Origin of the sequence: Vibrio sp. La 4.2.2, assembly GCF_027586995.1 — a bacterium.
Taxonomy (GTDB): domain Bacteria; phylum Pseudomonadota; class Gammaproteobacteria; order Enterobacterales; family Vibrionaceae; genus Vibrio; species Vibrio mediterranei.
The window spans coordinates 1-115,343 of record NZ_JAPPTJ010000008.1 but is presented as its reverse complement, the minus strand read 5'-3'; the positions used below and the strand labels follow the sequence as shown (position 1 = coordinate 115,343).

At 44.6% G+C, this 115,343-nt stretch carries 106 protein-coding genes, 9 tRNA genes and 1 pseudogene (1 of these 116 running past the window's edge); 40 read left to right on the top strand and 76 right to left on the bottom strand.

The features are described 5' to 3' along the window. The 3 genes from OH456_RS18685 to hrpB all read right to left on the bottom strand — a co-directional run. A protein-coding gene (locus OH456_RS18685; protein ID WP_270034036.1) for a patatin-like phospholipase family protein crosses the window boundary here: on the bottom strand, window positions 1–171 show its beginning. Its footprint begins 2,148 nt before the window's first position; only the first 171 of its 2,319 coding nucleotides appear in the window; it begins with the start codon at window positions 169–171; its stop codon lies beyond the left edge, outside the window. An 81-nt stretch (window positions 172–252) separates the two neighbouring features. Next, a complete protein-coding gene (gene mrcB, locus OH456_RS18680) occupies window positions 253–2,643 on the bottom strand; it encodes a penicillin-binding protein 1B (RefSeq protein WP_270034035.1) in 2,391 nt (796 codons plus the stop codon). After that, window positions 2,640–5,105, bottom strand: coding sequence for an ATP-dependent helicase HrpB (gene hrpB / locus OH456_RS18675; RefSeq protein ID WP_270034058.1), 2,466 nt, complete (start codon window positions 5,103–5,105; stop codon window positions 2,640–2,642). Before hrpB ends, mrcB begins: the two co-directional genes overlap by 4 nt. Before the next feature lie 56 nt (window positions 5,106–5,161). Between hrpB and sfsA the strand changes: the two genes are divergently transcribed. From sfsA to panC, 7 genes are all read left to right on the top strand, one after another. Next, a complete protein-coding gene (gene sfsA, locus OH456_RS18670; RefSeq protein WP_270034034.1) occupies window positions 5,162–5,875 on the top strand; it encodes a DNA/RNA nuclease SfsA in 714 nt (237 codons plus the stop codon). 131 nt (window positions 5,876–6,006) lie between these two features. Next, window positions 6,007–6,453, top strand: coding sequence for an RNA polymerase-binding protein DksA (gene dksA, locus OH456_RS18665; protein WP_006072667.1), 447 nt, complete (start codon window positions 6,007–6,009; stop codon window positions 6,451–6,453). Between the two features lie 66 nt (window positions 6,454–6,519). Next, window positions 6,520–7,407: a tRNA glutamyl-Q(34) synthetase GluQRS gene (gene gluQRS, locus OH456_RS18660; RefSeq protein ID WP_270034033.1), complete on the top strand. Its 888-nt coding sequence runs from the start codon at window positions 6,520–6,522 to the stop codon at window positions 7,405–7,407. A gap of 87 nt (window positions 7,408–7,494) precedes the next feature. Continuing rightward, window positions 7,495–8,844, top strand: a complete 1,350-nt coding sequence (gene pcnB / locus OH456_RS18655; protein WP_006072663.1) for a polynucleotide adenylyltransferase PcnB — start codon at window positions 7,495–7,497, stop codon at window positions 8,842–8,844. Beyond that, window positions 8,844–9,329, top strand: coding sequence for a 2-amino-4-hydroxy-6-hydroxymethyldihydropteridine diphosphokinase (gene folK / locus OH456_RS18650; protein ID WP_006072661.1), 486 nt, complete (start codon window positions 8,844–8,846; stop codon window positions 9,327–9,329). Before pcnB ends, folK begins: the two co-directional genes overlap by 1 nt. 24 nt (window positions 9,330–9,353) lie before the next feature. After that, window positions 9,354–10,148 (top strand): 3-methyl-2-oxobutanoate hydroxymethyltransferase, encoded by a 795-nt coding sequence (panB, locus tag OH456_RS18645; protein WP_006072660.1) that lies wholly within the window; start codon window positions 9,354–9,356, stop codon window positions 10,146–10,148. Window positions 10,149–10,156: 8 nt separating this feature from the next. Then, window positions 10,157–11,044, top strand: a complete 888-nt coding sequence (gene panC, locus OH456_RS18640) for a pantoate--beta-alanine ligase (protein ID WP_124940254.1) — start codon at window positions 10,157–10,159, stop codon at window positions 11,042–11,044. 90 nt (window positions 11,045–11,134) lie between these two features. Here panC and OH456_RS18635 read toward each other — a convergent pair whose 3' ends face one another. Continuing rightward, entirely contained in the window at window positions 11,135–12,391 is a 1,257-nt protein-coding gene (locus OH456_RS18635) for a methyl-accepting chemotaxis protein (protein ID WP_198558305.1), read from the bottom strand. A gap of 134 nt (window positions 12,392–12,525) precedes the next feature. Here OH456_RS18635 and OH456_RS18630 point away from each other — a divergent pair, with 134 nt between their 5' ends. Next, window positions 12,526–13,293 carry a potassium channel family protein gene (locus OH456_RS18630; RefSeq protein WP_006072654.1) on the top strand — a complete coding sequence of 256 codons (768 nt, stop codon included), beginning with the start codon at window positions 12,526–12,528 and terminating at the stop codon, window positions 13,291–13,293. 46 nt (window positions 13,294–13,339) lie between these two features. Here OH456_RS18630 and OH456_RS18625 read toward each other — a convergent pair whose 3' ends face one another. Then, window positions 13,340–14,857, bottom strand: coding sequence for a CYTH and CHAD domain-containing protein (locus OH456_RS18625; protein ID WP_270034032.1), 1,518 nt, complete (start codon window positions 14,855–14,857; stop codon window positions 13,340–13,342). A gap of 205 nt (window positions 14,858–15,062) precedes the next feature. Between OH456_RS18625 and OH456_RS18620 the strand changes: the two genes are divergently transcribed. The 3 genes from OH456_RS18620 to OH456_RS18610 all read left to right on the top strand — a co-directional run bounded on the left by OH456_RS18620 (window position 15,063) and on the right by OH456_RS18610 (window position 17,963). Next, on the top strand, window positions 15,063–15,743 hold the full coding sequence (locus tag OH456_RS18620) for a TIGR00153 family protein (protein ID WP_038222611.1): 681 nt from the start codon (window positions 15,063–15,065) through the stop codon (window positions 15,741–15,743). A 124-nt stretch (window positions 15,744–15,867) separates the two neighbouring features. Continuing rightward, the gene (locus OH456_RS18615) at window positions 15,868–17,130 is read left to right on the top strand and encodes an inorganic phosphate transporter (protein ID WP_038224033.1); all 1,263 of its coding nucleotides are present in this window, start codon (window positions 15,868–15,870) and stop codon (window positions 17,128–17,130) included. A gap of 221 nt (window positions 17,131–17,351) precedes the next feature. After that, on the top strand, window positions 17,352–17,963 hold the full coding sequence (locus OH456_RS18610) for a TIGR04211 family SH3 domain-containing protein (protein ID WP_006072646.1): 612 nt from the start codon (window positions 17,352–17,354) through the stop codon (window positions 17,961–17,963). Window positions 17,964–18,037: 74 nt separating this feature from the next. Here OH456_RS18610 and rpoS read toward each other — a convergent pair whose 3' ends face one another. The 9 genes from rpoS to OH456_RS18565 form a co-directional block, all read right to left on the bottom strand. Further along, window positions 18,038–19,015: an RNA polymerase sigma factor RpoS gene (gene rpoS / locus OH456_RS18605; protein WP_006072644.1), complete on the bottom strand. Its 978-nt coding sequence runs from the start codon at window positions 19,013–19,015 to the stop codon at window positions 18,038–18,040. A gap of 115 nt (window positions 19,016–19,130) precedes the next feature. Continuing rightward, the gene (gene nlpD, locus OH456_RS18600) at window positions 19,131–20,087 is read right to left on the bottom strand and encodes a murein hydrolase activator NlpD (protein ID WP_124940255.1); all 957 of its coding nucleotides are present in this window, start codon (window positions 20,085–20,087) and stop codon (window positions 19,131–19,133) included. Continuing rightward, on the bottom strand, window positions 20,088–20,711 hold the full coding sequence (locus OH456_RS18595) for a protein-L-isoaspartate(D-aspartate) O-methyltransferase (RefSeq protein ID WP_006072640.1): 624 nt from the start codon (window positions 20,709–20,711) through the stop codon (window positions 20,088–20,090). A 4-nt stretch (window positions 20,712–20,715) separates the two neighbouring features. Then, window positions 20,716–21,480 (bottom strand): 5'/3'-nucleotidase SurE, encoded by a 765-nt coding sequence (gene surE / locus OH456_RS18590; protein WP_006072638.1) that lies wholly within the window; start codon window positions 21,478–21,480, stop codon window positions 20,716–20,718. 4 nt (window positions 21,481–21,484) lie between these two features. Next, window positions 21,485–22,462, bottom strand: coding sequence for a tRNA pseudouridine(13) synthase TruD (gene truD / locus OH456_RS18585; protein ID WP_270034031.1), 978 nt, complete (start codon window positions 22,460–22,462; stop codon window positions 21,485–21,487). Window positions 22,463–22,474: 12 nt separating this feature from the next. Continuing rightward, complete coding sequence (gene ispF, locus OH456_RS18580) at window positions 22,475–22,954, bottom strand: 2-C-methyl-D-erythritol 2,4-cyclodiphosphate synthase (protein ID WP_006072635.1); 480 nt, start codon at window positions 22,952–22,954, stop codon at window positions 22,475–22,477. Next, complete coding sequence (gene ispD / locus OH456_RS18575; RefSeq protein WP_006072633.1) at window positions 22,951–23,661, bottom strand: 2-C-methyl-D-erythritol 4-phosphate cytidylyltransferase; 711 nt, start codon at window positions 23,659–23,661, stop codon at window positions 22,951–22,953. Before ispD ends, ispF begins: the two co-directional genes overlap by 4 nt. Beyond that, window positions 23,658–23,939: a cell division protein FtsB gene (gene ftsB / locus OH456_RS18570; protein ID WP_006072631.1), complete on the bottom strand. Its 282-nt coding sequence runs from the start codon at window positions 23,937–23,939 to the stop codon at window positions 23,658–23,660. The genes ispD and ftsB overlap by 4 nt, the downstream gene beginning before the upstream one ends. Window positions 23,940–24,055: 116 nt before the next feature. Continuing rightward, window positions 24,056–24,709, bottom strand: a complete 654-nt coding sequence (locus OH456_RS18565) for a PilZ domain-containing protein (protein WP_270034030.1) — start codon at window positions 24,707–24,709, stop codon at window positions 24,056–24,058. Between the two features lie 220 nt (window positions 24,710–24,929). On the opposite strand from OH456_RS18565, the gene OH456_RS18560 reads away from it, so the two are divergent. The 3 genes from OH456_RS18560 (at window position 24,930) to OH456_RS18550 (ending at window position 30,090) form a co-directional block, all read left to right on the top strand. Next, window positions 24,930–27,062 (top strand): TonB-dependent siderophore receptor, encoded by a 2,133-nt coding sequence (locus tag OH456_RS18560; RefSeq protein ID WP_270034029.1) that lies wholly within the window; start codon window positions 24,930–24,932, stop codon window positions 27,060–27,062. Between the two features lie 188 nt (window positions 27,063–27,250). Further along, window positions 27,251–29,020 carry a lysophospholipid acyltransferase family protein gene (locus OH456_RS18555; protein ID WP_270034028.1) on the top strand — a complete coding sequence of 590 codons (1,770 nt, stop codon included), beginning with the start codon at window positions 27,251–27,253 and terminating at the stop codon, window positions 29,018–29,020. A 221-nt stretch (window positions 29,021–29,241) separates the two neighbouring features. After that, entirely contained in the window at window positions 29,242–30,090 is an 849-nt protein-coding gene (locus tag OH456_RS18550; protein ID WP_006072625.1) for a GGDEF domain-containing protein, read from the top strand. A gap of 44 nt (window positions 30,091–30,134) precedes the next feature. Here OH456_RS18550 and arsB read toward each other — a convergent pair whose 3' ends face one another. The 9 genes from arsB to OH456_RS18505 all read right to left on the bottom strand — a co-directional run bounded on the left by arsB (window position 30,135) and on the right by OH456_RS18505 (window position 39,027). Beyond that, entirely contained in the window at window positions 30,135–31,184 is a 1,050-nt protein-coding gene (arsB, locus tag OH456_RS18545; protein ID WP_270034027.1) for an ACR3 family arsenite efflux transporter, read from the bottom strand. Between the two features lie 99 nt (window positions 31,185–31,283). Further along, complete coding sequence (locus OH456_RS18540) at window positions 31,284–31,592, bottom strand: ArsR/SmtB family transcription factor (RefSeq protein WP_050798630.1); 309 nt, start codon at window positions 31,590–31,592, stop codon at window positions 31,284–31,286. Window positions 31,593–31,723: 131 nt separating this feature from the next. Next, window positions 31,724–32,944: an organoarsenical effux MFS transporter ArsJ gene (arsJ, locus tag OH456_RS18535; protein WP_270034026.1), complete on the bottom strand. Its 1,221-nt coding sequence runs from the start codon at window positions 32,942–32,944 to the stop codon at window positions 31,724–31,726. Window positions 32,945–33,130: 186 nt separating this feature from the next. Beyond that, on the bottom strand, window positions 33,131–33,625 hold the full coding sequence (locus OH456_RS18530) for a cyclin-dependent kinase inhibitor 3 family protein (RefSeq protein ID WP_038222618.1): 495 nt from the start codon (window positions 33,623–33,625) through the stop codon (window positions 33,131–33,133). A 2-nt stretch (window positions 33,626–33,627) separates the two neighbouring features. Further along, a complete protein-coding gene (locus tag OH456_RS18525) occupies window positions 33,628–34,632 on the bottom strand; it encodes an ArsJ-associated glyceraldehyde-3-phosphate dehydrogenase (RefSeq protein WP_038224056.1) in 1,005 nt (334 codons plus the stop codon). A 53-nt stretch (window positions 34,633–34,685) separates the two neighbouring features. Next, window positions 34,686–35,009: a metalloregulator ArsR/SmtB family transcription factor gene (locus OH456_RS18520; RefSeq protein WP_006072614.1), complete on the bottom strand. Its 324-nt coding sequence runs from the start codon at window positions 35,007–35,009 to the stop codon at window positions 34,686–34,688. A gap of 181 nt (window positions 35,010–35,190) precedes the next feature. Further along, window positions 35,191–36,051, bottom strand: a complete 861-nt coding sequence (locus tag OH456_RS18515; RefSeq protein WP_231892984.1) for an SIS domain-containing protein — start codon at window positions 36,049–36,051, stop codon at window positions 35,191–35,193. Between the two features lie 83 nt (window positions 36,052–36,134). Further along, the gene (locus tag OH456_RS18510; RefSeq protein WP_270034025.1) at window positions 36,135–37,544 is read right to left on the bottom strand and encodes a glycoside hydrolase family 32 protein; all 1,410 of its coding nucleotides are present in this window, start codon (window positions 37,542–37,544) and stop codon (window positions 36,135–36,137) included. 46 nt (window positions 37,545–37,590) lie between these two features. Then, window positions 37,591–39,027 (bottom strand): sucrose-specific PTS transporter subunit IIBC, encoded by a 1,437-nt coding sequence (locus OH456_RS18505; RefSeq protein WP_231892981.1) that lies wholly within the window; start codon window positions 39,025–39,027, stop codon window positions 37,591–37,593. A gap of 215 nt (window positions 39,028–39,242) precedes the next feature. On the opposite strand from OH456_RS18505, the gene rpiB reads away from it, so the two are divergent. The 3 genes from rpiB (at window position 39,243) to OH456_RS18490 (ending at window position 41,260) form a co-directional block, all read left to right on the top strand. Then, window positions 39,243–39,695 (top strand): ribose 5-phosphate isomerase B, encoded by a 453-nt coding sequence (gene rpiB / locus OH456_RS18500; protein ID WP_038225066.1) that lies wholly within the window; start codon window positions 39,243–39,245, stop codon window positions 39,693–39,695. Next, window positions 39,688–40,365: a ribulose-phosphate 3-epimerase gene (gene rpe, locus OH456_RS18495; protein WP_006075705.1), complete on the top strand. Its 678-nt coding sequence runs from the start codon at window positions 39,688–39,690 to the stop codon at window positions 40,363–40,365. The genes rpiB and rpe overlap by 8 nt, the downstream gene beginning before the upstream one ends. A 145-nt stretch (window positions 40,366–40,510) precedes the next feature. Further along, window positions 40,511–41,260, top strand: a complete 750-nt coding sequence (locus tag OH456_RS18490; protein WP_006075704.1) for a metalloregulator ArsR/SmtB family transcription factor — start codon at window positions 40,511–40,513, stop codon at window positions 41,258–41,260. A 15-nt stretch (window positions 41,261–41,275) separates the two neighbouring features. On the opposite strand, the gene OH456_RS18485 is transcribed toward OH456_RS18490, so the two are convergent. Further along, window positions 41,276–41,944, bottom strand: a complete 669-nt coding sequence (locus OH456_RS18485; protein ID WP_096442808.1) for an HAD-IA family hydrolase — start codon at window positions 41,942–41,944, stop codon at window positions 41,276–41,278. A 534-nt stretch (window positions 41,945–42,478) separates the two neighbouring features. Here OH456_RS18485 and pykF point away from each other — a divergent pair. Next, on the top strand, window positions 42,479–43,891 hold the full coding sequence (pykF, locus tag OH456_RS18480) for a pyruvate kinase PykF (RefSeq protein WP_006075666.1): 1,413 nt from the start codon (window positions 42,479–42,481) through the stop codon (window positions 43,889–43,891). 154 nt (window positions 43,892–44,045) lie between these two features. Then, complete coding sequence (locus OH456_RS18475) at window positions 44,046–44,729, top strand: GntR family transcriptional regulator (protein ID WP_031493684.1); 684 nt, start codon at window positions 44,046–44,048, stop codon at window positions 44,727–44,729. 471 nt (window positions 44,730–45,200) lie between these two features. Here OH456_RS18475 and sspB read toward each other — a convergent pair whose 3' ends face one another. The 8 genes from sspB to zapE form a co-directional block, all read right to left on the bottom strand. Continuing rightward, window positions 45,201–45,689 carry a ClpXP protease specificity-enhancing factor gene (sspB, locus tag OH456_RS18470; protein WP_107307039.1) on the bottom strand — a complete coding sequence of 163 codons (489 nt, stop codon included), beginning with the start codon at window positions 45,687–45,689 and terminating at the stop codon, window positions 45,201–45,203. Window positions 45,690–45,695: 6 nt separating this feature from the next. After that, a complete protein-coding gene (gene sspA / locus OH456_RS18465; protein WP_006075657.1) occupies window positions 45,696–46,331 on the bottom strand; it encodes a stringent starvation protein SspA in 636 nt (211 codons plus the stop codon). 88 nt (window positions 46,332–46,419) lie between these two features. After that, window positions 46,420–47,157: a cytochrome c1 gene (locus OH456_RS18460; protein WP_006075656.1), complete on the bottom strand. Its 738-nt coding sequence runs from the start codon at window positions 47,155–47,157 to the stop codon at window positions 46,420–46,422. Then, window positions 47,154–48,419, bottom strand: a complete 1,266-nt coding sequence (locus tag OH456_RS18455) for a cytochrome b (RefSeq protein ID WP_006075655.1) — start codon at window positions 48,417–48,419, stop codon at window positions 47,154–47,156. The genes OH456_RS18460 and OH456_RS18455 overlap by 4 nt, the downstream gene beginning before the upstream one ends. Further along, window positions 48,419–49,009: a ubiquinol-cytochrome c reductase iron-sulfur subunit gene (gene petA / locus OH456_RS18450; protein WP_038224352.1), complete on the bottom strand. Its 591-nt coding sequence runs from the start codon at window positions 49,007–49,009 to the stop codon at window positions 48,419–48,421. The genes OH456_RS18455 and petA overlap by 1 nt, the downstream gene beginning before the upstream one ends. A 464-nt stretch (window positions 49,010–49,473) precedes the next feature. Continuing rightward, complete coding sequence (gene rpsI / locus OH456_RS18445; RefSeq protein WP_006075740.1) at window positions 49,474–49,866, bottom strand: 30S ribosomal protein S9; 393 nt, start codon at window positions 49,864–49,866, stop codon at window positions 49,474–49,476. A gap of 15 nt (window positions 49,867–49,881) precedes the next feature. Next, the gene (gene rplM / locus OH456_RS18440) at window positions 49,882–50,310 is read right to left on the bottom strand and encodes a 50S ribosomal protein L13 (RefSeq protein ID WP_006075739.1); all 429 of its coding nucleotides are present in this window, start codon (window positions 50,308–50,310) and stop codon (window positions 49,882–49,884) included. Window positions 50,311–50,512: 202 nt separating this feature from the next. Continuing rightward, window positions 50,513–51,616 carry a cell division protein ZapE gene (zapE, locus tag OH456_RS18435; RefSeq protein ID WP_124940279.1) on the bottom strand — a complete coding sequence of 368 codons (1,104 nt, stop codon included), beginning with the start codon at window positions 51,614–51,616 and terminating at the stop codon, window positions 50,513–50,515. A 140-nt stretch (window positions 51,617–51,756) separates the two neighbouring features. On the opposite strand from zapE, the gene zapG reads away from it, so the two are divergent. The 3 genes from zapG to degS all read left to right on the top strand — a co-directional run bounded on the left by zapG (window position 51,757) and on the right by degS (window position 55,004). After that, complete coding sequence (gene zapG / locus OH456_RS18430; RefSeq protein ID WP_038224349.1) at window positions 51,757–52,215, top strand: Z-ring associated protein ZapG; 459 nt, start codon at window positions 51,757–51,759, stop codon at window positions 52,213–52,215. Window positions 52,216–52,330: 115 nt separating this feature from the next. Next, window positions 52,331–53,698: a Do family serine endopeptidase gene (locus tag OH456_RS18425; protein ID WP_006074467.1), complete on the top strand. Its 1,368-nt coding sequence runs from the start codon at window positions 52,331–52,333 to the stop codon at window positions 53,696–53,698. Window positions 53,699–53,939: 241 nt separating this feature from the next. Continuing rightward, window positions 53,940–55,004 (top strand): outer membrane-stress sensor serine endopeptidase DegS, encoded by a 1,065-nt coding sequence (gene degS / locus OH456_RS18420; protein ID WP_038222997.1) that lies wholly within the window; start codon window positions 53,940–53,942, stop codon window positions 55,002–55,004. A 100-nt stretch (window positions 55,005–55,104) separates the two neighbouring features. Here the strand turns inward: degS and parC are convergent, their stop codons facing one another. The 6 genes from parC to nudF form a co-directional block, all read right to left on the bottom strand. Further along, window positions 55,105–57,381 (bottom strand): DNA topoisomerase IV subunit A, encoded by a 2,277-nt coding sequence (gene parC, locus OH456_RS18415; protein WP_006074464.1) that lies wholly within the window; start codon window positions 57,379–57,381, stop codon window positions 55,105–55,107. A 2-nt stretch (window positions 57,382–57,383) separates the two neighbouring features. After that, window positions 57,384–59,264, bottom strand: a complete 1,881-nt coding sequence (gene parE / locus OH456_RS18410; protein WP_038224343.1) for a DNA topoisomerase IV subunit B — start codon at window positions 59,262–59,264, stop codon at window positions 57,384–57,386. Window positions 59,265–59,501: 237 nt separating this feature from the next. After that, window positions 59,502–60,089 carry an esterase YqiA gene (gene yqiA, locus OH456_RS18405; protein ID WP_270034024.1) on the bottom strand — a complete coding sequence of 196 codons (588 nt, stop codon included), beginning with the start codon at window positions 60,087–60,089 and terminating at the stop codon, window positions 59,502–59,504. Further along, on the bottom strand, window positions 60,089–60,913 hold the full coding sequence (cpdA, locus tag OH456_RS18400; RefSeq protein ID WP_270034023.1) for a 3',5'-cyclic-AMP phosphodiesterase: 825 nt from the start codon (window positions 60,911–60,913) through the stop codon (window positions 60,089–60,091). Before cpdA ends, yqiA begins: the two co-directional genes overlap by 1 nt. Window positions 60,914–60,941: 28 nt before the next feature. After that, entirely contained in the window at window positions 60,942–61,388 is a 447-nt protein-coding gene (locus tag OH456_RS18395) for a DUF1249 family protein (RefSeq protein ID WP_006074454.1), read from the bottom strand. A gap of 9 nt (window positions 61,389–61,397) precedes the next feature. Further along, window positions 61,398–62,021 carry an ADP-ribose diphosphatase gene (gene nudF / locus OH456_RS18390; protein ID WP_270034022.1) on the bottom strand — a complete coding sequence of 208 codons (624 nt, stop codon included), beginning with the start codon at window positions 62,019–62,021 and terminating at the stop codon, window positions 61,398–61,400. Between the two features lie 236 nt (window positions 62,022–62,257). Between nudF and tolC the strand changes: the two genes are divergently transcribed. Continuing rightward, window positions 62,258–63,568, top strand: a complete 1,311-nt coding sequence (gene tolC / locus OH456_RS18385) for an outer membrane channel protein TolC (protein ID WP_031493112.1) — start codon at window positions 62,258–62,260, stop codon at window positions 63,566–63,568. A gap of 65 nt (window positions 63,569–63,633) precedes the next feature. Here the strand turns inward: tolC and hldE are convergent, their stop codons facing one another. From hldE to OH456_RS18360, 5 genes are all read right to left on the bottom strand, one after another. Then, window positions 63,634–65,064 (bottom strand): bifunctional D-glycero-beta-D-manno-heptose-7-phosphate kinase/D-glycero-beta-D-manno-heptose 1-phosphate adenylyltransferase HldE, encoded by a 1,431-nt coding sequence (gene hldE, locus OH456_RS18380; protein WP_006074448.1) that lies wholly within the window; start codon window positions 65,062–65,064, stop codon window positions 63,634–63,636. A gap of 121 nt (window positions 65,065–65,185) precedes the next feature. Next, window positions 65,186–68,035: a bifunctional [glutamate--ammonia ligase]-adenylyl-L-tyrosine phosphorylase/[glutamate--ammonia-ligase] adenylyltransferase gene (glnE, locus tag OH456_RS18375; protein WP_270034021.1), complete on the bottom strand. Its 2,850-nt coding sequence runs from the start codon at window positions 68,033–68,035 to the stop codon at window positions 65,186–65,188. Between the two features lie 91 nt (window positions 68,036–68,126). Beyond that, window positions 68,127–68,897, bottom strand: a complete 771-nt coding sequence (locus tag OH456_RS18370; protein ID WP_006074443.1) for an ABC transporter permease — start codon at window positions 68,895–68,897, stop codon at window positions 68,127–68,129. Between the two features lie 5 nt (window positions 68,898–68,902). Further along, complete coding sequence (locus tag OH456_RS18365; RefSeq protein ID WP_038223002.1) at window positions 68,903–69,823, bottom strand: ABC transporter ATP-binding protein; 921 nt, start codon at window positions 69,821–69,823, stop codon at window positions 68,903–68,905. Window positions 69,824–69,989: 166 nt separating this feature from the next. Further along, complete coding sequence (locus tag OH456_RS18360) at window positions 69,990–71,636, bottom strand: SulP family inorganic anion transporter (RefSeq protein ID WP_006074439.1); 1,647 nt, start codon at window positions 71,634–71,636, stop codon at window positions 69,990–69,992. Window positions 71,637–71,868: 232 nt separating this feature from the next. On the opposite strand from OH456_RS18360, the gene can reads away from it, so the two are divergent. Further along, window positions 71,869–72,528: a carbonate dehydratase gene (gene can / locus OH456_RS18355; protein ID WP_006074438.1), complete on the top strand. Its 660-nt coding sequence runs from the start codon at window positions 71,869–71,871 to the stop codon at window positions 72,526–72,528. A gap of 64 nt (window positions 72,529–72,592) precedes the next feature. Here the strand turns inward: can and hpt are convergent, their stop codons facing one another. Further along, window positions 72,593–73,123: a hypoxanthine phosphoribosyltransferase gene (hpt, locus tag OH456_RS18350; protein WP_006074437.1), complete on the bottom strand. Its 531-nt coding sequence runs from the start codon at window positions 73,121–73,123 to the stop codon at window positions 72,593–72,595. A 527-nt stretch (window positions 73,124–73,650) separates the two neighbouring features. Between hpt and OH456_RS18345 the strand changes: the two genes are divergently transcribed. Further along, window positions 73,651–74,271, top strand: coding sequence for a LuxR/HapR/OpaR family quorum-sensing transcriptional regulator (locus OH456_RS18345; protein ID WP_006074436.1), 621 nt, complete (start codon window positions 73,651–73,653; stop codon window positions 74,269–74,271). A gap of 101 nt (window positions 74,272–74,372) precedes the next feature. Here OH456_RS18345 and lpdA read toward each other — a convergent pair whose 3' ends face one another. The 5 genes from lpdA to ampD all read right to left on the bottom strand — a co-directional run bounded on the left by lpdA (window position 74,373) and on the right by ampD (window position 82,480). Then, window positions 74,373–75,800, bottom strand: a complete 1,428-nt coding sequence (lpdA, locus tag OH456_RS18340; protein WP_270034020.1) for a dihydrolipoyl dehydrogenase — start codon at window positions 75,798–75,800, stop codon at window positions 74,373–74,375. A gap of 273 nt (window positions 75,801–76,073) precedes the next feature. Next, window positions 76,074–77,993, bottom strand: coding sequence for a pyruvate dehydrogenase complex dihydrolipoyllysine-residue acetyltransferase (aceF, locus tag OH456_RS18335; RefSeq protein WP_270034019.1), 1,920 nt, complete (start codon window positions 77,991–77,993; stop codon window positions 76,074–76,076). 30 nt (window positions 77,994–78,023) lie between these two features. After that, the gene (gene aceE / locus OH456_RS18330) at window positions 78,024–80,687 is read right to left on the bottom strand and encodes a pyruvate dehydrogenase (acetyl-transferring), homodimeric type (protein WP_124940287.1); all 2,664 of its coding nucleotides are present in this window, start codon (window positions 80,685–80,687) and stop codon (window positions 78,024–78,026) included. A gap of 56 nt (window positions 80,688–80,743) precedes the next feature. Beyond that, window positions 80,744–81,511 carry a pyruvate dehydrogenase complex transcriptional repressor PdhR gene (gene pdhR, locus OH456_RS18325; protein WP_006074432.1) on the bottom strand — a complete coding sequence of 256 codons (768 nt, stop codon included), beginning with the start codon at window positions 81,509–81,511 and terminating at the stop codon, window positions 80,744–80,746. Between the two features lie 384 nt (window positions 81,512–81,895). After that, window positions 81,896–82,480 carry a 1,6-anhydro-N-acetylmuramyl-L-alanine amidase AmpD gene (ampD, locus tag OH456_RS18320; RefSeq protein WP_006074431.1) on the bottom strand — a complete coding sequence of 195 codons (585 nt, stop codon included), beginning with the start codon at window positions 82,478–82,480 and terminating at the stop codon, window positions 81,896–81,898. Between the two features lie 135 nt (window positions 82,481–82,615). On the opposite strand from ampD, the gene nadC reads away from it, so the two are divergent. The 8 genes from nadC (at window position 82,616) to yacG (ending at window position 89,666) form a co-directional block, all read left to right on the top strand. After that, window positions 82,616–83,506 (top strand): carboxylating nicotinate-nucleotide diphosphorylase, encoded by an 891-nt coding sequence (nadC, locus tag OH456_RS18315; protein ID WP_124940288.1) that lies wholly within the window; start codon window positions 82,616–82,618, stop codon window positions 83,504–83,506. Window positions 83,507–83,747: 241 nt separating this feature from the next. Further along, complete coding sequence (locus OH456_RS18310) at window positions 83,748–84,227, top strand: pilin (RefSeq protein WP_270034018.1); 480 nt, start codon at window positions 83,748–83,750, stop codon at window positions 84,225–84,227. Next, window positions 84,227–85,918: a type IV-A pilus assembly ATPase PilB gene (pilB, locus tag OH456_RS18305; RefSeq protein WP_270034057.1), complete on the top strand. Its 1,692-nt coding sequence runs from the start codon at window positions 84,227–84,229 to the stop codon at window positions 85,916–85,918. Before OH456_RS18310 ends, pilB begins: the two co-directional genes overlap by 1 nt. 10 nt (window positions 85,919–85,928) lie before the next feature. Beyond that, window positions 85,929–87,155: a type II secretion system F family protein gene (locus tag OH456_RS18300; RefSeq protein ID WP_236110195.1), complete on the top strand. Its 1,227-nt coding sequence runs from the start codon at window positions 85,929–85,931 to the stop codon at window positions 87,153–87,155. A 42-nt stretch (window positions 87,156–87,197) separates the two neighbouring features. After that, entirely contained in the window at window positions 87,198–88,067 is an 870-nt protein-coding gene (locus OH456_RS18295; protein WP_236110196.1) for a prepilin peptidase, read from the top strand. 2 nt (window positions 88,068–88,069) lie between these two features. Beyond that, window positions 88,070–88,678, top strand: coding sequence for a dephospho-CoA kinase (gene coaE, locus OH456_RS18290; RefSeq protein ID WP_088876263.1), 609 nt, complete (start codon window positions 88,070–88,072; stop codon window positions 88,676–88,678). Between the two features lie 31 nt (window positions 88,679–88,709). Continuing rightward, the gene (gene zapD / locus OH456_RS18285; RefSeq protein WP_031494891.1) at window positions 88,710–89,450 is read left to right on the top strand and encodes a cell division protein ZapD; all 741 of its coding nucleotides are present in this window, start codon (window positions 88,710–88,712) and stop codon (window positions 89,448–89,450) included. 21 nt (window positions 89,451–89,471) lie between these two features. Then, window positions 89,472–89,666 carry a DNA gyrase inhibitor YacG gene (gene yacG, locus OH456_RS18280; RefSeq protein ID WP_006074419.1) on the top strand — a complete coding sequence of 65 codons (195 nt, stop codon included), beginning with the start codon at window positions 89,472–89,474 and terminating at the stop codon, window positions 89,664–89,666. 198 nt (window positions 89,667–89,864) lie between these two features. Here the strand turns inward: yacG and rplS are convergent, their stop codons facing one another. From rplS to ffh, 5 genes are all read right to left on the bottom strand, one after another. Beyond that, entirely contained in the window at window positions 89,865–90,218 is a 354-nt protein-coding gene (rplS, locus tag OH456_RS18275; RefSeq protein WP_006074418.1) for a 50S ribosomal protein L19, read from the bottom strand. Window positions 90,219–90,260: 42 nt separating this feature from the next. Continuing rightward, complete coding sequence (gene trmD / locus OH456_RS18270) at window positions 90,261–91,010, bottom strand: tRNA (guanosine(37)-N1)-methyltransferase TrmD (RefSeq protein ID WP_038224311.1); 750 nt, start codon at window positions 91,008–91,010, stop codon at window positions 90,261–90,263. Between the two features lie 34 nt (window positions 91,011–91,044). Beyond that, complete coding sequence (gene rimM / locus OH456_RS18265; protein WP_031494889.1) at window positions 91,045–91,602, bottom strand: ribosome maturation factor RimM; 558 nt, start codon at window positions 91,600–91,602, stop codon at window positions 91,045–91,047. A gap of 20 nt (window positions 91,603–91,622) precedes the next feature. Further along, the gene (rpsP, locus tag OH456_RS18260) at window positions 91,623–91,871 is read right to left on the bottom strand and encodes a 30S ribosomal protein S16 (protein WP_031494887.1); all 249 of its coding nucleotides are present in this window, start codon (window positions 91,869–91,871) and stop codon (window positions 91,623–91,625) included. A 221-nt stretch (window positions 91,872–92,092) separates the two neighbouring features. Next, window positions 92,093–93,472: a signal recognition particle protein gene (gene ffh / locus OH456_RS18255; RefSeq protein ID WP_270034017.1), complete on the bottom strand. Its 1,380-nt coding sequence runs from the start codon at window positions 93,470–93,472 to the stop codon at window positions 92,093–92,095. A gap of 172 nt (window positions 93,473–93,644) precedes the next feature. On the opposite strand from ffh, the gene OH456_RS18250 reads away from it, so the two are divergent. Next, entirely contained in the window at window positions 93,645–94,439 is a 795-nt protein-coding gene (locus tag OH456_RS18250) for a cytochrome C assembly family protein (protein WP_038224308.1), read from the top strand. 104 nt (window positions 94,440–94,543) lie between these two features. Then, window positions 94,544–95,812, top strand: coding sequence for an HlyC/CorC family transporter (locus tag OH456_RS18245; RefSeq protein WP_270034016.1), 1,269 nt, complete (start codon window positions 94,544–94,546; stop codon window positions 95,810–95,812). 64 nt (window positions 95,813–95,876) lie between these two features. On the opposite strand, the gene metH is transcribed toward OH456_RS18245, so the two are convergent. Continuing rightward, window positions 95,877–99,554, bottom strand: coding sequence for a methionine synthase (gene metH / locus OH456_RS18240; protein ID WP_270034015.1), 3,678 nt, complete (start codon window positions 99,552–99,554; stop codon window positions 95,877–95,879). A gap of 300 nt (window positions 99,555–99,854) precedes the next feature. Here metH and OH456_RS18235 point away from each other — a divergent pair, with 300 nt between their 5' ends. After that, a complete protein-coding gene (locus OH456_RS18235) occupies window positions 99,855–101,177 on the top strand; it encodes a cation:proton antiporter (protein ID WP_240207103.1) in 1,323 nt (440 codons plus the stop codon). A gap of 255 nt (window positions 101,178–101,432) precedes the next feature. On the opposite strand, the gene OH456_RS18230 is transcribed toward OH456_RS18235, so the two are convergent. The 7 genes from OH456_RS18230 to mutY form a co-directional block, all read right to left on the bottom strand. Continuing rightward, window positions 101,433–101,508 (bottom strand) — tRNA-Asn (locus OH456_RS18230). Window positions 101,509–101,563: 55 nt separating this feature from the next. After that, a tRNA-Phe gene (locus OH456_RS18225) sits at window positions 101,564–101,639 on the bottom strand. A 7-nt stretch (window positions 101,640–101,646) separates the two neighbouring features. Next, window positions 101,647–101,722 (bottom strand) — tRNA-Thr (locus tag OH456_RS18220). 58 nt (window positions 101,723–101,780) lie between these two features. Further along, window positions 101,781–101,856, bottom strand: a tRNA-Phe gene (locus OH456_RS18215). Between the two features lie 125 nt (window positions 101,857–101,981). Beyond that, window positions 101,982–103,115 carry a membrane-bound lytic murein transglycosylase MltC gene (mltC, locus tag OH456_RS18210; RefSeq protein WP_038224375.1) on the bottom strand — a complete coding sequence of 378 codons (1,134 nt, stop codon included), beginning with the start codon at window positions 103,113–103,115 and terminating at the stop codon, window positions 101,982–101,984. Window positions 103,116–103,169: 54 nt separating this feature from the next. Then, the gene (locus OH456_RS18205) at window positions 103,170–103,442 is read right to left on the bottom strand and encodes an oxidative damage protection protein (RefSeq protein WP_038224304.1); all 273 of its coding nucleotides are present in this window, start codon (window positions 103,440–103,442) and stop codon (window positions 103,170–103,172) included. Window positions 103,443–103,456: 14 nt separating this feature from the next. Further along, complete coding sequence (gene mutY, locus OH456_RS18200) at window positions 103,457–104,515, bottom strand: A/G-specific adenine glycosylase (RefSeq protein WP_216613724.1); 1,059 nt, start codon at window positions 104,513–104,515, stop codon at window positions 103,457–103,459. A gap of 141 nt (window positions 104,516–104,656) precedes the next feature. Here mutY and trmB point away from each other — a divergent pair, with 141 nt between their 5' ends. Together trmB and glsB are read left to right on the top strand one after the other, a co-directional pair. Continuing rightward, a complete protein-coding gene (gene trmB, locus OH456_RS18195; RefSeq protein WP_006075540.1) occupies window positions 104,657–105,376 on the top strand; it encodes a tRNA (guanosine(46)-N7)-methyltransferase TrmB in 720 nt (239 codons plus the stop codon). Window positions 105,377–105,461: 85 nt separating this feature from the next. After that, window positions 105,462–106,382, top strand: a complete 921-nt coding sequence (gene glsB, locus OH456_RS18190; protein WP_270034014.1) for a glutaminase B — start codon at window positions 105,462–105,464, stop codon at window positions 106,380–106,382. 29 nt (window positions 106,383–106,411) lie between these two features. Here glsB and hemW read toward each other — a convergent pair whose 3' ends face one another. Genes hemW through OH456_RS18155 form a run of 7 tightly spaced genes read right to left on the bottom strand, consistent with a single transcriptional unit; the run spans window position 106,412 to window position 111,135 of the window. After that, window positions 106,412–107,560, bottom strand: coding sequence for a radical SAM family heme chaperone HemW (hemW, locus tag OH456_RS18185; RefSeq protein WP_270034056.1), 1,149 nt, complete (start codon window positions 107,558–107,560; stop codon window positions 106,412–106,414). 16 nt (window positions 107,561–107,576) lie between these two features. After that, the gene (locus tag OH456_RS18180) at window positions 107,577–108,179 is read right to left on the bottom strand and encodes an XTP/dITP diphosphatase (protein ID WP_006075536.1); all 603 of its coding nucleotides are present in this window, start codon (window positions 108,177–108,179) and stop codon (window positions 107,577–107,579) included. A gap of 48 nt (window positions 108,180–108,227) precedes the next feature. Further along, window positions 108,228–108,659, bottom strand: coding sequence for a DUF4426 domain-containing protein (locus OH456_RS18175; protein ID WP_062459978.1), 432 nt, complete (start codon window positions 108,657–108,659; stop codon window positions 108,228–108,230). A 24-nt stretch (window positions 108,660–108,683) separates the two neighbouring features. After that, window positions 108,684–108,971 (bottom strand): DUF167 family protein YggU, encoded by a 288-nt coding sequence (gene yggU / locus OH456_RS18170; protein ID WP_006075534.1) that lies wholly within the window; start codon window positions 108,969–108,971, stop codon window positions 108,684–108,686. Next, on the bottom strand, window positions 108,971–109,528 hold the full coding sequence (locus OH456_RS18165; RefSeq protein WP_006075533.1) for a YggT family protein: 558 nt from the start codon (window positions 109,526–109,528) through the stop codon (window positions 108,971–108,973). Before OH456_RS18165 ends, yggU begins: the two co-directional genes overlap by 1 nt. A gap of 31 nt (window positions 109,529–109,559) precedes the next feature. Then, the gene (gene proC / locus OH456_RS18160; RefSeq protein ID WP_006075532.1) at window positions 109,560–110,378 is read right to left on the bottom strand and encodes a pyrroline-5-carboxylate reductase; all 819 of its coding nucleotides are present in this window, start codon (window positions 110,376–110,378) and stop codon (window positions 109,560–109,562) included. A gap of 46 nt (window positions 110,379–110,424) precedes the next feature. Continuing rightward, a complete protein-coding gene (locus OH456_RS18155; protein WP_062459982.1) occupies window positions 110,425–111,135 on the bottom strand; it encodes a YggS family pyridoxal phosphate-dependent enzyme in 711 nt (236 codons plus the stop codon). A gap of 25 nt (window positions 111,136–111,160) precedes the next feature. Here OH456_RS18155 and OH456_RS18150 point away from each other — a divergent pair, with 25 nt between their 5' ends. Next, the gene (locus tag OH456_RS18150; RefSeq protein ID WP_270034013.1) at window positions 111,161–112,201 is read left to right on the top strand and encodes a type IV pilus twitching motility protein PilT; all 1,041 of its coding nucleotides are present in this window, start codon (window positions 111,161–111,163) and stop codon (window positions 112,199–112,201) included. A 9-nt stretch (window positions 112,202–112,210) separates the two neighbouring features. Continuing rightward, window positions 112,211–113,320 (top strand): PilT/PilU family type 4a pilus ATPase, encoded by a 1,110-nt coding sequence (locus OH456_RS18145; protein WP_270034012.1) that lies wholly within the window; start codon window positions 112,211–112,213, stop codon window positions 113,318–113,320. Between the two features lie 139 nt (window positions 113,321–113,459). On the opposite strand, the gene OH456_RS18140 is transcribed toward OH456_RS18145, so the two are convergent. From OH456_RS18140 to OH456_RS18110, 7 genes and pseudogenes are all read right to left on the bottom strand, one after another. Continuing rightward, window positions 113,460–113,535 (bottom strand) — tRNA-Asn (locus OH456_RS18140). Window positions 113,536–113,554: 19 nt separating this feature from the next. Further along, a tRNA-Thr gene (locus tag OH456_RS18135) sits at window positions 113,555–113,630 on the bottom strand. Between the two features lie 32 nt (window positions 113,631–113,662). Continuing rightward, window positions 113,663–113,738: transfer RNA gene (locus OH456_RS18130), tRNA-Asn, on the bottom strand. Window positions 113,739–113,756: 18 nt separating this feature from the next. After that, window positions 113,757–113,832 (bottom strand) — tRNA-Thr (locus OH456_RS18125). 56 nt (window positions 113,833–113,888) lie between these two features. After that, a tRNA-Phe gene (locus OH456_RS18120) sits at window positions 113,889–113,964 on the bottom strand. Window positions 113,965–114,197: 233 nt separating this feature from the next. Continuing rightward, a complete protein-coding gene (locus tag OH456_RS18115) occupies window positions 114,198–114,338 on the bottom strand; it encodes a hypothetical protein (protein WP_270034011.1) in 141 nt (46 codons plus the stop codon). Window positions 114,339–114,723: 385 nt separating this feature from the next. Further along, window positions 114,724–115,032 (bottom strand): annotated as a pseudogene (locus OH456_RS18110) (cache domain-containing protein); the annotation flags it as partial. Window positions 115,033–115,343: the final 311 nt, after the last annotated feature.

The window sequence follows — 115,343 nt, the reverse complement described above, 5'->3', positions numbered from 1 at the left end:
AACACCAATGTGCGCAGCCCCTTTCGCGCCACCGCCTGCCAAAACCAATCCTATCTTAGGACGGTCAAGTTCCTTTGCGTTGTTATCGGTATTTTCGGTTGCTAACACCCATCCACTGCTGGACAGGAGAGCGACGGCTACTAGCCACTGAGTCAGGCGTTTCACATTCATCCCTAAAAGCGCTTTTTATTATGGTTAATCCAATATATCAGGTAATTAGCAAATTCTCTTCATAATTAAACGTAGTTGAAATCACCAATCAAACAGGTTTTTTATCCACTGTTTGGGTTGGTTGTCACAGGACGCTTTGAGTTTTCCACCTTCATCCCAGACGGGTAATTCAAATTGGCTTCCGCAATCAAGTTCCAGTGCACCGCTACGCTGTTTAGAGAAACCAATCATGCTGATGTTCTTAGGCCAAGGTAATGTTAACTTCTCCGGAATTCGAGCTTTCAAATAGTCAGAATACACTCGTAATGCACCACTAGACCCTGTGAGTTTAGTCGACTTGTTATCATCACGCCCGACCCAAATTGTCGTTACCTCTCGTCCATCGACACCAACAAACCAACTATCACGAGTGTCATTACTAGTACCCGTTTTTCCTGCCAGTGCTGCCCATGCAAACTGACTATTCAGATAACGTCCTGTTCCCTCAGCTACCCCTTTTTTCATCGCAAAGGTGGTAAGCCATGCTGCTTGCTGAGGGACCTTCTGTTGGGCTTTTGGTAGAGATCGATAGAGCACTTCCCCCTCTACAGTAACGACTGAACGTAAAGCCGATAGCTCAGCTTGTCGTCCTGAGTTAGCGATGGTCTGGAACATCTGCGCCACTTGATATGGCGTCAACGACAGCGAACCAAGGAACATGGATGGAACAGGCCTGATCTCATTCGCATCTACGCCTAATCGTACTAATGTCTCAGAAACTGGCTTGATGCCGAGAGACATCCCTAAACGCACTGTCGGTACATTAAGGGATTTTGCAAGCGCTTGATAGAGCGGCACATCACCACGGAACTTACGGTCGTAGTTTCGTGGTTGCCAAACATTACCTTGACTGCCTTTCAATGTAATTGGAGTGTCTTTTAGAGTCGATGCCAAATCATAGCTCTGCGGCTGTTCTAACGCAGTTAGATAGACTGCAGGCTTAACTAACGACCCGATTGGCCTGCTCGCATTCAACGCTCGGTTAAAACCACTGTAACCAGTGCGCTTACCACCCACCATAGCGCGGATTTCGCCAGTATTTCTGTCCACCGCTACGGCAGCGGCTTCAAGCCCTTTGCCGGAGGTTTTCTCTAACTGAGGTACCCGCTTAGCAATGGCCTTTTCTAACTTGTCCTGTGAAACAGGATCCAGAGAGGTGTAGATTCGAATGCCTTTGCCACCACGTAGCTTATCGCCTAGCTTGCTATTCAGCTCACGGTTAAGCTGCTGAAAATACGCTGGTTGGCGGCTCGCAATTTGTGGATTGTTCTGCAAGTCGAGATCACGAGAGGCTGCCATTTCAAACTCACGTCCGGTCAGCATGTTCTGATCCATCATTAAACGCAGCACTAAGTCTCTGCGCTGCTTAGCTCGCTCTGGATGACGAATAGGGTTGTAGTACGATGGCCCTTTTACCATACCCACCAATAACGCAAGCTGGTCAATTCTCAACTCTTGTAGTGGCTGACCAAAATACAAACGAGACGCTAGCCCAAAACCATGAATAGCCTCACCGCGGCTTTGGCCAAGGTAAACTTCATTTAAATATGCTTCTAAGATTTGGTCTTTGCTATAGCGATAATCAAGAATGAGTGCGATAAACACTTCTCTTACTTTACGCCATAAGGTTCTATCACTGGTGAGGAACAGGTTTTTAGCCAACTGTTGTGTTAACGTACTGCCCCCTTGTACCGTACGGCCAGCACGAATGTTAGCAAAAAACGCGCGTGCTATGGCAGTAGGAGAGATACCATCATGTTGGTAAAAATCACGATCTTCCGTTGCTAATAACGCATCGATCATGATCTCTGGAAATTGATCACGTCTCAAAAACAACCGTTGTTCATCGGCTTTTTTCTCGAGCATCCCAAGCATCTTGGGTTCAATTCTTAGAAAGCCAAGATCCCCTTTCTTTTCCAACGACTGAATACGAGACAATGATCCATCGTTGAAATATAACATCACATGACGATCAGGCTCTGGACCGTCGGCAAATTCGAAGGGACGGCGAATCAGTTCTATCTTGGTGGAAGACGAGGAATACTCTCCTGGATGGCGCGGTTGAGATACCTTACGATAGTTCAATACGTCCAGTTCATTACGTAGCTGAGCTATCGTGATGTTGTCGCCGACAGACAGATTGAGCACACGAGCATAAACCACTGTTGGCAACTCGAATAAATTGCCTTCAAAGCGCTCTTTAACCACTTGATCAAGATAGTAAAACACCGCGCCAAGAGCGACCACGCCAACCAAAGCCAGTTTCCAACCGATTGAGAACAGGCGTTTCCCCCACCCTTGTTTCGGTTTTTTCCGACTCGGCTTACGCTTAGGTTTGCTGCTTTTGGCTTTCGATTTAGGAGCCGATTTTGTGGTGGTCTTTCTTGGTGTTGGCTTTTTACCACTAGGTGCCAACTTTTTCGTTACTGTCATGAATTCAATTGTCTTTTAGTTTTACTCGTTGCCTGATGATTCATTGGGTCATCAGGCCAAGGATGTTTCGGGTAACGCCCCTTCATCTCTTTCTGTACTTCTTTGTAGGCACCTTGCCAAAATGCCGCCAAGTCTCTGGTTATCTGCAACGGACGTTGAGCTGGAGATAACAGTTCTAACACAATCGCTTGTTTCCCTAGCGCAATAGTAGGTGACGACTTTTCGCCAAACATTTCTTGCAACTTCACCGACAACGTCGGAGCTTCACCAACTTGGTAATGTATTTTCTTTCTTCCGCCAGAGGCAACCACCAAATGTGTCGGGAGCCACTCATTGAGTCGTTGTTGTTTATCCCAACCTAAGCGGGCTTGTAATGCGGCCATTACATCCAACTTCTTAAGTTGTTTGGCATTCTTGATGCCAGTCATGAAGGGTAATAACCACGTCTCAAGCTCGTCGAACAATGCTTGCTCAGACATATCCGGCCAACCTTCATCTGGGAGCCAGTCCGAAGCACATATGACGCGCGTACAAAGCGCTTGCGCGTCAGAGCTCCAGTCTAACGCAGCTAAGCCTTTACGCTTAACATAGCCAAGCAGCGCAGCTTCAACATCCGCTTTTTCTGGAACGGGAATCTCTTTGTGATGCAAAACAATCGCGCCAATTTTTCGTTGTTCACTGGCAACTAAGCGACCTTTCTGATCATCCCAATCCACCACAGAGAGTTCATCAATTAATTGCGGTGCTGTTGTCGAAAGCAGCTCAATATCCAGCGGCAACGCCTTAAAAATCTGACTACTTCCCTGACCGGTTTTCATTAAATCAACAACGGCCAAGTAAAGTGACTTCGCTAATGGTTGCTGATTATCGACACTTGCTCCATGCCCATTTGCTAACAAATAGTTTCCCGATGCAGCACTGCGACTTGCCGCTATTCTATCTGGGAATGCGAGCACTGCGACAAATCCGAGTAAAGATTCATTCATCACCTCTAAAACAAAACGATGCGATAAACGTTGCGCCAATACAGAAGCTCTTTGGGAAAGAGGGCCACGGCGAGAGTGAGTGCCTTGCTGCCAGCGCGTTAATGAACGGGTAAGATCCAGCTCATTACGTTCGGGCTCTTCAATCAGGCAGCATACGGCTATTGCCACATTGAGCGTCTTAGACCCTAACTGCTTAGCCTGTAGCAACATGCTAGCAAGGCGAGGCTCAACACCCAACTCATGAGCTTGATGTCCAAGTGCGGTTTGCTTGCCCTTCTCATCGATAAGTTTCAGCTTGCTAAGAAGCGACTGGGCTTGCTGTAGATGCGTGGACTTAGGAGGGTCTATCCAAGCTAAATCCATTGCATCAGAGCAGCCCCACTTGGTCAGTTCTAATTGCAATGCGGACAAGTCACTACGTAGAATTTCTGGCGTACTTTGCTCAGGTTGTGAGTTGAACTGAGCTTCACTATATAAACGTACACAAAGCCCAGGCTCAATTCGACCTGCACGTCCTGCCCTTTGAATCGCGGAGGACTGTGCAATGCGGGTTTGTTCAAGTCTCGAAACACCGGTCTTTAAATCAAACCAAGATTGGTTTTCTAAACCCGAATCTACGACGAGGCGAATACCTTCAATGGTTAGGGAAGTTTCAGCGATATTGGTAGCAAGAACGACTTTTCGTGTCCCGGATTTAGCTGGCTGGATAGCCTTTTGCTGCGCTTTAAAATCCAACTGCCCATATAAAGGACAGACATCTGCTTCGATACCAGATTGGCTCAAAAGCTCTTCAACTCTTTTGATGGCGCCAACGCCCGGTAAAAAAGCCAGCAAAGAACCTGACTCACGTAGCATCAGGTTCTCTATTTGTTTTGCCATAAACATTGGCAGATTATCATTACGGCTCATTGGCACATAATGGGTTTCCACTGGGAAAGAGCGTCCACTGGATTCTATAAAGGTTGCTGTTGGTAATACACGTTGAAGGTCATTGGCTTCCAACGTTGCAGACATCACAATCAGCTTCAAGTCATCTCGCAGCGCCTCTTGGCTTTCAAGGGAAAAAGCGAGTGCGGTATCGGCATGCAGGCTGCGCTCATGAAACTCATCAAAGATAATCGCACCAACACCCGTCAACTCTGGGTCGTCTTGCAGCATACGGGTTAAGATGCCCTCTGTCACAACTTCTAACTTTGTATCCTTGCTTACCTTACTCTCACCACGTACTCGGTATCCTACGGTTTGACCAACCGTTTCACTACGCTGCGACGCTACGTACATGGCTATATTCCTGGCCGCAATACGTCGCGGTTCGAGCATGATAATTTTGCCGTCTATCAGTCCACTTTCAACAAGCTTTTCAGGAAAGTACGTTGACTTACCGGCACCAGTCGCCGCCTTGAGTATGATCTGATTCGATGAGGAAATCGCTTCAAATATTGAAGGCAACACTTGTTCTATAGGGAGCTGTGACAACGCTTTGACCTTATGTTGTAATGTGGCCACTCATTCTAATAAAAAATGGCCTCGAAATGCACTTTGATCCTCCTTTAAAGCAAGGAAAGCTAATAAAACGATACAAACGCTTTCTTGCTGATATCCATTTAAGCAACAAAGAACAGATCACTATTCACTGCGCAAACACCGGGGCAATGACTGGTTGCGCCGACCCAGAATCTACCGTTTGGTACTCCACCTCTGACAATGCAAAGCGAAAATACCCTAATAGTTGGGAGCTAACGGAAACCGTCTCAGGTCATAAAATTTGCGTTAATACGGTTAGGGCTAATACTTTAGTTGTTGAAGCAATAGAAAATGGCATTGTTGAGGAGCTTAATGGTTATCAATCGTTGAGAACCGAGGTGAAGTATGGTCAAGAAAACAGCAGAATCGACATTTTATTACAAGATAGTGATCGCGCAGATTGCTACATTGAAGTAAAAAGTGTCACACTGCTTGATGATGCAAGCACCACCGGTCAGGGCTACTTTCCAGATGCACAAACCACAAGAGGACAAAAGCATTTGCGAGAGCTCACAGAAATGGTTCAAACCGGACATCGAGCTGTATTATTTTTCGCTGTTTTGCATTCAGGGATTGAAAAAGTGTCAGCGGCACACCATATAGATGCGAAATATTCACAATTACTCAAGCAAGCAGAGAAAGCAGGGGTAGAGGTAATTTGTTACAAGGCAGCGTTTTTTGATAATGAAATTACGCTCTTATCGAAGGTCGATTTCAGCTAAAAGTGATTTCACTTCACATTGATAAGAACTTTAACAAACTTCATTTGCCACCAGCATTTCTTTTTGCTATAGATACCCGCCTTAAAATTAACTGTACGCACAGTTGACTAGGTGTAAGTAGGAGATGCTGCATGCCAGAAACTAAGAAAAAAGCGCTAGGCATCCTAGCCATTGCAGGTGTTGAACCATATCAAGAGAAAGCTGGTGAAGAATACATGTCACAAGCTCAAATGGATCACTTTACAAAAATTTTGAGCGCTTGGCGCAACCAACTTAGGGAAGAAGTTGATCGAACTGTGCACCACATGCAAGACGAAGCAGCTAACTTTCCTGATCCCGTTGACCGCGCGTCACAAGAAGAAGAGTTCAGTCTCGAACTTCGCAACCGTGACCGCGAACGTCGCTTAATCAAAAAGATTGAGAAGACACTAAACAAGATTGAAGAAGACGAGTTTGGCTTCTGTGAATCTTGTGGTATCGAAATCGGTATCCGTCGTTTAGAAGCTCGTCCTACTGCCGATTTATGTATCGACTGTAAGACTCTTGCAGAGATCAAAGAAAGACAAATGCAAGGCTAATAAGCGATAAGAAAAGGGAGCAAACGCTCCCTTTTTTGATCCACTACTTCATACGAAACTAATACTATGTACATAGGTCGATTTGCCCCCTCTCCCTCAGGTCCACTCCATTTTGGTTCCTTAATTGCCGCTCTGGGAAGTTATTTCCAAGCCAAAAGCCATTCAGGTCAGTGGTTAGTTCGAATAGAAGACATTGATCCTCCGCGTGAAGTGACTGGGGCAGCCTCGCTTATCTTAAAAACATTGGAAGCCTATCAATTGCATTGGGATGGTGATGTTCTTTACCAAAGCTCTCGGTTGGAGGCTTATCAGGCTCAAATCGACCATTGGCTACATCAAGGGCAAGCTTATTTGTGTGAGTGCACCAGAAAGCAAATAAAAGCACTAGGTGGATACTACCAAGGTACGTGTCGTGATAAAGCACTGAGTGCAAGCGATCAGTGCGCAGTCCGTCTCAAAATGCACCACCCGGTTGAATCCTTTATCGACCAACGATATGGCCAACTGGACATCCCTAGAGCTTTAGCTGAAGAAGACTTCATTATTAAGCGTCGTGACGGGTTGTTTGCCTACAACCTTGCGGTGGTGCTCGATGATATTTACCAGAACATCACTGAAGTTGTTCGCGGTGCTGACCTTATTGAGCCGACAGGTCGTCAAATCAGCTTATATAAGACATTAGAGGTGGAACCAGTAAGCTACCTGCATCTTCCGCTGGCAATTGATGATAATGGCAACAAGTTATCCAAACAAAATCATGCCACCGCTATTGATTTAGATAATCCAAGACCCACATTACTCAATGCAATGCGTTTTCTTGGTTTCAACATTGATAGCCATATTGAAACAGAAAACATAGAGACTATCATCCAGTGGGGCGTGGAAAACTGGCAGCTTTTACAACTGCCAAATAAGCTCAAAATCAAACCGCCATTCTCAAATGAGGCTCTCTAAGCTATCATAAGCGGCAAATTTCATGCGTCAGGCACGGAATGTACGCCAAAACTGCGTCATTTCGCGAACCTAAATTGCGTTAATATTATGAATAAAAAAGAAAATTCTCAAAAAGTTCAACCGGTCTATCACGAGCTTTCATTGCAGACTTATAGCCGAGACGAACACAACATCTCGCGCAAGCAGATCAGCGAAAATGCGTTAAAAGTCTTATATCGCCTTAATGGTGCAGGATATGACGCATATCTCGTTGGCGGCGGCGTGCGCGATCTGCTGCTTGGAGAACAACCTAAAGATTTTGATATAGCCACTAACGCAACGCCAGAGCAGATCAAAAAACTATTTAGGAATTGTCGTCTCATTGGTCGACGTTTTCGTCTTGCACACATTATGTTCGGTCGCGATATTATTGAAGTCGCTACCTTCCGTGGACACCATCAAGAACAAGAGAAAAACGTTTCTCAACAGAGCAAAGAAGGCATGCTACTGCGCGACAATGTCTATGGTTCTATTGATGAAGATGCAGAGCGTCGTGATTTCTCAATCAATGCGATGTATTACAACATCGGCGACTACTCCATTCACGACTATGCAGGTGGAATGGAAGATCTAGAAGATCGTTTAATTCGTCTTATCGGTGAGCCTGAAGTTCGCTACCGCGAAGATCCAGTGCGTATGCTGCGCGCTATACGCTTTGCTGCCAAATTAGATTTTGACATTGAAGAAGACACAGCAGCGCCGATTGAAGAACTTGCACCATTATTGCGTGATATCCCATCTGCTCGCTTATATGAAGAGTCATTAAAGCTATTACAGTCTGGGTATGGACTAGAAACCTATCACCTATTGAGGGAATACAATTTATTCCAACAATTGTTCCCAATCATAGCGCCGCACTTTACTGAAGAGTATTCTTCTCGCACTGAGCAAGTCTTAGACTTGGTGTTGGATGCTACCGATGAGCGCATCGAAGAAGGTAAACGCGTAAACCCTGCGTTTATGTTTGCCGCCATGCTTTGGTACCCAATGATGGAATATGCCACTCGATTAATGTCAAAAGGCATGTCTGAGTACGACGCTATCATGGAAGCTAGTAATAATATCCTCGATGAACAAGTCAAATCGACAGCGATCCCGCGCCGTCATACCGCAACGATTCGCGAGATATGGCAACTGCAATTGCGACTGCCTCGTCGTTCAGGCAAGCGAGCTTACCGACTGATGGAGCTTAACAAGTTCCGAGCGGGCTTTGATTTCCTCGAAATGCGTGGTGAAATTGAAGGCGGTGAAGTAGCTGCTTTGGCAAAATGGTGGGCAACGTTCCAATCAGCGGGTCGTAATATGCGTCAAGCCATGGTCAATGACCTTGGTGGTTCAAGCTCTCGTTCTGGTTCTCGTCGCAGAAGAACACCGAAGAAATCTAAGAGCGCTGAGTAATGATCACTTGTTTTATAGCGATTGGCAGCAATCTGTCAGATCCCGTAGCTCAAGCTAACGAAGCGATTGAAGCACTTAAGCACTTACCAAAGAGTAAGCTCACAATTTGCTCCTCGCTTTATAGCAGCACACCAATGGGACCACAAAATCAGCCTGATTATATTAATGCTGTCGCGCAAGTTTCTACCGAATTAACGCCACTTGAGCTCCTCGATTGCACACAAGCGATCGAACTGGAACAAGGGCGTGTCCGTAAAGATGAGAGATGGGGCCCAAGAACTCTTGATCTCGATATTATTCTTTATGGCAATGAGGTGATCGATTCCGAGCGCCTAACCGTTCCTCATTATGGGATGAAAGAGAGAGAATTTGTTCTCTATCCGCTTCTGGAAATCGCACCAAATTTACAACTCCCTGACGGGACTGAGCTCAAAACACTGGTGGACAATGTGTCACGTAATGGGCTCAGAGTTTGGCAATCGTAGCCAACCCCTAAGTAAGGATTAAAAATGAAAAAAATCACCATCAACGATCTTGTTAAATGGAAACAAGAAGGTCGTAAATTTGCAACGTCAACCGCGTATGATGCGAGCTTTGCAGGTTTATTTGAAAGCCAAGAAATGCCAGTTCTACTAGTGGGTGATTCACTAGGTATGGTACTTCAAGGCCGCAACGACACACTTCCTGTAACAGTAGAAGACGTTGTTTATCATACTCGTAGTGTACGTGCAGGCAGCCCAAACTGTCTTCTTATGGCCGACATGCCTTTCATGAGCTATGCCACTCCAGAGCAAGCTTGTGAGAATGCGGCAAAGCTGATGCGTGCAGGCGCTAACATGGTTAAAATTGAAGGCAGTGATTGGCTCGTTGATACCGTAAGAATGCTGACTGAACGTGCTGTTCCAGTTTGTGCTCACCTAGGTTTAACGCCGCAAAGCGTCAATATTTTTGGTGGTTATAAAGTTCAAGGTCGCGATCAGAAGAATGCAGACAAAATGGTACGTGACGCACTGGCTCTTCAAGAAGCTGGCGCTCAAATCGTTCTATTGGAATGCGTTCCTCAAGAGCTCGCAAAACGTATCACAGAAGCGCTCGATGTCCCTGTTATTGGTATCGGTGCAGGTAACACTACTGATGGCCAAATCTTAGTGATGCATGACATGTTTGGTATTTCGGCGAACTACATGCCTAAGTTCTCGAAAAACTTCCTCGCAGAAACTGGTGATATGCGCAGTGCTGTCGCGAAGTACATCGCTGATGTGGAAAGCGGCGCTTTCCCTGATGACGCTCATACGATTGCCTAGGGGGAATCATGCAAACTTTAGCTGATATTGCTGAACTTAGAGAGCAAATTGCACTACTTAAGCGCGAACAGCGTCGAATTGCCTTTGTTCCTACTATGGGTAATTTGCACGAAGGCCATCTTACTTTAATGCGCAAAGCACGCGAACATGCTGATGTCGTCGTCGCGAGCATTTTTGTTAATCCGATGCAATTTGATCGTGCGGATGACTTAAACAACTATCCACGCACGCTTGACGAAGATATGGCGAAGTTGACGGCTGAAGGTGTCGACTTATTGTTCACGCCAACACCAGAAGTTATGTACCCACAAGGCTTGGATAAACAGAGCTTTGTTGAGGTTCCAGGCATTTCTCACATGCTTGAAGGTGCTTCACGTCCAGGGCACTTTAGAGGCGTATCAACTATCGTCACTAAGCTGTTCAATATCGTTCAGCCAGACGTAGCTTGCTTTGGTGAAAAAGATTACCAGCAACTGGCGCTTATCCGTCAAATGGTGAGCGATCTTGCCATGAATATTGACATTGTCGGTGTCCCAACAGTGCGTGAAATGGATGGCTTGGCAATGAGCTCACGTAATGGTTATCTGACAATGGATGAACGCCAGCGTGCACCTGTGTTAGCAAAAACCATGCGTTGGATTAACAGTGCAATTCGCGGTGGTCGTGATGATTACGCTTCCATTGTTGAAGACGCAAGTGATCAATTGCGTGCAGCAGGTCTTCAGCCAGACGAAATTTTCATTCGCGACGCACACAGCTTGCAACCGATTAGCAGTGATTCAACGCACGCGGTTATTTTGATGTCGGCTTTCTTAGGAAAAGCGCGTCTAATTGACAACCAAGTCTTAGAGTTACAACAGCAACAAGCGGAAACAGAATCAGCAGAAGAAAACTAGCACTGTAGTTTTTGTTGCTACAGTGCACACATTCGTTGGATACAAAAAAGGGGTCACTGTAATCAGTGACCCCTTTTCTATTATTGCGAATTAAACTCTAAACGATTGAATCTTACCATCGAGTTCTGTTGCGTTATTCTGCATCATTTCCGACGTTTCCAACAGCTCAGTAACAACCACAACCGACGCTTCGACCAGCTCTCTTACATTAGTCAGGTTTTGATTCATCTCTTCGGCAACACTGCTTTGCTGACCCGCTGCAGTGGCAATTTGGAAGTTCATATCATTAATCTGATTGACTTGATTCACAATGCCATCAAGTTCTACACCGGCATTGGTGACAAGTTCTACACCGTCGGCCGCTTCGACCACGCTCTTTTCCATCAATTCAACCGCTGAATTGGCGCTTGATTGCAGTTGAGAAATCATCTCTTGGATTTCTACTGTCGCCTGCTGTGTGCGTTGAGCGAGATTGCGCACTTCATCCGCAACAACAGCAAAGCCTCGGCCTGCCTCTCCTGCACGTGCAGCTTCAATAGCTGCATTAAGCGCTAGAAGGTTAGTCTGCTCTGAAATACCTTGAATGGTGCCCACAACACTGCCGATGGACTCAACACGTTCTTCAACTTGGTTTACCGCTTGCGCAGAAGCTGCGATATCATCCGACAACTCACTCATTTTAGTCACAGTGCCTTGAACAAAACGTTGACCTGTCGATGCCTGCCCTGAAGCTTGTTCTGTTAGCTGAGAAGCATTCTGAGCGTGATCTGCAACGGTCTGAACCGTTGAAGTCATTTCACTCATTGCCGTGGCAAGCTGATCGATTTCGTTAAACTCTTCTTGAGAAGACTCTTTGGTTTCAGACATGCTTAACGTCATCACTTCAGTGAGCGTCGCGAGTTCTTGAGAAGTAACCACTTGAGTCTTGATGATATCTTGCAGCTGAACACGAGTGCGTTCTAGCTCTCTAGCAACGTCACCGTACTCATCTTTACAATCCATGTTGACCGGCACGGTCAGGTCTTTGTCCGCCATGCGTTTGATAGCATCGCTGAGATATGTAGTTTGTTTTAACATCGTTTTAGCGGCGAATAATAAGAGCGCAACAAAGAGCACGATCATCAATGCTGTTTGCCAAACCACTTGAACCAAGTAGGCTTCATAATGCTGTTGCGCGACCTCTGCACTTTGCGTCGCAGCAAGCAATGAATCATAAAATGTACTGGCATCCCATAATTGCTTGCTAACCAACAGAACCGTACTAAATATCATCAACATCAACATCTTAGGAACTAAGCGCACGTCCGTTATTACACGCTCCCAAGGTTTAAATGCCAGTGTGGTCATTATCCGTTCTCCATTATTTATTATATAGTTAGGGTGTCTTTACCTAACTTTGATGCCAACGTCATTTACTTGTACGTTACCTTCGCTAAAGGAAATGGCACGCATGAGCCCAAGTTATTTATTTCGAGCCTCGTATGAAAGCAAATGATACCAAAACTGAAACTAAGCCTCTGAGTTTATTGTCACTTTTTCTGTCGTTTATGGCGCTATTTGTGATCTCAGCCTTGTTGTTTGCGCCTATCAATAGCGATGAGCGTACCGTCCTTATCGGCCTAGACTTTATAATCTGTAGTTTATTTCTGCTGCAGCTTTTCATAGATCTGATCCGCTCCACAGATCGTCTGCAATTTATGAAAACCCACTGGATCGATTTTGTCGCTAGTGTACCTATGATTGAGCCGCTACGTTTTGCCAGAGTGTTTCATATCTTTAGAGTTATTTTGGTTATCCGTTCTGGTGAGGCCCTACTAAGACAACTGGCGCGGAATAAGCACGAAACCACCATTGCTTCTATTTTATTACTACTGATCTTACTGATCACCGCAGGCGCTGGGCTTATGCTCTGGGCGGAAGGAGATGATCCCGAAGCCAATATTCAGCATATCGGCGATGCAGTTTGGTGGGCTTTCGTTACCGTTTCAACAGTGGGCTATGGAGATCATTACCCTGTTACGGGTTTGGGAAAAGCGCTAGCTGGAGTGATTATCATCTGTGGTGTTGGTTTGTTTGGTATGACATCAGGTTTGATTACCTCGCTGCTTTCCTCACCAAGTTCAATGGATGAAAGGCGTTCCAAACATAAAGAAGTGATGCTACAGAAGGTGTTAAACCAACAAGAAATCATCTTACACAAGCTAGAGAAAATCGAAAGAAAAATGGACTCGCTGGATTCCAATAAATAACAAAAAAGAGGCACCACGCCTCTTTTTTGCAGCAATTAATTAGCCACTAGTCCTGCCAGTAAGGCTGAGCTTCAATACTGATTTGTCGAGTTTGCTCCATCGCATGTAGTATGGAGCTCTCCTGGCGTTTCAACCAACGTTCTAGTTGCTGTTGCTCTTCGCCTTCTAATTTTGTGACTAAGCGCTCTAAAGGCTCCAACATCAGTAAGTCGTCGATTCCCTGAAGTAAATCTGCCCAAGGAAGCCGGAAACTATTGCGCTCATCCATATTATAAAGGCTAGCAAAACCAACACCGGTGTAGAGATTCCTCATCAAACGATATTGTTGGTCGATGTAATCCTGTCGAGTGAGCAGTTTCTCTGGTGGGAAAGCCTCAATCAACTCAGCCCAAGTGCGTGCAAGCTGTTTGATGGAAAACGGCTTAATGTTTTGCGCCATCTTATCGCGAGCTTTGTCATCAAGAAACGGCTGCCAGCCTCGCGATAAAATCCAGCGACTTAGGTCTAGTAATAGACCTGCATAGCGTGCCGAGTGAATCAATTTCAGCATGTCTTCACGATCAGGTAGCTCTTGCTCCATCTCTTTCAGCTCAGCAACCAAATACTTTCTTGCATCCAGCTTTCTTAGAACATGCCCTTTATCTTCAAGTAACATTTCGAAGTGATCATAACTCTTGAGCCAGCTTAGCTCCTCTTCTAACCACTTCAATTCTTGTCGTACAATTGCACTAGCACGGCGAGGAACAATGCCACCGTAAACAGTAAGAATCTGGCGAATAAAGCTTAGTGCATGACTAATTTCATGCAGCGCTTCTATGGACTCATGCTCAACGTAAATTTGCTCATGATAATGCCAGTGAGCTAGAGCATGTTCGAGAGACTGAATAAAGCAGGTTTCTACACTATCGCTTTCTACGGTGTCGACTAAATCCATTGTCTTGACGGGATCACCTTCGTAATCCATTGCCAAGCGATAACCTCTCGCCGCTTTACTTAAGTTACCTAAGCGAATGCCACCGTCTTCACTAAATGAGCGAGCCAATGTGAATAGCGCATCGGTTTGACCTGATTTTAACTCCAGCTCCACTTCGCAAATGGGATAAGTTTTATCACCCGAAGAGACCACTCCTTGATCGAAGGCCACTTCCACTTGGCTACCATCAGCCATACCAATCAACCACTGTTCACGCGTAAAGTCTGTCGCAAAAATAGGTGTCAGTTCTGCTTGCAATACATCGATATCTTTTCCTTGAGGATAGATATCTACTGGATGAAGTGTGAGCAATGGAGAGTTGGAAGTGTGTTCTGCATTAAATTCTGGACGTTGGTGCAAACCTGCAACCACGCGTCCAGATGTTTTTACAGTTTGAACAAAAACATCATCAAAACGGCGAATTCTTAAGCCAATATCATGTTGGCGTAACCAGTTATCAGGAGTATCGAAGTAAGTGTTTCCTAACTCACGACAACTGTGCTGAAGTACTTTTGTTTCAGAAATTTTGTTACGTAAAGTTTCTGAAAATTCAGGAGAAACAAAAAACTTCAGTTCTATCTCGGTTTCCATAGTTTTACCTTTCGGGGACACTCACAACAGGATATGAGCAATCGATGCGTTCAGCAAGTGACAAATATCACCCAAATGATGATCTAAAACAGTTTAAATCAGACTTTTAATGGGTTACCATGCGCGCCTTTATAGCCATCGCTCAACATTTCACCATGAATTGGTGTATGTTTATTTCAGGTTATATTAATTAGGTTGAATGACCATGCCAGTAAATACAATTATGGGGTTATTTGCAAAGTCCCCTATTAAGCCTTTGCAGCGCCACGTAGTGTGCGTAACAGAATGTTGTTCTCATCTTATCAACTTCTTTGAGACTAGTGCTCAAGGCGATTGGGAGAAAGCAGCAGAGATCCGTGCGCAGATTTCTCACCTAGAGAAAGAAGCGGACGTACTTAAGCGTGAAATACGCTTAAAACTACCACGCGGTTTATTCATGCCTGTGGATCGTAGCGACATGCTTGAGCTACTTACACAGCAAGATAAGTTAGCGAACCTATCAAAAGACATTGCCGGTCGTGTATACGGTCGACAACTCGTCATTCCAGCTCCACTGCAAGAAAACTTCATCGCTTATGTAAAGCGTTGTCTTGATGCAGCTAACCAAGCTCAAAAAGTAATTAACGAGCTTGATGAACTGTTAGAGACTGGCTTTAAAGGCCGCGAAGTTACGCTTGTAGCAGAAATGATTCATCAGCTAGATATCATCGAAGATGATACTGATGCAATGCAGATCCAACTTCGTCAGCAATTGATGACGATTGAGCACGACATGAATCCAATTGATGTCATGTTCCTCTACAAGATTTTTGAATGGGTCGGCGGTATTGCAGATCAAGCACAGCGTGTAGGCGCTCGTCTTGAAGTGATGCTGTCTAGGTCTTAATCGAACGTTAACTAAGTAACAAAGAGCAAGGATGAATTAGGCGTTGAGCACAGACAATGCTTAAGAGTTTGCCCTGCGCCTAAAGAATTGCTCCGCTTGTTATGAAACAAAACTAGGTATTACAATGGATATTCTTGCAAACTACGGCACTATCCTAATTATTGTTGCAGCAGTATTCGGTTTCCTTATGGCAATCGGTATTGGTGCAAATGATGTTGCCAATGCAATGGGTACTTCTGTTGGCTCTAAAGCTCTAACAGTTAAGCAAGCGATCATCATCGCGATGATCTTTGAATTTGCTGGCGCATACCTTGCCGGCGGTGAAGTGACTGACACGATTCGTAAAGGTGTTATTGAAACGTCACTGTTCGCCCATCAACCTGACATTCTTGTCTACGGTATGATGTCCTCTCTACTTGCCGCAGGTACATGGCTACTTCTAGCTTCTTACATGGGCTGGCCAGTATCAACGACACACTCAATCATCGGTGCCATCATTGGTTTCGCATGTGTGTCAGTCGGTACTGAAGCGGTAGACTGGGGCTCAGTTAAAGGCATCGTAGGTAGCTGGGTTATTACCCCTGTTATTTCTGGCTTTTTTGCTTACGTAATATTTATCAGTGCACAACGACTGATATTTGATACTGAAAAACCACTGTTTAACGCAAAGCGCTTTGTGCCAGTTTACATGTTCATTACTACCATGGTTATCGCCCTGGTAACGATTAAAAAAGGTCTTAAGCACGTAGGTCTGCACCTAGAAGGTATGGAAGCGTGGTTCTGGGCTGCAGGTGTTTCTGCACTCGTTATGATCGGTGGTTACATCTATATCCAACGTAAGTTTGCTGACCGTGAGGAGGATCATGGTTTTAGCGGCGTTGAAGGTATCTTCAGTGTTCTAATGGTTATCACAGCTTGTGCAATGGCATTCGCACACGGTTCGAACGACGTAGCTAACGCAATTGGTCCACTGTCTGCGGTAGTATCTACCGTTGAACACATGGGCGAAATTACAGCGAAAAGCTCTATCGCTTGGTGGATTCTTCCATTAGGTGGTATCGGTATCGTTGTTGGTCTTGCAACAATGGGCCACAAAGTAATGGCGACTGTTGGTACGGGTATTACCGAACTAACACCAAGCCGTGGCTTTGCTGCACAGCTAGCAACAGCTTGTACGGTTGTTTTGGCTTCAGGTACAGGTCTTCCTATTTCGACCACGCAAACACTTGTAGGTGCGGTTTTAGGTGTTGGTTTTGCTCGCGGTATTGCTGCACTAAACTTAGGTGTTGTTCGTAACATCGTAGCTTCTTGGATTGTTACGTTACCAGCAGGTGCACTACTAGCGGTCGTATTCTTCTACGCTATGCAAGCCATCTTTGGTGCATAAGCACGATGTGCAATAAAGTCAGAGAGATGTGAAGCTCACGTCATATTTGACTCAAATTCAAATAAAGGGAGGCTTTGCCTCCCTTCTTTGTTGCACCCCGTTAAGAAACTTCATACTATTTGCCCATTCTTAAAAATTTACAAATTGAGAGTACGTCTCCGCGACCAAAGCGAACGATACTTTCTTGTTCATTCCCCATTGAAACACTTAAGGGACTTACTGTGAAAAAACTGATCTGCATGATCATGGTGTCATTACTGGCAGCCCCTGCTGCATTGGCGCAGGATCGTTATATTGCTGACAAGCTATTTACTTATATGCATTCTGGCCCTAGCAGCCAATATCGAATCATTGGCAGCATCAATGCTGGTGACAAAGTTCGACTACTCTCCACTAATAGAGAGAATGGTTACTCTCAAGTTCAAGATAGCCGTGGCCGCAAAGGCTGGGTTGAAACTAAGTATGTGACCACTCAAGAGAGCATGGCAGTGCGTCTTCCGCGTCTTGAGAAAGAACTGACTGAAGCGAAATCACTACTGGCTAACGCTCGTGAAACAGCGAACAGCGAAAAAGATGGTCTGGTGAGCTCTCTAGAAGCACGTAACAAGCAAATTGCTGAACTGGAGCAAAACTACTCAGATATCAGCTCGCAGCTAACCTCATCTCAAACTGAAATCCGTGAGCTGCGCGCAAAGCTGGATACACAGAAAGAAGACCTACTGCTGCGCTACTTTATGTATGGCGGTGGTGTAGCTGGAGCAGGTCTGTTGTTTGGTTTGATTCTTCCACACATCATTCCTCGTCGTAAGAAGAGTCCAAACGGCTGGGCATAAGACAGTTCAGCATTACGCACAGACAAAAATACCGCCTAATTTGGCGGTATTTTTTTGTTCATGAGACGAAAAGTTTAATCGTCATCGAAATTGAACAGTGACTCCATATTCAACCCTTGTTTGATCAGGATATCGCGAAGTCGACGTAAGCCTTCAACTTGAATCTGTCTCACGCGTTCACGGGTCAGATTAATCTCACGTCCTACTTCTTCTAGTGTCGATGGCTCATAACCGAGCAGACCAAAACGTCGTGCTAGTACTTCTTTCTGCTTAGGGTTTAGCTCGTCAAGCCAGTGAATCAGCGAAGACTTGATATCATCATCTTGAGTCGATACTTCAGGGTCTGAATGCGTTGAGTCAGGAATAATATCTAGGAGTGCTTTTTCACCATCACCGCCAATCGGTGTATCTACTGAGCTAATACGTTCATTTAGACGTAGCATCTTAGACACATCACTGACTGGCTTATCAAGCTTCTGTGCAATCTCTTCTGCTGTAGGCTCATGGTCTAGCTTCTGTGATAACTCACGAGCAGTACGCAAATAGATATTGAGTTCTTTCACAACATGAATCGGAAGACGAATGGTGCGAGTCTGGTTCATTAACGCACGTTCAATCGTTTGTCGAATCCACCAAGTGGCGTAAGTAGAAAAACGGAAGCCTCGTTCTGGGTCAAACTTTTCGACTGCTCGAATCAAACCAAGGTTTCCTTCCTCAATAAGATCAAGCAGCGCCAGTCCACGATTGCTGTAACGTCGAGAGATCTTCACCACCAAGCGAAGGTTACTTTCGATCATACGTTTACGAGCGGCTTCGTCACCCTTTAGGGCACGTCGCGCATACAGGACTTCTTCTTCCGCGGTAAGTAATGGAGAGAAACCAATTTCGCCTAAGTAAAGCTGAGTCGCATCCAGGCTTTTCGCCGATGCGTCATACATATCTTTATCTTCAGAAATGGATTCATCGTTGGTAAGTGCGTTTTCGACGATCTCCGTTGATTCCGTTTCAACGTCGAAGTTTTCATTTTTGGTTACTGCATTGCTGATACTCATAGCGCCTCCCCCTGGCGAGCTAGCAAAACATGACTACAAACTATGTCGCTAACCTTCTCTGATAACGTCAATCAAATTGCAAGTAGCTTTCGTATTGTAAATACGTATACGGTAATTACGGTAAGTAACGCTTAGGATTTACCGATTTACCTTGGTAACGAATTTCAAAGTGCAGTCTTACACTATTGGTTCCGGAGCTTCCCATTGTTGCGATTTTTTGTCCGGCTTTTACACTTTGTCCTTCTGATACCAATAACCGATCGTTATGCGCGTAGGCACTGAGGTAGTTATCGTTATGCTTAACAATAACCAAATTTCCATAACCTCTGAGTGCATTACCCGAATAAACCACGGTTCCTTTTGCAGTGGCAACAATCGCTTGGCCTCTCTGGCCTGCAATGTCGATACCTTTATTTCCTTGGTCCCCTGCAGAAAAGTTCTTTATTACACGTCCCTTGGTTGGCCATTGCCAGCTCGTTACTTTGCCGCTAGAGCTAGGTGGTGGCTTCGGCTTGGTTTGAGCAGTGCTCTGTTTTGCCGTATTGGGTTTTGTGTTATTAACATTTTGTTTACCTTTAGAGTCACCATACTCCTTTGTTTTTGATTGATCAACCTTCTTAGTGGCTGTTTTTTGACTATTTTGCGTTGATGAACTACCCGTCTTCGCTTTGGAGGATTGCGAGTTAGAAGACTTAGCTTTAGCGGTGGTAGAACCCGCGGCAGCTGTTGCAGTAGAAGCCGCAGCCACTTCCCCAGCACCAGAGCCAGCGTACGCAGGAGGAGTATAAACAGGTCGCCACAAATTGAGGCGCTGACCAGGATGAATGGTGTAAGGAGAACGAAGATTATTTAGTCGAATCAGTTCCTTAACGTCTTTATCCGTTTTGTAGGCGATGAAATAGAGGGTATCACCCTTTTGCACTTCGTAATAACTACCGCGATAGCTCCCTCGAGAGACATTATCGTACCTGCCTCCCAAATCTGAGACAGGTGCAGGCGAACGCCCAGCACACCCAACAAGTGCACTGGACAACATAATTACGGAACCCACGGCCTTCAAACGGCTTTGCATTTACGCTAATTCACCTGCAATCAAAGGAACAAACCTTACTAATTCAATAACTTCGGTATTAAAACTATCACCTTTTCGAGTGATTTTTAATAGTTGTTGTTCATCATCACCAACAGGAATTACAAGTCGCCCACCTTCTGTGAGCTGAGACAGTAAAGCGTCAGGGACTGTCGCCGCTGCAGCTGTCACAATAATCGCATCAAAAGGACCTTTTGCTTTCCATCCTTGCCAACCATCACCATGTTTAGTCGAGACATTGTAAATATCGAGTCTCTTTAGGCGACGTTTAGCATCCCATTGAAGAGATTTGATTCTTTCTACCGAGAAGACGTGCTCAACTATTTGAGCTAAAACTGCAGTTTGGTAGCCAGAACCCGTTCCTATCTCGAGTACTTTAGTTTCTCTTGATAGCTCTAAAAGCTCGGTCATTTTGGCGACAATATAAGGTTGAGATATTGTTTGGCCAGCGCCAATAGGCAACGCATTGTTATCATACGCTTGATGTATCATCGCTTGAGACACGAACTGTTCTCTCGGTACAGATTGAATCGCCTCCAACACTGCACCATTGGTAATGCCATGCCCTTTGATAAACTCAACGAGTCGTTCCGCTTGCGGATTCATTACCTTAATCTCTCCCTGCTATCCAACGTTCCATTGCACCAATTGATTCATGCGCGGTCAAATCCACCTGAAGTGGAGTGATGGAAATATGGCCATGCTCTATTGCATAGAAATCCGTTCCTATACCCGCATCTTGCTCTTTCCCCGGAGGACCTAGCCAATAGATATCGTGACCACGTGGGTCCTTCTGTTTAATCATACTCTCAGCATGATGGCGCGCGCCTAATCGAGTCACCTCAACCTGACCTAATTGTGCTAATGGAAAATCTGGAATATTGATATTCAACAAGCGATTAGTTGGGACTCTTTGCTTAAGATGTCGCTCCACAAACTGTCGAGCGATAATCGCTGCAGCTGTAAAGTTCTGTTTGCCTACCAAGCTAAATGCAATGGATTGAACTCCAAGAAAGTGCCCTTCCATAGCTGCGGCAACCGTTCCGGAATACAGAACATCGTCACCAAGGTTTGCACCATGATTAATACCAGACAGCACGAGATCAGGCAGGTCATCTTTCATTAGCTCATTGAGTGCAAAATGCACACAATCCGTCGGTGTGCCTTGCACAGAGTAAACACCCGGCTCAATTTGATTTACGCGCAGAGGCTGTTCTAGCGTCAATGAGTTGGAGGCACCAGATCGGTTGCGATCTGGTGCAACAATGGTTACTTGCGCAATATCACTAAGTTCTTTCGCTAGTGCTCGAATGCCTTCGGCATGCACCCCATCATCATTGCTGATTAAAATGCTAAGTTTTTTACTCATATCCATGTGTTTAGAATTGTCGTTCCACTTCTTCTATTTGAGCCAGCTCTCGTAAGATTGATGTTGCAAAGCTACCTGAGTCTAAAAAGAAAGAAAGCGTCACGGCATCATCTTCTAGCTGACTTTTTAATGATTCAGGCTTCAGTAAGATAGCTCGGCGATCGTGTCGCATACGATTACCACGAATCAACAACATGAGGTCAGGCTCTTGATCTACCGCGCTTTGCTCAAGTGTTAAAGCATCTTGCTCTGTCGGCAGGGCGTTATCACCAGCCAGTGCAGCGGTAATCGCGCCATTATCGTCCAGAATATCACCCGCGATTGCACTCTCGAAACACTGAGCTTCGATGCGCTTAGAGACAATCTCATTAAAAATCCAAGAGCGAGCTGCCGACAAATATAGGCTGCGCTTATTTTGGTTACGAGTTCGTACATTTTCACGTCCCCAACGTCTTGCTTCGGTGACATTGCCGCCATCTCTACCAAATCGTTGCTGACCAAAATAGTTAGGAACACCACTCGCTTCGACTTGCTGTAATCTCGCGCTCAATTCCGTTATATCAGAAACGTCCGTAAGACGAATATCAAACTCGTTCCCCGCTAAATCACCTGGTCTTAACTTCTTGTTATGCCAGTTAGTTGCTACTATCTCAATACTAGGATATTGCTTATGAAAGTCGGAAAAGTCAGGGACATTCTTTTTCGGCAGATGCACACTCAACCACTGCTCTGTCACAGCATGTCTGTCTTTAAGACCTGCCCAACCTATATCTTTGGACTTGACCCCGCAAAACCTTGCCAGTTCGTTGGCAACAAAGCTGGTATTCTCACCATTTTTGCGAACGCGTAGCATCAAATGCTCGCCTTCTCCTGTGAACTCATAGCCAAGTACTTCGCTAACCACAAAATCTTCATTGGTCGCTTTAAATTTGGCTGTCGTGGTCGGCTTACCGTATAGGTAAGCTAAGTGTTGTAAAACATCAGTCATCATCGCTGCCTATTAAGACGTAATTTTGCTAATCAATACCACTGCTTCAGTGGCAATTCCTTCTTTACGTCCTGTAAAGCCTAATCTTTCAGTTGTCGTTGCCTTCACATTGACGTTACCAATATCGGTATCTAAGTCTTGTGCAATGACTTGGCACATGCTGTCAATGTGAGGGGCCATTTTAGGTGCTTGCGCCATGATGGTGATATCCGCATTAACCAGTTCGTAGCCTTTCGCTTTCACTTTACTGTACACATCACGAAGTAGAGCGCGACTATCCGCTCCTTCCCACTCGGCATCAGTATCTGGAAAGTGACGACCAATATCTCCTGCGGCGATAGCCCCAAGCAAGGCATCACATAAAGCGTGAAGTGCAACATCACCATCAGAGTGTGCGATCAGTCCTTGCTCGTAAGGGATGGCCACGCCGCCAATGATTACAGGACCTTCGCCACCAAACTTATGAACGTCAAAGCCATGGCCTATTCTCATTGTTGTACTTCCTCTTTCATTAAATAAAATTCAGCCAGAGCTAAATCTTCTGGCCTAGTAATTTTGATGTTGTCTCCACGCCCTTCAACTAGCAATGGAGAAAGCCCAGTCCACTCAACAGCAGACGCTTCATCGGTAATAGAAACCCCTTCCTCTAGTGCATTAGTAAGTGCACTATGAAGTAGCTCTACTTTGAACATTTGTGGCGTCAACGCATGCCACAAACCCACTCGCTCTACAGTATGGTCAATACCATTAACGTCATCGGCTCGCTTCATGGTGTCTTTCACGGGCGAAGCTAAAATTCCGCCAACCGGGTGTACGGACACTTCATAAATCAGCTTGCTGATGTCTGCCAAGGTGATACAAGGTCGAGCGGCATCATGAACCAAACACCACGCATTAGGAATACGCTGTTTAACGTAGTCGATGGCAGCGAGTACCGAGTCGGCACGCTCATTACCACCAGCAACACGCACTACTGGCTTTTCCGATAAAAATGACAGTCCAGAATAATAAGGGTCATTTTCACTAACAGCGACAATGACGCTTTCGACACTTGGATGTGACAGTAACTTATCAACCGTATGCTCTAAGATGGTTTTGTCATTAATCTTAAGGTATTGCTTAGGGAGGTCAGCTTGCATACGACTGCCCACGCCAGCAGCTGGCACAATAGCAATGATAGGATGGTGTTCAGGGATCATTGGTTGTCCTCACCTATGATGCGATAGAAAGTCTCTCCGTCTTGAATCATTCCTAGTTCATGTCGTGCTCTTTCTTCAATGGCATCAAGCCCTTGTCGAAGGTCATCAATCTCCGCAAACATCTCGTTATTACGTGTCTGTAGGTTTTGATTCACTTGCTGTTGCACTTGGATTTCTGATTCAACTTGATTGAAGTCGACGATACCGTTTTTTCCAAACCAGAGAGTATATTGCAACCAAGAAAAAACAACTAACAACACTAGGGTAAAGATACGCATAAACTGGCACGTTCCATCGAAAAAATCTGCTCTTTATATAGCACAGTTTACACCTTGAAATAAGCGAAGAGAAAGCCTTGTTCTCGACTAAGGTGAAAAGTAAGTGCCTACTCGCCCTAATGACTGGCTTGAAGAGACCATTCGGCAAGTGTCATTTTTAGGTTATTTGACATCAATACTTGCTGGTTGAATTGAATTCCGATTAACGAACCCACTCCATGCTTTTTAATACTAGCTATTTCGAAGGTAATTCCTGCGGGTAAAAAACGATTCAGCTCACAATCTATTTTTACCTCTAGCCCTTTACAAAAATCATGTTCTGAAGCGATAAAAATACCACAACCAGACAACGAGAAATCCACCATTGTTGCTTCGGTTTGCGCTTTACCAACAGAAAGAGAGCAAGGAATTGCAAGCTTATAACGCGAATGCTCTCTAATGGGCTTAGATACGAAGTTGTTGGGAGGTGAAAGATAAATCTGTTTACTAGGCACACTAGAATCGGCAATGCACTGACAAGTAAACGCCACTACATGTCCGTACCCCGTATCCGTCAACCCCCTGACAATCACCTCTTTTTCTATCAAGGCACAAATCGTCTCTTGCTCCAGTTCTTGCGCATCCACAACCAAATAGTCATCAAATTTAAAGCCGATTAAAGACGCAGGTAGCCCTTTGAGCGGCTCTTCACCTGTAACAGAAAGACTGAGTTTCATACCTGTTTTAAGGTAACGATAACATTCATATTGTTTTTTTTGTCCCCATTCCACTGACGCTATCCTTTTGTTTACCAACAAATTAATTACACCTCATTTACCTGTTTGATGCAATCCATCAGCCTAAATTTCAAAAGATACAGATTGTTACATTTAGCAATATTGCAAATGATAATAAATAGCATTAGCATTCACCTCGCTACTAATATGATGTCATATACCAATAATAAACTATTCAATTTGTCTCGATTTTTACGAGCAAGGAAAGCCCAGAATGAAATTCCAAGTGACCACACTTTGCAGTGCCGTGGTACTCGCACTTAGCACCTCTCCAGCATTTGCCGAACAAAACAAATCGAGTGTGGATGAAACACTCGTCGTACATGCGCAAAGCTTTGATGACTATAAAGTTGACAGTGCTTCAGGTGCTATGCGCACCGATGCCTCTATGTTAGAAACCCCGCAATCTGTAAACGTGATTCCCGAGATTGTCTTGGATGAACAACTGGCAACCACATTAGGTGAAGCGTTGCAAAACGATGCTAGTGTCAGCGCAGGCTCACAGAAATGGAATAGAGAAACGTTCTACTTACGTGGATTTGAGCTGTCATCAACCAATGGCTACTTGCGCAATGGTCACTCACTATTCACTCACTACATGTTGCCAATTGAAACCTTAGATCGCATTGAGGTCATAAAGGGTCCATCCAGCCTTTTATACGGTAACTCAGCGCCAGGCGGCATGATTAATATGGTGTCAAAAAAGCCGACTGCGACTCCAAAAGTCAACGTAGGTGCAGATTTTGACGATCTAGGGAGCACGCGCTATCACGTTGATGCATCGGGCAAATTGAATGAATCAGGGACACTTCGTGGTCGTACTGTCTTAGTAAAACAAGACAGTGTTGAAAGTAGAAAGTACGCAACGGGTGATAACCGAGAACGCGATCGTTTTCTAGGTTATGGCGTCATTGAAGCTGATCTTTACGACTGGGGTCTACTCTCTTTCAACTACGAAAAGACTCAAGATAATGCACCGATCGACTCAGGCTCTTGGTTGGACCTAAATGGTAATCGAATTGGCGATAAAGAAACCATCAGAGACGCTCACTGGTCATTCATCAACAACGATGTAGAAAACTTTGGTGCTGATCTTAATCTGTATATCAATACACAATGGGAAGCCAAACTAAGCTACAACTTACAGGACATGAAGCGTCATCGCTATGATTCGATGCCGACACCAGACTCTAATACGCTCGTTGATGGCAGTTACACCATGAGCCCATTTGATCGTCATGATCATTGGAAAACTCAAGCTTTCCACGCAGATCTTCACGGTAACTTCACTGCTCTCAATGTGGATCACCAAGTCTTGATCGGTACAAATGGCCAGTTCTATGACTATGCGCAGCAGCGAGTGAAAGGCAGCTCAATTAGTGTGCAACCTGGTGAGAACCCAGCAAACCCGGGGCTAGACTATAACAATGCCACGTCTACTTATGAGAGTAACAACCATTTCTACGGTTTTTATGCTCAAGATTTAATCACTTTCAATGACCAGTGGCAAGCACTTGTAGGTGGTCGATATGACATGTACTTTGCCGATGGTACCAACTCAAAAGATGAAGTTGTAAGCGGTGCAAATGACAGTCAATCCTTCTCTCCAAAAGCAGGCTTGATATTCCATCCAAGCTATAATGGTAGCATTTACGCTAACTACTCTGAGAGCTTCAACCCAGTCTCTAACGTGGTTAATGATGACAACTCTATTACCGAGCGTGTACCTGAGAAAAGCCGTCAGTACGAGTTGGGCACAAAATGGGAGCTAATGGATAATCGTTTACTGCTTACTGGTGCTATATTCGATATTGAGAAAAAGAACATCAGTATCAAAGAGAATGGAATCACGACACAAAACGGTACTCAGCGCCACCAAGGCGTAGAAGCTGGTGCACAAGGTCAAATCGCCGATAAATGGTTTGTGATGGCAACCGGTATGTACTTAGATGCAAACTTCGACAAACATGATAAATACCAAGATAAACGTCCAGCCAACGTTCCAGAATGGAGTGGCTCTGCATGGACTCGCTATGCGATGACTGACTCGACGGCATTTAACCTTGGTATGTTCTATCAAGGTGAGCGCTGGGCTGATAATGCTAACACCGTCAAACTGGATGGTTACGTGCGCTTTGATGCCGGTGCATCACACAAAATTAAGAGCGATTATGTCGTGTGGGATTTCCGATTCAATATCGAAAACCTCTTTGATAAAGAGTATGTTGCTGGCACAGGTGGTGGTGGCGAATATACCACTAAATCAGGTAGCTCGACAGGCGTGATCAACGATGTTCATTTCGGAAATGAACGCCGATTCAAACTGTCCGTGAACGCAACATTCTAAACTAACTAAATCGAGCCCAGCGACCTCATCGCTGGGCTTTTTCTTCTCACTGTCTCATATCCCTCTAATTCGATGTCACGATTTTGACATCAACACGTCATCCATCTTCCATCTGCTGTTCGCCATTTTGACATATCAACGTCATAGCATTTTAACCACATTAATTTGACTTATGTTCAGAGGTTGTCATGGAAACTACCAGTCCTTTTCGTCTGCCGCGCAGGTCTCCACTAGGCCTAGCAGAAAACGTTACTGAGTGGGCTACTGGCCTGTCAGTTTTAGACCGATTATACGCTCAACGTCCTGCAGATTGTGATACCGAGACTTTCTTGCGTTTCACGTTGGATATCCTAGGTATTGATTATCGCATCGAAGCAGGCAGTAGTGAGACGATACCTAAAACTGGAGCAACCATCATCGTAGCTAATCATCCTCTGGGTTGTGTTGAAGGCGTCATCTTGGCTGAGGTGCTACTGCAGATTCGCAAGGACGTGAAAATTCTTGCCAATGAATTTCTTAAACTGGTTCCGGAGCTGGAGCCTTTGTTCATCGGCGTAGATGTGTTCAACGGAACCAATGCACATCGATCAAACTCCAGAGCATTGCGACAAGCCAACCAACATTTAGAACTTGGTGGCCTTCTGCTTGTATTTCCTGCAGGCGAAGTGTCCCAACTGGTTGACAGAAAATCGCTTCAACTGGAGGACAAGCAATGGAGCCGATCCGTTAGTACCCTTATCAAAAGAAATCAGGCAACCACTGTGCCAGTGCATATCGGCGGCGTTAACTCCAAACACTTCTACTTGGCAGGAAAGGTCCACCCGATGCTGAGAACGGCCATGCTAGGTCGCGAGCTTCTCAATAAAAAGAACACCGCCATCCGAATTTCAATTGGCAACAAAATCAAGTTTAAAGAGGTGAGTTCGCTAGACAGTCAGCAGCTAGTTAGTTATCTGCGCCTTAATACCTATTTGCTCAATCAGCAACATCCTGAAAGAAACCATAGCTCACTTTCTTCTCATCAACGTGAGCAAGCCATAGCCTCAGAAACTCACCTCAGCGAACTGCTTGAGGACATCGAACTCCTCCCTCAAGAGCACTTACTCCTTACTAGCGGTGAGTTTGAGGTTTACTGTACCACCATGGATCACATTCCTGCGGTGATGCGAGAAATCGGACGTATAAGGGAAATTAACTTTCGACAAGTTGGAGAAGGAACGGGGCAATCTTTAGACATCGATCAGTTTGATCAGCTCTATCAACACCTATTTGTTTGGGACAAGGAGAAACAAAAGTTGGTCGGCGCTTATCGTCTAGGTCTCGTTGATCAGCTCATTAAGCAAGGGGATATGCGCACCTTATACTCTCGCACCCTGTTTAACTTCGAGCACACTTTCTTAAATACAATGGGCAAATCCATTGAAATGGGACGCAGTGTTGTCGCAGAAGAATACCAAAAGAGCATGAGCGCCCTACTACTGCTGTGGAAAGGTATTGCGGAATTTGTACGTCGAAATCCAAACTACACTCATCTATTTGGTCCGGTGAGTATTAGCAATGACTATAGCGACATCGCTCGCCAGCTCCTCACCGACACAATGACCTTGCATCACTACGATAATGACAGTGCACGATATGTAAGCGCGTCTAATCCCCCTAAACAAAGTCGCCATAGACAGTGGTGCCCTCAAACACTGGGTGCTCTAGCGGACGTTCAACTGTTGTCGCGCGTTATCTCAAGACTGGACACTGGAAAAAGCGTACCTGTCTTGTTAAGACAATACCTAAACTTAAACGGCAAGTTGGTTTGTTTTAACGTCGACCCCAACTTCAATGACGCATTGGATGGTTTGATCGTTGTCGATCTCACCTCGGTACCTCATAAATCCTTAGCTCGCTATATGGGATCTGAACACGCTAAACAGTATCTAAACAAGCACAATGCTATGTCCATTTAGTGTCTACGTTACCTTCTTCAAAGCAGCTTCGGCTGCTTTATCCTCTCTCAAACCGTCTCATCCATGAGAACTAAGTCATTCTTTTCCAATAACTATCAACAAGAGGATGTGCATCACAGTTCTTATGCTGGGAGCATGCTAGAAACGGCTGAAAAAACGATAACGACATCGACCGCTTTTCAGCTGTAGGAAGATCGGACTTACTTGAGTGAGATTTAGCAGTGACAGATTTGACATATCACCAAGCGAATGAACTATTTCGCCATTTTCCGGGGTTTCTGTCGATTAGAAATTCGTCCCACGAATACGTCTATATTAATGATAAATTTAATGTCTGGTTGCGCCAGTATACCGACATCAACCCAATAGGGATGACGGCAAACGCGCTAGCTCAAGTGGTTCCTGAAAATGTAGCCAATATGCTTCAAGAATGTCATGACGCGAGTATCGATTATATTGAGTCCGGCCAATGCATTCCAAAAATCGTTAAGTTTCAAAGCTTACATTCCACTTTTTACTACAATGTGCTGAAGTTTAAAGTCGACATTGAAGGCGAGTCTTTCATCTATACCACCAGCTTCGATGTTTCTGAACTGCATCAAGAAGCAAAGTTCTTCGAAAAGAAAGCGTATACCGATCCATTAACTAAACTGCGAAACCTGACTTATCTCAGTTCGATTCGCTGGAAAAAAGGATTCTGCGTCGTTATTGACCTCGATAACTTTAAACAGATTAACGATAACTTGGGTCATAGTGAAGGCGATTTGGTTCTACTTAGGTTCGCACGTTGCTTACGACAGAGCTTTTCTGATAAGGATGTGATTGTTCGATATGGTGGGGATGAGTTTGTAGTTTTAACGCACTATGAAAATGAAGACACATTAAAGCAATCTATAAGCAAACTGCATCGCTTATTTATTGATGACTTCCAAGCCTACCCTGAGCTTTGCCACAGTATCGGCTATTCGGCATTCCAGTCCAGTTTACGAATCACTTTGAAGAAAGCCGACCTTGCCATGTACCAAAGTAAGCACGATAAACGCGCAAAAAAGCCTAAAGTCCTATTATAAAAAAGCTGAGCCTAATGCTCAGCTTTTCACTTTTATTTTTGGCGCTAGTAGCGTTTTTTCATTTTCAATGTGAAGTTCACTAAGGCAATCAGCACTGGCACCTCAATCAGAGGACCAATAACCCCCGCGAATGCTTCAGGTGAATTCAAGCCAAATACGGCAATAGCCACGGCGATGGCCAGTTCAAAGTTATTACCCGTCGCGGTATAGGCAATTGACGCATTCTTATCGAAAGGAACACCCATCTTCTTAGCAACAAAGAAACTCACAAAGAACATCATAAAGAAGTAGATCGTAAGTGGAATCGCTACGCGTACTACTTGCATTGGTAGTTCAACTATCATCTCACCTTTAAGGCTGAACATCAGTACGATGGTAGCCAGTAGTGCGATTAACGTCATCGGTGAAACCTTAGGAATAAAGGTCTCGTTGTACCATTGCTCTCCTTTCTTCGCGACTAAGATCTTGCGACTTAAAAATCCAGCCAAGAAAGGAATACCTAGGTAAATCATTACACTTTCAGCGATATCACCCATTGAGATATCCACGACCTGCCCCTGGAAACCAAATTTTGGTGGCAACACCGTAATGAATAACCAAGCAAGGAAGCTATATGTGATAATTTGGAATACGCTGTTCAGTGCGACTAAGGCTGCGCCGTATTCTTTGTTACCACCACCAATGTCATTCCATACTAGTACCATAGCAATACAACGAGCTAGACCAATTAAGATGACACCTGTCATTAAGCTGGGTTCATCACCCAGAAATGTCAGTGCCAGCACAAACATAAGAATTGGGCCAACCAGCCAGTTCATAACCAATGAAAGTGTCACAGCCTTTTTGTCTTGGAGCACACTGCCCATCAGGCCGTAGTTCACTTTCGCCAATGGCGGGTACATCATCAGTATCAAGCCAATGGCGAGAGGGATATTAGTGCTACCCACCGTCATTGACTCATTCAAGTTCTCAATCTGGCTCGGAAATGCAACTCCCAGAACCACCCCAATTCCCATCGCCAAAAAGATCCATAAAGTAAGAAAGCGATCAAGGAAGCCCAGCTTTTTCGGTTGTTGCATAGCTAACTCGGACATGTTAACTCTCCAATATCGTCAATCGTCGAATAACGATTAAATTATAGTAATAAAAGTCGGCAATGCCGACTCAATAATCAAAGAATGATAGAAGTTTGCTTAATCAAAGGCTGATTGTGTTAGACGCGCAAAGTCACTGAGTGCCTCTCTCTGGATTCGATAACACACCTTCGGTGGCATCGGCTCAGCACTAATAAAACCGGCGACTTTAAGTATACGTAAATGCTCAGATACCGTTGATTGAGCGAGACCCAATTGAGAAACTAGATCGCTGTTTAAACAACCACCGGCTCGTTCTAGGTCTGACAGAATTCGTAAGATACGAATACGAGCAGGATGGGACAATGCCTTAGCTTGTGCCGCCAGCGTTTTCTCTTGGACCAGTTGCTCATCTGATGCAATGAACATTTCAGTATTATCAACTGTACAATTCGTCACACTCTACCCTCTATCGTATTTTGACGATAAATATACGCCTGACATAAAAAAGAGTCAATCGTCGTTTAACGATTAACTCTTTAAAGTGGATATTTTATGACTTACTGAGCGATCGCTTTCGGAGCACCAGGTAGGCGGATCGAAATGATGGTCGTGAGCACAAGGAAGGCAAAAGAGACCCACATACATGCTGCAAGACCAGCAACTTGGAATACCCAGCCAGACAACACAGTGCCAATTAAACGTCCCATCGCATTAGCCATGTAGTAAAAGCCTACATCCATGGAAACTCCATCACCTTTGGCATAGCTGACGATCAGATAGCTATGGAGCGAGGAGTTTACTGCAAAGATAGCGCCGAAAATCAATAATCCAACCACAATCACAGCCTGTGGGTACCATTGCATTTGAACACAATAAGCGATTATGCCAGTCACGGCCGCAAGTGCTAATGCCCACCACATTGCTGCACTGCCATCGGGCACCTTTCCTTGGGCTTTGCCCGTGATTTTTGGGGCAATGCCTTGAACAAAGCCATAGGCAATTACCCACGTAGCCAGAAAACCACCGACTAATGTATGATCCCAACCGAACACTGAACCAAGGTAAATAGGTAATGCCACGACAAACCAGACATCACGAGCACCAAATAGGAACATGCGTGCCGCTGACAGAATATTGATGCTCTCCGATTTAGAGAAAATCTGCTTAAACTTAGGCTTCGCTTTCGCTTTACCCATATCACTTTCTAGGCTAAGTACGCTGCCGATAAACACCAAACTAAGCACAGCTGCCATGGCAGCAACGGCATATTGGAAACCGAGCACAGAGAGCAGTAATCCACCGATAAAGAAGCCGGCCCCTTTCAGTGCATTCTTAGAGCCAGTTAGAATCGCCACCCACTTGTAGAGTGCACCTTGCTGTTCGTCAGGCACTAACGTCTTAATGGCGCTCTTCGCACTCATTTTATTCAGATCTTTGGCGATTCCAGATAGCGCTTGTGCAGCCATCACCCAAGGGATGGTTAGCCAGACACTCGGCACGGCCAACATCAACAAAGCGAAGATCTGCATCCCAAGGCCGATATTCATGGTTCGATTTAGCCCCAAGCGAGCCCCAAGCCAGCCACCAATTAAGTTAGTGACAACACCAAAGAACTCATAGAACAAAAACAGAGAAGCAATAGCTAAGGTGCTATAACCTAGATCATGGAAATACAGCACCACCAACATGCGTAGCGCACCATCAGTAATAGTGAAATTCCAGTAGTTAAAAGTGACCAGCATATACTGGCGAACGCTTTTGTTAAGGTTAGACAACATAATTCTTCTGCCTGAGTAGGGTTTAATTACTCGTGTAAAGTTGAGTGACTTGCGTAAAACAGAGCTACTCAGTAAAGCAACGTCATCCCTGCTCAAGCAGGGGTCTACCCAATTACTGTTTCAGCGAAAACGAGGCTCCCGCTTTCACTAATACAATAATTAGGATAGAAGTTAAACTAGCGACAACTAGAACGTCGCCGCTAACTTCTCTACATAGTCGATTTGTGGCTGTTTGGTAAATGCGCCTGGACGTAATGCCTGCACTTCACGGCGAATCGTCTCAAGATCCCAACCTTTTTCTAGCAGCAAATTGGCCGCTAGAAGACCAGTGCGTCCGGAACCACCCATGCAGTGCATTGCAATCTTTTCACCCGCCTCAACCGCTTGATGTAATTCTGGCGAAATTGCTTTCCAATCCGCTGCAAATTCAACACTTGGCGCGCGATCATCTTCAATCGAAGTTTGAAACCATTTGATTCCTAATGACCTTGCTTTTGCACCAAGCTCTGCAACTCCTGCTTCCGCCATCTCGTGATTATCGAGAGCCGTCACGATCACAGTCACACCTTGAGTTTTAAGTTGCGCTAATGAATCATCCAGAGACACATCTTTAGTACCAGGACAAGGCGTTAATACAAGCGCTGCGTTATCTACTTTAAGTTCCCATGTTGGATGCATCATCATTACCCCGCTAGACCGACTTTACGAACCAATTCTGCAGTGCGCGTTGCATAGCCCATTTCATTGTCATACCACGCATAGATTTTCACCATACGAGAGCCGACCACCATTGTAGATTGAGCATCGACAATCGTTGAGCGCTGGTCACCTTTATAATCGATGGACACCAATGGTCGTTCTTCAAAGCCAAGAATTCCCTTCAGCTCACCCTCTGACGCTTCTTTCAGTAGCGCGTTAACCTCTTCTGCAGTGGTGTCACGTTTAACGTCAAATATAATGTCAGTCAAAGATGCATTCGCTAACGGGACACGAACAGCGTGGCCATTAATCTTGCCCTTAAGCTCTGGGAAAATCTCAACGATAGCAGTTGCACTACCTGTCGTTGTTGGAATAAGGCTCATACCACAGGCGCGAGCACGACGTAGATCTTTGTGTGGTGCATCTAGGATAGTTTGCGTATTAGTCAGGTCATGAATCGTAGTAAACGATGACTGCTCAATACCCAATTTTTCGTGAATCACTTTCACAACTGGTGCAATACAGTTAGTCGTACACGATGCTGCGGTAACAATACGATGTGCTTCAGCGTCGAAAATATCGTCGTTAACACCGACGACAATATTAGCAATACCGGCTTCTTTCACTGGCGCAGAAACCACAACACGCTTAACGCCTTGATCTAAGTATTTGTTCAAGAATTCAGTTTTGCGGTGCACACCTGTTGCTTCAATCACCACATCACAGTCAGACCAATCGATCGCGTCGATATCGCGCTCTTGCGTGGTTTTAATGCGTTTACCATCGATGACAAGCTCATTACCTTCGACTGTAACACCATGATGCCAGGTACCTTGAACTGAATCGAATTCAAGCAGGTGACCTAGTGTGGTTGCATCGCCTGCGACATCGTTGATCAATACAAATTCTAATTCTTGCCAATCGAAAGCAGCACGCAGCGCCAAACGACCAATTCGACCAAATCCGTTAATACCTACTTTAATAGCCATAACTCAATCTCTTAATTACTTAATACATTCGGTGATGAACTAACGCCTAATACCTACTTAGAAGGTGGCACAAGTTCGTTAAAGTTTAGTTGATAAGCGCTTTGCAAGCAGTTCGATTGCTCAAGCCCTTTCAAGGTTCTGTATAACCAGCCTGGCAGCCCTTCCGCCAAGCTATAAAAAACATGCTGCCCTTTACGAGTATCTTTTAGTACACCAGCTTGCCTTAACATTGCCAAATGTCTTGAGACTTTTGGTTGGCTCTCTTCCAAGGCCTCAACAAGACTATTCACACAGACTGATTCATTCGCAGACACCCACAACAAGGTTCGGATACGTGTTTCATCAGACATCAATTTGAAAAACTCATGTGGAAGCATAGTTAAATACTCATATATGGATATGCGTATATATTAATTTTTACATACTAAGAGTCAAGGATCTTTTTGACCTGTCATAAAATCTTCATAATTAAATGGATAGGGATACATAGAAAAGCCCATCAACTTCTTACGGTCGATGAGCTCAGTTGGCAGAATAAACTATTTATTTAACAAAAATTTAGCGATGTAGCCGTTCTACTGCTCTGATGGTTTTGCTCAAGCTCTCTTCCGCTAAAGATGGCATTTTGCTTGCCATGGTGGCATACAAGCTGTCGATCATCGCCAATTTAACCAAACGTGCAGTGCCGTTTTTGCCAAGTACAGGCTCAGGCGACGCTGGGGCATAAAGTGGGATATCCGACAAGGATGACAGCTCTGCGTGATAGTTATTGGTAATAGAAATCACGGTCGCACCAGACTGTTTTGCCTGACGCACAGCATCCATGAGATCAACCGTCTGGCCAGAGTGAGAGACCACCAATACAACGTCTTGGTCTGTCATAATGCTCGCTGACATCAGCATTAAGTGACGATCTTTAGGCACCGATGATTTAATACCAATACGTAGCAGCTTATGCTGAAAATCTTCACAGATGATGCTTGAACCACCAACTGCAAAAAGCTCGATATTTCGAGCCTTTAGCAGGGCCTCTGCAGCCGCATCGACCATGCTTACATCCACAAAATTGAGGATCTCAGTTAGGGCATTTATGGAGTTTTGCAGTACCTTTGACACAATCTTCTCGGCGCTATCATCAGGCAACAAACGCTCACTTGGCGCATAGGACTGAGTTTCGCTCTGCGCATATAACGACTCTTTCAGCTGTTTAAAGCCGCTAAACCCCAACTTCTTCGATACTTTGACAATCAGCGCCGGAGAGACGCTTAATCGTTCGGCAACCTCATTTATCGAGGTCGACTTTTGCAAAAAATGCGGCTGCAAAAAGTTTTCCGCTATCGACTGTTCCGTCTTAGTCAGCGACGGCATCATCATACGTATATTGGGGATTACCTGATTCGAGTTCACAACTTTCAACACAGCTCTCAAAGTATTTCCTTCATTATAACCCTAAAACTACTGGATTTTCTGCACCTGTCGGTGACGAGTGTGCACTTGAATCGCTAAACTTCTAATGTCCAATGCTGGTAGCTGACTGCTTTATAACTTTCGAACCGGAAACCACATTGCAGCTCACTGCTACTTGCTTGTCCAAACAATCGACTGGTCATTACAGCTTTTCCATCATTGATAAAGACTTCAACGCATGAGTGGTCACGCATCAGCTGCAACGAAGAGGCTTTTCCCTTCCATGCTCTATCTTCCCATAAACCTGTTTTAAGGTTCTTTCGTCGAGTTGTGATACTCGAAGGCGTGACTAACAGTGATAAGTCGTCGGACAGCTCAATCGTGATAGTGGCTCCGTCAATATCTTGCAGCAACAATTCTGCACTTAATCCAACCAAAGAGGTGGATAAGCAGGTGCCCGATTGTGGGTTGCGGCGCAACGTCGTCAATTCTTCAACAGGTTGTTGTAACAGCTCACCGTTGAGAATGGTTAATCTGCGCGGGCAGGTCATTTGGTGAATCCAACCATATTCAATAGTTGGTTGATAAGGTTCAAACTCATCCGGTTTGCCCATCCAACCAAACAAAATACGACGTCCCTTGTTATCTTCGAAGGTTTGGGGCGCATAGAAATCGAACCCGTGGTCCATCAAACGGCTGCCAGTAGCGTTGTAAAGCGCTTGATGGTAATCGAGCTCACCCAAAGTGACCTCAACATCAAATGTTTCTGTCGCTTTGCCTTCTATATCTATCCAAGTCTTTGGACAAGTAATCATGACATCGCAACCATCAAGAGCAAAGAGATCTGGACACTCCAGCATAAAGTTAGCATCTTGCTTGCCGTTAATGTCAGTACCGTAAATGTCACCACATTTCTCCCACTGATACAGGTCAGTAGAACGATACAGAATCACCACGCCACGCCGCTGCAGATCTTCTGCTCCAAGCACCATGTAATAATGATTGCCACGTTTCCAAACTTTAGGATCGCGAACATGACCGCTATAACCATCAGGCAATGACAATACCGGCCCAAGTTTAGTTACCGTGCCCTGCTCATCTAGCTGTGCTCTACATTGATAGGCAGTTCGACCACCCTCTGGGTATTTAACATTACCGGTGTAAAACAGCTCAAGCTTACCATCGACTTCAATAGCGGAACCGGAATAACAACCCGATATCTCATAGTCTTCAGTCGGTGCCAAGGCTAAGGGTTTATGTTGCCAATGGATAAGGTCTGAAGACGTTGCTAGCCCCCAAGCCTTTGCACCATGTTCACATTTGAGTGGGTTCCACTGATAAAACAAATGGTATTCACCATTAAAAAACGACAAGCCGTTGGGATCATTCAATAAACCAACACGTGGAGCGAAGTGCCACACTGGACGATATGGATCATGCTCTCCATGTTTAGGGGCATTAAGCAAAGATTGGATGGTTCGCAGGAAATATTGAGAATCTGTCATAAAAACTCCAAAGCCTCCCATTAAGGGAGGCTTATCATTAAATCGCTTATTTCTTTTCAAGCATCTTGTCAGAGAAGCCCATGGTGTAAGTCAACGAGAACGCCACACCACAACTTACCGCGTGAACGAGTAAGTAAGAGAGAATCTGACCATCTAAATAAAGTAGCGTGCCTGGGATAACGGTTACTGCCATACCGCTCGCTGCTAGACCAAGAATTTGCGCCACAAAACCACCAGCAGCACCACCAACTAGGGCGAATACGAATGGACGATAGTAACGAAGGTTCACACCAAAGATTGCTGGTTCAATAATGCCTAGGAAAGCAGATACCGTTGATGGGAAACACAGCGCTTTAAGCTTCTTACTCTGCGTCTTCATACCAACTGCTAGACACGCTGCACCCTGAGCTGAGATAGCACCAGTGATAAGTGCGTTGAAAACGTTGCTACCTTCGTTCGCTAGTAGCTGGATTTCTAGCAGGTTAAACACGTGGTGAACACCAGTGATAACAATCAAATCCCACACGAAACCGATAATCAGACCACTCAAGCCAAATGGTAGGTCAAGCAAGTACTTAGTTGCCTCTACCATAGTCACTTCAACGATGTGGAACAATGGACCTACAGCAAGAAGTGCAACAGCACTCATAATAAGCAGCGTTAGGAACGGAGTCATCACCAAATCAAACGCTTCTGGCATGATTGAGCGAATGCGGCGTTCCAACTTCGCGGTTAGGAAACCTGCAATAAATGCTGGAATAACAGAACCTTGGTAACCAACGACTGGAATAAAGCCAAAGAACATCAATGGATTTGCTTCACCGAAACCAACCGCCCATGCATTAGGTAATGCAGGAGAAACCAGCATTAGACCAAGCACCAAACCTATCAATGGAGTCCCTCCGAATACGCGGCTTGCCGACCAAGCCACCATCGCAGGTAAGAAAATAAACGCCGTATCCGTGAGAATTTGGGTATAAAGGATAAAGTTTGCAGGGATAGAATCAGGCGTTAGGCCAAATATAGCCAACACTTCAGGTCGCGTCACAAGTCCACGAAGCCCCATGAACAATCCTGTTGCTACCAAGGCAGGTATCAGTGGGACGAATACATCACTGAATGTGCGAATCGCTCGTTGTAGCGCCGTACCTTGTTGGTTTGCTGCTTGTTTAATTTCTGACTTTGAAGACGTCGATAAATCGAGATTCTGAACCGCTTCAAACACACGGTTAACCGTCCCAGTTCCGAAGATAATTTGGTACTGACCACTGTTAAAGAACGCGCCCTTTACCTTGTCTGTATCTTCAATCCTCTCTTTATCGATTTTGGCTTCATCCGCCACCATCACACGTAAGCGTGTTGCACAGTGCGCAACCGATACTATGTTTTGTTCACCGCCTAACGAGTTAACCAACTCTTCTGCAATCAACGAATAAGACATCATTTCATCCTGCGATTTGTTTATTGAGTAATTGCTTTTCAATCTATCACCCCTTTACGTGCTAGACGACGATCTTTATCACAAAATAAATTATTTTATGAAATTTGCACTATTGTGAATTTTATTGTGAATTTTTAATCCTCTATTTTTCAATTGCTTATATTATTATTGGCGATTTTAATGAAATTTAAATATTTACAGGAGTGAATTTTATCGTAAAATTAAAGCCATATTCATCGGTTAAGGTACAGACAAACATGATCATTTCTATTGGTTGTGACCACGTAGGTTTCGAACACAAAGCTCTCGTTATTAGTCACTTAGAACAAAAAGGTCATCAAGTGATCGACTTAGGTGCTCAATCTGCCGAGCGAACAGACTACCCTCAATACGGCAAAGCGGTTGCAAACTCAGTAATTTCAGGTCAAGCCGAGCGCGGTATTTTGATTTGCGGTACAGGTGTTGGCATTTCGCTAGCCGCTAACAAAGTTCCAGGAATTCGCGCAGTGGTTTGCAGCGACCCATACACCGCCCAGCTTTCTCGCGAGCACAACGACACCAACATTCTTTCGTTTGGCTCTCGCGTCGTAGGAATTGAGCTCGCTAAAATGATTGTAGACCGTTGGCTAGAAGGTGAGTTTGAAGGTGGCCGTCACCAGAATCGTATTAACCAAATTGCTGACATCGAAAAGGAGCTCACTCATGGCTAAGTTTTGTCCTTCAATGATGTGTGTGGATTTCTCTAAATTACCTCAAGAGTTGGCTGAGCTAGAGAAAGCCAAAGTAGATATGCTTCATATTGATGTAATGGATGGACACTTTGTTCCTAACTTCGCCCTAGGCCCGGAAGATATTAAGGCTATCCGCAATACAACCGATATTGAATACGATGTGCACCTAATGTTGTCCAATCCAGATCAGTACATTGATATGTTTGCTGATCTCGGTGCAAGCCTAATGTATGTTCATGCGGAGGCACCACCGCACCTACATCGTACGCTTGGTAATATTCAAGCTAAAGGTATTAAATCAGGTCTGGCTATCAATCCAGGCACACCACTGAGTGTGATTGAAGATGTACTTGATGTCACAGACGTAATTTTGGTGATGTCAGTTAACCCAGGATTTGCGGGGCAGAAGTTCATTGCCAATGCTTTCAATCGAATTGATCGCATTATTGACATGATCAACAAACAAGGTACCGATACTAAGCTGGCTATTGATGGTGCGATCAGCCCTGAAGTCATCGATTTGCTTAAGGATAAAATCGAATACTTTATCCTTGGTACTGCTGGCTTATTTGGTAAACCAACTAGTTATGCGGAAACCATGGATAACTTGAGAGCAATTGCAGATGGCAAGCTAGCCACCGCAGCTTAACCCCTACTTTAAAACCGCTCCTGCTATAAAACTCGCGTATAGCTTGATAAGACCTTTCAATGATGAAAGGTCTTTCTTTAGCTGCAAATAACTCTCATAATATTGCCTGTAACCACACCGTGATGCTCAATCTCTTGAGGAAACCATGACTAAAAAGATTCTCTTTGTCTGCCGAGGCAATTCAGCACGTTCGCAACTAGCGGAAGCGATTATAAATCGCGATTATGCTGAGTTTTATCAAGCCTTTAGTGCAGGGAGCAGTCCAAGTCAGGTTGACGCAAGAACAATATCGACATTAAACGATGCAGATTTTCCTACCGATGAACTGTATTCAAAGTCCATCGACGAGTTTAAAGACACGCATTTTGACTATGTAATTACGCTCTGCTCTTCAGCGAAGCGTGAATGTGGTGTATTCGAGAACACTGAAGAAAGTATTTATTGGGATCTTCCTGCGCCAACGTCACTCTCTGATATCTCCTTCGAAGCGTCTTTATATGATCTGCAAAAGCGCATCGACTTGTTTGTTACCGTTCATCAACCGACTAACGATTTAGATTTTGATCCTTTAGTACTACATAAGTGCTTAGGCGATCAGACTCGCCTCATGATCACTTTATTGATCTTTACAGAGGTTGAATTGAGTGTTGGGGAGCTGTGTGAAGCATTACAAGAATCACAGCCTAAGATTTCCCGAGCGCTCGCAGTACTCAGAAATTGCGGGATCGTTTCAGATAGAAGAAAAGGTCAATGGGCGTTTTACTCCATTTCAGGCAAACTACCACTATGGGCAATCGACATTCTAGACGCATCTGTGGTCAGTATGAGAGGAGCATTAGTGGCGGCTAATCAGCTACTCAACCAATCGACCATCCGCCCAGAAAAACATAATTAGCCACTCATTTTCGTATCATCGAATAAAGGTCAGCAGTTGGTGCATTTCAGTAATGCTATGTAAATATGAGCTATTGATTGTGGTCTCTTTATGCGGTTCGGCATGGGAAAAGTACAACGTGGTTACATTGGCTTCAACGCCAGCTTGAATGCCAACCAGAGAATCATCTATGAATAAACACTCTTCTGAGCTCACTTGCATTTTGTCCATCACGTAGTGCAACAGTTTGGGATCGGGCTTCCATGCATTGGCATCCAAAGCACTGAAGACAGTGCCTTCAAAGTACTGGTCTAGTTTAGCCAGCGGCAACGTAAACGCCATCTTTTCATGGGGAGCATTTGATGCGATACATACCGCAATATTATTCGCCTTCAGCTCATCCAATACTTCATAGACACCATCGATAACCGTTAATTGTTCAGCAAACAGCTCCTTACAACGCAGTCGATAGTGGCTAATAAGTTTAGCTAAACCATCATTAGCAAGCTTGGAGTTGTCGTCGACCAGTGCCCCGAAGATCTTTTCCAGTTTCACGCCTTGAAACTGATCTTTGACATCATCATAGTTTACCTCGACGCCAATACTGCTTAGCACCTCTACAATAGCTTGCAAACACAAACGTTCACTATCGATCAGTGTTCCATCACAATCAAAAATCACGCATTTGATTCTCTTTGATGCCATATTTTATTTCACCACCTGATTTCAGTCTGTTGTCTTCGAACAACAAATCGCCATAAAAAGCACACAATATCATCAGGGTTTATTGGCTTCAATGAAGGAAGAACTTGTACCGTATGGACTACTATTTTGAAAAAAAGTTACCAAATGGTGCCCATTCATCCGGATTATTTATTTTGATCCAAAAATTAAATACTAAGCGCCGAAACCTTGCTCTAAAACAAGTTATGCACAGTGAAATCTGATCAATTCGGTGGTAGAATTCGTGCCCGAAAAGAAAAAAAATTACAGAATTAGCGGTTATTTTTTTGCAATCTTACTGAAATATAGTGGATTAGCTCAAAAAAAGTGGCCTAGAAAGCGCCTCAGTTGGTCATAAAATGACTAAACTTGTTGAAAGACTTTCATTTCTAGAAGAAGCAAAATAGGCAAGACATTTGATAGCTCATGTGAATTATTTATGGGCATCCCTAGCCTTCTAGAGAGACTAATACTAACTTTCAAATTGTAATAATATTTACCCGGAGAGTATCTTCCATGAAAAAGACCAAAATCGTATGTACGATTGGCCCTAAAACTGAATCAGTAGAGAAGCTAACTGAACTAGTAAACGCAGGCATGAACGTTATGCGTCTTAACTTCTCTCACGGTGACTACGAAGAGCACGGCACTCGTATTGCTAACTTCCGTGAAGTTATGGCAAACGTTGGTAAGCAACTTGCAATTCTTCTAGACACTAAAGGTCCAGAAATTCGTACTATCAAACTAGAAGGCGGCAATGACGTTGATCTAGTAGCTGGTCAAGAATTCACTTTCACAACAGATATCTCTGTTGTTGGTAACAAAGACACTGTTGCTGTTACTTACGCTGGTTTTGCACAAGACCTTTCTGCTGGTAACACTATCCTAGTAGACGACGGTCTAATCGAGATGGAAGTTATCTCTACTACTGAAACTGAAGTTAAGTGTAAAGTTCTTAACAACGGTGCTCTAGGCGAAAACAAAGGTGTTAACCTACCGGGCGTTTCTGTTCAGCTTCCAGCTCTATCTGAAAAAGATAAGAACGACCTAAAATTTGGTTGTGAGCAAGGCGTTGACTTTGTTGCAGCTTCTTTCATTCGTAAAGCTTCTGACGTTAAAGAAATCCGTGACGTTCTAAACGCAAACGGTGGCGAGAACATCCACATCATTTCTAAGATCGAAAACCAAGAAGGTGTAGATAACTTCGACGAGATCCTAGAGCTTTCTGACGGTATCATGGTTGCTCGTGGTGACCTTGGTGTTGAAATCCCAGCTGAAGAAGTAATCTTCGCTCAGAAAATGATGATTGAGAAGTGTAACCGTGCTCGTAAGACAGTTATCACTGCAACTCAAATGCTTGACTCTATGATCAACAACCCACGTCCAACTCGTGCTGAAGCGGGTGACGTTGCGAACGCAATCATGGACGGTACTGATGCAGTAATGCTTTCAGGTGAGACAGCTAAAGGTAAATACCCTGTTGAAGCGGTAACTATCATGGCTCAAATCGCTAACCGTACTGACGGCGCACTAAAAGCTGAGCTAGGTTCTCGTCTAGACAGCCCACGCCTGCGCATCACAGAAGCAGTATGTAAAGGTGCAGTAGACACAGCTGAGAAGCTAGCTGCTCCACTAATCATCGTTGCTACTGAAGGTGGTAAGTCTGCACGTTCTGTACGTAAATACTTCCCAACAGCAAGCATCGTTGCGCTAACAACTAACCCTAAGACTGCTGCACAGCTAGTTCTTACTAAGGGTGTTCGCCCAGTTCTTGTTGATTCAATCGACAGCACTGATGAGTTCTACAAAAACGGTAAAGAGTACGCTCTAGAGTCTGGTTTTGGTAAGAAAGGCGACATCGTAGTAATGGTTTCTGGTGCTCTAGTAGCTTCAGGCACAACTAACACAGCTTCTGTTCACGTACTATAATTCTTACAGTACATTCAGAACATCTATAAAAAGAGGGCATACGCCCTCTTTTTTTTATAATTATCTTGCCCAATTTTTCAACACGCTGTACTATCCTTACGTTTTTACAACACAGCATACTGCTGAGTTGCTTTTAGGTAATTCTATTAAGTTAATGAGGTGCATTGTGTCTAGCCCAACTTTGACAGACAAAGTAGCGAAGCTAATCTGTCAGGATATTCTTTCCGGAGAGCTTAAACCAAACCAAAAGCTGGTTGTTGCGGAGCTTAAAGAAAAATATAACGTAGGAGCATCCCCTATCCGAGAGGCACTAATTCAGCTTTCGTGGATTAAGTACGTAAAGCTTGAACCGCAAAAAGGATGCTGGGTTGCACCTGTTTCTAAGGTCGAACTCTACGACCTATATGAAAGCCTCAAGGTTGTGTCCTCTGTGTTACTAGAAAAATCAATCAAAGAAGGCAGTGAAAGCTGGGAGCTGGAAATACTGACTGAGTTCCATAAGCTATCGCGCTTTAAGTTCCAAGCAGAAAACTTCAATTGGCAAGAGTGGGAAGAGCGTCAAGAAGCCTTCTACAGTTCTCTATTAAGTGGTTGCTTCTCTAAGAACATGCTTGAGTTTTTTAGCGATATTATCAGGCAGGTTAAACGTTATCGACGTATCTCGTTAACCCATTCACCAAAAAACTTCTCACAGCTATTCAACCTCGATGAACATGAGAAGATCATGAAGCTAACGCTAGACAAAGATCTTGATGGTGCGAAACAGCAACTTGCTGAACAGCTATATCGAATGATGAAAGAGATTGAGTCAACGGTTGATGAGATAGAAATGGCATAAAAAAATCGGGGCTAGCCCCGATTTTTACCATCCAAAAAACTCTTTGTGGTGCGTATTCAATAGTAGCACCATAGGCAAAAAGTATAATGCACTCAGCTTAATACCTAAAACAACGAGAGTCCCAATGGTAAGTCTTACCAAAAAGTGATTGTACATAACGAACCTCTACCACCCAACTATTTGACATCCTTGATATATTTTGTCAAAAACTTGAAGAATTCCGTTCTTGAAATAAGAAAAAGTGTTTGTAAAAAAGTGTGACCTATATTCAAGAACTGGTAGTTTACTGATTATTCCTTTTAGGTCAAGTTTTAACCAGCGTTAGACTTTAGTCTAATACAGTGGCACGCATTTTTCACGTCTCAAGATGAAGACTCATAAGATGTAGAGGCGATAGTTAGGGCTTTAGATGTTGATTCTTGAGGTATAAAAAAAGCTGCAATCACTTGCAGCTTTTTTTCATTCTAACGTCTATTTTACCACACGAAGACTAGGACGGCCTTTCGGCTTTGGTGGCTCATCATCGCCATCAGGTGAGTTTATTTCAGACTCAGTAACTTCCGGTTCAGATGCGACAGACAAGCCAGAAACTGGTGTTGCCTCAGTCGTCTCCTCTTCCTCAATCGAAAGATAAGCATCTTCTGGCTCAAACATTGTTCCTGCACCATTCTCACGAGCATAAATAGCTTGTACAGAATAGAGAGGCACGATGACCGAGTGTGGTCGACCACCAAATCGAGCATGGAAGGTAATCGCTTCATTGCCCAATTCGAGTTGACCTACTGCTCTAGGAGCAATATTCAGGATGATTTGACCATCTTGAATAAACTCTTGAGGAACGCGAACACCAGGCAACATTGCATCGACAACAATATGTGGTGTTAGATCATTTTCCACCAGCCAATCATAGAATGCGCGCAGCATGTATGGTCGGCGAGGTGTCATTTTTTCAATATCCATGGTCACTTAGCGAACCAAACGCATCTCACGTTCAGCTTCAGTCAGTGAAGCAAGGAATGAATCACGTTCAAATACACGATTCATGTAAACTTTGATCTCTTTAGATCCAGGACCAATTAGCTCGATACCCATTTCAGGTAAGCGCCATAGTAGTGGTGCTAGGTAGCAATCGATCAAGCTGAATTCTTCACTCATGAAGTATTCGTACTCAGCAAAAATCGGTGCAAGAGTCAGAAGATCATTGCGTAGTTTATTGCGAGCCGCCTCAGATTCTTCTGCAGAACCTTTCATAACTTTCTCCGCAAGCGTGTACCAGTTACGCTCAATACGGTAGATCATTAGTCGGCTATTACCACGTGCAACTGGGTAAACAGGCATAAGTGGTGGATGAGGGAAACGCTCATCAAGATATTCCATAATGATCTTTGAATCGTAAAGGGCTAGCTCACGATCAACCAAAGTAGGAACGGTCTTATATGGGTTTAGCTCAGCAAGCTCAGCAGGGATGTTCATTTCATCCACTAACTCAACTTCAACACTGACACCTTTTTCTGCTAGAACGATTCGAACCTGGTGGCTATATAAATCGGTAGCACTTGAGAAAAGAGTCATCACAGAACGTTTATTGGCAGCTACAGCCATGGAGCCCTCCGGGATACTTACAAAAAAACAATGGAGGCAACGCCTCCATTGTGAACAAATTTGGAATTAGCGCGAGATTATAGCACAATTAGTGAACATCACGCCAATACTCTTTCTTGAGCAACACTACGACAATAGTGAAGATGACTAGGAAACCCATCACCCACCAACCTAGCGCATGACGCTCAAGTTTCACTGGGTCACCAGAGTATTCTAGGAAGTTCACCAAGTCTCGAACGGCATCATCATACTCACTCGAACTCAGTTCACCGCGGCCATCAGTTTCTGTACCAACAACCACTTGGACTTCTTGACCATCAACAACTTGTGTCTCATAGATTGGAGTTGGAATGCCTTGAAGCTCTTCAAGAACGTGTGGCATACCTACGTTCGGGAACGTAACGTTATTCACGCCAAACGGACGGCTTGGGTCCACATAGAATGAACGCAGATAGGTATATAGCCAATCAACACCACGAACACGTGCAACAAGTGTTAGATCAGGTGGCGCAGCACCAAACCAAGCCGCAGCTTGCTTCTGTGGCATTGCATTCACCATCAAATCACCAATCTTCGCTTCGGGGTCGAAAACAAGGTTTTCTTTTGCGAGGTCTACTGGGATACCTAAGTCATTCGCGACACGCTCATAACGTTGATATTGCGTTGAGTGACATGCAAAGCAGTAGTTCATAAACAGCTTAGCGCCATTTTGAAGTGATGCTTGGTCACTAAGATCGTTGTTTGCTTTATCTAGATGTACATTACCACCAGCAGCTAGCGCTAGAGATGGTAGCAATGCGAAAAGTACTACAATCCACTTTTTCATTTGAAAGTCACCCTCTCTGGTAATGGCTTAGTTTTTTCATTCTTACTGTAGAAGTACAACAGAACGAAGAACATGAAGTAACCTAAACTGAAGATCTGAGCCAGCAGCGTATACGTTGGTGTTGCAGGTAGCGCACCAAGAATACCCAAAGCAATGAAGCTGATGGTGAACTGGATGATGTTCAGTAGGTGAATCTTACTTCTGTAGCGATAAGAGCGTACTTTACAACGGTCGAACCATGGCAATAGGAATAGGAATACAATCGATAGTCCCATTGCAACAACACCTAGTAACTTGTCCGGTACAGCACGAAGAATCGCGTAGAACGGGGTGAAGTACCATACAGGAGCAATATGCTCAGGCGTTTTCAGAGGGTTTGCTGCTTCAAAGTTAGGTGGCTCAAGGAAATAGCCGCCCATTTCTGGATTGAAGAACAACACGTAACAGAACAAGAAGAAGAAACCTGCGATACCCACCATATCCTTAACAGTTCCATAAGGGTGGAATGGAATGGAATCGATGATGTCATATTTCTTGCTGTAGTAATCGTGGAACTTAAACTGCGTCTTATAATCGTCGCCCATTGTGCCTTTCGGTAGCTTAGTCTCGATACCATCAGGGTTGTTCGAACCCACTTCGTGAAGTGCTAAAACGTGTAAAACGATAAGAAGAAGTAGCACGATAGGCAGAGCAATAACATGCAGAGCAAAGAAGCGGTTGAGCGTCGCTCCAGAGATGATGTAGTCACCACGAATCCAAAGAGTAAGGTCGTCACCAATAACAGGAATCGCACCAAATAGTGAGATAATAACCTGAGCACCCCAGTATGACATTTGTCCCCATGGTAATAGATAGCCCATGAAAGCTTCTGCCATTAATACTAGGAAGATGAGCATACCGAATACCCACAGTAGTTCACGAGGCTTTTGGTATGACCCATAAATCAGACCACGGAACATGTGAAGATATACGACAACAAAGAATGCTGAAGCACCCGTAGAGTGCATGTAACGAAGTAGCCAACCGTATTCCACATCACGCATGATGTATTCAACAGATGCAAATGCACCTTCGCCAGAAGGTACGTAGTTCATAGTTAGCCAAATGCCTGTAAGGATTTGGTTAACCAGGACAAGCATGGCTAGAGAGCCAAATAGATACCAAAAATTAAAGTTCTTTGGCATCGGGTATTCAGATAAATGCTTTTTATAAGCATTCATTGCTGGTATACGTTTTTCTACCCAATCAAGTAACGCTTGCATTATGCATCCCCCTCATCAACACCAATGAGTATTTTCGTGTCACTCAAATACATATGTTTAGGGACCACTAGGTTAAGTGGCGCAGGAACACTCTGGAATACACGTCCCGCCATGTCGAACTTAGAACCGTGACATGGACAGAAGAATCCAGAACGTACACCTTGAACTTGTTCACTAAAAGTGTCTGGTAGATAAGTAGGTGAACATCCTAGGTGGGTGCAGAAACCGACGGCAACAAAATACTCAGGTTTAATTGAGCGGAATTCATTTTGTGCATATTCAGGTTGCTGTTCTTCAACAGATTTAGGATCTCGTAACTGACCATCGATAGTAGTCAGGTTGTCCAAAACTGATTGAGCTCGACGTACGATCCAAACGGGCTTACCCTGCCATTCGACACGGACCATTTGGCCTTCTTCGAGCTTACTGACTTCCACCTCTACAGGGGCACCAGCAGCTTTAGCTTTGGCACTTGGGTTCCAAGATTTAATAAAAGGAACGGCGACTGCAGCTGCCCCCAGACCACCAACAACCGCAGTTGTAGCAGTTAGGAAACGCCTGCGACCGTTATTTAAAGGCGCATTGCTCATCCAACATTTCTCCCATTTGCTCCTTTGGGTCAATACCGAGCGAATCCAAGTTGCTCTTTCATGTTAAATAACCTTACGGGGAACCATTCCTTGGGTTATTTTCCTTGAATTGAACGAGCCAAATCTAGTTTATTATTTTGGCTACTTGAGTCAGCTCAGACATCGATTCCGACCAGCAGAGCATGGCTAACAAAGTACAAATTTTTGTTGTATTTATTTGATAGCAAATGATAAAGAAAACCCTACTTTTTGACAAGATAAAGCTACCTTTTCGTAACATCTATAGCAGGAAATCGCTTGCTAGTTCACAAAAGGGAGGAAAAGGACAGTCTGTTATGAGGAGTTGAGCAATTTTCAGAGGTTAGATAAACGCAATAAACAAAAAAGCCCAGCCATAAGGCTGAGCTTTTTGATCCACAATCCAGTCGAAACTGGAAAGCATAATCTTCTCGATAAGGAGAAAATTAACGCTTAGAGAACTGTGGACGACGACGTGCTTTACGTAGACCAACTTTCTTACGCTCAACGCAACGAGCGTCGCGAGTAACGTAGCCAGCTGCACGTAGAGCAGGACGTAGAGTCTCATCGTATTCCATTAGCGCGCGAGTGATACCGTGACGGATAGCACCTGCTTGACCAGAAATACCGCCACCTTTAACAGTAACGAATAGGTCTAGCTTCTCAGTTAGTTCAGTTAGCTCAAGAGGCTGACGAACTACCATGCAAGAAGTTTCGCGACCGAAGTAAGTTTCTAGATCACGCTTGTTAACTACGATGTTGCCAGTGCCTGGTTTGATGAAAACACGAGCAGCTGAGCTTTTGCGACGGCCAGTGCCGTAGTATTGATTCTCTGCCATTTTCGAAATCCCCGATTAGATGTCTAGTACTTGTGGTTGTTGAGCAACATGGTTGTGCTCAGCGCCAGCGTAAACTTTAAGCTTACGGTACATAGCACGGCCTAGAGGACCACGTGGTAGCATACCTTTAACCGCTAGCTCAAGAGCCATTTCAGGCTTACGATCAATCAGCTTTTCGAAAGTGATTGATTTTAGGCCACCTGGGAACTCAGAGTGACGGTAGTAAACTTTGTTTTTAGCCTTGTTACCAGTTACAGTAACTTTCTCCGCGTTTACAACGATGATGTAATCACCAGTGTCAACGTGTGGAGTGTATTCAGCTTTATGTTTGCCACGTAGGCGAGATGCAATTTCACTTGCTAGACGGCCAAGAGTTTTACCTTCAGCGTCTACAACGTACCAGTCGCGTTTTACAGTTTCTGGTTTAGCAACGAAAGTTTTCATGCTAATAATAACCCGTTAATTAAATTTACACTTAAGGAGCTTTCGCTCCCACTGTCTAAGAGCCCATACATCACCCCTTCGAGTGTTGAAACTCTCGGCTATTTGTTTCAAAGAAACTAGCCTGCAGTAACGGTGGGTCGCAGGATTATAGAGAAGCTCGAAGAAAAAATCATCTATTTTTTGGACAAAATTGGCAAAAACCTCAAGCTAAGTGCTCTGATGCCAAATAGTCATGGCTTTGCATTTCCGTTAATCGCGAAATACAGCGCTTAAATTCAAACTCCAGCTGACCTTTAGTATAGATATTCTCAAGGGCTACCTCAGCAGAAATGATAAGTTTTACCCTTCGCTCGTAAAATTCATCAACTAAGGCAATAAAGCGCCTCGCCGCATCATCTAACTTGGCATCCATCTGCTTAACATCAGCCAGCAATACAGTGTGATAAATTCTCGATATCTCGATGTAATCATTTTGGCTGCGCATGGTTTGACAAAGCTGTGCAAAACTGGCGTAGAGTACATCATCGGCAGAGGCAATCACTTCGATGTCTCGATGATTAATCTCTATTGATTGCTCTTGAACTCGATCCTCTGTTACTAACTGACCAAAATAACGCTTTAGATTGGCATGCGCAGCGGCATCTAACGGGTAATGATAGATCTCTGCCTGTTCTAATGTTCTCAAACGGTAATCAATACCACTATCGACGTTCAGTACATTACAGTTTTTCTGAATCATAGTAATAGCAGGAAGGAACCTTGCTCGCTGCAAACCGTTTCGATATAGGTTTTCTGGCGGAATATTCGACGTCGCTACCAGTACAACACCACGCTTAAATAGAGCTTGCAACAAAGTGGCTAGAATCATGGCATCCGTAATATCAGAAACATAAAACTCATCAAAGCAGATGATTTTCGCTTCAGAAGCAAACGTATCTGCGACCTGTTCTAGAGGGTCTTGCACATCACCTAAGCGCTTTAGCTCATCATGAACTCGATACATAAAACGGTGGAAATGAACTCGCATCTTTTGAGACGTCGGCAGACTGTCGAAAAATGCGTCCATTAAGTAGGTTTTCCCTCGACCTACCCCACCCCAAAAGTATAACCCTTGTGGCGGAGTAGCTTGCTCGGGGGATTTTCCTAGCAGCTTCTGCATCATACTTAACGCAGGGGCTTCGAAGTTCAAATAATCGACGTACTCATGATGCAAACGGTCTAAGGCTTCAACGGCAGCCCTCTGCGCGGGGTCGCTTTGGAAACCATTTGTTTCAATATCATTATTGTATTTTTCTATGGGCGTCATGGATAACTCGCAACACTGATCCAACTGTTATTATTAGCGTATTTTGCTTTATTGGCTTGAATTCTCATAGTAACATGGCTAAACGACGTGTGTAACCGCTTGGTAACGCACATGTTAATAAACATTATAAAGGAGCTGTTATGCCTTGGATATATGCCATTGTCGGCTTGCTAGTTGGTGCTATTCTAGGAATTGTGATTTCTCGACTGACTACTCCACAATACAAGAAACAAAAGACCATCCAAAAAGACCTTGAGTCCGCGAAGTTTGCACTGGAGCAACAGCGTCAAGAATTGTCTGATCATTTCGCACAAACCGCTGAAATGCTTGATACATTGGGGAAAGACTACACTAAGCTTTATCAACACATGGCGAAGACCTCTTCGGAGCTGCTGCCAAACCTACCCGAGCAAGATAACCCGTTTGTCAAAAAGATTGCTGAACACAATGTAGAAACGATAAACGATGTTAACACTACAGAAGAACCGCCAAAGGATTACGTTAATGGCGCGACAGGACTTCTTAGAGAAGAGAAGAAGGAAGTGATTGAAGCTCCAGAAGCTGTCTCACAAGAGCCCGTCACCGCTAAAGCTTCGTAACATCCTCATCTATTGGCCAGCAATTACACAAATTGCTGGCTAATTCACCACCCCAAGTGAACTTTATAGAATTCGTTGAGTCATAACCCTTACTGATCCATAGAGGAGTTTTATGATGAAAAAACCATTGCTTGCATTAACTGTTCTATCGTTAAGCTTGAGTTCAATCATCGCCCCACTACCTGCAACCGCTGCTTTACCTTTATCTGTCGATGGCGAACAGCTTCCAAGCCTTGCTCCTATGCTAGAGCAAGTTACGCCCGCAGTTGTTAGTATTGCTGTTGAAGGTACTCAGGTTTCCCGTCAAAGTTTGCCTGAGCAATTCCGTTTTTTCTTCGGCCCTGACTTCCCAACCGAGCAATTACAAGAAAGGCCTTTTAGAGGGTTAGGATCTGGTGTTGTCGTAGATGCGGACAAAGGCTATATCGTTACTAACTATCACGTCATCAATGGCGCAGAAGATATCCGCGTTAAACTTCATGACGGTAAAGAGTACGATGCTGAACTTGTCGGTGGTGATGAAATGTCAGATGTAGCGTTACTAAAAGTTGATGGCGCTAAAAACCTCACAGAAATCAAAATTGCCGACTCAGATCAGCTGCGCGTCGGTGACTTTACGGTAGCAATCGGTAACCCGTTTGGGTTGGGTCAAACTGTTACCTCTGGTATCGTCTCTGCATTGGGTCGTAGTGGACTGAATCTAGAAAATTTTGAGAACTTCATTCAAACCGATGCCGCAATTAACAGTGGTAACTCTGGTGGCGCATTAGTGAACCTGAAAGGTGAACTCATCGGTATCAATACCGCGATCCTTGGCCCTAACGGCGGTAACGTCGGGATAGGCTTCGCAATCCCTTCAAATATGATGAAGAACTTAACCGAACAAATCATCGAGTTTGGCGAAGTAAAACGCGGCATGCTGGGAGTTCAAGGTGGAGAAGTCACTTCGGAACTTGCGGAAGCACTAGGTTACGATTCCAGTAAAGGTGCTTTCGTAAGTCAAGTTGTCCCTGACAGCGCAGCAGATAAAGCTGGACTTGAAGCGGGTGACATCATTGTGTCTGTTAACGGTAAGAAGATCTCGACCTTCAGCGAGCTCCGAGCCAAAGTGGCAACGCTTGGTGCTGGTAAAACAGTTAAGCTCGGCATTATACGTGATGGCAAAGAAAAATCCTTTAATGTCACCCTTACTGAAGCTGCTAAAACCATTACCAAGGCCGATAAACTTCATGAAGGGCTAACAGGCGCGGAATTCGCAAACACTGATAAGAGCGACCCTGTTGAAGGGGTCAAAGTGAAATCGGTAGCGGAAGGGTCTCCAGCTGCTCAATATCAACTTGAGCAAGGCGATATCATTATCGGAGTGAACCGTACTCGAGTGAAGAATGTTGGCGAACTACGTAAGATACTTGAGAAGAAACCTGGTGTTTTAGCTCTCAATATCCAGCGTGATGACCGAAGCATTTACTTAGTTGTACGCTAGAAGCTCACAAAATTGTAAATTCTAAGTGAAAGAGCAGCTCTGATTAGGGCTGCTCTTTTATTATTTAAGTTTTAAATGATATCCTCTGGCTTTATAGCTGTCGTTTCATGTACACGAGTTTTTTAGTTAATATCATGAAATTAACTCGTTTGAGTCGCCTCTCAATACTATGCTTGCAAAGTAGAAGTCATTGAAAGAACACGTTAACGACATCGGTTTTTGCGTTTGAATAGAGGAAATGATGCTGAATTTTCTAATCCGATCGGTATCTATGGGTCTAGTAACCGCACTATTAGTACTATTGGCCGTCCCTTCTCTAAGACAGAACATCATACCTCAAAACTTGACTGCTCAACCTGCAGACAATAGTAGCCTACAGATTTCATTTAACCAAGCTGTGCGTAAAGCCGCTCCTGCGGTTGTGAATATCTACAGTCGACAGTATAAAGAAAATGACCGCACCACTCTATCCACACAAGGACTGGGATCTGGCGTTATTGTTAGCGACAAGGGCTACATCATTACCAACTATCATGTGGTCGCGAATGCCGACCAAATCATAGTCGCGCTGCAAGATGGCCGAGTGGCAGCAGCACAACTGGTTGGTAAAGATCAACGCACGGATATTGCAGTTCTGCGCATTGAAGGTGGTAACCTACCCGTAATCCCACTCAACCCCAATTATTCCCCTAAAGTTGGCGATGTTGTCTTAGCGATTGGTAACCCTTATAACCTGGGACAAACCACTACTTTTGGTATTATTTCGGCAACAGGACGCTCTTCTATTAGTGCCGGTGGAATTCAAGCGTTCATCCAGACAGATGCAGCGATAAACCAAGGTAATTCAGGTGGCGCTCTAGTCAACACACTTGGTGAGCTAGTTGGCATTAATACGGCTTCTTTCCAACAAGCAACCGACCTTGAAACCTATGGTATTTCTTTTGCAATTCCTTACCAGTTAGCCAGCAAAATCATGGAAAAGATTATTGCCGATGGTCGAGTGATCCGTGGCTATATTGGTATCGATGGGCAGGACATTAACTCGGTAACCGCTCGGTTACTAGGAAATGAACATATTGGCGGTATTATTGTTCTTGGCTTAGACCCTGAAGGCCCAGCGGCAAAAGCAGGAATCAAAGTTCAAGACATCGTCCTCATGATAGATGGCAACAAACTCAATGGACGTCAGGGAGTGCTAGATTTAGTAACAGATCTAAGACCTGGCACCACCGTTGACGTTAAGCTACTTCGTGATGGCAAAGAGCTTACCGTACCTGTTACAGTAGGCGAAGATACTCGCGAGTAAAAGGGATTCGTTTAACGACCAGACTATGGATTAATCCTTTGAACTCAAAAAAATCTCCGAGCGAGCTCGGAGATTTTTTTATTTGGTCGTAAAGTTCGAGTTATTCTTGAACTTCTTCTGAGGCACTCTCACCCGAGTCGACTTCAATGCGCGTGACACGCTGCAATCCACGAGGCAACAAACCACCTCTTCTACCGCGCTCACCACGGAAGTTCTCTAAGTCGGCAGGCTTCAAGCCGAGCTTGCGTTTACCTGCATAGAGCGTGATTGTCGCGCCTTGTGGCAATGCCATGAGATGGGAAACAAACTCTTCTCGGGCTTTCGCTTTGGCGGAAGGAATGTTGATGATCTTGTTCCCTTTACCCTTACCAAGTTGAGGTAAGTCTTTAATCGGGAACAGTAGCATACGCCCTTGGTTAGTGATGGCAAGAATCTCGTCTGACTCTAGGTCACCGATCATTGACGGCGTTATCACTTCAGCTCCTTGTGGAAGCGTGACAAGTGCTTTACCGCTACGGTTCTTAGAAAGCAAATCTGAACCCTTACAAACGAAGCCATAGCCTGCATCAGACCCCACAAGCCATAACTGAGACTCTTCACCCATCACTACTTGGCGAATATTCGTGCCAGCATTAATGTTCAAACGACCAGTAATTGGTTCGCCCTGACTTCTTGCTGATGGCAACGAATGTGACTCAAGCGAATAACTTCGGCCATCACTGCCCAGGAATACCGCAGGCTGGTTGCTCTTACCTCGCGCGCTGGCCAGGTACTTATCACCAGCTTTGTAGTTCAAGCTGCTAGCATCCACGTCATGCCCTTTAGCATGACGAATCCAGCCTTTTTCAGACAGTACAACCGTAATTGGTTCACTAGGAACAAGGTCTCGCTCGGTCATTGCTTTTGCTTCTGCACGCTCAACAATTGGCGAGCGGCGGTCATCGCCGTATTTCTCTGCATCCGCTTGAATCTCTTTCTTGAGCAAAGTATTCATGCGACGCTCAGAGCCCAGAAGTTTTTCTAGCTTCTCACGTTCTTTTTCTAATTCTTCTTGCTCGCCACGGATTTTCATTTCCTCAAGCTTAGCAAGATGACGAAGTTTGGTGTCTAAAATAGCATCAGCTTGAATATCTGTGATTCCGAAACGTTCCATAAGCACAGCTTTCGGCTCGTCTTCGGTACGAATGATTTCAATCACTTCATCCAAGTTTAGATACGCGACCAACAAACCTTCTAAGATGTGCAAACGAGCTAGGATTTTATCTAGGCGATATTGAAGGCGTTTACGTACTGTCTCGCGACGGAATTGAATCCATTCAGATAGGATTTGAACCAAACCTTTCACTTGTGGACGATTGTCCAGACCAATCATATTGAGGTTAACTCGGAAGTTCTTCTCAAGATCGGTCGATGCAAACAAGTGGTTCATTAGCTGATCACAATCGATGCGGTTTGAACGAGGCACCACGACAATACGAGTCGGGTTCTCATGGTCTGATTCATCGCGCAGATCATCGACCATAGGTAGCTTCTTAGCACGCATCTGGTTGGCAATTTGCTCTAGCAGTTTTGCGCCCGAAACTTGGTGTGGCAAGGCAGTGATAACAATATCAGAGCCCTCTTTATGCCATACAGCGCGCATCTTCACGCTGCCACGACCGGTACGATAAATTTTCTCTAAGTCAGCACTTGGCGAGATAATTTCCGCTTCCGTTGGATAGTCTGGACCTTTAACAAAGTCCATCACTTGCGGCAAATCGGCTTTAGGATTGTCGATAAGATGAATGGTCGCATCCGCAATTTCACGAACATTATGTGGCGGAATATCGGTTGCCATACCAACGGCAATACCGGTAATACCATTGAGCAAGATATGCGGTAAACGAGCGGGAAGAATCTTTGGCTCCTTCATGGTGCCATCGAAGTTTGGTTGCCATTCAACCGTGCCTTGACCAATTTCACCTAACAGGACTTCCGCGAACTTAGACAGTTTTGCTTCGGTATAACGCATTGCAGCGAATGACTTAGGATCGTCAGGCGCACCCCAGTTCCCCTGACCATCAACTAAAGGGTAACGGTAGGAAAACGGCTGAGCCATCAATACCATAGCTTCATAACAAGCCGAGTCGCCGTGCGGGTGATATTTACCTAGAACGTCACCAACGGTACGAGCAGACTTTTTGTACTTGGCTGCGGCTGACAAACCAAGTTCTGACATCGCATAAATAATACGACGTTGAACTGGTTTTAGGCCGTCGCCAATATAAGGCAATGCACGATCCATAATGACGTACATTGAATAATTCAAATAGGCGTCTTCGGTGAACTTTCGCAGAGGCAGTTGTTCTACGCCATCAAAAGACATTTCAGTGGACATTGTTATACCTCAGCCATATCACCGTTGTTTTGCAGCCAACTACGGCGATCATCTGCTCGTTTCTTACCTAGCAGCATATCCATCATTTCGTCGGTCGCTTCATCGTCATCAATTGTCAACTGAACCAGACGACGAGTGTTTGGATCCATCGTAGTTTCGCGAAGTTGAAGCGGGTTCATTTCACCCAGGCCTTTGAATCGCTGTACATTAATTTTCGCTTTCTTCTTACTTAAGCGCTCAAGAATGCCATCTTTTTCATCATCGTCTAGGGCATAGAACACTTCTTTGCCACAGTCGATACGATACAAAGGAGGCATCGCTACATAGACATGGCCAGCAGCAACGAGAGAACGGAAATGCTTGGTGAACAGAGCACACAACAGTGTCGCAATGTGAAGTCCATCCGAGTCCGCATCGGCAAGGATACAGACTTTACCGTAACGCAACCCGTCAAGATTTTCGGTGTCAGGGTCAATGCCCAGTGCTACCGAGATATCATGTACTTCTTGCGATGCTAGCACTTGGTCCGCAGACACTTCCCAAGTATTGAGAATCTTACCACGCAATGGCATCACCGCTTGGAACTCACGGTCACGTGCTTGCTTAGCACTACCACCCGCAGAATCCCCTTCCACAAAGAAGATTTCTGTACGATTTAGATCTTGTTGCGAACAGTCTGTAAGCTTACCCGGAAGCGCTGGGCCTGAAGCCACCTTCTTACGCACGACCTTTTTGCTCGCTCGCATACGGCGGTGCGCATTGGCAATGCAGACTTCCGCTAACTGTTCTGCTAGCTGAGGCTTTTCATTTAGCCATAAGCTGAACGCATCTTTAACGACACCAGATACAAATGCTGCACATTGACGTGAAGAGAGACGCTCTTTAGTCTGCCCAGCGAATTGCGGGTCTTGCATCTTGATAGAGAGAACGTATGAACAACGCTCGAACACGTCATCACCCGTTAGCTTCACACCGCGAGGCAATAAATTACGGAACTCACAGAACTCGCGCATTGCGTCAAGCAAACCTTGGCGAAGACCATTAACATGCGTACCGCCTTGAGCCGTTGGGATCAAGTTGACGTAGCTTTCAGTGATCATCTCACCGCCTTCTGGCTGCCAAATTACTGCCCACGTTGCCGCTTCAGTTTCTGCGGAAAACTCGCCAGTAAATGGTTGCTCAGGAAGAACCGCATAACCTTTTACGCCTTCTGCCAGATAGTCTTTTAAACCATCCTCATAAAACCACTTATAGTCCTTGTTATTCACCTTATCGGTAAAGGTGATTTCAAGACCTGGGCAAAGCACCGCTTTAGCGCGTAGGTTATTGATAAGTCTTGTAACAGAGAAGTTAGCCGAATCAAAATAGCTAGCGTCTGGCCAGAAGTGGACACTGGTGCCTTTATTGCGACGACCACATGTGCCAGTCACGGTCAGCTCTTCAACTTTGTTGCCGTTTTCAAAAGCCATTTCATAGACTTGACCATCACGACGGACAGTAACTTCAACACGCTTGGACAGGGCATTTACAACCGAAATACCTACACCATGTAGACCACCAGAGAACTGGTAGTTTTTGTTTGAGAACTTACCACCCGCGTGCAGCTTACAAAAAATCAGCTCTACGCCTGAAATCTTCTCTTCTGGGTGGATATCAACTGGCATGCCTCGACCATCATCGATGACTTCCAAAGATTGGTCTGCGTGCAGAATTACTTGTACCTTAGAGGCATGTCCGGCTAGCGCTTCATCGACACTGTTATCGATGACTTCTTGGCCCAAGTGGTTTGGGCGCACTGTATCCGTATACATCCCTGGTCGGCGACGTACTGGCTCAAGCCCATTGAGTACCTCAATGGCTCCAGCATTATATTGTTCTGTCATAATACGGAAATTTTACTCAAATAAAGATTGATACTTAGCAGCAAAAATAGAGATTGTGGCTTTATACCACGCCTGTTAGAAGACACTTTACTGTCAAAATATGACAAACTTCCAAGGCTTACGCGTAAGTACAGACACATCATACTCTGGCTCTGAGGAAGTGTTGTCAAGTTTCAAGCCAAAGTTGGGGATAAATTTATGACTGTCTCCTCAAGCAGAGACGAAAAAAGCACCACTTTAAAGCGCTAAGAACTCAATTATCCTTTCTGGATAGCGCTCAAAACCTATAAAGCTATGATCTCCATCGGCTTCCACCGTTTGCTTACTGTGCTGATACTTTGCCACGGCTTGACGATAATCTAAGACTTCATCACCTTCTTGTTGCAATAACCAAAAGTCATCAGGTTTTTTAAGTACTGGCACATCTAATCTCTTAAGCTCATCGATATGCTTATGCTCAAGGGTATAACGTTCGTGAGTATAAGGGTTCTCTTGTTCACCGAGAAAATCGAGCAACAACTCATAGGGCTTTACAGCAGGATTCACTAACACCGCTTTCAATCCATAATGAGCATTGAGCCAAGTTGACAAATAACCACCAAGAGAGCTACCAACTAACGCAATTTGATAGTCATTGTGATAGCGCTCTATCAATTGCTTTAGTAGTTCAGCGGCTTGTTGAGGAAAACAAGGCATTTGTGGAACTAACACTTTGATATCAGGACGATGCTTCTGGCAGTATTCCGACATTACCTGCGCTTTAACCGATAAAGGCGAGCTGTTAAAACCATGAATATATAAAAGCAGCGGCTTCTTTTTTGTCATCAGTAGCCTTCCGCGTTGAAGTCAGGCCTAAACGAGCCGTTAGCAAGGCGTTTCACTTCTGTGCGTAAGCAACCATCCTCTCTTAGTTCCAGCTCACGCCAACCCGGAGAGCGGACGTCTAGCGCGAACTCGTTCGAGTTCGGTTTAAACTGCACACAAGTTGAAGGCGTTGCCAGCACACGCACTCCGCCACGCATTTCATCTAGTTCTTGATGAATATGGCCGCAAAGCACGGCGCGAACATTGTCATGCTTTTCGACAACGTTCCAAAACTCATCCGCATCTTTTAGCGAGTGTTGATCGAGCCAAGCACTATTTACTAACAATGGATGGTGATGCAGCAATACTAAGGTATGTCTGTCACAATGCGTAGAAAGCATACGGTCTAAAAACTCGAGTTGGCTATCACTCAGTCGACCATGAGGTACTCCCACGACCTGAGAGTCAAGCAGCACTACCTGCCACTTCTCTCCTAGAAGAACATGGGTAACATCTTGAATAAGCGGCGAGTTCACCACGCTATTCATACAAGGTTTGTAATCATGATTGCCTGGCAACCAGTAGCAAGGAAGAGCTAACGGCTCAATTCCCGCAACAAATTTCTCATATGAAGCTTCTGTGTGGTCTTGTGAAATATCACCAGTCGCAAGCAAGGCATCGAATTGCGTGCCTTGTGCAACGATTTCAGCCACAACAGCATTAAAACTTTCTTGGGTATTAACACTCAGTAGGCAGCCATCTTGCGGCGCAAATAGATGCGTGTCGGTCAATTGCAGCAACCTGACGCTACTTAACTGAGATTCATCACTGGGTGTTGTTTTCAAAATATAGAAACCTGAACATCAAATTCTTTCAGCTTCGATACATAATCGGAGCTCGACTAATTCCATTTTTTAAGCAAAAAGTTAGCCAATCACTTAGAAATTGATTGAACTGAAATTTTTCATCTTTTTGCAGCATTTTGGCGTTGGGATAATCATAACGCGCATTTACTCGCGAAGTTTGCTCACAGTTGCAAACTTCTGCGACCCTAGCATCGTGATAGAGTCGTACCGTCATTTTAGGCAATGGAAAAACAGGAAGCTCATCATCTTGGCAAATTTCGACCAATGTTGTGTACTTCGTCACTTCTAGAACTTCCAATTGATAGGTCAAATTTGCCGCTTGGTAGCAACGGACATCTCCAACCGTCGGTGTTGTTGGAATCAAGCGATTCAATTTAGCGTAATTCGTTTCATAGATCCGCATTAGCTCCGCAAGATCAACATGATACGTATTACTATCGACAACGCCTACCATAGAAAATTCCTACCAACTTGCCTGTAATTTGCGGTAATTAAGCTCTAACCATTGCAATGCAATGATCGAAGCTCCATTTTCAATTTCTCCGCTTTCTACCATCTGATACGCCGCTTCACGAGACACAACGCGAACTCGTATATCCTCTCCCTCTGTCTCCAGACCATGGACGCCACTAGCGAGTGATGCGTCAACATGCCCGACAAATACAGAGATGCGTTCTGAACATCCACCAGAGGAAGGGTAGTAGCGAGTGATGGGGACTAATGCCTTAACTTCTACTCCAGCTTCTTCTACCGATTCACGACGGACCAGTTCTTCAATCGTTTCATCTTTGTCAACGATGCCTGCGACGATCTCAACCTGCCATGGGTTTTCATGTTCAAGGGCACCAACTCGGATTTGCTCAATTAGTACTACCTCGTCACGAACAGGATCATAAGGCAGTATCGCAGCAGCCCCACCGCGAACTAACATTTCTCTGTCAATTACGGAACTCCAACCGCCTTCAAACAGTCTATGCTTGAAGCGATATAGAACCATTTCGAAGAACCCTTTGAACACCGTTTGTTTTGACATTATTTCTACATCGTCAGATGTAAACTTATCATGCTGTTGTAAAGAGTCTTTCATCACTGACCTCTGGCTGAAGTTAATCTTATAGTCTACTCAAGGAAAGGGGGTTCTACCAACGACAAGGTTCAACTTTTTACGCAATAATTCAAATAAAATTTGCTTTTGGTTAATTATTTGTCGCAATTTTAGGTGAGCTTGCGTAAAAAAGTGCAAAGTTTCGAGTGAATTACGGTCATTTTAAGTTAAACTGTGAATCATACCCTTATCAGTATTATCAGGCAGGATTAGGACAAATGAAAAAACTGCTTCCATTATTTATCACAGCTGCATTAGGAAGCGTAAGTGCAGCGGCATGGGCCGACTCCCTAACAGAAATCTACGATCAAGCTAAACAAAACGATCCTCAGCTACTAAGAGCTGCGGCACAACGTGATCGTGCATTTGAAGCCATTAACTCTGCTCGTGCGACTCTGTTGCCACAAATTAACTTAACTGCAGGTTATAACATCAACCGCAGCGATGACGATATTACAGATAGTGATAAAGCAACTGCTGGCGTTGGTTTCTCACAAGAGCTTTATAACCGTACTAGCTGGATCACACTAGACAGTGCCGAGAAAACGGCTCGTCAAGCTGACTCACAATACGCGGCAGCGCAACAAGACCTAATCCTACGTACTGCACAAGCTTACTTTGAAGTGTTGCGTTCAAAAGATAACCTTGAATCAGTTCGCGCTAACAAAGCGGCAGTTGCTCGTCAGCTAGAGCAAACCAAACAACGTTTTGAAGTAGGTCTTTCAGCTATTACTGACGTTCATGATGCACAAGCACAATACGACCGCGTGTTAGCAGATGAAGTTGTTGCAGAAAACAACCTACTAAATCAATACGAAGCGCTTCGCGAGATCACGGGTCAAGAGCACAAGAACATCGATGTTCTTGATACCGACCGCTTCTCCGCAGCACGCCCAGAGCAATCCGTGACTTTCTTCCTCGAAGAGGCCCAGAATAAGAATCTAGATTTGCTTTCTGCACGTATTGGTCAGGACATTGCTAAAGATAACATCACATTGGCAAGCTCTGGTCACCTTCCAAAACTAACATTGGATGGCGGTTATAATTACGGTAACGAACGTAATGATACAGTTGCAAGCCGAGCAGGAAGTACAAACAGTTTCAATGCAGGTATTAACCTATCAGTACCTCTATACACTGGTGGCAACATTACCTCGCAAACCAAACAAGCAGAGTTCGCGTACGTCGAAGCAAGTGAACAGCTAGAGCAAACTTACCGCTCAGTTGTGAAGAATGTTCGTGCAAATAACAACAATATCAACTCTTCTATTGGTGCTATTCGCGCTTATGAGCAAACAGTGATTTCTGCAGAGTCTGCACTAGAAGCCACTAAAGCTGGTTTTGATGTTGGTACTCGTACTATCGTTGACGTGTTAGAAGCCACTCAGGCACTTTATAACGCCGAGAGCAACCTTTCTGATTCACGCTACGACTACATCATTAGTATTCTGAACCTACGTCAATCGGTAGGTACATTAAGCGAGCAAGATATCGTTGATATCAATGCTGGCCTTAAGAAAGCGAAGTAATTGCTAACTGAAATAAAAAGGGACGCGGATGCGTCCCTTTTTATTTGTTTATGCTGACGGAAGGATTAACCTCGGCCACCTTTGATAGCTTCAATGATCTCGGTCGTTGAGCAGCCATCTTCAAAGTTCAGTACTTTTACTTCACCACCGGCAGCGATTACCTCTTTACCACCTGCAATCTCTTCTGGCTTATAGTCACCGCCTTTAACAAGCAGACTTGGTAGCACTTCTGAGATCAAGCGTTGTGGCGTTTCTTCAGAGAATGGTACAACCCAATCAACAGCCCCTAGACCAGCAAGAACAGCCATACGTCGATCGGTTGGATTAACCGGACGACCTGGTCCTTTTAACGCTCGAACAGATTCATCTGTGTTCACAGCAACAATTAAGCGATCACCCAGTTCAGCAGCGTGGTTTAGATAAGACACATGTCCGGCGTGAAGAATGTCAAAGCAACCATTCGTCATCACGACGGTTTCGCCTTTAGAGCGCGCTTTCGCGACGGCTTCAATCAATGCAGCTTCACTGATCACACCGAAATCAGTATCTTGACTACCGTGAACCGCTTCAGCAAGTTCAATAGTAGATAGTGTTGATGTACCAAGCTTACCAACGACCACTCCAGCCGCTGCATTAGCCAATGCACACGCCTCATCTAGCGGTTTACCTGCTGCTACTGATGCAGCCAATACAGAGATAACCGTATCGCCCGCACCGGTAACGTCATACACTTCTTTCGCTTGTGTTGGCAAATGGAACGGTTCCTGATCTTTACGAAGTAAAGTCATACCATGCTCACTACGTGTCACCAATAATGCTTCAAAGTCGAACTCTTTAATTAGCGCATTACCTTTCTCGATAAGCTCTTCTTCGCTTTTCACTTTGCCTACAACATGCTCAAATTCCGCCATGTTTGGTGTTAGCAATGTTGCGCCGCGATAGCGTTCGAAATCAGCCCCTTTAGGGTCGATAAATACAGGAACACCTGCGGCTTTCGCTTTCTGGATATACGCTTGAACATGCTCTAGTGCACCTTTGGCATAATCGGATAGCACCACAGACTTCACGTTTGGTAACGCTTGATCCATCTTTGCGAGTACAAGCTCAGGATCGGTATTCTCGAACTTATCTTCAAAGTCCAAACGAATCAGTTGCTGCCCTCGGCTCAAAACACGAAGTTTGGTGATAGTTGGGTAGTTAGGTAATGCAACAAAATCACAAGTTACTTTCAACGACGTCAGTGTTTCAGTCAGTACTTTTGCTGGTTCATCCATACCAACAAGTCCAATAGTATGTGCATGACCACCTAGCGAAGCGATATTCATAGCAACGTTGGCAGCGCCACCTGGACGTTCTTCGTTATTTTCTACTTTTACTACAGGAACTGGGGCTTCTGGAGAAATACGCCCTGTCGGACCATACCAGTAACGGTCTAACATAAGGTCACCGACAATCAATACGCCAGAGTCGCTGTAATTCGGTAGGATGGGTTTCATTTCTGTACTCCAATATGATGTAAGAGGGCTTAATTATGCCCTCTTGTCTTAAATCTTTTGGCTAAGCCATTGAATGGATAGTAGCACAACTCTTCGTTTCAATACCAAGCTGAAGAAAGAATTACCCTAGCCACTGTTTCCATGCTTCAATGACGATGGCTTTCTCTTGAGTAAACTTACTATCGTCAACATCCGCGTCTAAGTTGAGCAAGTTACGATGATGAATTTCATCACGCAATGTGGTGTAGGCGTGAGTGAGTGCCATCGCTTGCTCTTCTTCCATCACACCTTGGGACATCATTGACTCAAATATACGCACATTATCCGACCAGCGTGTCAGCTTTGGCTTGTCATGACTGTATTGCAACACCAAATACTGAGCTAAAAATTCAATATCAGTAATGCCCCCAGCATCTTGTTTAAGCATAAATCGACCCGCTTTTTTGCCACCTAAATGGTCGCGCATTTTTTCTCGCATATCGACCACCTGTTGTTTCAATGTCAATTCATCACGAGCGGTCCGAAGGACGTCATTGCGGGTGTTTTCAAATGCGTGTTGCAGAGGTGCATCACCGTATATCATACGTGCTCTGACTAAAGCTTGATGCTCCCATGTCCAAGCATCATTGTGCTGGTATTCATCAAAGGCGTCAGTCGGACTCACTAGCAGCCCTGAAGCGCCGGAAGGACGCAGTCTAGTATCCACTTCATACAGAATTCCCGATGCTGTTCTGGTTGAGAATATGTGGATAATGCGCTGTGCTAAACGAAGATAGAACTGACGACCGTCGATATCCTTTTTGCCGTCGGTGTACGCGCTTACCGGACAATCATGCATAAACACAATATCCAGATCAGAGTTATAACCTAGCTCCCAACCCCCTACTTTACCGTAGCCAATCACGGCAAAACCTTTGCTGCCACGATCTTTCAAGTGTGTTGGTTCACCATATTTAGCCGCCATTTGCTGCCAAGCTTGGTTTATACCCGCCTCTACAATGGCTTCAGCCAAATACGTTAAGTGATCACTTACTTTCATAACGGGTAGCACGCCTGCAATATCGGCGGCCGCTATTCTCAGAATACAGGTCTGCTTAAACTGACGCAGCGCCTCCATCTGCTGCTCCATATCCTCTTCTGGAATACGAGCTAGATAATCCCGTAGTTCGGTTTTATAAGACTCAAGAGGTACTGGGTTGTAGAGATGCGCAGGATCAAGCAACTCATCAAGCAAGATCGGATAACGTCCAAGCTGTTCCGAGATCATTGGACTTGCCGTACAGAGCCTCACTAACTGCACAAGTGCGGCTGGGTGCTCATCCAATAGCTCAAGGTAAGTCGTTCGAGTCACAATACGATGCAGAACATGCAGCACTCGCGATAAACCAAACTCTGCATCTTTATGGGCATAAATGGCACTAAAGACTTTAGGCATCAATCGATTAAGTACTTCACGCCCACGAGGGCCTAGTGTTTTCTTGGCAAGATCCGCTTTAAACTGCTGAATGGTTTTCTGTTTGTCGGCTGGATTCTCCACATGAAGATCATGCTCTAGCAAGTGCTCGATCACTTCTGGTCGATCCGCCATATCCCATAACTCATGGAAGTGCTTAGCGATTGGGTTCGCGTCTTCTTCGTCCTCATCTTCGCCAATCAAGTTAGCAAACACCTGATGTACATTTAGCATATGCAACTCAGTTGCTTGAACCAAAGCAGACCAGCTTTCAAATTGCATCGCACACGCTAATTTGAGCTGGTCGCATGGCTTATCAGGTAGTGTCTGAGTCTGCTTATCGGCCATGGCTTGCAATAGGTTTTCCAACCGACGCAAGAAACAATAAGCCGAACGCAGCTGCTGGACATTTTCTGACTCTAGTAGAGACAGAGTGTCGATTGCATCAAGCGTTTCCAGTAACCCTCGACCTCTTAAACTCGGTTCACGTCCTCCACGAATAAGCTGAAACACTTGAGCGATAAATTCCACTTCACGAATACCGCCTGGTCCGAGCTTAATATTATTTCCTAATCCGCGTCTGCGAACTTCGCTACTAATCATCGATTTCATGCGCCTTAATGACTGGATGGCACTAAAATCGATATAACGGCGGAACACAAAAGGGCGCAGCATTTTACGCAGCTCTTGGTATTGTGGATACATCTCACTGCCCATTACACGCGCTTTCACCATCGCATAGCGTTCCCAATCACGGCCTTGCTCTTGATAGTAATCTTCCAGTGCCGCATAACTCATCACCAATGGTCCGCTCTCACCAAATGGGCGTAATCTCATATCCACTCGGTAACAAAAGCCATCAAACGTCTGCTGATCAAGTGCTTTGATGATTCGCTGCCCTAGGCGTGTAAAGAATTGAGCATTAGCAATTGAGCGACGCGTCCCCTGTGTTTCACCGTTTTCTGGATAAGTGAAAATGAGATCGATATCCGATGAGAAATTCAGCTCACCGCCACCGAGCTTCCCCATACCGATAATCAACATTGGCTGCGCTTCACCCTCTGCATTACAAGGTGTACCCCATTCCAAGCAGCACGCTTTATATTGCCATTGATAAGTCTCAAAGATCATCGCTTCAGCTAACATGGAAAGATGGTGCAGGCTTTGTTCTAGGCTCCAGTCACTAGTAAAATCGCGCCACGCGATATATGTCATTTCACGATTTCGGAATCGACGTAAAACACGATGACCTTCCGTTTCGCTACCACAAGACTCAAGTTGAGTAGCCAATCGCACCCGATAATCCTCAGCTCTACTCTGCTGCGATAGCATGTCAGGTAGCTCCGCGAACAGCCCTTCATCTTTCAGTAGTGACTCTTCCACGAAACAGCTCATCGCCATGACATACTTTAGCTGTTGTTGTCGCTCTGGAGTCCAATGGGATAGGTCAGAATAGGCTTGTTGAATTCGCTCAAACGCTGATTGAGCATCGTGTTGTAATTCGGCAGGCAGTTGCATTTGTCGTCCTTGTCTCGACTGAAACAAAAAGTGGCAGCTACCGCTACCACTTCATTGATCACATATCAGTGTATTACACTAGAATCTTGCTCTAGCTTCTAAGGCCAATACCCTTAGTCACCAAATGATGGGCTACTCCATAAAGTACCACGATAAACACCAAGAGTACGCCAAAAGATGTCACAATCCCTACATCCGACACACCTAAGAAACCGTAACGGAAAGCATTGACCATATAAACGATTGGATTGATTTTGGATACACCTTGCCAGAACTCAGGAAGCAGGCTAATGGAATAAAACACACCGCCTAGATATGTCAGCGGTGTCAAAACAAAAGTGGGAATAATCGATATATCATCAAAGGTCTTGGCATACACCGCATTAATAAGACCACCGAGTGAGAACACCACCGACGTCATAAACACAGTCGCGATAATTACTGCCCAATGTTCAACTTGTAAATCAACAAAAAACAGTGAGACAAAAGTCACTATCGTGCCAACCAATAAGCCACGTACAACACCGCCCATGACAAAACCAGCAATGATGACGTAATTGGGAACAGGTGCGACAAGAAGCTCTTCAATATTGCGCTGAAATTTGGCACTAAAGAAGGACGAAGCAACATTCGAATACGAGTTAGTAATCACCGACATCATGATAAGGCCAGGAACAATATATTCCATGTAACTGAAGCCGTTCATTTCACCGATTCGAGAACCAATCAGACTACCGAAGATGATGAAGTAAAGTGTCATGGTAATCGCTGGCGGTACTAGGGTTTGTACCCAAATTCGAGTAAAGCGATTAATTTCTTTCGTCAGAAGGCTTTTAAATGCCGTCCAATACAAACCGTACAAATTCATCAGTTTGCCTCCGTTTGATTACGCACAATAGAAACAAATAACTCTTCAAGTCGATTGGCTTTGTTCCTCATTGACAGCACTTTAATACCAGCCTCGGAAAGTTGAGTGAAAATGTGGTTTAACCCCTGAGTTTTCTCAATCTCTATCTCCAAAGAGCCATTCACCACATTTTGCGATTTAACCCCTTGTAGCTCAGGAATATCAACGCTTGCGTCAATATCGAGAATAAACGTTTCTACATCCAGCTTATTAAGCAAAGCTTTCATCGATGTGTTCTCAATCAGCTCACCGCGTTGGATAATACCGATGTTGCGACAAAGCAGTTCCGCTTCTTCAAGGTAGTGAGTTGTCAGAATAATGGTGATGCCTTGTCGATTAATCTCTTTAAGGAAATCCCACATTGAACGACGAAGTTCAATATCAACCCCAGCAGTCGGTTCATCAAGAATGAGCAGTTTGGGTTCATGCATTAGAGCGCGAGCGATCATAAGTCGACGCTTCATTCCTCCGGAGAGGTTTCGTGCTCGCTCGCTACGCTTTTCCCAAAGGTCTAGCTGAGAGAGGTATTTTTGCGCGCGTTGCTTCGCCACATCCTTAGCAACACCGTAATACCCTGCTTGCTGAAGAACAATCTGCTCAACGGTTTCGAACTGGTTAAAGTTGAACTCTTGTGGCACCAGACCAAGTTGTTGCTTCGCCAGTTCAAGTTCATTATCAATATCGTGACCAAACACCGAGACCTTGCCCGATGTTTTGTTGACTAGAGACGTAATGATACCGATGGTGGTCGATTTACCCGCACCATTAGGTCCAAGCAAAGCATAAAAGTCTCCCTGCTCAACTTGAAGACTCACCCCTTTTAGCGCTTCAAAGCCACCCGCATAGGTCTTTCTTAACTGCTCAATTTCTAATGCGATCATAATTTGCACCGAAGAATGCATCATTGGAATAATTTGATATTTCCAATGATATCGAAAAGTTTGAATATACCCTTACACATGATGATGATGGCTCAATTTTTCAAGTGGTGGTGATAAATTGGCTATAAAAAAAAACGAGTATGTTAGTACTCGCTTTTTATCCCTTTTAAGCCGTTGCCTTATATGCGGCATCCAATGCGTGTTCTCGCTGCTGATAGATATTGCCATCCGGAACAAGATCAATAACGTGGAATTTATCCAATTGCTGTCGAGTTTGCGTATTTGGACATAACAAGTACACCTGACACTCTGCGTCTTTGGCATCCTTGATGGCATTTTCTAGAGCAAGACCAACCGTTACGTCGATCATAGGAACATCGGTAAGGTCGAGTATCATCGCTTGATAATCGGCAATACTTGAGTGTTGTCTTGAAATTGCTTTAGAGACACTAAAAATCATTGGCCCAGATAAGTAGAAAAACAATACCTTACCTTGAGTTTGTTCTAGCAACTCTCGCTCATATTCACTTAACGGCACATCGTCGTCATCAGCATCGCTGATCGCTTTTACCTGACGAGCTTGCTCACGGCTCAATCTTTCGATAATGATGATATTCGAGATAAACACACCAAGGCCTACGGCAACGATAAGATCTACAAATACAGTCAGCAGCATAACACCGTACATGATCGCCATACCGGCCAAACTCACCTTATGTGCTCGCTGAATAAAGCTCCAATCCAGTATGTTAAAACCGACATAAACAGCAATGCCTGCCAACACCGCCATTGGAATAGGTTCAGTTAAACCACTTGCTACCAGTACCACCAGCGCCAACACCAATGCCCGCACCACACCAGACAATGGAGAGCGAGCCCCTACTTGGATATTGGTCACCGTCCCCATCGTCGCACCCGCTCCCGGTAAAGCCCCAAACAAACCTGCGATAAGGTTCGCTAACCCTTGGCCGCGCAATTCCTTATCTGAGTCATGCTCTTTCCGAGTTAGAGAATCACCGATAACAGCTGTTAATAAGGTATCAATACAGCCTAATGTGCCGAGTACAAGCGCATCGATAAGCATGGTAGTCAGCATTTCGGCGTTAAAATGCGGTATGACTAAAGAAGGCAAACCTGCTGGAATCTCGCCAATTCTGCGAATACTCTCACTACTGAAAAACAGCATAGATATCACTGTGACTAACACCAGCGCCACAAGCTGCGGAGGAATATGTTGACGGTATTTTTTAGGGAACAGAAATAGAATCGCTAACGTCAGTAACCCAAGGAATAATTCTGAAAAGTCGATATGGGTCAGCAGTTCAGGTAATGCCCTGATTGTCCCAATAACGCCGCCCGTTGGCGCGGCTTGTCCCAATAGTGGCGCCAGTTGAAGAATCACCAAGATCACACCAATTCCCGACATGAACCCCGAGACAACACTGTATGGCATCAAGGTAACGTATTTTCCGAGTTTTAACGTACCAAGCAAGATTTGAAAAATACCCGCCATCATAACGACAGTGAAGGTCATCGCCATCCCCGTTTCCGGGTACTTAGCCATCATTGCTGTCAATACCGCTGTCATGATGACCGTCATAGGGCCTGTCGGTTCGGAAATAAGGCTAGAAGAACCGCCAAATAGAGAGGCAAACAGCCCCACCATGATTGCGCCCCACAGCCCGGCTTCTGCGCCTGCTCCAGATGCCACACCAAACGCCAACGCCAGTGGCAATGAAATAATCGCGGTAGTTACCCCGCCAAATACATCCCCTTTAAGGTTTATATCTTCAAAACGACGTCCTAACTTCATTACTATCCTTGAAAATAACCAAAAAATTGCCTCACCTTAACAAATGTGACAATAAGTTAATAACTAATAAGGGCCATTCAATTTTCATAAGATATAAGTTTTTTTCACTGAATCGTTAAGTCACTGATTTTATGTACATGAACACGTCAGATGAGTACATTTTGATACTTTTTTTTCGAGATTCAATTTGTAACATTGTGTATAGTATCTCGAATTATTGAAGGGAAGTATCATGCCGGAAATCAAACAACTCTTTGACAACAATTCAAAGTGGTCTGAAGAAATTCGCTCCGAAAGACCAGAGTATTTCGCAAAGCTAGAGGAAGGCCAAAACCCTGGATTCCTTTGGATTGGTTGCTCCGATAGCCGAGTACCAGCAGAGCGTCTAACGGGGTTATATTCAGGCGAACTCTTTGTTCACCGTAATGTTGCCAACCAAGTCATTCATACCGATCTTAACTGCCTATCTGTAGTGCAATACGCGGTGGATGTGCTAAAAGTCAAACACATTATCGTTTGTGGTCACTATGGCTGTGGTGGCGTGAATGCTGCTATTGATAACCCACAGCTTGGGCTCATTAACAACTGGCTTCTACATATACGCGATTTGTACTTAAAGCATCGTAACTGGCTCGGTGAATTGCCACGCGACATGTGGGGTGACAAGCTTTGTGAGATTAACGTTGCTGAGCAGGTGTATAACCTAGGTAACTCAACCATTATGCAAAACGCTTGGGAACGCGGCCAAGAAGTTGAAGTTCATGGTGTGGTCTATGGCATTGGTGATGGTAAGTTGCAAGATCTCGGTGTTCGCTGTTCAAGCAGAGAGAGTCTTGAAGTAAATTACCAAGCTGCCATGTCGAAAATTTTGAGTACCGAAGTACTAAAATAATTCAGTATTTAGAAAAATGCCCATCTCACAGAGATGGGCATTTTTTATGTTTGTACGACCAGATTTATTCCTGAGGTACCACTTTACCGATGTAAGGTAAGTGGCGATATTTCTGAGCGTAATCGATACCAACACCCACTACGAACTCATCCGGGATTTCGAAGCCAATCCATTTAACATCGACATCGACTTCACGGCGTGATGGCTTGTCTAGCAAGGTACAAATCTGAATAGATTTTGGTTCACGTAGCGATAGAATCTCTTTCACTTTATTTAAGGTATTACCAGTATCGATAATATCTTCCACCAGCAGGATATCTTTACCTTTAATATCATCATCAAGATCTTTCAGGATGCGCACATCACGTGAGCTTTCCATGGTATTGCCATAGCTTGATGCCGTCATAAAGTCTACTGAGTGAGTAAGCTCGATGGCACGAGCCAAATCCGCCATAAAGACAAAAGAGCCACGTAGCAAGCCGACCATAACTAAATCTTCGCTACCTTTGTAGTGTTCAGTAATTTCTTTACCTAGCACTTTTACACGCTCATGAACTTCTTGCTCAGAAATCATGACTTCAACAGTATGTTTCATATCTATCTCGATGTTGATTGGTTAACTTGGTCGCTACAGCAACAGTAGCTGTGAGTCCCCTCCTAAAACAGACAACACTATTTTAGTGAAGAAATACCAAGCGTTCACATTTGCTCGGTATGGTATCACTTTCTGACTCAGGATAAAAATCAGGCGAAAATCTGGCGTCAAATTACTCTGTTGGTATAAACCAGAACGAATCTTTGTTAACGCATGGTGTTGAAAGAATATGACGCTTTCAGCGCAAAGTGTGATATGCAGGTAAATTAATGCTAATTATGAAAATTATCAGTGTATGACTATTGACCAAAGCACATATGCACCATTACACTTATCAAACAAAAGAAAAAATAGAGCATGTGATTTCCAAAATGGAAATTGTTAACCAAAAACTAACATTAATATGCCAGTTATTGTGTATAACAGCTTTCATATTGGACCAAATCTCTGACTCTGTATAACAAACAGGGCGCAGTTGGACGTACTCATAGAGTTACCAGCCCTACCAACGTTGGCAAGGAAATATTATGGACTCAATAGTAAAAAGACCTAGAACTCGCTTATCTCCACAAAAGCGCAAGTTACAGCTTATGGAGATTGCACTAGAAGTATTCGCGAAACGCGGCATTGGTCGTGGAGGTCACGCGGATATCGCAGAAATTGCACAAGTTTCAGTAGCAACGGTATTCAACTACTTCCCAACACGAGAAGACTTGGTTGATGAAGTACTTAACCACGTCGTCTGTCAGTATTCCAACTTCTTATCAAATACCATTGACCTTGATGTCGACATCAAAGAAAACCTAACCAATATTCTTGATGGTGTGGTGGATATGGTGATCGAAGACTGTCACTGGAATAAGGTATGGTTTGAATGGAGTACATCTACGCGCGATGAGGTTTGGCCATTGTTTGTTTCATCGAACAAAACTAGCCAAGCACTGATTGAAAACATGTTCATTAAAGCCATTGAACGTGGCGAAGTCTGCTCTCAACACAACACTAAGCATCTTACTAGCCTATTCCACGGTATTTGCTATTCACTGTTTGTTGAAGCTAATCGCAGTAGTGATGGTGAATCCATCAAGTCGTTGACCGACTGCTATATGGATATGGTTTGCATCTACGAGAAAGATAGCCGCCACTAAAAAACAGCCCTTGAGCAAAAATGCTTAAGGGCTTGATTTTAAATAGTATCTATAAAAAAACGGCCAGTATGATACTGGCCGTTTTTGTCTTCACTCAGAAATTATTTCTTTTTCTTCGCTTTTGCATTTGGAAGGTCAGTGATAGTGCCTTCAAATACTTCTGCTGCAAGACCAACAGATTCGTGAAGCGTTGGGTGAGCGTGGATAGTCAATGCGATATCTTCTGCATCACAACCCATCTCGATCGCTAGACCGATTTCACCAAGCAGTTCACCACCGTTAGTACCCACGATAGCACCGCCAATTACGCGATGAGTATCTTTATCGAAAATAAGCTTAGTCATACCGTCTGCGCAGTCAGATGCGATTGCACGACCTGACGCTGCCCATGGGAATGTCGCAGTTTCGTAGTTGATGCCTTCTGCTTTCGCTTCTTTCTCAGTCTTACCAACCCAAGCTACTTCTGGTTCAGTGTAAGCAATTGAAGGAATCACTTTCGGGTCAAAGTAGTGCTTCTTACCAGAGATAACCTCTGCCGCTACGTGACCTTCATGCACACCTTTGTGAGCAAGCATTGGTTGACCAACGATATCACCGATTGCATGGATGTGAGGGACGTTTGTGCGCATTTGCTTATCAACATTGATAAAACCACGCTCGTCTACTTCAATACCCGCTTTTTCTGCATAAAGCAGTTTACCGTTTGGTACACGGCCGATAGCCACAAGCACTGCATCGTAACGCTCAGCTTCAGAAGGTGCTTTCTTACCTTCCATTGAAACGTAGATGCCGTCTTCTTTAGCTTCAACTGCCGTCACCTTGGTTTCAAGCATCAAGTTGAACTTGTTCTTAATACGCTTGGTGTAGACTTTAACCATATCTTTGTCCGCAGCTGGGATAAGTTGGTCAAACATTTCTACAACATCAATCTGAGAACCCAGAGAGTGATATACCGTCGCCATTTCTAGACCGATGATACCACCACCCATGATAAGCAGTTTTCCTGGTACTTCTTTTAGCTCTAGCGCATCAGTAGAATCCCAAATACGTGGGTCTTCATGCGGGATGAATGGCAATTTAATAGGACGTGAACCCGCAGCTACGATGGCGTTGTCGAAGTTAACAACCGTTTTACCGTCTTCGCCTTCAACTTCAATTGAGTTAGGACCAGTAAACTTACCGAAACCATTAACCACATTTACTTTACGCATCTTAGCCATACCGCCAAGACCACCAGTAAGTTGGTTAATAACTTTTTCTTTCCATAGACGAATCTTATCGATGTCAGTCTGTGGCTCACCAAATACGATACCGTGGTCAGCAAGCGCTTTTGCTTCTTCGATAACTTTAGCAACGTGAAGTAGTGCTTTAGATGGGATACAACCCACATTCAGACACACACCACCAAGCGTGCTATAACGTTCAATAAGAACGGTTTCTAGGCCTAAATCGGCACAACGGAATGCAGCGGAGTAACCAGCAGGACCGGCACCAAGTACTACCACCTGGGCTTTAATTTCTTTGCTCATTTTGACCTCTTGTAGTCATTATCCCTAACAGGCTGAGTGGGTATTGATTTTTATATGCTTAGACTTCGTTTTAAACAGACGTTCTATTAAACAAATAACTTAAACAATTATGATTTCAGACCGCCAACATTTTACAGAGATGTTAATGGTGTGAAAAGTAAATCAATTTAGCCTGTGAGCTAGACAACAATTCACGTTGGAAATGTTGTATTAATTTGTTTTCCCCTCACTCGCTCCCCTTTGATTAGGGGGAGCGAGAGTGGGAAAGTTATCTTACAGTACTAGACGACGAATATCGCTTAAGCAGCTGTTTAGATAAGTAATGAAACGTGCACCTTCTGCACCATCAATCACACGGTGATCGTATGATAGAGACAGAGGTAGCTGCAGACGTGGTTCGAATTCTTTACCGTTCCACACAGGCTTCATTTCAGACTTAGATACACCAAGGATACCTACTTCAGGCGCATTTACGATAGGCGTAAATGCTGTACCACCGATGCCACCTAGGCTTGAGATAGTGAAACAGCCACCTTGCATGTCAGCCGCAGTTAATTTACCTGCACGTGCTTTCTTAGAAATTACCATTAGCTCTTCAGATAGCTCGTAGATGCCTTTCTTGTTTACATCTTTGAATACTGGAACAACAAGGCCGTTTGGCGTATCAACCGCGATACCAACGTTCACGTACTTCTTAAGAATGATGCTCTCGCCATCTTCTGATAGAGAAGAGTTAAACGCTGGGAATGCTTCTAGTGCTTTTGCAACAGCTTTCATGATGAACACAAGTGGAGTGATCTTCATGCCTGAATCTTTCTTCGCTTCGATAGCGTTTTGCTCTTTACGGAACGCTTCTAGGGCTGTGATATCAGCGTTATCCCACTGTGTAACGTGCGGGATCATTACCCAGTTACGGTGAAGGTTAGCACCAGAGATCTTCTTGATCTTAGAAAGCTTCTGAACTTCAGTCTCACCAAACTTGCTGAAGTCAACCTTCGGCCAAGGTAGTAGACCAAGAGCAGAGCCGTCACCGCCTTTGCCAGATGCCGCAGCACCAGACTCAAGACGCTTAAGTGCATCTTTAACGTAAGACTGAACGTCTTCTTTAAGGATACGGCTCTTACGACCAGTACCTTTAACCTTAGAAAGGTTAACGCCAAATTCGCGAGCTAGACGACGAACAACTGGAGACGCGTGTGCGTAATCGTTGTTTTCTTGGAAATCGTTTGCTGCAGGTGTAACTGCTGAAGCTTCAGCTTTTGAACGGTCCGCCGATGCGGCAGGAGCTGCTGCTGGAGCAGATGCTGCCGCTTGAGCAGGAGCCGCTACTGGAGCCGCACCAGCAACCGGAGTGCCGGCCACCTCAAATACCATGATCAGAGAGCCAGTCGTTACTTTGTCGCCAGCTGCAATTTTGATTTCCTTTACTGTACCTGCAAATGGTGCTGGAACTTCCATTGAAGCCTTGTCGCCTTCCACAGTAATTAGAGATTGCTCTTCTTCTACTGTATCGCCAACCGCTACCATTACTTCAGTAACTTCAACTTCGTCACCGCCGATATCTGGTACGTTTACTTCTTTTTCAGCAGATGCTGCTGGAGCCGCCGCAGGTGCTGCAGGAGCTTCTGCTACTGGAGCTGCCGCGCCAGAGCCCGCAGTTTCGAATACCATCACAAGAGAGCCAGTTGTTACTGAATCACCTTCAGCAATCTTGATCTCTTTAACCGTACCTGCAAATGGTGCTGGTACTTCCATCGAAGCTTTGTCGCCTTCTACAGTTAGAAGAGATTGCTCTTCTTCTACTGTATCGCCAACTTTAACCATGATTTCAGTAACTTCTACTTCGTCGCCACCGATATCTGGAACGTGAACTTCTTTAAGTTCTGCTGCCGCTGCTGCTGGAGCTGGAGCCGCTGCTGGAGCCGCTTCAGCCGCAGGAGCAGGTGCAGCTGCAGCTGCACCCTCGGCTTCGAAAATCATGATAAGAGAACCTGTAGTAACAGAATCGCCTTCCGCTACTTTGATTTCTTTAACGATACCTGCTTGAGACGCTGGAACTTCCATAGAAGCTTTGTCGCCTTCAACAGTGATAAGAGACTGCTCTTCTTCTACCTTGTCGCCAACGCTTACAAGAATCTCAGTAACTTCAACCTCATCCGCACCGATGTCAGGTACATTAATTTCGATTGCCATTGCTTATTTACCTTCTAATTAAGCGCTGTATTAAGCGTAAAGTGGGTTAGTTTTTTCAGTGTCGATGTTGAACTTAGCAATTGCTTCAGTCACAACAGACTTCTCAACATCACCGCGCTTCGCTAGTTCAGTTAGTGCTGCAACTACCACGTAGCCTGCGTTAACTTCGAAGTGACGACGTAGGTTTTCACGGCTGTCTGAACGGCCGTAACCATCTGTACCAAGTACTTTATATGACTCTGAAGGCATGAACGCACGAACTTGCTCAGAGTAGTTCTTCATGTAGTCAGTCGCTGCGATAGCTGGCTCAGTACCCATTACTTGTGCAATGTAAGGTACTTTAGCTTCTGCTTCTGGGTGAAGCATGTTGAAACGCTCTGCGTCTTGACCATCTCGAGTTAGCTCGTTGAACGATGTTACAGAGAACACGTCAGATGCGATGCCGTACTCTTCGCTTAGGATAGTCGCTGCTTTACGTACTTCGTTCATGATAGTACCAGAGCCCATTAGCTGAACTTTAGACTTATCACCAGCGTAAGATTCAAGCTTGTAAATACCCTTACGGATGCCTTCTTCAGCGCCTTCTGGCATTGCTGGCATTGCGTAGTTTTCGTTCATCACAGTTAGGTAGTAGAACACGTTCTCTTGGTTCTCACCGTACATGCGACGGATACCGTCTTGCATAATTACCGCAACTTCGTAAGCGAATGTTGGGTCGTAAGAGATACAGTTAGGTACTGTGTTCGCCATGATGTGCGAGTGACCATCTTCGTGCTGTAGACCTTCACCATTTAGTGTTGTACGGCCAGCTGTAGCACCTAGTAGGAAACCACGAGCTTGTTGGTCACCTGCCATCCATGCCATATCACCTACACGTTGGAAACCAAACATTGAGTAGTAGATATAGAACGGAATCATTGGTAGATCGTTAGTGCTGTATGAAGTTGCAGCGGCAACCCAAGAAGCCATTGAGCCTAGCTCGTTGATACCTTCTTGCAGAACCTGACCAGAGGTTGCTTCTTTGTAGTAAGAAACGATGCCTTTATCTTCTGGTGTGTATTCCTGACCGTGTGGGTTGTAGATACCAATCTGACGGAATAGACCTTCCATACCAAACGTACGAGCTTCGTCACAGATGATAGGAACAATGTTCTTACCAATGTTCTTGTTCTTAAGCAGGATATTAAGCGTACGAACGTATGCCATCGTAGTTGAGATGTCACGCTTCTGCTCGCTTAGTAGCGGCGCGAATTCTTCTAGCTCAGGAACTTTAAATTCTTGAGTGAACTTAGGTAGACGCTGTGGCGTGTAACCTTTAAGTGCTTTACGACGAGCGTGTAGGTATTCGTATTCCGCACTACCTTCTTCCAGTTTTAGGTATGGAAGCTCTGCTACTTTCTCATCAGTTAGAATGTCTTGAAGACCTAGACGGTCACGTAGGTGTAGTACGTGAGTCATGTCCATCTTCTTAACTTGGTGTGCGATGTTTTTACCTTCAGCTGCATCACCCATACCGTAACCTTTAACTGTCTTAGCTAGGATTACTGTAGGACGGCCTTTAGTTTCTGCCGCATTTTTATACGCTGCATACAGCTTAGAAGAATCGTGACCACCACGCTTAAGCGCGAAGATTTCGTCATCTGTCATGTCAGCAACAAGTGCTGCTGTTTCTGGGTACTTGCCAAAGAAGTGCTCACGTACGTACGCGCCATCTTTAGACTTAAATGTTTGGTAGTCACCATCTACAGTTTCGTTCATTAGCTGCAGTAGTTTGCCTGACGTATCTTTCGCCAGTAGCGCATCCCAGTTGTTACCCCAGATAACTTTAACAACGTTCCAGCCAGCGCCTTTAAATAGACCTTCTAGCTCTTGGATGATGCTACCGTTACCCATTACAGGACCATCTAGGCGCTGAAGGTTACAGTTGATTAGGAAGCATAGGTTATCTAGTTTCTCACGCGCAGCGAAAGACAGTGAACCACGTGATTCTGGCTCATCCATCTCACCATCACCTAGGAAGGCGTAAACACGTTGAGCTGAAGTGTCTTTAAGGCCGCGACCATTTAGGTACTTAAGGAAACGCGCTTGGTAGATCGAAGAAATTGGACCTAGACCCATAGATACTGTTGGGAACTGCCAGAACTCAGGCATCAGTTTAGGGTGTGGGTATGAAGGAATACCTTTACCGTCTACTTCTTGACGGAAGTTATCTAGCTGTTCTTCAGTTAGACGACCTTCAACGAATGCGCGAGAGTAGATACCTGGTGAGATATGACCTTGATAATAAACTAGATCGCCACCGTCTGTTTCGTTAGGAGCACGGAAGAAGTGGTTGAAGCACACTTCATAGAATGCTGCTGCAGACTGGTAAGAAGCCATGTGACCACCAAGGTCTAGGTCTTTCTTAGAAGCACGCAATACGATCATGATTGCGTTCCAGCGAATAATCGAACGAATACGACGCTCAAGCGTGGTATCACCAGGGTAAGCTGGTTCTTGTGCAGCTGGAATAGTGTTGATGTAGTTAGTGTTGATACCTGTTGGCATATCAACGCCGTCTAAACGTGCTTTCTCTAGAACTGTTTCTAGTAGGAACTGCGCGCGTTCTACACCTTCTTCGCGAACAACGGACTCAAGTGCTTGTAGCCAATCTTGAGTTTCCAGTGCATCTACGTCATGCTTCATGTCAGACATGGCGATCTTTCCTTCTGTTGGTTGGATCTACTTAATAAAAGTAAGCGTTTCTAGTTTTAAGAATCACTATCTTGTTGAATTCGTCTTAAAGAGCGCTCACGTCGAGACTCTTCTCTAGTCAAATCCAACAATGTTTCTTCGATATAAGCTAAGTGTGAATGAGACATTTCACGTGCCTTTTCAGGCTTTCCAGAAACAATCGCTTCCACGATATTAGCTCGGTGTTTACTGACTTTCTCCACCACTTCACTTCGGCGGTGCAATAACTTTAAATTCTGTAAAACATTTTGCTCTAGCAGTGGTGCTAGGCTTCGCACGATATGAAGCAAAACAACATTGTGTGCGGCTTCAGTTAACGCAACAAGAAAAGCCATAACCGCAGCAGCTTCTGCTTCGATGTCATCGGTTTCTTGTACTTTACGAATAGTGCCTAAGCAATTTTCAATTTGAGCAAAATCTTCATCGGTACCACGCAATGCTGCGAAATAAGCAGAAATCCCTTCCATAGCATGACGTGCTTCGAGCAAGTCAAGCTGCGTTTCATTATGGGAAGATAGAAGGTCTAGCAACGGATCCGAGAAACTTTTCCAAATATTTTCGCTCACAAACGTACCTCCACCTTGGCGGCGGGTAAGTAGTTTCTTCGCTTCTAAGCGCTGAATTGCTTCTCGAATAGAAGGTCGAGAAACATCAAACTGTTTAGCCAGCTCTCGTTCAGGTGGAAGCTGTTGACCTGCTGAAAGTGTCCCTTCAACAATCAAGCGTTCCAATTCCTGTTCAATCACATCAGAAAGTTTCGGCTGACGAATCCTTTGATAAGCCATATTTATTATTCTACTTTTCTTTCGAAGTTAATTGGTATTACCAATTTCAAATTGGCGTAAAAATTAACACATTTAAAACACCGATGTCTAGTGAAAAATTGATTCAAATCATAGAACCGGCCTTGCATTAACCATTCTGAAACATTTATAGATTAAAACATCAACACTCATGGTCAGACCAATTACATACAAGAAACTTATCGGGCAAATTGCGTGCTATAAAAACACTTATAAATCAATAACAAAGGAATCGTTTTGTCGGACAAGGAAACTTGACCAATATCAATAAAGGAAGGAATAACCCTAGGCCGGGTTATTAATAATTTGAATAACAAAATAAATCTGCAGCGAAACCCAACCGCTCAGTAATTGAACAATGGTTTTTTATGACAATGATTTTCTAAATCGAGCCCAGTCAAAAACAAGACCGGGATCACTCTTTCTCAGCGGGGCAATATATTGGTGCCCTGTAATACGTGGTTGGGTAATTAATGGATACGATTGAATCAAGGCACTACTGAGGCGTTGCAGACTGAGGTACTGTTCATCGGTGTAAGCCACATAGTCCGACCCTTCAAGCTCAATACCGATCGAGTAATCATTGCACTTCTCTCGGCCAGCAAAACTCGATACTCCTGCGTGCCAGGCTCGAGCAAGAAAAGGCACAAACTGGACCACTTCTCCATCACGTCGGATCAAACAGTGCGCAGATACTCGCATGTTCTCAATCACTTTGAAGAAAGGGTGAATTGACGAGTCGAGCTTGCCTAGGAAAAAGTCTTCGATGTAAGAGCCACCAAACTGGCCTGGCGGTAAGCTGATGTTATGAATAACCAGTAGTGATATATCACTAGTGTCTGTTCGGACATCATAGTGAGGAGATGGAACAATTCGCGCATGACAATACCACCCTTGAGCATCAATAAGCTCCAAGCTTTGTTTACCTTCATTTGTATTGCTACTGCGCATACATCTAGACTCCATCTACCTCTATGTCGTTATGATTTTATCCGACAACAAAGAAAATGCGAGAATTGATGCTGAAATTCCGCACAAGCAAGAGTATCATGCGCACTTTGTTACCCCACAAAGACAGTTTTAGCGATGAAGAACACACATAACAGTCAAGAACGCCTCGAATATCTTAAGCAGCAACTACCAGCAGAAATCTCTCGTGCCGTGGCAGATACACTACGCGAAGACCTCGGTGGTACACTAGATGCCACAGCGGATATCACTGCAAGTTTAATTCCGGCTGAGACTCAGAATGTTGCAACGATTATTACTCGTGAGCACGGTGTGTTCTGTGGCCAAATGTGGGCTGATGAAGTCTTTAAGCAACTTGGTGGTGAAGTCCTCATTGAATGGCATGTCCAAGATGGTGACAAGGTGGAACCGAATCAAGTGCTTTGCACACTAACAGGCCCTGCGAGAGTCTTGCTTACAGGCGAACGTAACGCTATGAACTTCATCCAAACTCTGTCTGGCTGCGCCAGCGTGGTTGCGCTGTACGCTGAGAAAATTGCGCATACCGAGTGCCGACTGTTAGATACACGCAAAACCATTCCTGGCCTGCGCAGTGCGTTGAAGTATGCTGTCGCTTGTGGTGGTGGCTTTAATCACCGCATTGGCGTATTTGACGCTTACTTAATTAAAGAAAACCACATCATTGCCTGTGGTGGTATCACTAAAGCTATTGAAACTGCGAAACAGCTTAATCCAGGCAAACCAGTTGAGGTCGAAACGGAATCTCTGGAGGAACTGCAACAAGCTATCGATGCAGGAGCGGATATCATTATGCTCGATAACTTCAGCACCGACATGATGCGCAAGGCGGTTGAAATTAACGCTGGCCGTGCTGCTTTAGAAAACTCAGGAAATGTCACTATGGACACCATCGCTGAGTTTGCGGAAACTGGCGTTGATTATATTTCTGTGGGTGCTTTGACCAAGCACTTGAAAGCAATGGACTTGTCGATGAGATTTAAAGACTAGTCTATTTTTCAATAAGAGAATCTTACTAAAGCGAAGCCTATTTGAGCTTCGCTTTTTTATTTCCAACATTACGCAATCCAGAGTTCTACACCCGAAATCGCCACTTGCTCCGCAACACCATTCTCATTTTTTGCAAGTCTGCTTTTAATTATCCACGCCTCCTCGTAAGCGCTTATCTAGTCGCTTCAACGTCAGCGGTGATGCCTCTACTGTTCAAGCTTTACGTCTCTGAGGAATCACTATGTACCAAGGAATTAACCAAAAAGGGTTTACCTTAATCGAACTAATGATTGTGGTTGCCGTTATCGGTGTACTTGCCGCTGTCGCTCTACCGCAATATCAAAAATACATTGGAAAAAGTGAAGCAGCCTCTGCTTTAGCGACCTTATCGGGGCTTCGCACCAATATCGAAGCGTACACGCTTGAGCAAGGAAGCTTTCCTGATACCGAAACTACACCTGCCTTAAAAAACAGATTAGGTTTCCCCAGCGCTATTATTGAAGCCATTGAAGCCGAGGCTGGAGTCAGCAGTGCAGGCAATATTATTTTGTCATTTGATCAAGTCCCCAACGCAAGTCCTTCGGTTAGTAATTATAAATTGGCATTAGCACGAAATGCTCAAGGCGGATGGGCATGTATTAGTACTGCCACGGAAGAATCCGGAGTATTACCAAAGGGCTGTCAATATTCCGAAAGCGTCTCAGTAACGGTACCTGAATGATCCCGTCCACTCTCCCATCTATTTTAAGACAGGCTAACGCCATCGATGAAACGCAAGAAACTGCGTTATATGACCTGTCCATGTTATCTGGTTGCTCCGTTCCAGAAGGAGCAACTGAGCTCAACCTTTGTCAGGCTCAAGAGCTTGTTGCTGTTCTAGCCGACGTTTTTGGACTCCCAATAGTATCGATAAAGGACAACGACTATGCGAGTTTGTGCCAACAACTCGGTTTACGGGACATCATAACTCAATACCAAGCCTTACCTATTTCACTGCGCGACAACGTTCTAACCGTTGCGGTCAGCGATCCCACCCCCTCGCAGTTAGAAAGTGATTTTAAGTTTGCCTCAGGATTACAAATCGAACTGGGTTTGGCTAACCATCAAGACATAAACGCCGCAATACGCAAAATTTATGGAGAGGGGCAAGAGCAATGGAGCCAACAGACTAAGGAACTCACCTCCCACGAACTGGCAAACTTAGTACAAGTGAATGAGAGTGAACTTGAGCATTGCGATGAGCTAATGCTGGATGACTCGCCTGTCAGCCGTTTCATTCACCAAATCCTATTAGAAGCCGTCAGCAAGAAAGCGTCCGATATTCATTTTGAGCCATACGAACACCAGTACCGAATTCGACTTCGCTGTGATGGTATTCTTATTGAGGCACATCAGCCATCGATCCAATTAAGCCGCAGACTATCTGCTCGCCTGAAGATTCTCGCTAAGCTAGATATTGCTGAGCGCCGTCTTCCTCAAGATGGTCGAATCAAACTCAAACTATCACCCCACTCCGCCACGGATATCCGTGTATCAACCCTGCCAACCATGTGGGGAGAAAAGGTAGTACTGAGAATTCTCGACCTAAATTCTGCCCGTTTGGATATCGAGCAATTAGGGTATAACGACACTCAACAAGCTCTTTACTTGCAAGCGTTGCACAAGCCTCAAGGAATGGTGTTAATGACAGGGCCTACTGGAAGTGGCAAAACCGTCTCTCTCTATGCGGGACTCAAACTTCTTAATACCCCAGAGCGAAATATCTCAACTGCCGAAGACCCTATTGAAATACATCTAGATGGGATAAACCAAGTTCAAGTTAACCCTAAGATAGGCTTTGGTTTTTCTGCAGCCTTGCGCACTTTTTTACGCCAAGATCCGGATGTGGTTATGGTGGGAGAAATACGAGATCTCGACACAGCAGAGATTGCGGTTAAAGCGGCTCAAACAGGTCATCTAGTTCTGTCAACTTTACACACTAATTCCGCGCTTGAGACCATTACACGGCTACAAAATATGGGAATAGAGAGCTTCAACCTCGTGTCTTCACTTTCGCTAATTATCGCGCAGCGGCTCGCTCGCCGTTTGTGCTCTTTATGTAAGCGCCCAGATCACCTCCGTAAAGATCTGCTCCGCAGTCTCGATATATCCTCCTGCCAGAGGATTTACAAAGCCAATGATGTTGGTTGTAGCAAATGTAATAGAGGCTATTCGGGTCGTATCGGTATTTACGAAGTGCTGGTTTTTTCCAACGAGTTAAGCGCCGCCGTTCTTCAGAAAGCCAGTATTCAAGATCTTGAAGTCATCGCTGTGTCACAAGGAATGATGACACTTAAACAAGCGGGGCTTGAAAAACTCACTCTTGGGCTGACAAGCTACCAAGAACTGCAGCGTGTCCTTTATTTCGAATGAGAATGCCCCTATGCCTAACCCGCTTCCTATGCCATTAAGAAAGTTCCGCTGGAGAGGTGTTGATCGATCTGGCGCAAAAGCAAAGGGGCAAATCCTTGCTTTAACCGAAATGGAGGTCAGAAATCAATTAGGTCGGCAGCAAATCCATATCAGAAAAATTTCTCGCCATCGCATTTCGTTTTGGACCAGATTAACCCACAAGATTTCACGCAAAGACATCACTCTATTCACTAGGCAATTGGCTACTTTGCTGACGACAAGAGTTCCTCTTGTTCAAGCCCTTAAGCTTATCTCTGAAAGCCACTCCAAAGCCGAAATGAAATCGGTCCTTAATCAGGTCGCTAGCCGAGTGGAGAGTGGCGTCCCTATCGCTCAAGCGCTACAAGCACTAAGTACACATTTTGACCGCTTCTATATCGATATGATTGCGACGGGCGAATCGTCCGGAAACATTGCGGTGACGTTAGATAGGTTAGCAACATATCGTGAAAAACATGATGCTCTGCAGTCTAAAGTCGTTAAAGCCATGATATATCCAAGTATGGTGCTGATAGTTTCTTGTGCCGTAACCTATTTGATGCTCACGAGTGTGATTCCTGAATTTGAATCGATGTTTAAAGGGTTCAATGCCAATTTACCTTGGTTCACATCCGAGGTGCTGGAGCTATCAAACTGGAGCCAATCATACGGACTGGTTAGCGTTGCTTCTCTAGGTTTATTGATTGCTAGCATTAAGTTTATTTGCCTTAAAAATGCTACTGCCGAATTATGTATAAGTAAATTAGCCATCAAACTGCCCGTTGTTGGCGACATCATTACCAAAGCAACCATTGCCAAATTTAGCCGAACATTAGCGACCAGTTTTAGTTCTGGAATACCGATACTCACAGGCATACAAGCGAGCGCAAGAACAACAGAGAACGCTTACTTTCAACAAGCTATTTTTTCTATACACACTCATGTCGTAGCGGGCGTACCTGTTCATTTAGCAATGCGAAACAGTCTCGCTTTCCCTGAGATGGTGCTGCAAATGGTCATGATAGGTGAAGAAACTGGCAAGTTAGATGAAATGCTCAATAAGATCGCTAGCATCTATGAGGCGGATGTCGATAACATCGTAGACAACTTAGGAACAATCATTGAGCCTTTGGTTATTGTCTTCCTTGGCACAATAATTGGCGGGTTAGTGATTGCAATGTACTTACCTATCTTTAACTTAATGTCGGTAATAGGCTAACATAGGCAATAACTCACTGATTTTACGGTTTCATACTCAAGAATGGACGCATTTTCTTATTATCCTTGGCTCTTCCCTGCTTTTGCGGCTCTCTTCGGCTTGATCGTTGGCAGTTTTTTGAATGTCGTCATTTATCGATTACCGATAATGATGGAGCGTGGTTGGCGCGAAGAATGTGCCGAAGCTTTTCCTGAGTACAAAATTGCCCCTCCCGAAGATAAATTTAACCTTAGCGTGCCGCGCTCAGCATGCCCTAAATGCCATACACCGATTCGAATTATCGATAATATTCCTGTACTCAGCTGGTTGTTACTTAAGGGCAAGTGTCATCATTGCAGTCATAAAATCAGTGCTCGTTACCCACTTATTGAGCTCCTGACAGCAGCCATGTGTGCAACCGTAGCGTGGCAACTTGGGTATAGCGAATACAGCTTAGCGTTAATCGTCTTTACCTTCGTGCTTATCAGCGCCACTTTCATTGACTTCGATACCATGCTGTTGCCAGACCAGCTTACCTTACCTCTAATGTGGTTGGGCATTGCACTAGCATTATTAGGTATCTCTCCAATTTCGTTAACGGATTCTGTAATTGGTGCCATGGCTGGCTACCTCTGCTTATGGTCCATTTTCTGGCTGTTTAAACTACTAACAGGTAAAGAAGGCATGGGCTACGGTGACTTTAAGTTGCTGGCAGCTCTCGGAGCATGGTTAGGCTGGCAACACTTGCCTTTGATCGTCTTAATGTCATCCGTTGTTGGGGTTTTATTTGGTCTCGTTCAATTGCGAATGCAAAAGAAAGGGATTGATGTTGCATTTCCTTTCGGCCCTTATCTCGCCATTGCTGGTTGGATTAGCGCTTTGTGGGGCGAGCAAATTATTCAATACTACCTCAAGTCGTATATAGGGGTGTAACCATGGGATTTGTTATTGGACTTACCGGCGGTATTGCCAGCGGAAAAACCACCGTTGCCAACCTTTTTCACGATAACTTTGCTATTGATTTGGTCGATGCAGACCTTGTTGCTCGAGAAGTAGTAGAAGTAGGTTCGGCAGGTCTTGACGCTTTAACGCAACACTTTGGTATTGGGATCCTTCAAGAAGATGGTTCTCTTAATCGCAGTGCTCTTCGGGAGCGCATCTTTGCTAACGAGGACGAAAAGCTTTGGGTAAATAACTTGCTGCACCCGATGATCAGAGAGCGTATGCAATCACAACTGGATGCATCCACCAGCCCTTATACTCTGTTCGTAGTTCCACTTCTCATCGAAAATGGGCTACAAACTATGGCTGACCGTGTTTTAGTTGTAGATGTCTGTGAAGAAACACAAATTTACCGAACAATGACACGTGATGGGGTGCCTGAGTCACAAGTGCGTTCTATACTCAAAGCACAAGTAGACCGAGAAACTCGTTTATTGCATGCTGACGATGTGATTGATAATAATACTGATAACGCTCAACTTTTGTCCCAAGTCACAGAATTACACCAAAAGTACCTAGCATTATGCGAACAAAATCGGTGAAAATAGCAGGGAAGCGTTTAAAGGCTAGCAGATGATCACAAATAGATTCGAACACCCTCTTAATGAAAAAACAAGAATGTACCTAAGAGTTGAATCTCTATTGAGACAGCTTCAGCACTCCTCGTCTTTTTCAGATAATTATCAGTATCAAATTTTCTTCAAATCACTGTTTGATTTACTGGAGATCTTTGAACAAATCCAGCTCAAAAGCGAACTCGCTAAAGATCTTGAAAAGCAACGTCAAACTTATCGTGCATGGCTTAATGTCGATGACGTCGATCAGGAAATGCTAGGCTCGATCTTAAGGGATCTAGATGGTGTACATAAAGATTTAATGATGGCCGAACGATTCGGTCAATCTCTGAAAGAAGATCGCTTCCTCAGCGCAATCCGCCAACGATTTGGACTGCCGGGTGGTTCATGCTGTTTCGATCTTCCGTCATTGCATTACTGGTTACATCTACCGATTGAAAAACGTATGCATGATGCTGAAGCTTGGTTAGCGTCAGTCAAACCACTTATGAATGCCCTTCAGTTATGGCTGAAGCTCACTCGTGAGACTGGTCGTTTTAAGAAGCAAATTGCTCGCTCCGGGTTTTATCAAAGTGACGCTGAAGAAGCCAATATCCTTCGTCTAACCATTCCAATGGAGTATGGTGTCTACCCAATGATTTCAGGACATAAAAACCGCTTTGCAGTGAAGTTTATTGCCTTTGAATCAGGTCAAGCCTACCCTAATGATATAGAATTTGAATTAGCTGTTTGCAGCTGAAAGTAACACTCAGGAATCACTATGAGTAAACCAACCGTTGTTCCATGCCCTCAATGTAAAGCTGAAGTTGTATGGAACGAAGACAGCCCTTTTCGCCCGTTTTGCTCAAAGCAGTGCCAAATGATTGATTTTGGTGAGTGGGCCGACGAAGAGAACACCATTCCTGGCGCACCAGATATGTCTGACAGCGATGGCTGGTCAGAAGATAATTACTAACTTCGTCCAGCAATTACCACCACTTACCTCTCATCATCCCTGCGTAGACAGGGATCTTACCAAAGAGTACTGACCGGGCTCATAGGTAGCAGTTCTAACCGGACACATAAGTAAAAGTGCTAAGGTGTTAACTTCAAACATAAAAAAAGCGGAGCCCTTGGGCTCCGCTTAATACTTGAGAACGCTAGTAAAATAGCATTACTTCTTAGCAAGTTTCTCTTTGATACGAGCAGACTTACCAGAACGCTCACGTAGGTAGTACAGCTTGGCACGACGTACTGCACCACGGCGTTTAACTTCGATGCTATCAACCATTGGAGAGTGAGTTTGGAACGTACGCTCAACACCTTCGCCGTTCGAGATCTTACGAACAGTGAAAGCAGAGTGAAGACCACGGTTACGGATAGCGATTACAACGCCTTCGTAAGCCTGTAGACGCTCACGGTCACCTTCTTTTACTTTAACCTGAACTACAACAGTGTCACCTGGTGCAAATTTAGGTAGGCCTGATTTCATTTGCTCTTCTTCAAGAGCCTTGATGATGTTACTCATGTTCTTAAATTCCTAGAATAAACTGATACTAAATTAAATAGGTTACTTGCTATTAACTCGATGCTCTTTTATGAACTCGGCAAGTAATTGTTCCTGTTCGTCAGTCAGAGCTAGGTTTTCCAGGAGCTCCGGTCTTCTTAGCCAAGTACGGCCTAACGACTGCTTAAGTCGCCAGCGACGAATGTCCTTATGGTTACCAGACTTGAGGACACTTGGTACCTCTAAATCGTCTAGAACTTCAGGGCGCGTATAGTGTGGACAATCTAGTAAGCCATTTGCAAAAGAATCTTCTTCTGCTGAAGCAAAATCGCCTAGTACTCCCGGAACAAACCGTGAGACTGAGTCGATTAGCGTCATGGCTGGGATTTCCCCACCTGTCATCACAAAATCTCCGATTGACCATTCTTCGTCAACCTCTGTTTGGATGATGCGCTCATCTACCCCTTCGTAGCGTCCACAAATCAACACAAGGTTGTCGTTTTTCGCTAGTTCTTCTACCCCAATCTGATCGAGCTTACGACCTTGAGGAGAAAGGTAAATAACTTTCGTCTTACCCGGTGATGCCTGTTTGGCTGCGTGAATGGCATCGCGCAATGGCTGAACCATCATTAACATGCCAGGACCACCACCGTAGGGTCTATCATCGACAGTGCGATGTTTGTCGTGAGTGAAATCACGAGGATTCCATGTCTCAATCGACAGTAGACCTTTTTTAACCGCTTGACCTGTTACTCCATAATCAGTAACGCTGCGGAACATGTCTGGAAAAAGGCTAATTACGCCAACCCACATCTGTTCTCTCGCTCTTTCAGTTACCAATTAAGGATTAGAATCCAGGATCCCAGTCAACTTCGATCCGTTGAGCTTCGCGATCAACTTTCTTGATCACTTGCTCTTCAAGGTACGGTATCAACCGTTCCTTTTGCCCAAAAGCATCTTTCAGATTTGCTTTCACAACCAGAACATCGTTCGAACCCGTTTCCAACATGTCGGTTACTTCACCTAGGTCGTAACCTTTTGTGGTCACTACTTTCATGCCGAACAATTCGCGCCAGTAGAACTCATCTTCTGACAGTTCAGGAAGCACAGCTGGATCAATTGCAATTTCAAAGTTAGTTAGTAGGTGAGCTTCTTCACGAACCTCAAGACCTTCAAGTTTACACACCATACCTTTGTTATGGCGCTTCCAACTTTCAACTTTCAATTCGACCCATTCGCCCTTTTGACTAATGTACCAAGGACTGTAATCGAAAATACTTTCAGGATTGTCTGTGTAGGTAAACACTTTAAGCCATCCACGAATGCCATAAGTAGAACCAAATTTACCTACAACAATTCTTTCGGGAGTATTGCTCATAGTTTCTTTACCTTTCATCGACGACATACTGCTAACTAAACTAATAATTAAGCCGCTTTTTGAGCGTCTTTAACTAGCTTAGCAACACGGTCAGAAACTGTTGCGCCTTGACCAACCCAGTGGTTAACGCGCTCTAGGTCTAGACGTAGACCTTCTTCTTGACCAGTAGCAGTTGGGTTAAAGAAACCCACTTTCTCGATGAAACGGCCAGTCGCTGCATTGCGGCTGTCCGCTACTACGATTTGATAGAATGGACGCTTCTTAGCGCCGTGACGTGCCAAACGAATGGTTACCATATCGTCCTCTTTGCTTTCTCAATAATAAAAATGACCTCAGAAGTGTTTCTCTAATGAGCAACCTGAGGTCTCGTGCCAAAATAAAGCCCCGGAATTTTACTCTTATTCCGAGGCATTGCAAGGGGTTTAGCTATTTTTTCACCAGTTTTTGGCTGGCATTTCTCGTGTGACGCAGATAACAGTTTGAAACTTAAGGGACTGAAACCTGAGCCAATCCACGGCTAGCGACCAAATGGATTGAAGCCGCCGCCGCCCATGCCACCCATCATGCCTTGCATGTTGCGCATCATTCCACGCATGCCGCCTTTCTGCATCTTCTTCATCATTTTTTGCATCTGAGTGAATTGCTTCAAGAGACGGTTAACATCTTGCACTTGAGTACCAGAACCTGCAGCGATACGCTTTTTACGAGAACCTTTAATTAATTCAGGACGTTGACGCTCTTTCATTGTCATTGAGTTGATGATCGCTTCCATCTGCTTAAACATCTTGTCGTCAACTTTGTCTTTAACGTTATCAGGTAAGTTAGACATGCCTGGTAGCTTGTCCATCATTCCCATCATACCGCCCATATTTTGCATCTGACCAAGTTGCTCACGGAAGTCTTCTAGGTCGAAACCTTTCTTCTCCTTGAACTTCTTCGCCATCTTTTCTGCTTTATCGGTATCAACATTACGTTGTAAATCTTCGATAAGAGAAAGAACGTCACCCATGCCTAAGATACGTGATGCAACACGATCTGGGTGGAAAGGTTCTAGTGCGTCAGTCTTTTCACCCACACCCAAGAACTTAACTGGTTTACCCGTAATATGACGAACAGAAAGCGCCGCACCACCACGAGCATCACCGTCGACTTTAGTTAAGATAACACCCGTTAACGGCAGCGCATCACCAAAAGCTTTTGCTGTGTTCGCGGCATCCTGACCTGTCATCGCATCGACAACAAACAGCGTTTCGACTGGGTTGATTGCTGAATGGAGATCTTTAATCTCATCCATCATCTCATGGTCAACCGCTAAACGACCCGCGGTATCGACAATCAATACGTCATAAAACTTTTTCTTCGCATGATCGATAGCTGCATTGGCTATATCAATTGGCTTTTGATCTGCTGATGAAGGGAAGAAATCAACGCCAATATCGGTAGCAAGTGTTTCTAGCTGTTTGATCGCAGCTGGACGATAAACGTCGGCAGACACCACAAGAACTTTCTTCTTGTCACGCTCATGCAGCAGTTTAGAGAGTTTACCAACACTGGTCGTTTTACCCGCACCTTGCAGACCTGCCATTAAGATGACCGCCGGCGGCTGTGCAGCTAGGTCCAGTGCTTCGTTGGCTTCACCCATGACCGACTCAAGCTCAGCTTGAACGATTTTGATGAACTCTTGGCCTGGAGTTAAGGATTTAGAAACTTCAACACCAACGGCACGCTCTTTTACGCCTTTGATGAAATCTCGAACTACTGGCAGAGCAACGTCGGCTTCTAGAAGCGCCATGCGAACTTCGCGCAGAGTATCTTTAATATTGTCGTCGGTCAGACGACCTTTGCCGCTGATATTCTTCAGCGTTTTGGATAGACGATCCGTTAAATTCTCAAACATTTCTTTCTCTTCGCTGTAAATTGCGATCAATTGTAGTGAGTATACCTTAGCCAGCAGTGAGAGTCATACCTAACAAGATCAAATACGAGTCAATACTTTTTACTTCTGCGATGGCTCATTGAGTCGATGCAGGGTATAATTCCAGCTCTAAGCAATCGATTTTTTAGGAAAAATGGACAGTTTAATCGCAATTGCGGCCGCTATTCTTTATGTGCTGGCCATCGTTACAATTATCCCAGGCTTGGTCCACCAGGTCGGGATCCGTACAAAAACTGTTCTCGTCAGTGCGGTTTTAGCACTAGCTTTTCATGCGTGGCTACTCAGTGATCTCATCTTAAGTGGCAGTGGACAAAACCTCAGCATCTTGAATGTCGCTTCATTAATTGGCTTCATTATTTCGCTGTTTATGAGCATTGCCATGCTTAAAACGCGAATTTGGTTCTTATTGCCTGTGGTTTACGGCTTTGCCGCCATTAATCTCTCCGCCGCCGCTTTTGTTCCAACTGCGTTTATTACTCACTTGGAGCACAATCCAAAACTGCTAATTCATATTTCGTTAGCACTTTTTTCCTATTCTACGCTCTCCATTGGTGCGCTTTACGCAATTCAATTAGCGTGGCTTGACCATAAGCTAAAGAATAAGAAAGCACTGACCATTAATCCTAATCTTCCACCTTTAATGATGGTTGAAAGACAGCTTTTCAAGATCATTTTGATTGGCACTGGTCTGCTTACCGCAACGCTTCTTACTGGTTTTGTGTTTGTTCAAGATATGTTTGCTCAAGGCAAGGCTCACAAAGGTGTGCTTTCGTTCTTGGCTTGGATTATCTACTCAGTATTGCTTTGGGGACATTACCGCAAAGGATGGCGCGGCAAAAAAGTGACTTGGTTTGCTGTTGCAGGCGCAACCTTGCTGACTCTGGCATACTTCGGTAGCCGATTCGTTAGGGAAATCATACTAAGCTAAATGGCTTGATATGCTCTACTTAGCACACTACGAATGTCGCGTTGACAACACAGTATAAATGGTTCATTAATTAACCAGCTATTAACTAAAGGAATTTTGAAGTTTTGGACGACATTTCGACCGGTATTTTGTTTGCAATCCTTGCAGGTCTAATTGTAATTTCCGGCTACTTTTCCGGCTCAGAGACAGGGATGATGTCTCTGAACCGCTATCGACTTAAACATCTTTCTAAGACTGGCCACAAAGGCGCGAAACGCGTCGAGCGCTTACTCAATCGCCCAGATCGGTTGATTGGGTTAATTCTCATCGGTAACAACCTCGTTAATATTCTCGCCTCAGCCATAGCCACCGTCATCGGTTTACGCCTTTATGGTGATATTGGTGTCGCCATTGCCACAGGTGCACTAACTCTGATTATTTTGGTCTTTGCCGAAGTCACACCGAAAACGCTCGCCGCCCTGTATCCAGAACGCATCTCTTTTATGAGCAGTATCTTGCTGACCATTCTGATGAAGGTTCTGTCTCCCCTGGTTGTTTTAGTTAACTTTATTACTAACGGCTTTATTCGCTTGTTGGGTATTCGCGTTAATCACAATGATGAAGATCATTTAAGCTCGGAGGAGCTAAGAACAGTAGTTAATGAAGCTGGCTCGCTGATCCCACGACGTCACCAAGATATGCTGATTTCTATTCTCGATCTTGAACACGTGACCGTGAATGACATTATGATCCCTCGCAACGAGATTACTGGCATCAATATTAATGATGATTGGAAATCAATTGTTCGTCAGTTAACCCACTCACCTCATGGTCGTGTGGTGCTGTATCGTGATCAGATTGATGAAGTAGTTGGGATGCTGCGTCTACGTGAATCTTATCGTTTAATGTTGGAGAAAAACGAATTCACCAAAGAAACCCTGCTCCGAAGTGCTGATGAGGTTTACTTCATTCCTGAAGGGACGCCACTCAACGTGCAAATGCTAAAGTTCCAACGTAATAAAGAACGCATCGGACTGATCGTTGATGAATACGGTGATATTAATGGCCTAGTCACCCTAGAAGACATTCTCGAGGAAATCGTTGGTGAGTTCACAACTTCAATGGCGCCAACACTCTCTGATGAAATTACGCCGCAAGGGGACGGCAGCTTCTTGATCGAAGGCAGCGCCAACATCCGAGACATTAATAAAGGCCTTAAATGGAACCTACCAACAGATGGCCCTAGAACATTGAATGGTTTAATGCTGGAGTATTTGGAAGATATTCCTGAAAGCCACCTGAGTGTTCAAGTTGCAGAGCATCAAATGGAAATTGTTGAACTGGAAGAGAACCGTATCAAGATGGTCAAAGTTTTTCCAAAGAACAAAAAATAACCAACCTGTATTAAAAGAAACGGCACCAAAAGGTGCCGTTTTCTCTACTTCCAAATGGAACAACCTAGTTGATATTAGGCCCTAACCACTTCTCAGCTTCCGTTTGATCCCAACCTTTACGATCAGCATAGCTGTCTACCTGATCTTGTTGAATCTGTGCAATTGCAAAGTATCGAGAATCAGGGTGTGAGAAATACCATCCGGACACAGAAGCTCCAGGCCACATCGCATAGCTAGAAGTCAGTGACATACCGATAGTTTGCTCGACCTCGAGTAACTCCCACAACGCACCTTTTTCCGTATGCTCTGGACAGGCTGGGTAACCAGGGGCTGGTCGGATACCTTGGTACTTTTCACGAATCAGGTCGTCATTAGACAGGGCTTCATCTGCTGAGTATCCCCAGATCTCTTTACGAACTTTCTCATGCATGTATTCTGCAAACGCTTCTGCCAAACGATCAGCAACCGCTTGGATCATGATCGCATTGTAATCGTCACCTTGAGCTTTGTACTCGTCAGCCAGTTCACGCTCACCAATACCACCGGTTACCGCAAACGCACCAATCCAATCTTGCTTACCACTTTCTTTTGGTGCTACATAATCAGAAAGACAGTAGTTGAACCCTTTAGGCTTTTCAGTTTGCTGACGCAAGTTATGCAGTACTTTGCGAACTTGGGTGCGAGTTTCATCAGTGTATACTTCAATATCATCTCCGACAGATGCCGCAGGGAATAAGGCACACATGCCACTTGCTTTTAGCAAGCCTTCACGTTCAACTCGGTCTAACAATTCATTGGCATCGTGGAACAATCGCTTCGCTTCTTCACCTACCTCTTCATGCTCTAGTATCGCAGGATACTTGCCCACCAGCGACCAAGTCATAAAGAACGGGGTCCAATCGATATAATTTCTTAGTGTTGCGACCTCAAAGTTCTCGAATACATGCACGCCCGGCTTCGCTGGAGTCGGTGGCGTGTAGTTTTGCCAATCGATAGCCACCTTGTTTGATCTAGCTTCTTCAAGCGTCACCGGTTTAGTTCTTGGCTTTTTACGGTTGTGCTGATCGCGCACGCGTTCATAATCGATATCAAGCTTTTCAATGAAGGCTGGTTTAAGCTCTTCAGATAACAGTGAAGTACAAACACCAACCGCACGAGATGCGTTATTCACGTAAACAACAGGTTCACTGTAGTTCTGTTCGATCTTCACTGCCGTGTGCGCTTTGGATGTAGTAGCACCGCCTATCAACAGAGGCAATGTGAAGCCTTGACGCTCCATCTCTTTTGCTACATGAACCATCTCATCAAGAGATGGAGTAATCAGTCCGGACAGACCGATAATATCCACATTCTCTTCTTTGGCGACTTTAAGAATCGTTTCGCACGGCACCATAACGCCAAGATCAATGATTTCATAGTTGTTACATTGCAATACAACACCAACGATGTTCTTACCAATGTCGTGAACATCGCCTTTCACTGTCGCAAGTAAGATCTTACCATTTGAAGAACCTGCTTGTTTCTCTGCATTAATAAACGGTTCTAGATGGGCAACCGCCTGTTTCATAACACGAGCGGATTTTACAACCTGAGGTAAGAACATTTTGCCTTCACCAAACAGGTCACCCACCACGTTCATGCCATCCATTAATGGCCCTTCAATGACTTCCAGAGGTTTAGACGCATTAACACGCGCCTCTTCGGTATCTTCAACAATAAACTCAGTGATACCTTTTACCAAAGCATGCTCTAAACGCTTTGAGACCGGCCAAGTGCGCCATTCAAGTGCACTGGCATCCTCCTCTTTGCCCACTCCCTTATTGGCATACTCAGCGGCAATATCAAGCAGTCTTTCGGTGCCATCATCACGGCGGTTAAGTACGACATCTTCAACCGCTTCACGCAATTTCTCAGGCACATTGTCGTAAATCTCAAGCTGACCAGCATTTACGATACCCATGTCCATACCATTTTTAAAACAGTGATAAAGGAACACGGCATGAATGGCTTCGCGGACATAGTTGTTACCGCGGAAAGAGAACGAGACATTAGACACACCACCAGAAATCATGGCATGTGGAAGGTCACGTTTAATATCGGCAACGGCTTCAATGAAATCCACAGCGTAGTTGTTGTGCTCTTCTATACCTGTCGCCACTGCGAAAATGTTAGGGTCAAAAATGATATCTTCAGGAGGGAAACCAACCTCATCGACCAGAATATTGTAGGCGTTGGTACAAATTTCTAGCTTACGCTCACGAGTCTCTGCTTGACCAATTTCATCAAACGCCATCACGATAACCGCAGCACCATAGCGCCTGATTAACTTCGCTTGCTCGACAAATTTCTCTTTGCCTTCCTTCATGGAAATCGAGTTAACGATGCCTTTACCTTGAATACACTTCAGGCCAGCTTCAATCACTTCCCATTTTGATGAGTCTACCATGATTGGTACTTTGGAGATTTCAGGCTCAGAAGCACACAAGTTTAAGAAACGGACCATGCACGCCTCGGCATCAAGCATGCCTTCATCCATATTGATATCGATGATCTGCGCGCCGTTTTCGACTTGCTGACGAGCAACCTCTAACGCTTCGTCATATTGCTCTTCTTTAATAAGGCGCTTAAATCGTGCAGAGCCAGTTACGTTAGTACGTTCACCAACGTTAATAAATAAAGAGTCTTTCTCAATCGTCAGTGGCTCTAACCCTGATAGTCGACAAGCTACAGGTAGCTCTGGTAGAGGACGAGGAGTGACACCTTCAACGGCATTCGCCATTTGACGAATATGCTCAGGTGTCGTACCACAACAGCCACCAACGAGGTTTAGGAAGCCACTGCGCGCCCACTCACCAATGTGCTCTGCCATATCTTCTGGCGACAAGTCATATTCACCAAAGGCGTTAGGTAAGCCTGCATTAGGGTGAGCAGAAACAAAGCTCTCGCCAATACGCGACATTTCTTCAACATATTGTCTAAGCTCATCAGGGCCTAAAGCGCAGTTTAAGCCAAAGGAAAGCGGTCTTACGTGACGTAACGCGTTATAGAAAGCTTCTGTTGTTTGACCTGAAAGAGTTCGTCCGGATGCATCGGTAATTGTACCCGAAATCATCACTGGCAGCTCATAGCCAAGCTCTTCGAACACAGATTCGACGGCAAAAGCACACGCCTTCGCATTGAGTGTATCGAAGATTGTTTCGATAAGGATTAGGTCTGAGCCACCTTTGATCAGTGCATGTGTTGATTCTGAGTACGCTTCTACCAATTCATCAAACGTGACATTACGATAACCAGGATCATTCACATCGGGAGATATTGAACAGGTTCTGTTGGTTGGGCCAAGTACACCAGCAACATAGCGAGGTCGGTCTGGCGTTTTAGTCGTCCACTCATCTGCGGCTTCACGAGCCAGCTTTGCCGCTTGGTAGTTAATTTCCTCGCTGAGCGATTCCATATCATAGTCGGCCATTGCTATCGTGGTAGCGTTAAAGGTATTGGTCTCTAAGATGTCCGCGCCGGCTTCCAGATAAGCACTATGAATCTCTTTAATAAGTGCTGGCTGAGTCAATACTAAAAGGTCATTGTTACCTTTCAGATCACTCGGCCAATCAGCAAAGCGCTCACCACGGTAATCTTCTTCCTCAAGCTTATAACCCTGAATCATGGTGCCCATACCACCATCAATCAGTAGAATTCGTTGCCTTAGCTGACTCTCTATTTGTTGTCTTACGTTACTTCCCACGATACTGCCTCATTCCTTGCTTATGCCGTCATCGTATCATAGATTTTTTAGAAATCTAGACGTCTAAAAATCTTTCTAGTTTTATTATCTTCCACGTTATCTAACTAAAAGGACTGACACAAGCGCTTCTATATTCTATCCACTGACTACAATTTCATTTCGGTTATGAGAAAAATCCGCAAGTTACCTCATTAAGCTCTAATCTATAAACAAGAGGAATGAATTCAAAAATAGTGATTGATATTCCTGCAAGAGAAGCACAAAATCCCATTAACATTTTTTTACAAACTAGGTGGAGTGATGTCCGTTTATCAGACTTTATGTTTTTTGTCGGCAGCGGCAATGTTAATTGCCTTTGTAAACAGCAAGATAGGAAAAATGCAGACTACGATAGCCATCACAGCTGGTGCAATGATGCTGTCGCTGCTCATCTTGATTGCTGGCCAAAACGATTGGTTTCAACTTACTGAGATTGCCACAGAGACCGTAGCTGATATTGATTTTGAAGACTTCCTTCTACAAGGGATCCTTGGTTTCTTACTCTTTGCAGGTGGTTTGGGTATTAAATTGCCTCACTTAAAAGATCAGAAATGGGAAATCACCGTTCTCGCACTCGGTGCCACACTATTCTCGACCTTCTTCATCGGTTTTGTGCTGTATGGATTTTGTAATGTCATTGGCATTCAGTTTGATCTCATCTACTGCTTGCTATTTGGTGCTCTTATCTCTCCAACGGACCCTATCGCAGTATTGGCAATCGTCAAAAAGCTCAAAGCGCCTGAACGCGTTTCAACGCAGGTTGAAGGTGAGTCACTGTTTAACGATGGTTTCGGTCTGGTTATCTTCGTCACTCTCTTTACGATCGCTTTTGGCAGTGAGACACCAACTGTCGGCAGCGTGACTATGCTGTTCTTACAAGAAGCTCTGGGTGGTATCTTATATGGCTTTGTTTTAGGTTTAGTATTCCACTACCTAATTAGCTCGACCGACGACCACTCTATGGAACTACTACTTACCATAGGTATCCCAACAGCCGGCTATGCTTTTGCAGAAGTGCTTCATGTTTCAGGCCCGTTGTCGATGGTGGTGTCAGGCATTATGATCGGTAACTGGACTCGTTATATCGGCTTCTCCAAAGAAACAGAAGACCACCTAGACCACTTCTGGGAGCTTGTTGATGAGTTTTTAAATGGCGTACTGTTCTTACTTATTGGTATGTCGATGCTGCTGTTCCAATTCCATCAAGAAGACTGGATTTTGATGGCCTTCTCTATTCCTCTGGTTCTTGGTGCACGCTATTTAAGTGTCGCACTGGCCTATGTAGGCTTTAAACGCTATCGCACTTATAACCCTTGGTCAGTTCGAATTTTAACGTGGGGAGGCCTACGCGGCGGTCTTGCTTTAGCAATGGCACTCTCTATTCCATCAGGAATTTGGGTTATCGAAGACAAACTTATCGACGTTAAAGAGATAATTCTTGTAATGACCTACTCTGTGGTGGTTTTCTCTATTCTTATCCAAGGCTCCACCATTACGCCTATGATTGAAAAAGCGAAGCTTGCAGAGAAGGAAATGGCGGCAAAGAAAGCGGCTCAAGAGCAAACCAACGCCCATCAAGAATAGTGAGTTTTTAATATCTACCAAGAGCCTCACCTTATCGGTGGGGCTTTTTTATGAATGTAGTAATGAAGTAGTAATACTAAAACACATCAAAAGCAAAATAGGCCGTATCTTACGATACGGCCTATTTATAAGTGGCTCCACTGACCATGCACTCGTAGCTACAACGGGGCTGCTTAGGTCAGCGACATCAAGCTTGCAAAGCTTAGGAGCGTAAATGCAAAAAGACCGCATCTTTCGATGCGGTCTTTTTTAAAGTGGCTCCCCCTGCGGGACTCGAACCTGCGACATACGGATTAACAGTCCGCCGTTCTACCAACTGAACTAAGGGGGAATTATTTGTGTAAGCACTGGTCATTAAGACCACTATTTGCTTAAGCACCAAATAATGGTGCCTCGAGGCGGAATCGAACCACCGACACGAGGATTTTCAATCCTCTGCTCTACCGACTGAGCTATCGAGGCAAATAAATGGTGCCGACTACCGGAATCGAACTGGTGACCTACTGATTACAAGTCAGTTGCTCTACCTACTGAGCTAAGTCGGCGACACTTTATTTTGCGTTGCTCGTGCTAATTTATATCAACACCAACAATATCAAATTGTGGTGCCCGGAGGCGGAATCGAACCACCGACACGAGGATTTTCAATCCTCTGCTCTACCGACTGAGCTATCCGGGCAACGGAGCGCTATTAAACGGATTTTCCGGTCTCCCGTCAACGCTTTTTTGAAAAAAACTTCAAAAAAGCGTTCAAGCGCTGCATTTTTCATCGAATCGTATTCGTTTTGCGCAGATCGGGACAAATTAGCCTTTTCCAGCATTAAAATCTTTTTTGAATTTAGTTACTTTCTCCAAATAACGTCGCGCTTCAGCATTCGGGTGTTTTTTAGTCAACGCCCAATAAACTTGATTCGGTTGCAACGAATTGAGGTCGTTCATCGCTCGCTTTCTGTCACTATGGAATGTTTTCAGCACTCCTCCCGTCCCGCCGTTATATGCGGAAATCATACTGTACTCCAACGACAGTGGATGCCTAACATCTTTCAAGTAGCGATTTTTTAGAATGTAGAAGTACGCCGTCCCAGTATCAATATTCTGTTCAGGGTTGAACAAATACTCTGGCGTCGGTTCTCCCGGTTTGTTTTTGACAAGATTAAACACATCTCGACCCGCAGTCTTTGGCACCACCTGCATCAAACCATAGGCATTAGCCCAGCTAACCGCATAAGGGTTAAAGCTACTTTCTGTTTTTATAATCGCGTAGATAAGATCTTCTGGGATGTCATAGCGCTTAGAAGCCCGGCGTACGATATCTGCATACTGGTAACTACGCTGTTTAAAGTGATCCGCTACCATAGGGATCTCAACGTAGTATGCCTTCTTGAAATCTACGTTTTTGGTCTTTAACTTATTCGCAATGAGATAATCGGCAAAACGGTTAGCACGCCATGTCCATTGGATTGGTTTTTTCTCTTGGTCGACAACCTGGTTATAAAGGAATGGCTGACCTTCTAACTTAATGGCCTTAGACGAGAACAAGTCAACGCTTGATGGATCATCAGGCGTCAAAAGCGTTGTCACAATAGCGGCCTTAAGGTGCTTCTCCGGCTCGGTTGGAGACACGGTTTCAATCGTGATAAGACCTTTACTAAAGTTAACTTCGGCGCGGCTCAAGTAGTTATCAATGTATTTCACATAATTACTTTTACCAGCAACCTTAACTTCGCGACTACCCCAGCGCTTCTGGATATTACCGTTAAAGCTGTTGATCAGCGCGTCCAACGCCTTTGTGTCTTTTACATATTGGCCTGGGAGTTCGGCTAAGTTCTTAGCAAAGCGGTTGGTTGGCTCGTAGTTAACATCATATATCTTCTCGATAAATTCGCGACTACAGCCCACCAGCAATAGGGGAACCAGAAAGTAGATTAACTTCTTCATAGACAACATTAAAAACACCACCCAAAAGGTGGTGTTTGATTTATTCCTTGTAGATTACTCTGACGGCGGCGTGTAGCCGTCGATGACGACATCCTTTCCTTCAAATAAGAAGTTCACCATTTCAGTTTCAATCAACTTACGATGCTCGGGATCCATCATGTTGAGTTTCTTCTCATTGATCAGCATGGTCTGCTTAGACTGCCATAAAGCCCATGCTTCTTTCGAAATGTTATCGAAGATACGTTTACCCAATTCACCTGGGTACAATTGGAAGTCGAGACCTTCAGCATCTTTCTGTAGGTGAGCACAAAAAACCATACGGCTCATATTGTTATCCTCAATTAATGTCGTTGTAAGGTTTCAATTAGCGACTTAACTGGTGCCGCTAATCCAACCTTTTCTGGATTAGTTATGTTATACCAAAGACCTTTCGACTCTTCCATCACCATTGTTGGAAGCTGGTTAAGCGTCACGACGATTGGCGTTATATCGAGGTGATAATGGCTGAATGTATGTCGAAAAGCGATTTCAACCTCTCTGGATTGGATATTTCGCTGTTGGATACCATATTGCTCCAACACCTCATCAATATCCGCGCTAGGACTCTCAGGGAAGCAAAACAAACCACCCCAAATCCCCGTTTGAGGCCTTTGAGCCAGCCAGAGTTCATCTTGGTGTTTTAAAATTACAAACCAAGTCTCTTTTTCAGGTTTGGTTTTCTTAGGTTTCTTCCCCGGGTAATCAAGAGGATTCCCCTGCTTATTAGCAACACAGAAGCTTTCTACGGGGCACAATGTGCATTTTGGTCGACTTCTGGTACAAACCATTGCCCCCATGTCCATCATTGCTTGATTGTACTTATCCGTATCTTCCGCGGGAGTGTGCTGCTCAGCGATTTGCCACAGCTGGTTTTCTACTTTTTTCTGCCCAGGCCACCCTTCAACAGCAAAGCTACGAGCAAGTGTTCGTTTTACATTACCATCGAGAATTGCATGAGGAAGTTTATGAACTGATGATAAAACAGCAGCTGCGGTCGAACGCCCCACTCCTGGTAATGCATTCATTGCTTCGAGTGACAAAGGAAATTCACCTCCATGCTGTTCGACAACAACTTGAGCGGCCTTATGAAGGTTGCGTGCTCGGGCGTAATATCCCAACCCCGTCCACAAGTGTAACACTTCATCTTGTGGCGCTTTAGCCAAAGACTCTACTGTGGGGAAGTGCTCCAAAAACCTTTCATAGTATGGAATGACAGTGGTCACTTGTGTCTGTTGTAGCATGATTTCCGACAACCAAACCTTATAAGCGGTCTTTTGTTGTTGCCACGGTAGCTCTTTGCGACCGTATTTCTCATACCAATCTAATATTGAGCGTGCAAAAGGCGTCACAATTACTCTCATCTCTCTTATAATTTGCTAGAAATTGCACCACACTTAGTAACAGAAGTAAAACTGCGTGAAATTCTGATCCGATAATGCTTGCTTGCGAGCAAATTCTTTGGATAATTCCCGCTCTGATTATTGAATGAACAGGCTAAACCAATGAGTGAAGTGACTACTAACGAATACACAGAAGATGGCAAACTGATTCGCAAAGTTCGCAGTTTTGTTCGTCGTGAAGGACGCCTAACCAAAGGCCAAGAATCGGCGATGGAAGAGTGCTGGCCTACAATGGGTATTGATTACCAAGAGTCACTACTCAACTGGGAACAGGTATTTGGTAACAATAACCCTGTTGTTCTTGAAGTTGGTTTCGGCATGGGCGCTTCTTTGGTCGAAATGGCAAAGAACGCACCAGAAAAGAACTTTATTGGCATTGAAGTACACAGCCCAGGCGTAGGTGCATGTCTATCATCAGCGCGCGATGCTGGTATTACTAACCTGCGTGTTATGTGTCACGATGCGGTTGAAGTCTTTGCCAACATGATTCCGGACAGCAGCCTAAGTACAATGCAGTTGTTCTTCCCTGACCCATGGCATAAAAAGCGTCACCACAAACGTCGTATTGTGCAGTTAGATTTTGCTGAAATGGTAAGAACTAAGCTTATTCCAGAAACAGGCGTATTCCACATGGCTACAGACTGGGAAAACTATGCCGAGCATATGGTCGAGGTAATGAACCAAGCACCTGGCTATGAGAATATTGCTACTGATGGTGACTTTGTACCACGTCCAGATGATCGTCCTTTAACAAAGTTTGAAGCTCGCGGTCACAGACTTGGTCATGGTGTTTGGGATATCAAATATCGCCGCACAGCTTAAGTTTCGATTGCTAATCGAATTCTAATCCTGAAAAGCCAACCTCCCGTTGGCTTTTTTTGGCGCTTACGTTGGGAGAACAACAAATATGAAACCAACTAAACAGATTCTTTCTACTATCCTCAGTGAAGTAAAACCACTGATTGGACAAGGAAAAGTCGCGGACTACATCCCTGCTCTTGCAAAAGTACCTAACAACAAACTAGGCATAGCAGTGTACACCAACGAAGGTGAAGTGATTACCGCTGGAGACGCCGAAGAGTCCTTTTCTATACAATCAATTTCCAAAGCACTGAGCCTAACTTTGGCAATGATGCTGTATAAACCAGAGGAAATCTGGCAGCGAGTCGGCAAGGAACCCTCAGGGCAAGCTTTTAACTCACTAATCCAGCTTGAGATGGAACAAGGAATACCGAGAAATCCGTTTATTAACGCTGGCGCGATTGTGGTAGCCGACCTACTGCAAAGTCGCTTATCGGCGCCTAGGCAGCGTCTATTGGAGTTTGTTAGAACACTTTCAGGTGACAACCATATTGTCTACGATAAGATCGTGGCAGCTTCAGAAATGATGCACAGTGACCGCAATGCAGCTATCGCTTATCTAATGCGCTCGTTTGGTAACTTTAATAACGATGTTATTCCTGTTCTCAATAACTATTTCCATGCCTGCGCTTTAAAGATGAGCTGTGTTGATCTTGCCAAAACCTTTAGTTATTTAGCCAATCAAGGGCAATCCGTAAATACTAAGAAGCAGATCATCACACCGACACAAACCAAGCAGATCAATGCGTTATTGGCGACATGCGGCCTCTATGATGGCGCCGGAGAGTTTGCTTACCGTGTCGGCATGCCAGGTAAGTCAGGTGTGGGCGGTGGTATTATTGCGATTGTTCCGGGTGAAATGACTATCGCGGTTTGGTCTCCAGAACTGGATAAATCTGGTAACTCTCTCGCTGGGACGAGAGCGTTGGAGATGCTTTCGGAGCGAATTGGACGTTCTATATTTTAATTGAAAAGGGAGGCATTTCGCCTCCCTTTTTACATAAAGCCTTCAAGTAAATCATTTAAAAACAAACGACCTTTATCGGTGATCTGCCACTCTTTCGAGGTCTCACTGATGTAGCCTTTTTGTTTAGCCCAAGTTACCTTGTCTTCGATATCTCTTTCAGACAAACCTGTCCGCTCTGTAAATTCAACTCGCGGACATGCTTCCAACAACCTGAAACGGTTCATGAAGAACTCAAATGGACGCTCTTCCGGAGCCACTTCGGTTTGAGCATCTAGGTATGGCTTTAACATATTGAGATAGCCGCGTGGGTGCTTCACTTTAGTCGTTCGAACAATACGACCATCGGCAAAACTCAACTTACCATGGGCACCGCAGCCAATACCTAGGTAATCGCCAAAACGCCAGTAGTTTAAGTTATGCTGACATTGAAAGTCTGGCTTGCTATAGCCCGAAATCTCATACTGCTGATAACCTGCCTCCACCAGCATTTGATGTCCTTGCTCGAAGATATCCCAAAGATCATCATCACCTGGCAACGTAGGTGGTTTAGAGTAGAACAAGGTATTCGGCTCAATTGTGAGTTGGTACCACGAAAGATGCGGTGGCGCCAATTCAATCGCCTGCTTAAGGTCACTTAATGCGTCATCAATAGATTGATCTGGTAATCCATGCATAAGATCCAAGTTAAAGCTGTTTAAGCCAATTTCATGAGCCAGCTTTGCTGCATTGACCGCTTCACTTTCACCATGAATTCGTCCTAAGCGCTCAAGTTTGGTTTGCTGAAAGCTCTGCACACCGATAGAGATGCGTGTGACGCCTACGACTCGGTACTGCTCAAATCGTGCAGCTTCGATCGTTCCTGGATTGGCCTCCATAGTGATTTCTATGTCATCACGAAATGGAATACGTTCCCTTACTCCATCAAGCAACCGCTTAATGTATTCTGGAGCGATTAAACTTGGAGTACCACCACCAATGAAAATTGAGTGCAGCGGGCGAGAATCTGAAGCCAATCCGTATTGGCGAATATCAGTATCTAAATCCTCAAGTAATGCCGTTATGTATGCTTGTTGGGGAATATCTCCCTTTTGGGCATGCGAGTTAAAGTCGCAGTATGGACATTTTTGAACACACCAAGGAATATGGATATAGAGACTCAACGGCGGCGGTACCAGCACAGGTGTTTGCTCCATGTTAAAGACCTTGCGCCTTAATCGTTGCGAAAAGCTCCTTTAACGCTTTACCGCGGTGTGACAGCTGTTTTTTACGTGCAGGTTCTAGGTCAGCAGACGCACAGTTGTCTTCAGGCACAAAGAAAATAGGATCATAACCAAAACCATTGTCACCACTTGGCTCCGTTAGAATACGACCTTCCCATTTTCCATGACAAACGATCGGCGTAGGATCAGCGGCATGACGCATTAATACCAACACGCAATGAAACCGTGCTGTCCTCTGTGCTTCAGGAACCCCTTTCAACTCTTCTAGTACTTTATCTAGGTTACGCTTGTCCGTCGCTCCTTCTCCAGAGTAACGAGCAGAGTAGATCCCCGGTGCGCCTTTTAAGTAATCAACTTCTAACCCAGAGTCATCTGCAATCGCAGCTAGTCCTGTTTCTTGAGCGGCATGTCTGGCCTTAATGATGGCATTCTCGATGAATGTCGTACCGGTTTCAGCCACTTCTGAGACATTGAATTCACTTTGGGCATGGACTTCAAAACCAAAATCAGACAGCAAATCAGCCATCTCTTTCACTTTGCCTTGATTGCCGGTTGCAAGTACGATTTTTTTGCTCATGGGGTTCTCTCGAGTTAGTAAGCTTAAGCGTTGGTATTTACTGGAACCTTAAGGTTCTACATACAGTTTCTGACTAAAGGTAATAGGACCGCGACCTTTGTTTCCAGCATCAATATCAATCGTGAATTGGTATTGCTCTTCGTTCACGATAGGAAATTGAGCCAAGTAGTATATCGCATCTCCTTCCTTAATTTCTTTAAACTCGAGCGTTTTGGTTTGGCCAATCAGGTTTTTAGCATTGCCTTTTATCGATACTGGCATGGCGGGCTTGCCCGCACTTGAACGGTCAAGGACACTGATATTCACCGTTGCAACAAACTCATTACGCTTCAAACCATAGCTACGCGCCACTTGTGGCGTCATAAACGTCGAGTTAAACACCACATAATGCACTTCTGCATCCTTGATTGTTTTGAACTGTTCCGCTTGAGCTAACCCAGTCACCATCAATGCCGAAATCAACAATAACCACTTTTTCATTGTTCTTCTCCTTTAAAAAAGCCCTCATAAGAGGGCCATAAATTCCTTGGGAATCAGTGCAGGTGACACTATTCGAAGTTGTTTGTGCCTTCCAAGCTCACCTTTCTCAATCAACACTTGTCCCTTTGCGACTTTAAATTGTTTAGCAAGGTACTTGCTCAAATGCGCATTGGCCTTTCCATCAACAGGAGGAGCAGTAATCGCCACCTTAAATTCTTCACCATGCTCTCCCACCAGCTTGTCTCGACTGGCTTTAGGTTGAACATAAATACGAAGAATGAGGTCTTCTCCATCCTGTTTTACGGCTGACATTAAAGTCGATACCAAATTGGACCAATAAGATCGCCCATTAGGAAATTAGCAAACTGCAGCACAATAAATAGCACTAACACACTCAAATCAAACCCACCCATCGCTGGAATGATTCGGCGAATTGGTGCCAACATAGGCTCTGTCAATTGATGGAAGACATACTCGATCGGACTACGCCCTTGACTGACCCAGCTTAAGATTGCACGAATTAATAGTACCCAGAACAACAAGCCACCCGCAGCTTTAATCAGAGAAAGCAAACCTAGGAACAAGAAGTCAGCACCGAAGCTAAAGTTGCCACCAGAAGCTATCAGTACCAAAGCCACGTATTTACCAACACAAAGAACGTAAGCAAACAGTAACGTCGCCATATCAATAGCGCCAATAGACGGAATCATTCGTCTTAGTGGCGCTACTACAGGTTGGGTTGCTTTCACAATAAACTGTGAAAACGGGTTGTAGAAGTCTGCGCGTGCTGCCTGTAGCCAAATGCGCAAAATCACGACCATAATGTAGAGATCAAACAAGGTCGAAACCAAGAAACTCATTGAATTCATAACTAGCCCTTACGAGTTATCATTGTTGGGATTAAAACAGTTTTTCCATTTCTTCAGCACGGGTCACGGCCGATTGCATCGCTTTAGCAACAATGCCTCGAATATCATTTTCCTCAAGCGTACGAACCGCTTCTGCCGTTGTCCCTCCTTTAGAGGTGACCTGTTGGCGCAGGGTAGCTAAATCAGTATCTGGATTCTCATTAACCATTTTAGCTGCGCCTAATGCGGTTTGTTGCACCAACAGGCGAGCGGTGTCTCCATCAAAGCCACTTGCTATCGCTTGTTGCTGAATCGCTTCCATGAAGAGGAAGAAATACGCCGGAGCACTACCAGCGGCAGCGATAATGTCATTGATGCCGGATTCTTGCTCAACCCAACAAACTTTACCAACAGCCTGCATCAGCTCACCTGCATAGGTTTTATCACTAACGGGTGTTATTGGGGAAGCAAATAGACCACTCATACCCTCACCTAGTAAAGAAGGTGTATTCGGCATTACTCGAATCAGATTTAGTGGGCTGGCAAACATTTGTTGCAGACGCTCTATTGAGATTCCGGCCGCAATTGAAATGACCAGTTTGCCCTGAAAATCAATCGACTGAAGTGGTTTAGCCACTTGTTCCATTAATTGAGGTTTCACAGCCATCACAATCACATCGGCTTGTTGTGCTGCCTCAGTATTGTTCGTCGTCACTTGAATATCATAAGCCTGCTGCAAAGCAACTAACTTTGCTTCGCTAGGATTTGTCGCAGTAATACAATCTGGACGGTAGCCACTGGCCACCAATCCCGCGACGATGGAGCGAGTCATATTGCCCGCGCCAATGAATGCGATCTTTCTTTGTTCCATTAACCCTATCCTAAATTAGAGGTACTTTGCGTCACTCTCTTATGTGTTACGCTTTGTTGCTGTAATCTCTCGCACCAAAGATAGCTGTTCCAATTCGAACTATGGTACTTCCAGCTTCTATCGCCGCTTCCATATCACCACTCATACCCATCGATAGCGTATCGACTTGAGGGTGCTTTTCTGCCAGCAAGTTTTTGACCTCTGCCAGTGCTTTAAAAGCAATGAGCTGAGATTGATAGTCACTAACATTCTCTGGAATTGACATTACTCCTCTTAACGTGAGGTTTGGTAATGAGGAAATCAATTGGGCAAGCTCTAAAACTTGCTCGCTATCGACACCAGACTTACTTGCTTCACTGCTAGTGTTCACCTGAATCAGTACTTGAATAGGCTTCATACCTTGAGGGCGCTGATCATTAAGTCGTTGGGCGATTTTGGCACGATCTACAGTATGAACCCAGTCAAAGTGCTCTGCGACTGGTCGTGTTTTATTCGACTGAATAGGTCCAATAAAGTGCCATTCAATATCTATATCACCATGTTGTTCATTGAAATGAACAACTTTAGAAACGCCTTCTTGAACATAGTTTTCGCCAAAACGACGTTGACCTGCCTGACATGCGTCTAAAATTGCCTCAATAGGCTTAGTTTTACTGACCGCGAGCAATTGCACATCACCTTGCGCTCTCCCGCACTTTTGCTCAGCCTGTGCAATTTGGGAGGTGATTAGTTCGATATTTTGTTGAATACTAGTCATAGCTTACAAATTATAAGGAAAATGAATGGATATCACCGAGTTACTAGACTTTAGTGTAAAGCATAACGCTTCAGATCTACACCTTTCTGCTGGTGTCCCACCTATGGTACGTATTGATGGTGAAGTAAGAAAGCTTGGTATCCCTGCTCTTGAGCATTCTGAGGTCCATAAATTAGTTTTTGACATTATGAATGATAAACAGCGCAGCGAATACGAAGAGCATCTCGAAATCGATTTTTCGTTTGATGTGCCCGATATCGGTCGTTTTCGTGTCAATGCGTTTAATCAATCTCGAGGCTGCTCCGCCGTTTTTCGTACCATCCCCAATGAAGTTCCAACACTGGCGCAAATAGACGCACCCGACAAATTTTCTGAGATAGCCAGTTTAGAACGCGGTTTGGTATTAGTGACAGGGCCGACTGGTTCGGGTAAATCAACGACACTAGCTGCCATGGTCGACCACATTAACCAACATCAAAACAAACATATTCTGACCATTGAGGATCCTATTGAGTTTGTTCATCAGAATAAAAAATGTTTGGTTAACCAGCGAGAAGTTCATCGCGACACCCACAGTTTTAAAGCTGCACTCCGCTCTGCACTGCGTGAAGACCCGGACATCATTTTAGTTGGTGAGCTTCGAGATCAAGAGACCATTAGCTTAGCTCTTACCGCAGCCGAAACGGGCCACTTAGTGTTTGGCACTCTGCACACGAGCTCTGCAGCCAAAACCATTGACCGAATTATTGATGTATTTCCAGGCCAAGACAAAGAAATGGTTCGCTCTATGCTCTCAGAATCGTTACGAGCTGTTATCGCACAAACTCTGTTAAAGCGCGTGGGAGGAGGGCGCATTGCTTGTCATGAAATTATGCTAGCGACACCCGCTATCAGAAACCTAATTCGAGAAGATAAAGTAGCTCAGATGTACTCAATTATCCAAACAGGTGCGGCAAGTGGTATGCAGACCATGGAACAGCACTCTAAACGGTTATTGTCTCAAGGATTGGTTGAACTAGAAGAACTGAATAAGAAGATTGAACAACATGGTTCAATGTTTCAATAGGACGAGATAATGCACAACATTGATACCATTCTAAATCACATGCTTGACGAAAAAGCCTCTGATCTTTACTTAACAGTCGATGCGCCACTGTTATATCGCGTAGATGGCGAACTGCAAGCAAAAGATGACAAGCTCACTACAGAGGCGATTCAAGCGCTTTTAAGCAGCGTTATGGAGCGTTCTAAGTACTCGGAGTATCAGACAACAAAAGAAGCTAATTTTGCGATAGTGAAGCCATACGGCCGTTTTAGAGTAAGTGCATTCTACCAGCGAGAATTGCCTGGTGCGGTCATCCGAAGAATTGAAACTCAGATACCGACCTTCGAGCAGCTTTCGTTGCCAGAAGTATTGCAAGATCTTGCAATAGCTAAACGCGGTTTAGTCTTAGTGGTAGGAGCTACTGGTTCTGGTAAATCTACCACTATGGCAGCGATGACAGGTTATCGAAATCAGCACCGCAGTGGTCATATTCTTACCGTCGAAGATCCCATCGAATTCGTTCATGAGCACGCAAAATGTATCGTGACACAGCGTGAGGTTGGGCTGGATACTGAAAGCTATGAAGTTGCTCTTAAAAATTCACTTCGACAAGCTCCTGATATGATTTTAATTGGTGAGATACGTTCTAGGGAAACGATGGAATACGCCATGTCGTTTGCTGAAACTGGGCACCTTTGTATCGCAACATTGCATGCGAATAATGCTAGCCAAGCTTTAGAGCGAATACTACACCTTAAACCGAAAGATAGACGGGAGCAGTTCCTCTTTGACTTATCTTCGAATTTAAAAGGCATCGTAGGACAACAACTCATTCGAGATAAGAATGGACAAGGCCGTCACGGCGTTTTCGAGGTTCTCCTAAATAGTCCTCGCATTTCCGAACTCATCCGTAAAGGTGATTTACATGAAATCAAAGCTGCAATTGCGAAAGGTAAAGAAGCCGGAATGCAAACCTTTGATCAGGCCTTATTTGATTTGGTTTCAGCTGGCAAGATAAATCAAGAGGACGCTTTGCACAGTGCTGATTCGCGAAATGATCTCAGATTAATGCTAAAGCTGCAAAGTAACGACAATAACAGCTCATCAAACCTTAGCGATATTAAGATTGATATGAGCTAATCACAGGCTCTAACCAGCGTGAGAAAACACTTCGAAAAGACTGTATTACTGCAATACGGTCTTTTTTACAGTTCAGGAGAGGGAAGGCAAACTCAAGATAACAAAAAAGGCTGCATCGTAAGATGCAGCCTTTATAATGTGGCTCCCCCTGCGGGACTCGAACCTGCGACATACGGATTAACAGTCCGCCGTTCTACCAACTGAACTAAGGGGGAATTGCTTTTCGCAATAAAGTGGTGCCGACTACCGGAATCGAACTGGTGACCTACTGATTACAAGTCAGTTGCTCTACCTACTGAGCTAAGTCGGCACTTAAAGCAAGCTTTTGCTTACTTTTAAAAGTGGCTCCCCCTGCGGGACTCGAACCTGCGACATACGGATTAACAGTCCGCCGTTCTACCAACTGAACTAAGGGGGAATTACTTTACGTAATAAATGGTGCCGACTACCGGAATCGAACTGGTGACCTACTGATTACAAGTCAGTTGCTCTACCTACTGAGCTAAGTCGGCGACACTTTATTTGTTATTGCTCGTACTACTGTTAACAGCACCAACAATCTAAATTGTGGTGCCCGGAGGCGGAATCGAACCACCGACACGAGGATTTTCAATCCTCTGCTCTACCGACTGAGCTATCCGGGCAACGAGGTGTATTAAACGGTTTTTCGTCCTGTACGTCAACACTAAATTGCAAAAAAAATATCGTTTGGTGCTTTTCTATACTTAGCGTTCTGTTTTTATTCATTTGGCGCTCAAAAACAAGCCCTAGCAGTCGTTCGGCTCTATTAATGAATATAGATAAACTAGGCTCATTAACTTTCCCAGCACCAAATAAGTTAAGATTTTGTCCCCTAGTACAAAGAGAAAAACCTTGATTACTGAACCTCAAAGCGAGCTACTTTGTGGTACAGCTCTAACGACAGTTGATTTAATGAACGAGTGACTTGCTCTGTTTCTTCTAAAGCCGAGCGAAGTTCACTGCCACTTTGTTCAATCATGTTGATAGGTATCGTCACTCACCTCCGTTTGTTCTGTTGTCGCTATCGCGATTTGAAGGCAATAGCCTCTAAACGGAGCAACGACTTCTTGCAAAGCAGCTGAGGCATTTTGTAACTCTACAATCTTCGTTTCCTAGTCTACGCGTAACTATTAATACTTCGAATGGCATGTTGTGAGCCTGACTGAAGATTACCCATCATTTCTAGAATCTCTTTTATGCTTTGTTGAGTCCGGCAAACAATATTTCTGACTTCAGCAGCAACAACAAAGCTTCTACCTTGTTACCCGGCACAAGCAGTCTCGTAGCGGCATTCAATGCAAGTAGATTGATCTGCTCATCGATATGCCGATCACACCCAGAACCCGAGCGATATTGCGGACATCAGAATCAAGCTCAGAAAGGATAATGTCTGTAATACTCTGTCCGACACTATCTTTGAAGTTGTGAAAACTCGTACCATAGCGCAGAAGCACAGGGTCAAGAGGAACAACAATAAACGTCATATCCTCATCAGCTATATAGACGTATTCGCTATCTTTGTAGATGTAATTACACCGTATTCTTATGACGATAGCCTTATTTACTTGCTCTGTTAGCTTATCCCTAAGGATGGGTTTTCTAGCTAAACGGCTTGTAGAGTAGGTACTAGTAAAAACTTCTGTAACGCGTGCTTTATCATCTGCATTGCATGCTACTCGAAGCGACCACAAGACTACTCAGTCTAATAACCGGTGTGACAGGCAATGACATAGAGTCATCTCTTATTTACTATCTTTTAGCTTATTGTCTTCAGCACAACGGTGCACTAGGAGGATAACAGTAGGCTCATATTAAAAGGAATATCAAAAGCCTTGTGGATATCGATATGGTGGTAGGGAAAGAGCACTTACTCTAGGGTAATGTTCTGCGTGTGAAGCTATCTTTTGAGAAATGTAAAAGTCCCAGTCTTTCGGCAGGAGTGCCTAGTCTAGGGTTGAAATCAACCGGAAGTCGATTTCCTTGAAAAAGGAAGCAATCAAAT

What these genes read in the sequence shown, in the direction of transcription:
- trmB (WP_006075540.1), top strand. Translation starts at nt 104,657, where the DNA reads ATGAGTGAAGTGACTACTAACGAATACACAGAAGATGGCAAACTGATT.
- OH456_RS18150 (WP_270034013.1), top strand. Translation starts at nt 111,161, where the DNA reads ATGGATATCACCGAGTTACTAGACTTTAGTGTAAAGCATAACGCTTCA.
- zapG (WP_038224349.1), top strand. Translation starts at nt 51,757, where the DNA reads ATGCCTTGGATATATGCCATTGTCGGCTTGCTAGTTGGTGCTATTCTA.
- OH456_RS18510 (WP_270034025.1), bottom strand. Translation starts at nt 37,544, where the DNA reads ATGACAGATTCTCAATATTTCCTGCGAACCATCCAATCTTTGCTTAAT.
- OH456_RS18520 (WP_006072614.1), bottom strand. Translation starts at nt 35,009, where the DNA reads ATGCTTCCACATGAGTTTTTCAAATTGATGTCTGATGAAACACGTATC.
- OH456_RS18530 (WP_038222618.1), bottom strand. Translation starts at nt 33,625, where the DNA reads ATGATGCATCCAACATGGGAACTTAAAGTAGATAACGCAGCGCTTGTA.
- OH456_RS18165 (WP_006075533.1), bottom strand. Translation starts at nt 109,528, where the DNA reads ATGAATTCAATGAGTTTCTTGGTTTCGACCTTGTTTGATCTCTACATT.
- rplM (WP_006075739.1), bottom strand. Translation starts at nt 50,310, where the DNA reads ATGAAAACTTTCGTTGCTAAACCAGAAACTGTAAAACGCGACTGGTAC.
- yacG (WP_006074419.1), top strand. Translation starts at nt 89,472, where the DNA reads ATGAGTAAACCAACCGTTGTTCCATGCCCTCAATGTAAAGCTGAAGTT.
- nadC (WP_124940288.1), top strand. Translation starts at nt 82,616, where the DNA reads ATGAAGAACACACATAACAGTCAAGAACGCCTCGAATATCTTAAGCAG.
- lpdA (WP_270034020.1), bottom strand. Translation starts at nt 75,800, where the DNA reads ATGAGCAAAGAAATTAAAGCCCAGGTGGTAGTACTTGGTGCCGGTCCT.
- hpt (WP_006074437.1), bottom strand. Translation starts at nt 73,123, where the DNA reads ATGAAACATACTGTTGAAGTCATGATTTCTGAGCAAGAAGTTCATGAG.
- tolC (WP_031493112.1), top strand. Translation starts at nt 62,258, where the DNA reads ATGAAAAAACTGCTTCCATTATTTATCACAGCTGCATTAGGAAGCGTA.
- ispF (WP_006072635.1), bottom strand. Translation starts at nt 22,954, where the DNA reads ATGAGAATAGGCCATGGCTTTGACGTTCATAAGTTTGGTGGCGAAGGT.
- OH456_RS18180 (WP_006075536.1), bottom strand. Translation starts at nt 108,179, where the DNA reads ATGAGCAAAAAAATCGTACTTGCAACCGGCAATCAAGGCAAAGTGAAA.
- pcnB (WP_006072663.1), top strand. Translation starts at nt 7,495, where the DNA reads ATGAATAAAAAAGAAAATTCTCAAAAAGTTCAACCGGTCTATCACGAG.
- sspA (WP_006075657.1), bottom strand. Translation starts at nt 46,331, where the DNA reads ATGGCTGTAGCTGCCAATAAACGTTCTGTGATGACTCTTTTCTCAAGT.
- OH456_RS18145 (WP_270034012.1), top strand. Translation starts at nt 112,211, where the DNA reads ATGCACAACATTGATACCATTCTAAATCACATGCTTGACGAAAAAGCC.
- OH456_RS18625 (WP_270034032.1), bottom strand. Translation starts at nt 14,857, where the DNA reads ATGGAAACCGAGATAGAACTGAAGTTTTTTGTTTCTCCTGAATTTTCA.
- gluQRS (WP_270034033.1), top strand. Translation starts at nt 6,520, where the DNA reads ATGTACATAGGTCGATTTGCCCCCTCTCCCTCAGGTCCACTCCATTTT.
- ampD (WP_006074431.1), bottom strand. Translation starts at nt 82,480, where the DNA reads ATGCGCAGTAGCAATACAAATGAAGGTAAACAAAGCTTGGAGCTTATT.
- OH456_RS18555 (WP_270034028.1), top strand. Translation starts at nt 27,251, where the DNA reads ATGGAAACTACCAGTCCTTTTCGTCTGCCGCGCAGGTCTCCACTAGGC.
- folK (WP_006072661.1), top strand. Translation starts at nt 8,844, where the DNA reads ATGATCACTTGTTTTATAGCGATTGGCAGCAATCTGTCAGATCCCGTA.
- aceE (WP_124940287.1), bottom strand. Translation starts at nt 80,687, where the DNA reads ATGTCTGACATGAAGCATGACGTAGATGCACTGGAAACTCAAGATTGG.
- proC (WP_006075532.1), bottom strand. Translation starts at nt 110,378, where the DNA reads ATGGAACAAAGAAAGATCGCATTCATTGGCGCGGGCAATATGACTCGC.
- mutY (WP_216613724.1), bottom strand. Translation starts at nt 104,515, where the DNA reads ATGAGAGTAATTGTGACGCCTTTTGCACGCTCAATATTAGATTGGTAT.
- parC (WP_006074464.1), bottom strand. Translation starts at nt 57,381, where the DNA reads ATGTCCACTGAAATGTCTTTTGATGGCGTAGAACAACTGCCTCTGCGA.
- trmD (WP_038224311.1), bottom strand. Translation starts at nt 91,010, where the DNA reads ATGTGGGTTGGCGTAATTAGCCTTTTTCCAGACATGTTCCGCAGCGTT.
- OH456_RS18395 (WP_006074454.1), bottom strand. Translation starts at nt 61,388, where the DNA reads ATGGTAGGCGTTGTCGATAGTAATACGTATCATGTTGATCTTGCGGAG.
- rpsI (WP_006075740.1), bottom strand. Translation starts at nt 49,866, where the DNA reads ATGGCAGAGAATCAATACTACGGCACTGGCCGTCGCAAAAGCTCAGCT.
- yqiA (WP_270034024.1), bottom strand. Translation starts at nt 60,089, where the DNA reads ATGACAAAAAAGAAGCCGCTGCTTTTATATATTCATGGTTTTAACAGC.
- rpsP (WP_031494887.1), bottom strand. Translation starts at nt 91,871, where the DNA reads ATGGTAACCATTCGTTTGGCACGTCACGGCGCTAAGAAGCGTCCATTC.
- OH456_RS18300 (WP_236110195.1), top strand. Translation starts at nt 85,929, where the DNA reads ATGCCTAACCCGCTTCCTATGCCATTAAGAAAGTTCCGCTGGAGAGGT.
- glsB (WP_270034014.1), top strand. Translation starts at nt 105,462, where the DNA reads ATGAAACCAACTAAACAGATTCTTTCTACTATCCTCAGTGAAGTAAAA.
- rpe (WP_006075705.1), top strand. Translation starts at nt 39,688, where the DNA reads ATGGCTAAGTTTTGTCCTTCAATGATGTGTGTGGATTTCTCTAAATTA.
- ftsB (WP_006072631.1), bottom strand. Translation starts at nt 23,939, where the DNA reads ATGCGTATCTTTACCCTAGTGTTGTTAGTTGTTTTTTCTTGGTTGCAA.
- rpiB (WP_038225066.1), top strand. Translation starts at nt 39,243, where the DNA reads ATGATCATTTCTATTGGTTGTGACCACGTAGGTTTCGAACACAAAGCT.
- panB (WP_006072660.1), top strand. Translation starts at nt 9,354, where the DNA reads ATGAAAAAAATCACCATCAACGATCTTGTTAAATGGAAACAAGAAGGT.
- can (WP_006074438.1), top strand. Translation starts at nt 71,869, where the DNA reads ATGCCGGAAATCAAACAACTCTTTGACAACAATTCAAAGTGGTCTGAA.
- mltC (WP_038224375.1), bottom strand. Translation starts at nt 103,115, where the DNA reads ATGAAGAAGTTAATCTACTTTCTGGTTCCCCTATTGCTGGTGGGCTGT.
- petA (WP_038224352.1), bottom strand. Translation starts at nt 49,009, where the DNA reads ATGAGCAATGCGCCTTTAAATAACGGTCGCAGGCGTTTCCTAACTGCT.
- OH456_RS18365 (WP_038223002.1), bottom strand. Translation starts at nt 69,823, where the DNA reads ATGATCGCATTAGAAATTGAGCAGTTAAGAAAGACCTATGCGGGTGGC.
- rplS (WP_006074418.1), bottom strand. Translation starts at nt 90,218, where the DNA reads ATGAGTAACATCATCAAGGCTCTTGAAGAAGAGCAAATGAAATCAGGC.
- OH456_RS18345 (WP_006074436.1), top strand. Translation starts at nt 73,651, where the DNA reads ATGGACTCAATAGTAAAAAGACCTAGAACTCGCTTATCTCCACAAAAG.
- pykF (WP_006075666.1), top strand. Translation starts at nt 42,479, where the DNA reads ATGAAAAAGACCAAAATCGTATGTACGATTGGCCCTAAAACTGAATCA.
- OH456_RS18490 (WP_006075704.1), top strand. Translation starts at nt 40,511, where the DNA reads ATGACTAAAAAGATTCTCTTTGTCTGCCGAGGCAATTCAGCACGTTCG.
- zapD (WP_031494891.1), top strand. Translation starts at nt 88,710, where the DNA reads ATGATCACAAATAGATTCGAACACCCTCTTAATGAAAAAACAAGAATG.
- ispD (WP_006072633.1), bottom strand. Translation starts at nt 23,661, where the DNA reads ATGATCCCTGAACACCATCCTATCATTGCTATTGTGCCAGCTGCTGGC.
- OH456_RS18595 (WP_006072640.1), bottom strand. Translation starts at nt 20,711, where the DNA reads ATGAATCCGCAAGCGGAACGACTCGTTGAGTTTATCAAAGGGCATGGC.
- degS (WP_038222997.1), top strand. Translation starts at nt 53,940, where the DNA reads ATGCTGAATTTTCTAATCCGATCGGTATCTATGGGTCTAGTAACCGCA.
- OH456_RS18475 (WP_031493684.1), top strand. Translation starts at nt 44,046, where the DNA reads ATGAGGTGCATTGTGTCTAGCCCAACTTTGACAGACAAAGTAGCGAAG.
- OH456_RS18540 (WP_050798630.1), bottom strand. Translation starts at nt 31,592, where the DNA reads ATGTTCATTGCATCAGATGAGCAACTGGTCCAAGAGAAAACGCTGGCG.
- hldE (WP_006074448.1), bottom strand. Translation starts at nt 65,064, where the DNA reads ATGAAACCCATCCTACCGAATTACAGCGACTCTGGCGTATTGATTGTC.
- OH456_RS18310 (WP_270034018.1), top strand. Translation starts at nt 83,748, where the DNA reads ATGTACCAAGGAATTAACCAAAAAGGGTTTACCTTAATCGAACTAATG.
- OH456_RS18175 (WP_062459978.1), bottom strand. Translation starts at nt 108,659, where the DNA reads ATGAAAAAGTGGTTATTGTTGATTTCGGCATTGATGGTGACTGGGTTA.
- panC (WP_124940254.1), top strand. Translation starts at nt 10,157, where the DNA reads ATGCAAACTTTAGCTGATATTGCTGAACTTAGAGAGCAAATTGCACTA.
- OH456_RS18560 (WP_270034029.1), top strand. Translation starts at nt 24,930, where the DNA reads ATGAAATTCCAAGTGACCACACTTTGCAGTGCCGTGGTACTCGCACTT.
- nudF (WP_270034022.1), bottom strand. Translation starts at nt 62,021, where the DNA reads ATGAAAGACTCTTTACAACAGCATGATAAGTTTACATCTGACGATGTA.
- OH456_RS18250 (WP_038224308.1), top strand. Translation starts at nt 93,645, where the DNA reads ATGGACAGTTTAATCGCAATTGCGGCCGCTATTCTTTATGTGCTGGCC.
- rpoS (WP_006072644.1), bottom strand. Translation starts at nt 19,015, where the DNA reads ATGAGTATCAGCAATGCAGTAACCAAAAATGAAAACTTCGACGTTGAA.
- surE (WP_006072638.1), bottom strand. Translation starts at nt 21,480, where the DNA reads ATGGATATGAGTAAAAAACTTAGCATTTTAATCAGCAATGATGATGGG.
- ffh (WP_270034017.1), bottom strand. Translation starts at nt 93,472, where the DNA reads ATGTTTGAGAATTTAACGGATCGTCTATCCAAAACGCTGAAGAATATC.
- OH456_RS18155 (WP_062459982.1), bottom strand. Translation starts at nt 111,135, where the DNA reads ATGACTAGTATTCAACAAAATATCGAACTAATCACCTCCCAAATTGCA.
- sfsA (WP_270034034.1), top strand. Translation starts at nt 5,162, where the DNA reads ATGCACTTTGATCCTCCTTTAAAGCAAGGAAAGCTAATAAAACGATAC.
- OH456_RS18615 (WP_038224033.1), top strand. Translation starts at nt 15,868, where the DNA reads ATGGATATTCTTGCAAACTACGGCACTATCCTAATTATTGTTGCAGCA.
- yggU (WP_006075534.1), bottom strand. Translation starts at nt 108,971, where the DNA reads ATGTCAGCCGTAAAACAGGATGGAGAAGACCTCATTCTTCGTATTTAT.
- OH456_RS18205 (WP_038224304.1), bottom strand. Translation starts at nt 103,442, where the DNA reads ATGAGCCGTATGGTTTTTTGTGCTCACCTACAGAAAGATGCTGAAGGT.
- OH456_RS18620 (WP_038222611.1), top strand. Translation starts at nt 15,063, where the DNA reads ATGCCAGTAAATACAATTATGGGGTTATTTGCAAAGTCCCCTATTAAG.
- nlpD (WP_124940255.1), bottom strand. Translation starts at nt 20,087, where the DNA reads ATGCAAAGCCGTTTGAAGGCCGTGGGTTCCGTAATTATGTTGTCCAGT.
- OH456_RS18525 (WP_038224056.1), bottom strand. Translation starts at nt 34,632, where the DNA reads ATGGCTATTAAAGTAGGTATTAACGGATTTGGTCGAATTGGTCGTTTG.
- OH456_RS18455 (WP_006075655.1), bottom strand. Translation starts at nt 48,419, where the DNA reads ATGCAAGCGTTACTTGATTGGGTAGAAAAACGTATACCAGCAATGAAT.
- parE (WP_038224343.1), bottom strand. Translation starts at nt 59,264, where the DNA reads ATGACAGAACAATATAATGCTGGAGCCATTGAGGTACTCAATGGGCTT.
- glnE (WP_270034021.1), bottom strand. Translation starts at nt 68,035, where the DNA reads ATGCAACTGCCTGCCGAATTACAACACGATGCTCAATCAGCGTTTGAG.
- OH456_RS18360 (WP_006074439.1), bottom strand. Translation starts at nt 71,636, where the DNA reads ATGAAGTTAGGACGTCGTTTTGAAGATATAAACCTTAAAGGGGATGTA.
- coaE (WP_088876263.1), top strand. Translation starts at nt 88,070, where the DNA reads ATGGGATTTGTTATTGGACTTACCGGCGGTATTGCCAGCGGAAAAACC.
- sspB (WP_107307039.1), bottom strand. Translation starts at nt 45,689, where the DNA reads ATGGATATTGAAAAAATGACACCTCGCCGACCATACATGCTGCGCGCA.
- dksA (WP_006072667.1), top strand. Translation starts at nt 6,007, where the DNA reads ATGCCAGAAACTAAGAAAAAAGCGCTAGGCATCCTAGCCATTGCAGGT.
- OH456_RS18295 (WP_236110196.1), top strand. Translation starts at nt 87,198, where the DNA reads ATGGACGCATTTTCTTATTATCCTTGGCTCTTCCCTGCTTTTGCGGCT.
- zapE (WP_124940279.1), bottom strand. Translation starts at nt 51,616, where the DNA reads ATGACGCCCATAGAAAAATACAATAATGATATTGAAACAAATGGTTTC.
- OH456_RS18460 (WP_006075656.1), bottom strand. Translation starts at nt 47,157, where the DNA reads ATGAAAAAGTGGATTGTAGTACTTTTCGCATTGCTACCATCTCTAGCG.
- mrcB (WP_270034035.1), bottom strand. Translation starts at nt 2,643, where the DNA reads ATGACAGTAACGAAAAAGTTGGCACCTAGTGGTAAAAAGCCAACACCA.
- OH456_RS18630 (WP_006072654.1), top strand. Translation starts at nt 12,526, where the DNA reads ATGAAAGCAAATGATACCAAAACTGAAACTAAGCCTCTGAGTTTATTG.
- arsB (WP_270034027.1), bottom strand. Translation starts at nt 31,184, where the DNA reads ATGTCCGAGTTAGCTATGCAACAACCGAAAAAGCTGGGCTTCCTTGAT.
- pdhR (WP_006074432.1), bottom strand. Translation starts at nt 81,511, where the DNA reads ATGGCTTATCAAAGGATTCGTCAGCCGAAACTTTCTGATGTGATTGAA.
- OH456_RS18485 (WP_096442808.1), bottom strand. Translation starts at nt 41,944, where the DNA reads ATGGCATCAAAGAGAATCAAATGCGTGATTTTTGATTGTGATGGAACA.
- arsJ (WP_270034026.1), bottom strand. Translation starts at nt 32,944, where the DNA reads ATGTTGTCTAACCTTAACAAAAGCGTTCGCCAGTATATGCTGGTCACT.
- rimM (WP_031494889.1), bottom strand. Translation starts at nt 91,602, where the DNA reads ATGTCGTCGATGAAAGGTAAAGAAACTATGAGCAATACTCCCGAAAGA.
- aceF (WP_270034019.1), bottom strand. Translation starts at nt 77,993, where the DNA reads ATGGCAATCGAAATTAATGTACCTGACATCGGTGCGGATGAGGTTGAA.
- truD (WP_270034031.1), bottom strand. Translation starts at nt 22,462, where the DNA reads ATGACTGATGTTTTACAACACTTAGCTTACCTATACGGTAAGCCGACC.
- OH456_RS18425 (WP_006074467.1), top strand. Translation starts at nt 52,331, where the DNA reads ATGAAAAAACCATTGCTTGCATTAACTGTTCTATCGTTAAGCTTGAGT.
- OH456_RS18235 (WP_240207103.1), top strand. Translation starts at nt 99,855, where the DNA reads ATGTCCGTTTATCAGACTTTATGTTTTTTGTCGGCAGCGGCAATGTTA.
- OH456_RS18635 (WP_198558305.1), bottom strand. Translation starts at nt 12,391, where the DNA reads ATGACCACACTGGCATTTAAACCTTGGGAGCGTGTAATAACGGACGTG.